Consider the following 113175-nt stretch of genomic DNA (forward strand, 5'->3'; position numbering starts at 1 on the left):
GGCGACGCCGGTCTCGAATCCGGAGAGGCCGAGCGCGAGCTTCGGGAACACGATCAACGCGATCCCTACCATCACCAGAGGGTTGCCGTGCTGCACCGTGAGCGCCTGCCACCAGTTGCCGATCACGACGGTGTTCTCGGCGACATGGAAGATCGACACCGCGATGACGACGAGGTTCAGCGTCAGGAACACCCCGACGAGCACCACGGCGATGCCGATCGCCTCCTTGAACCCGCGGAGGAACACGGCGGCCAGCAGCGCGATCAGGAACAGCGTGATCGGCACCTCCGCCCCGTGGAACCACTCGGGCGTGAACGGGTTCTCGACGGCGTGGGCGGTCGCGTCGGCAGCCGACAGCGTGATGGTGATCATGAAGTCCGTCGCCGCGAAGCCCAGCAGCACCAGCACGAACAGCTTGCCGCCCCACCAGGGCAGCAGCCGCTCGAGCATCGCGATCGAGCCCTCGCCGCGGGGGCTCTCGCGGGCGACCCGGCGATAGACGGGCAGCGCGCCGAGCAGCGTGAGCGCGATGAGCACGATGGTCGCCAACGGCGACAGCAGACCGGCGGCGACCGCGGCGATGGCGGGCTGGTATCCGAGGGTCGAGAAGTAGTCGACGCCGGTCAGGCACATGACGCGCCACCACGAATGCGTCTTCTCGACCTTCTCGGCGTGGGGCCCCTGGTGGGCGCCCGAGTTCTCGGTCAGCCCGTCGAGCAGCCAGTTCCGGAGGCGCGAGTCATCCGGTCGCGTCGGCTGCGGTTCGAGCGCATCGCCGTCGCGACCGCTTCTCTCAGACACTGTGGACACGGCGGACCCTCCGATCGCACGCTCCGAGGCCGAAGCACGCGTGATCACACGTTAGGCGTGCGATCGGCTGCTCAGAGGGGCTCGAGCGTAGGGATTCCGTTAGGACTGCGGTTCGTCGGGTTCGAAGCGGTAGCCCATGCCGAGCACGGTCACGAGGTAGCGGGGCGACGCGGGCACGGGCTCGAGCTTCTTGCGCAGCTGGGCGAAGTAGAGGCGGAGGTAGCCGGTGTCCTTCGCGTGGAACGGGCCCCAGACCTGCGTGAGGATCGTCTCGCGCGTGATCAGCTTGCCCGGGCTGTGCAGCAGCAGCTCGACGATCTTCCACTCGGTCGGGGTGAGCCGCACCGGCTCGCGGTTCGCGCCCCGCTCGACGGTCTTCGCCGACAGGTCGACGCGCACGTCGCCGAACGTCGTCACCGGATGCTCGTCGTCGGCTCCGCTCGGCAGCCGCCGGGTCTGCGCCCGGATGCGCGCCAGCAGCTCCTCCATGGCGAACGGCTTCGTCACGTAGTCGTCGGCTCCGGCGTCGAGCGCCTCGACCTTGTCGGCCGCGTCGGTGCGACCCGAGACGACGAGGATCGGCACGGTCGACCAGCCGCGCAGCCCCGCGATGACCTCGACGCCGTCGAGACGGGGCATCCCGAGGTCGAGCATCACGAGATCGGGGTGCTCGGTGGCGGCCAGGTCGAGGGCCGTCCGGCCGTCGCCCGCGGTGACGATCTCGTAGCCGCGCGCGCCGAGGGTGACCTTCAGCGCCCGCAGGATCTGCGGGTCGTCGTCGGCGATCAGGATCTTCACGGTGCCTCCTCGCCGACCGTAGCCGATGCGGTCGACCCGACCCGCGCCTCCGGCGTAGGGATTCCGTGAGGATGCGCGACGGAGACCGCGGCGAGCGACACCACCATGGTCAGACCGCCGCCCGGGGTGTCGTCGAGCGACAGCGTGCCGCCCATCGCCTCGACGAAGCCCTTGCTGAGCGCGAGACCGAGACCGAGACCCGCGGCGTTGTCGGTGTCGCCGAGTCGCTGGAACGCCACCATGATCTCGTCGCGCCGATCGGCCGGCACACCCGGCCCACGGTCGACGACCCGGATCTCGACGCGGCCGCCGAAGACGCTCGACGAGATCCGCACCCGCTCGCCCGCAGGCGAGTAGCGCAGCGCGTTGTCGAGCAGGTTGACCAGCACGCGCTGCAGCAGCACGGTGTCGGCGCGCACCGGCGGCACCGCGACACGGAGCGAGAGCTCGACGTCGACGGGGCCGAGCCCCAGCTCGTCGAGGGCGCCCATCACGACCTCGTCGACGTCGACGTCGGCCGGGGTGACGGCCAGAGCGCCCGCCTGCACCCGACTGACGTCGAGCAGGTTCGTCACGAGGGTCGAGAGCGAGTCGAGACTCTCGTGCGCGGTCGACAGCAGCTCGTCGCGGTCGGCGTCGCTCCAGCGCACGTCGCTCTGACGCAGCCCGCTGACGGCCGCCGTCGCCGCGGCGAGCGGTCGGCGCAGGTCGTGTCCGACGGCCGCGAGCAGGGCGCTGCGCATCCGGTCGACCTCGGCGAGCGGCCCGACCTCGCCGGCCGTTCGGCTGAGGGCGGAGTGCTCGAGCGCCGCCTCGACCTGCGCCGCGACCACGCCGAGCAGACGCCGGTCGGCCGCGGTGACGTCGCCGGTCACCTCGAGAGCGGTCCCGTCGCCCACCGGGAGGCGCGTGACCGGGCCGACCACCGCCTCCTGCCCGGTGCTCTGCAGCTCCCGCTCCCCCGAGCCCGAGTCGGTCACGATGCGCACACGGCTGAGCCCGAAGGCCTCGCGGGTGCGCGTGATGACCGCCTGCAGCGCCCCCTCGCCGCGGATCACGCTGCCAGCGATCGTCGCCAGCAGCTCGGTCTCGGCGAGGGCACGGGCCGCCGCCCGCGATCGCCGCGCGGCCTGGTCGACGACCCAGCTGACCAGCGTCGCATTGACGAGATAGAGCACGACCGCCAGCAGATGCAGCGGTTGAGCGATGGTCAGGCTGTAGATCGGGGCGATGAAGTAGACGTCGAGGATGATGCCCGACAGCAGCCCCGCGAACAGCGCCGGCCAGAGACCGCCGGTCACCGCGACGACGAGCACGAGCAGCTGGAGGAGGAGGACGTCGCCGGCGATGCCGTCCTCCGTCCGGTTGTTCGTCAGCAGCCAGGTGAGCAGCGGCCCTCCCGCGAGAGCGAGCACGAAACCGGCGATCACCCGGCGGGGCGAGAGGGCGCCGCCGAGCCGCGGCAGGCGCGATCGACCGCCCGCAGCCGAGTGGGTGACGATGTGCACGTCGATCCGACCCGACTCGCGGATCACCGTCGCCCCGATGCCGGGGCCGGTGAGCGCCGTGGCGAGACGCCCGCGACGACTGACCCCGATCACGAGCTGCGACGCGTTCGACGCCCGGGCGAAGTCGACGAGGGCGCGCGGCACGTCCGAGCCGACGACCTGGTGGTACGTGCCCCCGGCCTTCTCGACCAGGGCGCGTTGGGCCGCGAGGGCGCCGGGCTCGCCCTGCGCCAGGCCGTCCGGGCTGCTGACGTGCACGGCGATCAGCTCGCCGCCCGACGACCTCGCGGCGACGCGCGCGGCCCGCCGGATGAGCGTCTCGCCCTCGGGCCCGCCGGTGAGCGCGACGACGATGCGCTCGCGCGCCTCCCAGTGGCTGTCGATGCCGTGCTCGTCGCGGTAGGCCTTGAGCGCGCTGTCGACCTCGTCGGCGAGCCAGAGCAGGGCCAGCTCGCGAAGGGCCGTGAGGTTGCCGAGCCGGAAGTAGTTCGACAGCGCCGCGTCGACCCGGTTCGCGGGGTAGACGTCGCCGGCCGCCAACCGGTCGCGGAGCGCCTGCGGGGCGAGGTCGACGACCTCCACCTGATCGGCGGAGCGGAGAACCGCGTCGGGCACGGTCTCGCGCTGCCGCGCACCCGTGATCTCCTCGACGACGTCGCCGAGCGACTCGATGTGCTGCACGTTGACCGTCGACACGACGTCGATGCCCGCGTCGAGCAGGGCCCGCACGTCGTGCCAGCGCTTCTCGTTCGTCGAGCCGGGGGCGTTCGTGTGCGCGAGCTCGTCGACCAGCGCCAGCTCGGGTCGCCGCGCGAGCACCGCCTCGAGGTCCATCTCGTCGAGCACGACGCCCCGGTACGTCCGCACGCTGCGCGGGACCACCTCGAGGTCGCGGATCATGGCCTGCGTCGCCGCACGCCCGTGGGTCTCGACGACGGCCACGACCACGTCCCTGCCCTCGGCGGCGAGCCGCGCGCCCTCCTCGAGCATCGTGTACGTCTTGCCCACCCCGGGCGCGGCCCCGAGCAGCACCCTCAACCGACCGTGCGTCATGCGGCCAGCATCGCACCTCCGGCGGTGCGGGCGGTGCGGGCCGGTGCGGGCTGCGATCAGCGCAGCGCAGGCATCGCGGGGGAAAAGCGAAGGACCCCGTGAACTGATCTGGCGAGATCACAACTCAACGGGGTCCAGCGGAGCCGGTGGGATTTGAACCCACGGTTCCCACAAAGGGAACTCCACCTTAGCAGGGTGGTGCACTAGGCCGAACTATGCGACGGCTCCATCACGCGCCGCAGAGCGAACGCGCTTCGGAAAGCATACCCGGAGTCGGAGTGGATGCCGAACCGCGCCTCCTCGGCGATGTCACGGCACCCGCGGCGGTGGATTCACCCGTCTATTCCCCGTTCCGACGGGTGCATCGATTTTGTCCCCCCAACGGCGGACCAATAAAGTACCCCTTGCTGCCTTGCGGTGCCGCACCTGATCCCGGCACCGCAGGGCTTCATGTGTGCCGGTTCGGGCCGCCGCATGAATCCCCGATCGCCCCGCCGAGCTGGTTACTCGTCGGGGCGATCTCTTCTCCGCACCGGAGGCCCACCGAGGAGGCGCGGGTCGAGGAGGCGCGGGTCGAGGAGGCGCGGGTCGCCTACGCCCGCAGCCAGACCGCCGTCTCGCCCGGCAGCACCGCGTCGGCACCGCTGCCAGGGCCCTCGCCGGCGTCACCCAGCGGGCCGCTCGCGACGAGCACCTCGCCGGTCGGCATCGCCACAGGGGTCGGGCCGAAGTTGCAGACGACGTGCCAGCCGCCGGGGCGGGAGAAGTGCAGCACCTGAGGCTCCGCACCGGCCACGGCACCGGTGTCGGCCACCGCCTCCCAGGTCAGGGTCTCGTCGGTCTGCAGCTCGCGCCGCGCCGCGAGCGCCGCGCGGTAGAGAGACAGGGTCGAGGTCGGGTCGCCCTCCTCGGCCTCGACCGAGAAGTCGCGGAACCACGTCGGCTGCGGCAGGTGCGCCGGGCCGGGGCCGAAGCCGAACGACTCGCCCGTGCGCTCCCACGGCAGCGGCACGCGGCAGCCGTCGCGACCGACGTCGACGCCCGGGTTGCGGAAGAACGCCGGGTCCTGGCGCTGCGACTCGGGGATGTCGCCGACCTCGGGCAGCCCGAGCTCCTCGCCCTGGTAGACGTAGGCCGAGCCCGGCAGACCGAGCATGAAGAGCGACGCCGCCCGCGCGCGCCGCAGACCGCGCTCGGCGTCGACCTCGGAGGCGTCGCCTCCGGCGAGCAGCCACTCGGCGCCCTGCTTGATCTCGCGCCCGGCGAGGGGCGGCAGACCGTAACGGGTCGGGTGACGCACCACGTCGTGGTTCGAGAACACCCACGTGGTCGACGACCCCGACTCGTCGGCCGCCTTGAGGTTGTACGTGATGATGTCGTGGAACGCCGTGGCGTCGAAGTCGGCCTCGAGCAGGTCGAAGTTGAACGCCTGGCCGAGACCCTCGGCGCTGGCGTAGCGGGCGCGACGCGACGGCTCGACCCAGGCCTCGGCCACGGCCGTGCGGGGCGGATCGTACGAGTCGAAGACCTCGCGCCACGTGGCGTAGATCTCGTGCACCTCGTCGCGATCCCACACCGGGTGGTCGCCGTCGGCCTTCGGCAGGGCGTCGAGCTCGGCCTTCGAGGGCAGCACCTCGGGCAGGCTCTTGGCGAGACCGTGGGCGACGTCGACACGGAACCCGTCGACACCGCGATCCGACCAGAACCGCAGCGTCGTCAGGAAGTCCTCGCGCACCTCCTCGTTGTCCCAGTCCCAGTCGGGCTGTTCGCTCGCGAACGAGTGCAGGTACCACTGACCGTCGGCGACGCGGGTCCAGGCCGGGCCGCCGAAGATCGAGGTCCAGTCCGACGGCGGCAGCTCGCCGTCCTCGCCGAGACCGTCGCGGAAGATGTAGCGGGCACGGGCCGGCGAGCCGGCGGGCGCCGCCAGGGCCTCCTGGAACCAGACGTGCCGGTCGGAGGAGTGGTTCGGCACGAGGTCGACGATCACCTTGATGCCGGCGCCGTGCAGCGCCGTGATCATCTCGTCGAACTGCGCGAGGGTGCCGATCTTCGGATCGACGTCGCGGTAGTCGTCGACGTCGTAGCCGCCGTCGGCGAGGGCAGACGGATAGAACGGGCTGAGCCAGACCGCGTCGACGCCGAGCGTCGTCAGATACGGCACGCGAGCGGTGATGCCGGGCAGGTCGCCGATGCCGTCGCCGTTCGAGTCGGCGAAGCTGCGCGGGTAGATCTGGTAGACGGCTGCCTGGCGCCACCAGGTCGGGTCGTCGGTCAGCAGCTCGGTCGTGGGCGTGGTCTGGAGCGTGTCGGTCATCGTGGAGCGGCGTCCTTTCGTGGGTGGAGCGGTGGGCGCGGGCACGCCGTCGTATCCCGGTTCGCGAACGCGGCGTCGGTGCCGCGGTCCGAGTCGTCCAGGTGTCTGGATTGAGACTCTAGATCGCCGCCCTGGCGGTCGCCGACACGGGCGCGGGCGTTGGCGCTGGCGTGGGCCGGCCGACTCGACTCCGCGCGGCACGGCGCCGTGCGGCTCGACACCAGGCGGTGCTACCCGGGGCAGGCTCGCCGAGCTCAGCCGGGGAGGCGCCGGCCGAGAGCGTCGGACACGGCCCGGTCGAGCACGGCGCGTTGTCGCGCCGGAGGCCATCGCTCGGGATCGCCCGCCGCCAACGACGACACTCCCTCGACCGCTGCGGCGAGCGCGGCAGCCCGCACGGTGACGTCCCCTGCGGCGCCGTCTTCGGTGGCGCCGGATTCGGTGGCGTCGACTTCGGTGGCACGAGCCTCGTCGGCCGCCGTCAGCAGTCGCGCCAGCCGGTCGGCGAAGGCCCCGCTGTTGTCCGCGTGGCGCTCGACCAGCACTGGGTCGCTGAGCGCGGCGGCCAGGAACCCGATCCAGACGCGGGCCTCGGCGAGGGTCGCCTCCTCGGTCGGCAGTGCCGCTGCGACCACGGCCCGCAGCGCCGCCGCCGGGTCGCTCGCGTCGGACTCGACCCTGTCGGCGCGGAGCCTGGTGCGTTCGTGCAGCACATCGCGCGCGTGCAGCAGGAGGGCCTGCTTGTTCGGGAACGTGTGGAGGACGAGCCCCGTCGTGCACCCGGCCCTCTCGGCGACCGCCCGCAGCGTGAGGCCCACGGGCCCCCGGTCGGCGAGCGTCGTGAAGACGGCCTCGGACAGGCGGAGGCGGGTCGCGTCGGTGTCTCGGGTGCGAGGCATGACACACAGCGTAACGCCTGTTACCGTAACGGTCGTCACGAAAGGACGAGCATGACCTGGCAGATCGAGACCATCCCCTTCGACCACCCCGAGGCCGACCAGCTGCGCCGCGCCCAACGCCGCGAGCTCGACGCCCGATACGGCAGCGACGACCACGAACCGGGCGCGGTGCCGACCGCCTCCGACGTCCCGGTGTTCATCGTCGCCCGCGACCCCGACGGTCGGGCGGTCGCCTGCGGCGGCCTCCGCCCGCTCGACGACGCCGTGGTCGGCCCGGACACCGTCGAGATCAAACGCATGTTCGTCGAGCGGACCGCTCGCGGCTCGGGCGTCGCGACCGCCGTGCTGCGGGCGCTCGAAGACGCCGCCCGGGGGCTCGGAGCCCGACGCGTCGTGCTCGAGACCGGCACCCTGCAACCCGACGCGATCCGCTTCTACGAGCGCGAGGGGTACGAGACCATCCCCGGCTTCGGCCCCTACGCCGGCGCCGACCTCTCGGTCTGCTACTCCCGCGACCTGCGCTGATCCCGCGTCGGCAACTCCTGCCTCCTGACGCGCGACACGGCGACACGCGGCACCATCGCACCCAGCACCGCACGGAGCAGGAGTTGCCGACCACCCCACCAGCACCGGCCACCGCGAGCACGCGCGCACCGGAAGTCCCGAGCGCCACGAGCGCCCCGAGCGCCCCGAGCGCCCCGAGCGCACCGTGAGCACCGCGGCCCCCGACACCCCCGCGTCGGCAACTCCTGCCTCCCGTCACGCACCCCGGCGACACGCGGCACCGGCAGCACCCAGCGCCGCACGGAGCAGGAGTTGCCGACCACCCCCGCCGACCCCGCCAGCACGCGCACCCCGAGCATCGCGAGCAACGCCGCCCCCCGACGACCCGGCGCGCGTCGGCAACTCCTGCCCCCTGACGCGCTGGCCGCCCCGACGCGTCGCCCGGGCTCTCGTTCGCGCACGAGTCCGGAGTTGCCGACGGGACTACGCATCCCCAGACCCCGGCCGCCAGCCCAGGGCCAGGCCCAGGCCAGGGCGGGAGCCCGACTCGCGGGTCGTGTCGCACGAGCACCGGCTCCTCAGGGCCGTCGCGCCCGGCCCCCGCTACGGGTACCCGACGAACCAGAGCAGCACCACGGCGACGGGCTGCAGGGCGATGCCGCCGACGAGCAGGGACCTCCGGAGGCGCGGCGACGGTGCGATCGCGGGGTGCCCGAGCAGCGGCGCGATCGGCATGAGCAGCCGCGGCAGACTCTGCTGCGGCAGGAACACCGCCACGAGATACAGCACGTAGGCCGCCGAGTACGACCAGACCTCGATGCCGAGCGACCGGGTCGAGCGACGGGAGAAGAACCACGCGACGGCCGCCAGCACGCCGACCACGACGACCACCCCGGCCACGCCCAGGAAGGTCGTCGCCATCACGAACCACGGCGTCAACGGCGCGAAGTGCTGACGCCCGACGAATCCGACCCACCACGAGAGCTCGGTGTCGAGATAGGCCCCCGACCGCCCGGTGACGACGTCCGCCACGACCGGCCACGCGAGACCCGCCGCCGCCACGACGAGCCCGGTGACGACGAGCGAGACCTGCTCACGCCTCCCGAAACCGTCGCGCGCCGAGTCAGCCCCGGGCGCACCCCGCGCAGCCCGCGCACCCCGCGCAGCCCACGCACCCCGCGCAGCCCACGCACCCCGCGCAGCCCACGCACGCCGCCCAGCCCACGCACCCCAAGCACCCCCCCCCCCCCCCGCACCCCCCGCACCCCGCGCACCCCAAGCACCCCGCACGAAGCGCACGACCCCCGTCACGGCCAGCCCCAGCGCCAGCGCCAGCACGCCGGGCCGGGTGAACGCCGCGACGACGGCGAACGGCATCATCAGCAGGTACCGCCGACGGATCATCATCAGCAGCGCCGCGAAGACGAGCAGCAGCATGAGGCTCTCGGCGTAGGCGACCTGCAGCACGAACGAGGTCGGTCCGAAGCAGAACAGGGCGACGGCCCAGAGGGCGTTCGGGGCGCCGACGGTCTCGGTGACGATGCGGTGCAGGAGGACGGCGGCACCGCCGCCGGCGATGGTGGCGACGACCAGCCCGATGGCGAAGAACGAGTTGCCCGCGAGGTCGACGCCCAGCACGGCGGCGATGCCCCGCACCAGCATCGGGAACACCGGCAGGAACGCCCACGGGTTCGGCTCGACGCGACCCCGCCCGTCGACCGGCAGCTCGGTCGGATACCCCTGCTGCGCGATGGTGCGGTAGAAGCTGGCGTCCCACGAGCCCGAGAACGAGGCGAAGCCCGGGTCGCTGCGATGGCTGGCGAACTCCCACCCGCGGGTCGTCGCGAGCGCGAAGAGCCCGCCCAGCCAGGCGCTCGACACCAGCCGGGACACGGCGTAGAGGCCGAGCACGACGAGTAGGGGCGGAGCCGACCTCACCCGGGTCGCGACGGTCTGCAGCACGCAGCGAGCCTAGGGCGTCGCCGAACGGGGTACGCCTCCGCTGAGAAGCTGGTGCACGACGCCGCGAGACCCCCCGAAGGAGGCGCAGGGTGACCGAGGCGGCACGTGCCGCCACGATCAGGAGGCGACATGTACTTCCACGCACAGACCTGGATCAACGACATCGCCGACGGCGAGCCCGACCCCGCCGCGGCGAACGCGCTGCAGGAGGGCCTCGGCGGCCAGTTCGGCGAGATGCGCACCATGATGCAGTACCTCTTCCAGGCGATGAACTTCCGGGGCGCGGCGGCGAAGCCCTACCGCGACCTCATCCAGGGCATCGGCACGGAGGAGATCAGCCACGTCGAGCTGATCGGCACGACGATCTCGCGCCTGCTCGACGGCAGCCCCGACTACACCGGCAAGCTCACCGACCCGCTCGACACCCCCGGCGCGGGCGGCGCCACCCCGCTGAACATCGCGCTCGACACGGGCAACATCCACCACTACCTGGTCGGAGCGCAGGGAGCTCTGCCGGTCGACTCGGTCGGCAACCCGTGGAGCGGCAGCTACGTCTACAACAGCGGCAACCTGCCCCTCGACCTGCTGTACAACCTCATGCTCGAGTCGACGGGGCGTCTGCAGAAGAGCCGCATCTACGAGATGACCGACAACCCGGTCGCCCGCAAGACGGTCGCATACCTCATCGTCCGCGACCAGGCTCACGAGAACGCCTACGCCAAGGCGCTCGAGACCCTCGGCGTCGACTGGGGCAAGCTGCTGCCGATCCCCAAGACGAACGCCGAGAAGTTCCCCGAGGTGAAGGAGCTGCTCGACCTCGGGCTGCAGAGCAAGCAGTACACGTTCGATCTCGACGGCAAGTCGGAGGCCGGCAAGATCTTCCAGGGCTCGTCGCCGTCGAGCGACGGCACCGAGCTCGTCTCGAACGAGCAGGCACCCCAGGGCGCCCCCTCGACCATCGCGCCCGAGCGCCTCGAGGAGTTCGCGCCGGGACTCGACAAGGATCTGCTGGCGCTCATCCAGCAGACCGCCGAGATGGAGCTCGACGAGATCGAGGGCTTCTACGGACCCACCGCCAAGTAGCCGGCTGCGAGGCCCGCTCCGGGCGTCGGTCGCTCTGCGGCCGACGCCCGAGCTGTGGGGCGGGTCTAGGCCGAGCCGAGGAGGCGCGCGACGGCCTCGCGCACGATCTCGCGCTGCACGGCGCGATCGGGCCCTCCGGCGGCGGCGTGCGGCAGCCCCGGCAGCTGCAGCCACGCCGTCGCGATCGAGAGCACCAGAGCGAAGACGTCGTCGACCGACCACGCCACATCGTCGCCGATGAGGCGATCGAGATGCCCGACGGAGGTGCGCCTCACCTCGTCGAGGACGGCGAACGACGACGCCCAGTCGTGTCGCTGCTCGAGACGGGCCCAGCCGAGCAGACGGTGGTTCTCGGGGTGCTCGACGAGATGATCGTAGATGGCGACCGCGAAGTCGGGCGCGGTGGCGAAGTGCGGGGCGGCGGCGACGCCGAGCTCGGCGAACGAGTGGTTCAGCACCGCGGTGAACAGGGCCTCCTTGTCGCCGAAGTGCGCGTAGAGACGCTCCTTGCTGCAGCCGGCGGCGGCGGCGATGCGGTCGACGCGGGCGCCGGCGAGGCCGTGCTCTGCGAACTCCGCCGTCGACGCCGCGAGGATGCGGCGGCGGGTCTCGTCAGCGTCGTAGGCCATGAGATGACCGTAGCCGCTTACGAGCCAACCAACCAGTAGGTAGTATCGATCCGTCCACGACGGCCGCTCGTCGTGCGGCACCCCGATCCAGGAGAACAGTGACCACCTCAGAAGCAACGCCCGCCACCGGTGCGACCCGCACCGCGCCTCCTTCGCCCCGCCGCTGGTGGGTGCTCGTCATCGTCGGGCTCGCGCAGCTCGTCGTCGTGCTCGACGGCACGATCGTCAACATCGCCCTGCCCCAGGCCCAGGCCGAGCTCGGCCTGAGCGACGAGAACCGCCAGTGGGTCGTCACGGCCTACGCCCTCGCCTTCGGCGCCCTGCTGCTGCTCGGCGGGCGCATCGCCGACTTCTGGGGTCGCAAGCGCACCTTCATCGTCGGCATGATCGGCTTCGGTGCGGCCTCCGCCTTCGGCGGCCTCGTCTCGACCGGCGAGCTGCTCGTCACGGCGCGCGCCCTGCAGGGCGTCTTCGCCGCGCTGCTCGCCCCCGCCGCCCTCGCGGTGCTCACCACCACCTTCGACCGTGGTCGCGAGCGCAACACCGCGTTCGCCGTCTTCGGCGCGATCTCGGGTGCCGGCGCCGCCGTCGGCCTCGTGCTCGGCGGGGTGCTCACCGAGTTCGTCAGCTGGCGCTGGTGCCTGCTCGTCAACGTGCCCATCGTGATCGTGGCCATCGTGGCCGCGGCGCTCGTCGTGCGCGAGAGCAAGGCCGAGGGCGACAACCGCCTCGACGTCGCCGGCACGATCGTCGTCGCGCTGGGGCTCGCCTCGCTCGTCTACGGCTTCACGCAGGCCGAAGACGGCTGGGACTCGGCCGTGGTGATCGGCTTCATCGCGCTCGGCGCCGGGCTGCTCGCCCTGTTCGTGCTGATCCAGAAGCGCAGCGACCACCCCCTCCTGCCGCTCGGCGTGCTCACGAACCGGGTGCGCGGCGGGGCGTTCCTGGTGCAGCTGATCGTCGGCAGCGTCATGATCGGCGCGCTGCTCTACCTGACCTTCCACCTGCAGATCGTGCTCGGCTTCGGCCCGCTCGAGGCCGGTCTCGCGACCCTGCCGATGACCCTCGTCATCATGGTGATGGCCCCGATCCTGACGAAGCTGCTGCCGGTCGTCGGCCCGCGCATCCTCATGATCGTCGGCCCGATCGTGGCCGCGGCCGGCCTGTTCTGGCTGTCGTTCATCACCGTCGACGGCGCCTACGCGACGCATGTGCTGCCCGCGCTGATCGTGATGGGCGTCGGCCTCGCCGGCATCTTCGTGCCGATGCAGAACCTGGCCCTCGCCGGCGTCGCGCCGCACGAGGCCGGCGCCGCGAGCGCCACGTCGAACGCCATGATCCAGATCGGCGGGTCGATCGGACTCGCGGTCTACACGAACCTGTACACCTCGGCCGTGGCCGGCAGCGACCTGCAGGGGCTCGGCGGCCTCGTCGACGGCTACCAGGCCGCCTTCGTCGGGGCCGCGGTCGCCGCCCTCGTGGCCGCGCCGATCAGCTTCTTCATGATCCGCGGCTCGAAAGAGGACCTGCTGCCCTCGGGCCCCGTCGTCCACATGGGCTGACGCCGGACCCGCCTCGCCCTCCTCCGGTCGAGGAGTCATGACACGCCGCGCCTCCTCGGGGGACGCGGCGTGTCGTGACTCATGGACGGACGCGGGCTGGCCCGGTGCCGAGGAGGCGCGGGTCGGCTCAGTGCCGCCGGGTCAGGTTCTTGACGGTGTCGGCCGGCACCGGGGGCACGCCGCGCTTCAGGGCGCGCAGGCCGCCGGCGAGCACGAGGGCGGCCGCGACGGCGAAGACGGCGAGCACGACGAGGGTCGCGGCCCAGAGCGGCAGGACGAGCGCGAGGGCCGTGACGCCGGCGGTCGCGGCGAGCGCGACGGTGATCAGCGCGAGGACGACCCCCAGGACGACGAGCACGATGCCGGCGCGAGCGTCACGCGCCCGCCCGGCGATCTCGTCGCGGGCCGCGCCGATCTCGGTGCGGACCGCCCGGATGACGGGGTCGATGGCCTTGCTGCCGATCTGGCCGCGGAGGCGGTCGGCGAAGGAGGTCTCGGGGGTGCTGTCGTCGGTCATGGTGGCTCCTGGTTCGAGGGTCTGAGGGCAGACGGACGGCCCCCGCCGAGGGTGGGCGGGGGCCGTCCGGAGGGTCACCGGCCGTGCGGCCGGAGGGTGTCGCGAGCGACTACTGGACGCGGCTCTCGTCGGCGTCGTCGTTGTCGTCCGAGGGGATGTGCACGTCGGAGACGGTGACGTTGACCTCGGCGACCTCCATGCCGACGACCTGCGTGATGGCGTCGGTGACGGCCTTGCGGACGTCGTCGGCGACCTTCTGCAGCTCGACGGGGTACTCGGCGACGATGACGATGTCGGCGGCGACCTGCTTCTCGCCGACCTCGACGGAGACGCCCTGGCCGCGGTCCTGCTGGTTGACGACGTTGCGGATGGCGCCGATGGCACGGGCCGCGCCGTTGCCCAGGTCGTGGACCCCGGGCACCTCGCGAGCAGCGATCCCCGCGACCTTCGACACGACGCCGTCGACGATGGTGTTCTTGCCGGCCGCGTCGGAGGCGGTGTGCTTGGCGGCGGCGGTCCCGGTCGTGGCGGGGGTGACGTTGCTCATGATCTCTCCTTGTTTTGTTCCTGACGACGCGGGGGCGAGCGGCCCGGGCGTCGAGTCCGTGAAGCGGACACATCATTCAGACGCATCCATCGGGGCAGGGGTCACGCCCCCTCAGCGAGCTTCCAGACAGACGCCGCCGAGCACTCGTTTCGCGGCCAAGCGGTTTCGGAAGAGGGATTCCGGCCGATTCGGTCAGGATCGGCGTTTACGCGACACTCCTCTAGTGAGGGGGTGGATGTGGATCCGCACACGATGAGCGACGCTGACCTGATCAAGCGCGCTGCGACCGGCAGCAGACAGGCGCTGTCCGCGCTGTTCGACCGGTACGCCACGACGGTCACGCGGTACGCGTGGGCTCTGGCGCCGAGTCGCATGGACGTGGAGGAGATCGTGCAGGACACCTTCGTCACGCTCTGGAAGAAGAGCAACGGGCTGACCCTGCCGACCGACTCGCTGCTGCCGTGGCTGCTGGTGGTCTGCCGCAACCACGCTGCGAATCAGCGCCGCAAGCTCGCCCTCGCGGCGGCGGATGCGCTGCCCGACGACCTCGTCGCGCCCGATGGGGCCGAGGCGCGCGAGATGCTGCGCTTCGTCCGCGAGGCCATCGACGCCCTCTCGCCCGACGACCGCGCCATCTGCGAGCTCTGCCTGATCGAGGGCCTCTCGTACCGCGAGGCCGCCGACCGTCTGGGCATGACCGTCGGGGCGGTCACCAAACGGGTCTCCCGAACACGCTCGCGACTGCGAAAGGCGGTGACGCACGATGAACACTGAGCCCCCCACCGGTGACGACCTCACCCGCATGCTCGTCTCGATGAAGAAGGACGTCCTCGAGCGGGCCGCCGACACGACCCGTCGTCGACCCGGTCGGCGCTTCGGCATCGCGTTCGGACTCGTCGCCCTCATCGGACTGGGCAGTGCCGGCGGCGCCGTCGCGATGGGCTTCGTGCCCTCGCCCTTCGAGGGTCTCGCGCAGCCCGAGCCGTCGGCTTCCGTCTCGGCTCCCCCGGCCCCGACGCCCACCGCGACCCCGACGCCCGAGCCGAGCGCGCCTCCTTCGACCCAGCCGGTCGGCGGCACGCCGCAGCCGTATCTGCCGATGGACTGCGCGACCCTCGCGACCGAGTCGTCGCTGACGTCGCTGCTGCGCGCGCCGGAGCTCGCGCAGGAGGAGGGCCTGGTCTTCACGCCCCGTGACGCGTCGCTCCGTCAGAACGGAGTCCAGACCTGCCAGTGGACGTCGTCGAGCGAGGCGGACTTCGCCGTGTTCGAGGTCGACATCAGCCTCGACGACCCGGCGTCCGCCGACGCCCTCGCCGCCAAGCGGGAGGGCGGCGCCGGCGCCGACCTCGGACTCGGTGACGACTCGGCCCTGGCCTGCGGTGACGCTCTCCGCTGTGCAGCCACCGTCGTCGTCGGCGACTACTGGATCGAGGCCGGCTACGAGCAGTCGCAGGAGTTCGGCGGCGACACGACCGATCTCGTCGTGGCCCAGCTCGGACGGATCGCCGACGTCGTGCGCCCCCTCGAGGCCAGGGCGCCGTGGGCCGCCGACGCCGCCTCGCGACGCTGGGTCGCGACGGGTGATTGCTCGACGCTCGACCTGGTCACGCCCCTGGGGACGATCTTCGCGGACCCGTCGCTGGACGCATCATGGTCCGAGGCCAGCCCGGACGGTCGCAACGCGCTCGTCGCCGCAGCCTCCGACGAGTACGACTGCCAGTCGGAGGGCACGACTCAGGACGACGACGGCCTGCCGATCTACACGAGCATCCAGGTGAACGTCTCGGCCGGAGCACGGTGGGGTTACGAACGGTTCCGCGAGTACGCCGTCGCCGGACCGGGCGCATCCGACGGGTTCACGACGGTGACGGTGACGGGTGCCGAAGACGGGCTCCTCCAGTGCGACGGGATGTCGAGCATCTGCTACCTCGACGTCCTCGTCGACGACTCGTGGATGCGCGTGATCTACGAGGGGCCCGTCGACGCCGGTCAGGCTCCGCGACTCGTGCAGGTCGCCGAGAGCGTCATCGCCGCGCGATGAGCGCACGGAACGCGACCGTCGTCGTCGTGGGCGGTGGGCAGGCGGGGCTGTCGGCCGCCCACCACCTGCGGCGTCGCGGCTTCACATCGGCGCTCGACGCCCGCCCGACCGACGCCCCGGGCGACCGCACCTTCGTCGTCCTCGACGCCGACCGGGCCCCCGGAGGCGCGTGGCAGCACCGCTGGGAGTCGCTGCGGATGGCCACGGTGAACGGCATCTTCGACCTGCCGGGCATGCCGCTGCCGCCGGTGGACCCCGGCGAGCCGAGCCGCCTCGCGGTCCCCCGGTACTTCGCCGCCTACGAGGCCGCCGAGGGGCTGCCGATCGTGCGCCCCGTGCACGTCGACCGGGTGCGCGCGGTCGACGACGACCCCGACGGCGACCTGCGGGTCGACACCACCGCGGGAGCCTGGGAGGCGCGGGTCGTCATCAACGCCACCGGCACCTGGAACGCACCCCGCGTCCCCGACCTGCCGGGGCGCGACGTCTTCACGGGCAGGCAGCTGCACACCCGCGACTATGTCTCCGCCGACGAGTTCGCCGGTCTCCGGGTCGCCGTGGTCGGCGGCGGCATCTCGGCGGTGCAGCTGCTCGACGAGATCAGCCGCGTGGCCACGACGCTCTGGTACACGCGTCGCGAACCGGTGTTCCTCGACCACGACTTCACGCAGAGCCTCGACGGCGTCGACGTCGAGCGCCGGGTGGCGGCCGACGCCGCGGCCGGGCGCGAGCCGGCCAGCATCGTGTCGTACACCGGCCTCGGCTGGACCTCGTACGCCGTCGAGGCCCGCCGGCGGGGCGTGCTCGTCCGTCGCCCGATGTTCGCGGCGCTCGGTGCACGGCACGTCATCGAGTCCGACGGCTCGAGCACGAGCGTCGACGCGGTCGTCTGGGCCACGGGGTTCCGCGCCGATCTGAGGCACCTCGACGGTCTCGGGTTGCGCGGCCCGCTCGGCGGCGTGCCGCTCGACGGCACCGCCGCCCGACTCGACCCCCGCGTGCACCTGATCGGCTACGGCCCGTCGCAGTCGACCGTCGGCGCGAATCGCGCGGGTCGGGCGGCCGTCACCGCGGTCGCCCGCCGCCTCGCCGACGAGGGCGGTGCGGCGGACAGCGGGGGCGTGCGAAACTAGGAGCCTCGGCCCTCGACGGCCCGCGACGCGTTCGCGCCCTGACTTCTCGCACCACCCGAGATCGCTGGCACCTGATTCCCGATCTCCGCTCCACCATCCGCATCAAGAGCACCACCCGTACGACCACGCGCACCTGGCCCAGAGGTGCGGCCCGCAGAACCCACCTCAGAGACAGAAGATCCTCTATGCAGACCACCAAGCACTCCCTCGACCTCAAGAAGCCCCAGCCGCTCAAGCGCGGCGCCCTGCGCGTCACGCCGCTCGGCGGCCTCGGCGACGTGGGTCGCAACATGACCCTCTTCGAGAACAAGGGCAAGCTGGTCGTCGTCGACTGCGGCGTGCTCTTCCCCGAAGAGACGCAGCCCGGCATCGACGTGATCCTGCCCGACTTCACCCCGCTGCGCGACCGTCTGAAAGACGTCGAGGCCATCGTGCTGACGCACGGTCACGAAGACCACATCGGCGGCGTGCCCTACCTCCTCAAAGAGCGCCCCGACATCCCGCTGATCGGCTCCAAGCTCACCCTCGCGTTCATCACCGCGAAGCTGCAGGAGCACAAGATCACCCCGATCACGCACGAGGTCGCCGCGGGCGACCGCCACCAGGCCGGCCCGTTCGACCTCGAGTTCGTGGCCGTGAACCACTCCATCCCCGACGGTCTGGCCGTCGCCCTCCGCACGAGCGCCGGCATCGTGCTGCACACGGGCGACTTCAAGATGGACCAGTTCCCGATGGACAAGCGGATCACCGACCTCAACCACTTCGCCCGTCTGGGCGACGAGGGCGTCGACCTCTTCATGACGGACTCCACCAACGCCGAGGTGCCCGGCTTCACCACCGCCGAGAAGGACCTCGGCGCGGCGATCGACCGCGTCTTCCGCGAGGCGCCCAAGCGCATCGTCGTCTCGAGCTTCGCGAGCCACGTCCACCGCATCCAGCAGGTGCTCGACACCGCTCACAAGCACGGCCGCAAGGTCGCCTTCGTCGGTCGCTCGATGGTGCGCAACATGGGCATCGCGTCCGACCTCGGCTACCTCAACATCCCCAAGGGCCTCGTCGTCGACCTCAAGCAGCTGAGCAAGATGGCCGACAACAAGATCGTGCTGATCTGCACCGGCTCGCAGGGCGAGCCGATGGCCGCGCTGTCGCGCATGGCGAACCGCGAGCACATCATCAAGGTCGGCGAGGGCGACACCATCCTGCTCGCCAGCTCGCTGATCCCCGGCAACGAGAACGCCATCTACGGCGTCATCAACGGCCTGATCCGCTGGGGCGCCACGGTCGTGCACAAGGGCAACGCGAAGGTGCACGTCTCGGGTCACGCCAGCGCCGGCGAGCTCACCTACTGCTACAACATCGTCAAGCCGAAGAACGTCCTGCCCGTGCACGGCGAGTGGCGCCACCTCACGGCGAACGCCGACCTCGCCGTCGCCACCGGCGTGCCGGAGGACCGCGTGCTCGTCGTCGAGGACGGCGTCGTGGTCGACCTCGACCGGGGCCGCGCCAGCATCGCCGGCCGCATCCCCGCCCCGTACGTCTTCGTCGACGGCGCCACCATCGGCGTCGCGACGGAGGACGCGCTGAAAGACCGTCTCTCGCTCGCCGAAGAGGGCCACATCACCGTGCTGGGCATCTTCGACGAGGGCACCCAGAAGCTCGTCGACCCGGTCGAGTTCCTGCCCCGCGGCTTCGTGGAGGAGGCCGGCTGGATGTCGCAGGCCGAAGACGTCGCGACCAAGGCGCTGGCCGAGGCCACCGCACGCGGTCATGTCGACGGAGCCGGCGCCGAGAACGCCATCGCCGACGGGCTGAGCCGCTGGTTCCTGCGCCGTCACCGTCGCACCCCGGTCATCACGACCGTCGTCGTCGACGCCGACTGATCACCCCTGTCGCATGAAGAGGGCCCCGGCATCAGCCGGGGCCCTCTTCCGTCGTCAGCGCCGGCCCAGGCGGGCCGGGTGAAGCGCCCCCGGGCGCCCCACCCGCCCGGGGCTTCGGACTCCGGGCTCAGACCTCAGGAGGCGCACCCGAGACGAACCCCGTGGTGATGCCCGAGAGCAGGGCGACCATCCGCCGCGATTCGCGGTCCGAGAGAGCCGCCACGCGGGTCATCGCGATCAGGGATCCGGTGCCTGCCGCGCTCGCGACGGCGTCGCGGACGACGCGGGTGAGGTCGAGGTGCTGCCCCCGGCCGTCGCGGGGGTCGGGCCGTTTGGTGATGTACCCCCGGGCGGCGAGACGGGTGACGATGATGGAGGCGGCGCCGGTGGTGACGCCGAGATGCGCGGCGACGTCGATGACCCGGGCCTCGAGTCCGCGACTGCCGAGGCGCGCGAGGTACTGCACCGTCGCGAGCTCGCTGGCGCTGACGGCCAGCCTCCGTCGGAGACGGGCGCGGTACAGAGCCTCGGCGTCCTGCATCTCGTAGATCGCGGCGAGCACCCGGCCCGATGCCGACAGCGGATCGAGGGCCTCGTCGTCGGGAGGCTGTGTCAGAGAAAGAGGTGACGCATCGGAACCCATCAGGACCTTTCGAATCGGTCCGCGAGCATCCGTCTGGTCTCGGTGAACATCCGCAGAACGACATCGAAGCACAGTCGACAGCACCCCCGCTCCCCCTCGACGCGACGAGACAGGCGACCAGGCATACTTTTTCAACCAGTTCCTGTTAAAGAGCCTGGCCGAGTAGGGGAACGGCTGTCGTGCAACTAGACAGGGGTCAGCCGAACCGGTCCTCTTCGGGTGAGAACCGGCGCCGACTCTTCGGGGAGTCGATCGGCGAGGCGGGCGGCTCGTAGGGGTACGCGCCCCCGCCTCACCTCACCCCGGGCACGTCGGCCAGGTCGTGGTAGACGGGCAGGCCGCGAGCCTCGGCGATGGCGACGTCCTGATCCGCCCCGCGCGACGAGCCGGGGAGGCGCAGCACGGCATCGCAGCGCTGCAGCAGTCTCTCGGCGGTCGGGTACATGACCTGCGCCGCCAGCGGATCGGTCGGCCCGGAGGCCCCCGCGCTGCGGAGCACGGGCAGGGCGACCCATTCGCCGATCACCGGCAGGTGACCCGCCTCGAAGAGCGGCCAGGCCGCCGTCTCGAGACGCTCGAGGTTCTGCTGCATCAGAGCGGGGTCGCCGTCGGTCCCCGACGCGTACGGGCCGGCGATGAGGATCATGAGAGAAGTGGTCATGCCCGTACACTAGGGCAAACACGAACAAACATGCACAATCGTGAAAGAGTGAGAACATGTGGGCAGCAGAACGACGAGACGTGCTCCTCGAGCGGTTGCGCCGCGACGGGCGCATCGTCGCGAAGGACATCGCGGTCGAGTTCGGCCTCTCGGAGGACAGCATCCGACGCGACCTCCGCGAGCTCGCCTCCGAGGGGCTGCTGACCCGCGTCTACGGCGGCGCCGTCTCGGCCTCGCCCGCCGTCGCCGACTACGCGACCCGGGCCGACATCGCGACCGACAGCAAGCGCCTGGTCGCGGCCGCGGCTCTCGATCTGCTGCAGCCCGGGGCGACGGTGATCCTCGACGGGGGCACCACGACCCTCGATCTGGTCCGCCTCCTGCCGACGACCCTCGAGCTGACGATCGTCACGCACAGCCCGACGATCGCGGCCGCGCTCCTCGAGCACGACGCCGACGTGATCCTGATCGGCGGTCGGCTCTTCAAGCACTCGGCGGTCGCGATGGGCGCGGCCGCGGTCGAGTCCGCGTCGCGGGTGAACGCCGACCTGTTCCTGCTCGGTGTGACGGGCATCCGCGCATCCACCGGTCTCACCACCGGCGACCCGGAGGAGGCGGCGATGAAGCGGGTCCTCGCCTCGCGGGCCGCCGAGACCTGGGTGCTCGGCAGCGGCGAGAAGATCGGCGCCGCGTCACCGCACCAGGTGCTGCCGCTCGACGGCGTCTCCGGTCTGGTGCTCGACGTGACGGGCGGCGGCGAGGCCCTCGCCGACCTCCGTGAGACCGGCACCCGCATCGTCGAGGCCGGCGGGCGGGCCTGACGACCGGGCCCGGGTCAGGGCGTCGTCGTCGGCGCCACGCGCTCGAGCAGACGCAGCAGCTGATCGGCGACGAGCACGGGGGCGGTCACCGAGAACGGGGATCCGGACTCCGCCCGCACGGTGAAGCGGGTGCCCTTCGACTGCACCTTGTGCGACCACTCGCGACCCTCGGCGATGTCGACCGACCGACGCACCTCCGAGTCGGACATCCAGTGGCGGATCTGGACGAAGGCGCCGAAGTCGCAGGCCATGTACGAGTGACCCTCGTGCGACCACTTGAAGCAGTTCAGCATCTCCATGGTCAGAAGGTAGGGCACCCGATCGCTCCGCCGAAAGCCAGCACGACCTAACCCGTCCCGCCGAGCGGCGGGCGGCGGGGCCCGGCCGCTACCCTCGACGCATGATCGATGCCGACGGAGTGGCTGTCGCCACAGGCGGATCGACGCTGCTCCCGCCCGTCTCGGTCGTCGTCGGCCCCGGGGAGGCGCTGGTCGTCCGGGGCGGGAACGGCGCGGGCAAGACGACGCTCCTGCGGGTGCTGGCGGGCTCGCGTCGACCGACGAGCGGAGTCGTGCGCATCGACGGCGACGCCGTCGATCCGTGCGATCGTGGCTTCCGCCGACGCGTCGCCTCGATGATCGGACTGCCGCCGATGGCACCCGATCTCACGGTCGCCGACCACGTGCTGCTCGTCGCCGCCACCTGGGTCGACGAGTCGACCGCCGGATCGCTCGCGGGGTCGGTGCTCGCCGAGCTCGGCCTGAGCACGCTCGGGCGCAGGTTCCCGCACGAGCTGTCGTCGGGGCAGACGCAGCTGTTCGGCCTCGCCCTCGTGCTCGCCCGGCCGTTCGACGTCCTCATCGTCGACGAGCCGGAGCAGAGACTCGACCCCGAGCACCTCGAGGTCGTGGGCCGAGCACTCCGCGCCCGCCGCGACGGCGGTGCGACGCTCGTCGTCGCCACCCACAGCCGACCGCTGGCCGAGGCGATCGGCGACCGCTTCCTGCAGCTGGACCCGGCGGCATGAGCCCGCGCCCCCGCTCGGCCGTCGCGATCTGGCGCGCACGCTCGACCACGACGACCGGCGACCGCCTCTACCTCGGCTACCTGCTCGTCGCGGTGGCCGGAGTCGTCGTCGCCCCGCTCGCACGCGCGCTGTGGCAGGGCCTCACCGGCGCAGAGGGCATCGCCGCCCTGACGACGTCCACCGCGCCCGCGTCGGCGGGCCTGATCGTCGCCGCCGTCTGGGCGGCCGCCCTGCTGCTCGGGCGGGAGCGCGGGCCCGCGCTGCTGCCGCCGTTCCTCCTCCATGCCCTGGCGACCAGCGACCTGCCCTATCGCGTCGTCTTCCGCGGCCCGCTGCTGAGATGCGGGGCGCTCGTGGTCGCGATCTGCACCGGCGCGGCGGGCCTGACCGGCGCCTCCCTGGCTCATCGGGGGTTCGCGAGCGCCGAGCAGGCCGTGGTCTTCACGATCGTCGGGGCGCTGGTCGGCGTCGTCGCGACCGCGGCCTGGCTGGCCGGGCAGACGCACCCGCGGGTCGCCCTGCCCGTCGCGATCGGCATCGTCGCCCTCGCGAGCGGCGGCCTGTCGTCGCCCGCCCTGCAGGCGAGCACCCCGTGGGGCTGGGTCGGCCTGGCCTACCCGCTCGGCACCGCCCCTCCTCCGTCAGGGGCTCTGGCCGGGCTCGTCGCACTCGTCCTCGTGGCCGTCGCCATGGTGCCGGCCCTGCTGTCGCGGCTGCACCCGGCGGAGACGGCGGTCCAGGCGGCGCGGTGGCAGGCCGCGACGAGCTCGGCCCTGGGCACGGAGTTCGGGGCGGCGGCGACCGTCTACCGGAAGGCGCCCCACGTGGGCCGTCGCGTGCGGGCCGTGCGACCGGGGCACGGTCTCGGCGTCGCGTTCTTCGTGCGCGACGCGATCGGTGCCGCCCGCACGCCCGGTCGACTCGTCGTCGGGCTGATCGCCCTGGGGGTCGGCGGACTGCTGCTCGGCTACGCGGTGGTGTCACCCGGCCCCGGCTGGCTGCTCGGTGCTGCGGCCGGGCTGATCGTCTTCGCCGCGACGGGGCCGCTCACCGACGGCATCCGGCACGCCGCAGCGGTGGCGGCCGACGTGCCGCTCTACGGCATCGGCGACGGGAGGCTGCTCGTCTCGCATTCGCTGCTCCCCCTCGCGGTCGTCGTGCTCGTGCTCGTCTCGGCCGCGGTGGTGGTGTCGCTCTCGGCGGCGAGCGGAGCCCCGATCCTGTCGGCGATGGCGCTCGGGGTGACGACCCTGCTGCTCCGGGTCGGTCAGGCGCTGAAGGGCCCGTTGCCACCGGTGCTCCTCACCCCGATCTCGTCGCCGATGGGCGACCCGATGGCGGCCGTCCGCGTGCTCTGGTCACTCGACGGGCTGCTGTTCGCCGCTGTGATCGGCGCCGCGGCGACGGTCGGGCTCGACGCGCCGCTCGCCCTCCTGGCCGCTGCGGGCCTCGTCGCCGGTGTCGTCGCCCAGCGCTGGCGCCACCGGGCCTGACCCCTCCCGCCGAGCGGCGGGCGGCGGGCGGCGAGCGGCGAGCGGCGGGCGGCGGGATCTCATCCGTCCGGTCGAGTCGCGGCGGCGACCCGTCGCCCACACTGGGGTCGCGGCCCCGACGCGCCGACCGGACGCCGACGAGAAGAGGACCCGTGAGTCACGAGCACGCCCCGACGGCGCCACCCGCACCTCCTGCCGCCGTCGACCGGCGCGACGTCCGTCCGCAGGGCGTCGACGGAGGCATGCTCCCGTCGCTCCGCCCCCGCGCCACAGTCGCCCTCCTCGCGATCCTCCTCGCCGCCACGGTCGTCCTCTTCGGGGCCGTCGTGCTCGGGCTGCTGTTCATCCCCGGTGCGCGCGCGGCCGCCGTCCCCGTGCTGGCGGCGGCGCTCGTCGCGCACCCCGTGGTGATGCTGCTGACGCTGCATCTCGGTCTCCGTCGTGCGGGGAGCGGATGGCGCGACGTCGGTCTGCGACGGCCCACCGCCCGGATGCTCCATCTGCTCTGGCAGATCCCGTCGATCTTCGTGCTGCTGCTCGTGGTCCAGGGTGCCGCCGTGGCGATCACGGGGGCTCCCGCCGGCCGGGGCGACGCCGTCGACACGCTGTTCGGCGGGACGAGCACGGTCCAGATCGTCGCGGCGTTCGTCGGGGTGGCCCTCCTCACCCCGCTGTGGGAGGAGGTCGTCTTCCGCGGGCTCGTCCACGGCGGGATGCGGCGGCGCCTCGGCCCGCTGCCGGCGTCGCTGATCAGCGCCGCGATCTTCGCCGCCTGCCACGGCGTGCCGATCCTGCTGCCGTACATGCTCCTCCTCGGCCTGTCGCTCGCCTACTTGCGCGAATTCCACCGGACCCTCTGGGCACCGGTCTGCATGCACGTCGTCCTGAACACGGCTGCGACCGCGGTGACCCTGGCGGCCGTCTCGGGCTGAGCAGCGACATGATCGTGCTCCCAGAGGAGGACCGCGTCGAACCCGCCCGCCTCATCTCCGCTTGACGCGCTACGCCCACGTGCTCCGAACGGGGTCCCATCGGCCAGACGTCACGGAGCCGTCGAGGACCGGCGCGACCATCCGGTTCGCCAGCGCCTCGGCTTCCTGCCAGGTGAGCTCGAGATCCGGGGCCTTCTTCGCGACCGTGGCGAACGTGCCTCGGATGGAGCTGGACGCATCGATCGCAGTGAAAGGATCCAGGTGACGAGTGGCTGTCTGAACGTCGAGCGCCTCGCGCAGCATCGTCGCGTCGCAGGGCAGGTTCTGAGCGATGAGGGCGAGGTCCACGAGGTCCTTCGCCCGCGAGGAGCGCCCGTCGCCACCATGGTGTCGCTCCATCATGGCGGCGACCTTGTCGGCGATCTGCTGCTCGACGGCGATCATCACGTACTCCGGCGCGGGGACGTCGCGACCGAGGGGAACACGGAAACTCGGATTCGCCCGGACGGTCGCGGCTCCAGCGCGGTCGTGGATCGCGAGGTCGAGCTTGACCCGCTGACGGGTGCCGACGGCTTCATAGATGAGTTTGATCATCGTCACATTCGGCTGGTCTGCACTGCCTGAACCTTGGTTCTTGCCGACGCGGACGAAGCGGAGGCGATCGCCGTTGTCGCGCTCGAGGAGTCCGTCCAGAGCCGTGACCGCATCGTCGACGCTGGCTGCGACGGTTTCGAGGTCGATGTCGACCGTCGCCCGGGCACGGGGGATGAATGCGAGCATGCGCGTTCCCCCTTTCAAGACGAACGGACCCTCTCCCTCGAACACACGAGACAGCAGACGGTCGAAGAGGAGCAGCTGCTGAAGCGTCGCCGACTGGACGCCGACGGCTGCAGCGCCGTTCTTCGCAGCTGACCGGATGGCCGCCCAGGTGGCTTCCGGCGTCGCGTAGCCGTCACTCTCAGTCATCGGACCTCCTCGTCGATCGTCTCGCGGTCGACCTCCCCGCTTCGCGCACGGCCCTCCGGTCGCCCTCCCGTCTGCACCGCAGTTCGCGCGCTGTGCTGCGCGAGGTCGCGCAGCATTGCCTGGATGGCTGGCGGCAGGGCGATCTCAGGCAGCGCCGCGCTGGGGAGCTTCACGCGGGGAGGATACGGCGACAGGTATCCCCTCAGGGCTTCGCGGGTGGGGGCTGTCAGCCGCCGCACCTGTTCGTCGAGCTGCTTGCGGAAAGGGGCCATCATCCGCTCGGCCTGTTCGTCGAGCTGCTCTCGCAGGGGCGCGAACGTGTCGGGGCCCATTCCTTCGACAGATGCGTTCAGCTCGAAGAGGATCGGGGCGAGGGCTTGCTGCATCTGCTGGCCGAGCTCAGCGCTCAGGCGTTCCGTGAGGTCGGTCCTGACGACGAGGTCCTTGAGGCGTGCCGCGTCGACGCCGGCGAGTGTCCGCAGCTCGGCATACACGTCGGTGCCGTTCGCGTGACCCAGTCGCTTCGCGTGGGCATCGAGGTGTCGGACGAGAGCCGGGATGTCGAGGTCGTCGTCGGAGCGTTCCGCGTCGCCCAGAGCGTCGGCGACGAGGGAGAGGTCGCCCTCGTCCAGGAGATCTGCGATCGTGCGCTCTCGGGTGGTGACGGGAAGGCCGTCGAGGATCATCACGTCGGCCCGAGACAGGTGGCGCCGGCTGTAGCGCACGTCGTCGTGCGCGGTCTGACGGCGCTTCGCCGTATAGAGCAGGTACGGGGCCGGGTAGAGGTCCCCGATCTCGTGGACCCACGCTGCGGCGGCGCCACCGACGACGACATCGGGGTCGACGAGTCGATCGCGGGCGATGGCTGCAGGATCACTGGCCAGCCACGCGGCCCGAATGTCATCCAGACGATCCGTCGGCACACCGGGCAGCCGGTAGACGCCCGGTCGCATCCGTTCGAGCGTGCCTGCCTTCTCGCGTCGCGCGATCGTGCTTCGAGCGATGCCCTCGCCGTTCGCCTGGACAGCAGTGAGCATCCCCCACTGGCCCGCGGCGAGGCCGGCTAGACGACCCTCCGCTGACACAGACATGCTTAGAGTGTACGCGCTAGCGCAACAAATTCAGCATGCCGAAGCGGCCGTCTCACCCTCGGCGGGGCGACCCCGCTGCGACGGCGAGCACCGTGGCTATCGTCCGCGGCAGCGCCAGCACCCGGAAGTGCCCGCCCGCCGACAGCCGTACGTTCTCGGCCCCCGGCAGCTCGCTGCCCTCGGGGATGTGCGGATCGAACTCCCCGTAGATCGAGACGATGCGGCTGTTCACGCTCTCGTCGCGTCCGAGCAGCATCGTCGTGGCGTCGCGGGGCGAGAACGCGCGGAGGGTCGACAGCGGCAGCCAGCGGGCGTACCTCGACCCCGAGAAGGGCGCGCAGATCGCCACCATCGTGTCGACCCGGCGGTCGGGGTCGAGCCGGGCCATGACGTACTTGCCGATCAGACCGCCCTTGCTATGGGCGACGATGACCACGTCGCGGAGATCGTGCCGCTCGAGGTGGGCCGCGACGTCCCGTGCCGCCGCCTCGACCGGGCGGCCGTTCCAGCGGAGCGCCGACAGCACGTGCACGGGATGCCCCTCGGAGTGGACCCGCGCGATCAGCGGACGGAGGAACGCCCAGGTCTCCCAGACGCCGGGCACGACCAGCACGGGTCTCCCGTCGCCCGCGAGGTACTCGGCCTCGCCCCTCGGTGCGAGCACCGCGCGCAGCTGCCAGTGCGCGGCGTAGGCGTAGTCCCGCACCCACCAGACGAGGAGGCGCGCGAGACGGGACGGGGACGGCGCGGTCACGGGGATGGGGCCTCCAGAGACGACTCGACGGGCGCAGGGGTCGCCCCGGAGTGTAGGCGCGGGCCGGGGGCGACGCGCGGGCCGGCCGCCTACGACTCAGGTCGTAGGCGATGTCCCGACCTGCGCCTCCTGTGCGACGGGGCCGCGACGGCGAGCGTAGAGGCATGACAACGACACCGACCATCCGACCGCCGCGGCGTCGCCCCCGTGCGCCGCGCCTCCTGCCCCGACTCGCCGCCGCGACGGCCGCCGTCGCCCTCGCCCTGCCGCTCGCCGCGTGCTCCGCGGGGGCCGCGAGCGGCGCGACCGCCGACACCGCGCCTCCCGCCCCTCCCCGCCACCAGCCCGGCGGGCACACCCTGACCGCCGACGACGTCGACGGCTGGCTCGACGGGGCCGTCGGCTCCGCGCTGCAGACGACGGGGATCCCCGGGGCGTCCGTGTCGGTCGTCTCGGGCGGCGAGCTGCTCACCGCACGGGGCTACGGCGTCGCCGACACGGGCACCGAGAGCGGGACGGTCGTGCCCGTCGACCCCGACGAGACCCTGTTCCGCGTCGGCTCCGTCTCGAAGGTCGTCTCGGCGACGGCGATCATGCAGCTCGTCGAACGCGGCGACCTCGACCTCGACGCCGACGTGCAGCAGTACCTCGACTTCGACCTCGACACCCCGAAGGGCGCGATCACCCTGCGGCACCTGCTGACGCACACCGCGGGCTTCGAGGAGGTCATCTCGGGCCTGATCGGCACCCCCGGCAGCGAGGTGTCGCTGCACGACGCCGTCTCGGCCGCGCCGCCCGCGCAGGTCTACGCGCCCGGGACGACGCCCGCCTACTCGAACTACGGCGCCACCCTCGCCGGCTACATCGCCGAGCGGGTCGGAGGCGAGCCGTTCGCCGAGCTGCTGCAGCACGACGTGTTCGAGCCGGCGGGGATGACCTCGTCGTCGTTCGAGCAGCCGCTGCCCGACGCCCTCGACGCCCGCCTCGCGAAGGGCTACGCCGACGACTCGAAGCCGGCGTCGCCCACGGAGGTCGTCAACGCGGCCCCCGCCGGCGCGATGACCTCGAGCGCCACCGACATGGCCCGCTTCATGCTCGCCCACCTCGGCGAGCTGCCCGACGGGGCCTCGCTGCTCGGCGACGACGCGCTCGCCGAGATGCACCGCCCCGCCCTCGACTCCGACGACCTCGGCACCCTGGCCGCCGGGCAGCGCATGGACCTCGCGTTCTTCGACGACAGCACCCCCGGTGTCCCGGCCTTCGGGCACGACGGCGACACCCAGGTGTTCCACACGGCCATGCGGATCTTCCCCGAGCACGACGCGGGCATCTTCATCACGATGAACGGCAGCGGGCGCTCGGCGACCGACTCCCTGGACCTGCGGACCACCGTGCTGCAGGGCTTCGCCGACCGCTACCTGCGCGACGCGGGTGAGAGCACGGGCGGCAGCGCAGACGAGAGCGCCGACGAGAGCGACAGCCGAGGAGGCGCGGGTGCGGTCGCGGAGAGCGGCTCCGACGCCGAGTCGGCCGGCTCCGACGCCGCCGCGCTGGCGGGCACGTACGTCTCGTCGCGCTCGCCGGTGACGAACTTCGGGTCGCTGCTGGCGCTCAGCGGTCAGACCGTCGTCGCCCCGCGCGCCGACGGCACCGTCTCGGTCACCCCGAAGCCGCTCGGGGTCACCACGGGCGTCTACGAGCAGGTCGAGCCCGACCTGTGGCGCGAGGTGGGCGGAGACGCCGTGCTCGCGACGCGGACGGACGACGCGACCGACCCGGACGCGGCCGTGACCGCCATCTCGTGGGGCGCCTCCTTCACCATGCTGCGGGCGGAGCCCTGGCAGGCGGCGTCGGTCGCCCTGCCCCTCGTCATCGCCTCCGTCGTGGTGCTGCTGGTGTCGCTGATCGTCTGGCCCGCGACCGCGCTCGCCGGTCTCGGGTCGCGCTCCCGCCGTGGCACCGCCCCGGTTCCGGGCACCGCCGTCGCGCCCCGCACCGCACCGCGCCGTCGCGACCGGACGCTGCTGCTCTCGCGGCTCGGGCAGGCGTCGACGATGCTCGCCCTCGTCGGCTGGGCGGTCGTCGCCGTGCAGGCCATGTCGTTCGCCGAGGTGTCGGCCACGACCCTGCGGGTGCTGCAGGCGCTTCAGCTGCTCGGCGTGCTGGCCGTCGTGCCCGCCGCGATCGTCGCGTGGCAGGCCGTCCGGGCACGACGCGGCTGGGCGGTCGTCACCGGCCGGGTGCTCGTCGTCGTCGCGCTCGTCGCCCTCGCCGGGTTCGCGTTCGCGTTCCGCCTCATCGCTCCGAGCGTGAGCTTCTGATGCACGGGCCGACGACTCCTCCACAGGGCCCTCCGGGGGGCGACCGCTCACCATCGCGGTCGGACGGCGCCACCGCGCCGACCGGCACCTGGCATGCTCGGACGATGACATCGCACCAGGCCGCCGACGCCGGGGCTCCCGACGCCGGGGCCCTCGACACCGGCGCCCTCGCCCCCGGCGCCGGCATCGGCCCCGGTGTCGCGACGATGCGGCGGGTGCTCGGTCGCCTCGGGGTCCGCTCCCCTCTCGGTCGCGACATCGTGCTCGCCGCCGTGTGGGGCGTGGTCACCCTCGCCCTGCTCGGCGGGCTCCTCGCCACCGGCGAGCTCGGCGTCGCGCCGCGCGGGCCCTCGAGCCCGCAGATCACCGTGATGGTCGTGCTGGCCGTCGTCCAGTGCGCGCCGCTCGCGCTGCGACGGGTCAGACCGGTCGCCGTGCTGCTGGTCGTCGCGGTCCTTCAGGCCGGTCTGCTGGCCGTCGTGCCGTCGGGCATCGCCCTCTGGACGGCTGCGCCCGTCGTCGCCGCCTACACGGTGGGCTCGCTCCGGTCGACGCGCGTCGCCGTCGGGGCGTCGCTCGGGGCGATCGGCGTCGCGACCGTCGGGGCCGTCGTCGGCGCGACCGACGTCGTCGCCCGGCGACTGGGCGGCGGCGACGCGGTCTCGACGCCCGGCGCGCAGCTGTACGGCGAGGGGGCCTCCGGCGTCGTCGTCGAGGTCCTCGCACTCCTCGCGACGGGCGTGCTCGTCATCGGGGTCAGCGCGGCCGTCGGCTCGTGGGTCGCCCTCCGGCGCAGCCACGACCGCGACGCCCGGGCGCGGGCCGCCGAGACGGTCGAGCACCAGGCGACGCGCACCCGCGAGGCGGTCGCCGCCGAGCGCACCCGCATGGCGCGCGAGCTGCACGACGTCGCGGCCCACCATCTGACCGGTCTCGTGGTGCAGGCGGGGGCGGCCGAGCGACTGGTCGACGCCGACCCCGACCGCGCGAAGGAGTCGCTGCGGAGCGTGCGGGCGCAGGGCCGCGAGACCCTCGACGCCCTCCGGTCGATCGTCGGGATCCTCCGCGAGACCGGCGACGACGCGAACGGCACCGTGCCGGTGCCCGGTCTCGGCGACGTGCCCGGCCTCGTCGACTCGGCCCGCGCCTCCGGAGCGGTCGTCGAGGTCCGGTCGCAGGGCACCCTGCCCGTGCTGGCGCCGCTGGCCGACGTGACGGCGTTCCGCACCGTCCAGGAGGCGCTGGTCAACGCCCGCCGCCACAGCCCCGGCGCGGTGGTCGAGCTCTCGATCGACGCGACCGCCGAGCGGCTGACCATCGTGGTCGAGAACGACCTGCCGGCCGACGGCGGCACGGAGCACACCCCCGGGTACGGACTGGTCGGCATGCGCGAACGGGCGGCGCTGGTCGGCGGAGCGCTCGAGGCGGGCGTGGCCGCTCCGGCCGGGGCCCGTGCAGCCGGGGCCGCACAGCGCTGGCGCGTGCGGCTCGAGCTGCCTGTCGAGACCGACACCGAGGTCACCTCCGGAGGCCCGGCGTGATCCGCGTGGTGCTGGTCGACGACCAGGCCATCGTGCGGACGGGGTTCCGGGTGGTGCTCGAGACGTCCGGCGGGATCGAGGTCGTCGGCGAGGCGGCAGGCGGGCGCGAGGCCGTCGACCTGGTCCGCCGGGTGCGACCCGACGTCGTCGTCATGGACGTCCGCATGCCCGCGGGCGACGGCATCGCGGCGACGCGGGCCATCGTCGGCGGCGGCGACCCCGCGCCGGGCTCCGCAGGGCCGGAGGCGCGGGTCGAGTCCCCCGCGCCTCCGGCCGTCCTCGTCGCCACCACCTTCGACCTCGACGAGTACGTGTTCGGCGCGCTCGAGGCCGGGGCCAGCGGGTTCGTGCTGAAGGACGTCGAGCCCGACGAGTTCGTCGCCGCCGTGCGGAGCCTCGCGGCGGGGCAGGCCGCCATCGACGGCGCGACGACCCGCCGGGTGATCGCCGAGTTCACCCGGCGCCGCCGCACGACGGCCGTCGAGCCCTCGCCCGACGTGCTCACCGAGCGCGAGCAGCAGATCGTGCGGCTGCTGGGCGACGGGCTCTCGAACGACGAGATCGGCGACCGGCTCGTCGTCGAGACGAGTACGGTCAAGTCGCACCTCACCCGCGTCATGACCAAGCTCGGCACGCGCGATCGGCTGCAGACCGTCGTCTGGGCGTTCCGATCGGGTCTGCTGCCCTGAGAGCTGCCCGCGACCCCGCTCGCGCCTCCCGGATCCCGCCTCCCCGACCCGCGCCTCCCCGATCCCAGCCATCGCCTCCCCGACCCGCGCCTCCCCCACCCGAGCCCTGGCGACCACCCGTCGACCGGCCGACAGATTGCGATCCGCAGCCATGACCACCACCCTCCTCGTCGCCGGCGCCACCGGAGACCTCGGTCGCCGCATCGTCCGCGAACTGCTCGAGCACGACGTCCACCTGCGGGTCCTGACCCGGCCCGGCAGCGACACGGCGGCCACGCTGTTCGGCGGCGACGACCGCATCGACGTCGTCACCGCCGAGTACACCGACCACGCGGGGCTGGCCGCCGCGGTCTCGGGCGTCGAGGTGGTCGTCTCGGCGGTCAGCGGCGTGCGGCCCGTGATCGTCGACGCGCAGCGGGCGCTGCTCGCAGCCGCCGTCGTGGCGGGTGTGCCGCGCTTCATCCCGTCGGACTACTCGGCCGACTACCGACGCATCAGCCCCGGCACCAACCGCAACTTCGAGCTGCGCCGCGAGTTCGCCGCCGACGTCGACGCCGCGCCGATCCAGGCGACGTCGATCCTGAACGGCATGTTCACCGACCTGCTGACCGGCGACGCGCCGATGATCCTCTTCGACCGCCGCCGGGTGCTGTTCTGGTCGTCGGCCGACCAGGTGCTCGACTTCACCACGAAGGACGACGTCGCCCGGATCACCGCGCTCGCGGCGCTCGACCCGCAGGCGCCGCGCGTCGTCGAGGTCGCCGGGTCGCAGGTGTCGGCACGGGAGGTCGCGGCGACGATGACCGAGCTGACCGGCACCCCGTTCAAGCTCCTCTGGGCCGGGACGACGGGCACGCTCTCGGCGATGAGCTCGATCGGGCGACGGCTGTCGAAGAGCGGCGACGAGACGTTCCCCGCCTGGCAGGGGATGCAGTACTTCGTCAGCATGTTCAGCGGCCAGGCGCAGCTGCACCACGTCGACGACGACCGCTACGGCCCCCACCGCTGGACGACGGTGCGCGACGTGCTCGAGCAGCACCTCGCGGCGCGCCCCTAGCCCGCGCCTCCTGATCCGATGGGGGTGCGGCGGGTTCCCGTCATCCGCGGCGGGTCAGCGCTGACCCGCCCGCGATGACACGAACCCGCCGAACCCGCACGGCGCCGCCCCGCCCAACCCGCAGCACGCCGCCCGGCCGACCCGCGCCTCCTGACCCGCGCCTCCTGATCCGATGGGGGTGCGGCGGGTTCCCGTCATCCGCGGCGGGTCAGCGCTGACCCGCCCGCGATGACACGGACCCGCCGCACCCGCACGGCGCCCCGCCCAACCCGCACGGCACCCGCACGGCACCCGCACGGCACCCGCTACGCGGCGAGGCCGCCACCCCGCAGGGGTGACGGCCTCGTGCTGGAGCGCGGTGCTACTTGATGAGCTCGATGGCGCTGGCGACCTCGGTCGACAGCTCGCTCGAGATGGGGGCCGAGCCGGCGGCGTCGGCGGCGACCTGCTGGCCGTCCTCGCTCGTGACGTAGCTGAGGTACGACTTGACGAGCTCGCCCTGCGCCTCGTCCTCGTACGACTCGCACGCGATCAGGTAGCTGATCAGCACGATCGGGTAGACGCCGGCCTCGGTCGAGGTGCGGTCGAGCTCGATGGCGATGTCGCCCTCGCCCCGGCCCTCTTCGCGCGGCGAGGCGTCGACGATGGCGGCGGCCGCGTCAGCCGAGTACTCGACGAACTCGTCGCCGACCTTGATCTTGGCGACACCGAGGTCACCGGCGCGCGAGGCGTCGGCGTAGCCGATGGTGCCGTCGCTGTTGGTGACGGCGTCGATCATGCCGGTGGTCTGGTTGGCGCCCTCACCGCTGTCGAGGGGCCAGACTCCGTCGGCCTCCTCGGTCCACACGTCGGGCGCCGTGGCGTGCAGGTAGTCGGTGAAGTTCTCGGTGGTGCCCGAGTCGTCCGAGCGGTGCACGGCGGTGATGGCCGTGCTGGGCAGCTCGGCGTCGGGGTTGTCGGCGGCGATCTCGTCGGCGTCCCACGTGGTGATCGTGCCGTTGAAGATGCCGGCGATCGTGGCGGGCGAGAGGTTGAGCTCGTCGACGCCCTCGACGTTGAAGATGACCGCGATGGGCGAGACGTAGGCGGGCAGCTCGACGATGTCGGTGTCGGGCGTGCAGCCGGCGAAGGTGCTCGACTCGAGCTCCTCGGCCTTGAACGCGCGGTCGGAGCCGGCGAAGTCGGCGGCACCCGAGATGAAGCTCTCGCGCCCGCCGCCCGAGCCCTGCGCGTCGTAGTTGACGGTGACGCCCTCGTTGGCGGTCTGGAAGGCGGCGACCCAGGCCTCCTGGGCCGACTGCTGCGACGAGGCGCCGATGCCGGAGATCGTGCCGGACAGGTCGGAGGATGCGCTCTCGGAGGGGCTGGTCGAGCCGCCTTCGTTCGAGGCGCAGGAGGCGAGGAGGACGGTGCCGACGGCGGCGATCGCCAGGACGGTACCAGTGCGCTTGAGTTTCATCGGGTTCCTTCGTGAGGTGCTGAAAGCAAGGGATTCGAGGTGCTCAGAAGAATCTGACTGCAGCTCGTGTCTCACTCACGTCCTGTCCGTGTCCTGTCGGTGAACGGACGGTCTCAGCACGGTCACGATCCGACGCGCGGGCGCGGAACATCGCCGGCGCAGAACGGCGCCGGCTCGGAGCAGCGTCAGCTCAGAGCAGCGTCAGCTCAGAACAGCGGCCAGGGCACCGCCGACGACTCCCCCGACGGTGCGGGGAACCGGCCCGCGCCCAGCAGGGTCTCGAGGCGCGCGATCGTCGCGACCCGCGCCTCCTCGGTCAGCAGGCCGGCCAGCTCCACGCCGAGGTCGCCGTCGAGGTCGGCGCGGAGTCGTCGGAGCGCCGCCGTCTCGTCGTCGTCGAGCTCGTCGCCGATCCAGCCCCAGAGGACGGTGCGGAGCTTGTGCTCGACATGGAAGGTCAGACCGTGGTCGACCCCGTGGCGGCGGCCGTCTGCGAGGGCGAGCACGTGGTCGCCCTTGCGGTCGGCGTTGTTGACGACGACGTCGAACACGGCCATGCGGCGGAGCGCCGTGCTGTCTTCATGCACGAGCGAGACGGGCCGGTCGTCTTCGTCGGAGCCCTCGAGCACCGTCCGCCAGCCGGTTCCCGGCACCTCGTCGGTCGGCAGCAGGTCGACGGCGGGGTGCTCGGGGTCGATCTCGCACCAGAGCTGGACCATGCCGGGCCCGTGCGGTCCGTCGCGCAGCCAGGTGCGCGGCACGATGTCCCAGCCCAGCGCCTCCGAGACGAGGTGGGCGGCCACCTCGCGCCGGGCGAGGTCGCCGTCGGGGAAGTCCCACAGGGGGCGTTCGCCGCGGCTCGGCTTGTAGACGACCTCGCGGTCGCCGATCAGCCCGACGAAGGTCGCGTTCGAGGCCGTGGTCAGTCGCGCCGTGAGCTCGAGCTCGGCACCGTCGAGGTCGACCTCGTCGGTCACCAGAGGTCGCCGGCGGGGCAGTCGTGGCCCTCGGGGTCGAGCGGGTTGCCGCAGCGCGGGCAGAGCGGACGACCGGCGCGGACGATGCCGAGCGTGCGGGTGGCGAAGGCCCTCGCGGTGCCCACGGGGATGCGGACGCGCAGCAGCTCGGCGGGCTCGACCGCCTCGGCCAGCATGGCGAGCTCGGGGTCGTCGGCGGACGGGTCGAACGAGAACCCGTCGAGACCGCCACCGGCACCGGGCTCGGTGTCGGCGGGCTCGGTGCCGTCGTCTTCGATCAGGGGGAACGCCTCGATGACCACCTGCGCGGTCGACGGGTCCCAGCCGAGGCTGATGGCGCCGGTGCGGAACTCGGGGGCGACGGGCTGGTCGAGGGGCTCGTCGTCGAGCAGCTCGGCCGGTGTGTCGGTGGGGATGGTCACGGGGTTGCCGCGACCCTCGGCCGCCTTGAGCTCGTCGAGCAGCTCGTCGACCTTCTCGGCGAGCACCGCGGCCTGCTGCTTCTCGAGCCCCACGCTGACGACGCGGGCCCCGGCACGGACCTGCAGGTAGAAGGCGCGTGCCCCCGGCTGACCGATGGTGCCGACGACGAAACGGTCGGGCCAGTCGAATCCGTGCACGATTGTTGGCATGCGCTCATCCTACGAGCGCGACCCGCCGAGTGACCCGGGAGGCGCGGTGCCGGTCAGGCGCGACCCGCACCTCCTGAAGGCGCGAGGCGCGGCCCCCCTCAGGAGGCGCGGCGCCGGTCAGGCGTGCCCCGCACCCCCGCCCACGGGTGCGTCGCCCGTCGGGGCCACCGCCCGGAGCCACGACAGGTCGCCCGAGTCGGTGTTCGTCGCGATCACGTCGGGCCGGTGCGCGCCGTACCGGACGATCGAGACCGAGGCGGGGCCGACCGAGACGCGCTGGAAGAGATCGAGGTGCATGCCGAGAGCGTCGGCGAGCACCGACTTGATGATGTCGCCGTGGCTGACGGCGACCCAGACGGCGCCGGGCCCGTGCTCCGCCTCGATCTCGGCGTCGCGGCGGCGGATCGCGGCGACCGCCCGCGACTGCATCGTCGCCATCGCCTCGCCGCCCGGGAACACGACGGCGGAGGGCTGCGACTGCACCACCGACCAGAGCGGCTCTTTCGCGAGGTCGCCGAGCGAGCGACCCTGCCAATCGCCGTAGTCGCACTCGGTGATGCCCTCGTCGAGCGGGCTGTCGAGCGGCCCCTGCTGGCGGTCGATGATGAACGAGGCGGTCTGGCGGCACCGGTCGAGCGGGCTCGACACGACCGCCACGACCGGGACGTCGGCGATGCGCTCGGCGGTACGGGCCGCCTGCTCGCGGCCGACGCGGTCGAGATCGACGCCGGGCGAGCGACCGGCGAGCAGACCGCTGGCGTTCGCGGTGGTGCGGCCGTGCCGCACGAGGAGGACTGTTGCCATACCCCGGAGCCTACGGGCGACCACCGACGGGCGGGCCCGCTGCCGACGCACCCGCTGCCGGCGCACGGCTACGGGCGGTTGGCCACCAGGGCCGTCGCGTACGACGGGAACCACACGCCGGCGGCCGGGCCGCCCCCGCACGGGCCGTCGCTGGCGCCCGGCGTCTTGATCCAGAGCTGGGCGTCGAGCTTGCCCGTGCCGCTCGTGCGGTGCGGGTTCACGCCGAGCCCGGCGCCGGGCGCGTTGCACCAGGTGCCCTTCCAGCCGCGTCCGTTGCGGGAGACGTCGATGACGTAGTTCGCGCCTCCTACCGCCTTCGACACCTTCTGCGCGTAGGCGTTCTCGGCGGCGACCGGGTAGTAGTTCGAGACGTTGGTCGCGAAGCCCCGGGCGACGCCGACCCCCGCCGCGACGAGCCGCTTCGCCATGACGTCGGCGGGCACCCAGTTCGAGTTGCCGGCGTCGATGTACGAGGGGACCCCGGCGTTGCTCAGAGCCGTGACGGCCTTCTTGATCAGGGCCTCACGACCCGTCGCGAGCTCGGGGCAGCTGCTGAGGTGGGCGAGCGCGTCGGGCTCGACGATCACGACGGCCTTGTGGCCCTTGAGGGTGTCGGCGATGCGCTGGTTCCAGGCGAGGTACGCGGTGGACGACGCCGCGCCTCCTCCCGAGTAGCCACCGCAGTCGCGGTTCGGGATGTCGTACGTGACGAAGACGGGGGTCGTGCCGGCCTTCTTCGCCTCGGCGAGGTTGTAGCGGACGACCTCGACGAGCTGCGCGTCGGTGTACCACGAGCCCAGCCAGATGGCGACGGACTGCCCGGCGATGGTGCGGGCGGCGGCGGCGTCCTTCGTGCGGCCCTGCTTCGCCAGGGCGTCGGCGGCGCGCGAGGCCTCGCTCGACTTCTGCACGTAGAGCCCGCCCGCGTAGATCGTGCTGGTGGGGGCGGTCTTGATCGTGGCGCGCGTGACGGTGGCCGTGCCGGTCGTCGCGGCGTCAGCCGACGAGGCCGGGACGATGGAGGCGAGGCCTGTGGCGAGAACGAGTGCACCGACGGCGACGACGCTCGCGAATGCGAGACGGGTCATGGGATGGATCCTTGCGGGGTGTCGGGCCTCGGGTGTGGGCGGATGTGCTCACGGCCTCACCAAGTGCACCATGTCTCGTCGCGCGGCGTAGCCCCGTCTTCGGGGCACAGCGGATATCGGACAGCCGTCCGCCGAGGAGGCGCGGTGCCGGTCGGATGCGGAGGGCGTGGGATTCGAACCCACGAGACATCTCTGCCCACTTGTTTTCAAGACAAGCTCCATCGGCCGCTCGGACAGCCCTCCCGGCCTGCACGGGGCGTACCCCGGCGACCGCCGCCGAGTCTACCGGACGGCGCCGGAGGCGCCAGGGGGCGACCATGAGCGCGAAGGCGGGCGTGTGCGGCCAGGCCGGGCGGGTGCCGACGCCCGTTATGGCCGGACTCGCCCGGGTTCTGCGACCTAGAGCGTCGCGAGCGCCGTCGCCAGGCCGTCTTCCAGGTCGCTGCCGGTCTGCTCGCTCGCGACCTCGACCACGTCGTCGGGCGCCTGACCCATGGCCACGCCGCGACCCTCGGCCGAGGCCCAGCGCAGCATGTCGATGTCGTTGCGTCCGTCGCCGGCCGCGAGCACCCGGTCGCGCGGCACGTCGAGCCACCCGCGCACCCGCTCGAGCGCCGTGGCCTTCGTCACGCCGTCGGGGGCGATGTCGAGCCACGCCGTCCACCCGACGTTGTAGTTCACCTTCGACAGCCCCATGCGCTCGACGACCTCGAGGAACTCGTCGGTGCCGTGGTCGGGCGACACCACGACGACGCGGGTCGCGGGTCGCTCGCCCAGTCGCTCGAACTCGACCTTCTCGGCGTTGCCGGCGGCCTCGATCACCGGGAACGTGCCGCAGTAGCGCATCACCCCGTCGCGATCCTCGACGGCGTAGCCGCCCTCGGACAGGTTCGAGCGGATCGTCGTCAGCACCTCGGTGGGATCGAACTCCTCGACGAAGACCTGCCGGTAGCCGGTCGGCGCCGTCTCGTCACGGCCGAGCGTGATGGCCCCGTTGGCGCAGACGACGTAGTCGGAGACCAGACCGAGCCGCTCGAGCACCGGCAGCGTCATCGACACCGAGCGACCGGTGGCGATCATCACCTGGTGGCCGTCGGAGGCCAGGCGCCGGATCTCGTCGGAGACCGCGTCGCTGATCGTGCCGGTCTCTTGCATGATGGTGCCGTCGATGTCGAGGCAGACGAGCCACTGCTCGTCGTCGGGCAGAGCCGCCGCAGCGGCCGAGGCGTTCGTCATGCGACCGGCTCGATGATCTCGAGGCCGCCGAGGTAGGGGCGCAGCGCCTCGGGCACCACGACCGAACCGTCGGGCTGCTGGTGCGTCTCGAGGATCGCCACGAGCCAGCGCGTCGTCGCCAGCGTGCCGTTGAGCGTCGCGACCGGCGCCGTCTTGCCGCTCTCGGTGCGGTAGCGGATGTCGAGGCGACGGGCCTGGAACGTCGTGCAGTTCGAGGTGCTGCTGAGCTCGCGGTAGGTGCCCTGCGTCGGCACCCAGGCCTCGATGTCGTACTTGCGGGCCGCGCTCGAACCGAGGTCGCCGGCCGCGACGTCGATCACGCGGTAGTGCAGACCGAGTGCCTGCATCATCTGCTCCTGGAACCCGACGAGCGCGAGGTGCTCGGCCTCGGCCTGGTCGGGGTGCACGTAGGTGAACATCTCGAGCTTGTTGAACTGGTGCACGCGCAGGATCCCGCGGTTGTCGCGACCGGCGGCGCCGGCCTCGCGGCGGTAGCAGGTCGACCAGCCGGCGTAGCGGATCGGCCCCGACTCGACGTCGAGGATCTCGTCGGCGTGGTACCCGGCGAGCGCGACCTCGCTCGTGCCGGTCAGGTAGAGGTCGTCGGCGGGCAGGTGGTAGACCTCGTCGGCGTGGGCGCCGAGGAACCCGGTGCCGGCCATGATCTCGGGGCGCACGAGCGTGGGCGTGATGAGCGGCGTGAAGTCGTTCTGGAGGGCGAGGTCGAGCGCCATGTTCATCATGCCGAGCTCGAGTCGGGCGCCGATGCCCCGCAGGAAGTAGAACCGCGAGCCCGACACCTTCGTGCCGCGCTTGATGTCGATCGCCCCGAGCTTCTCGCCGAGGTCGGCGTGGTCGAGCGGTTCGAAGTCGAACTCGCGTCGAGTGCCGACCTCGCGCAGGGTGGTGAAGTTCTCTTCGCCGCCCGCGGGGACCCCGTCGATGATCGGGTTGCCGATCGCCCGGATGGCGCGGTCGAAGGCGGCGTCGGCCTCGGTGGACTCGGCCTGCGCGGCCTTCACCCGGCCGGCCAGCTCTTGCGCCTGGGCGACGAGCGCCTTCTTCTCGTCTTTCGGAGCCTTCGCGACGGTCTTGCCGAACGCGTTCTGCTCCGCTCGCAGCTCCTCGAACGCCGCGATGGCCGCCCGGCGGGCCGTGTCGGCCGCGACGGCGTCGTCGACCGCCGACTCGGACTCACCCCGGGCACGCTGACTCGTCTTGATGAGGTCGGGGGCGTCGCGCAGCAGCTGGGGATCGATCACGCGACCATCCTAAAAGAGATTCGCCGCGCCTCCTCGGTCCGGCGTCGCCTAGGTTTGCTGCATGACGACCTCCTCCTCCCCCGCCGAGAGGCCCTCGTCGACCGAGGCCCCGTCGGCCGCCTCCGAGGGTGGGGCGGGTCGGGATGCGACCGCCGTGCGGACGGCAGCCGTGGTCTACAACCCGATCAAGGTCGACCTCAAGACCATCCGCGCGTCGGTGCTCCGGCACCAGGACGACGCGGGGTGGGGCCCGACGCGGTACTACGAGACGTCGAAGGAGGATCCAGGAGGCGCGGTGACGGCGACCGCGCTCGCCGACGGTGCGTCGATGGTGATCGCGGCCGGCGGCGACGGCACCGTCCGGGCGGTGGCCGAGGCGCTGCGCGGGTCGGACGCCTCACTCGCGCTGCTGCCCTCGGGCACCGGCAATCTGCTGGCCCGCAACCTGTCGCTCACGCTCGACCGCCTCGACGACTCGATCGCGACGGCCTTCCGAGGCCGCGACCGCGACATCGATCTCGGCGTCGTGGACATCGAGCGCGAGAACGGCGACCGCGAGACCAAGGTGTTCGTCGTGATGGCGGGCGTCGGGCTCGACGCCAAGATGCTCGCGAACACGAACGACGAGCTGAAGAGACGGGTCGGCTGGCTCGCCTACGTCGACGCCATCGCCCGGGCGCTGCGCGACGACAACAAGATCGACGTGCGGTACCAGCTCGACGACGGCGAGACGAAGACGATGAGCGCGCACACGATCATCGTCGGCAACTGCGGCCTGCTGCCCGCGAACATCATGCTGCTGCCCGACGCCGCCGTCGACGACGGCATCTTCGACATCGTGGCGCTGAGGCCCGAGGGCGTCATCGGCTGGGCGCAGATCTGGATCAAGATCGTGTGGGAGAACGGGGTGCTGCGGCGCAGCCACGTCGGGCGCCGCATCATGGCCGCGAACTCGCGCGAGGTGCGCACGCTCCGCTACAACAAGGGGAAGAAGCTCGTCGTGCGGCTCGAGAGCGCCCAGGACTTCGAGATCGACGGCGACTCGGTGGGCAAGGCGGTCGCGCTGCGCGCGGTGGTCGACCCCGGGGCGCTCACGGTGCGGGTTCCCGCCTAGCCGCGCTGGGGCCGCCGCGCCGGTGCCCGATTGGCCGCGCTGGCTCTGGCGGTCGCGTCCGGGCCGCCCGCTACGCCGGGTCGACGCCCGACACGAGGCTGCGCAGCCAGTCGCGGGCGTCGACGAAGGCCTCGTCGTCGTACCGGGGCGACACCTCGACCGGCGAGCCGTCGGCGCGCGGGTACGAGCCCAGGAACGTCACGTTCGGGCTGAACCGCTTGAGGCCGAGCAGGGCGTCGGCCACGCGTTCGTCGAGCACGTGACCCTCGAGGTCGATCACGAACCGGTACCGGCCGAGGGCGTCGCCGATCGGTCGGGACTGGATGAGACTCAGGTTGATGCCCCGGGTCGCGAACTGCTCGAGCATGTCGACCAGGGCGCCGGCGCCGTCGACGGGCAGCTCGACGATCAGGCTCGTCTTGTCGGCGCCGGTCGCCGGCGGCACGGGGACCGTGCGGCTGACCAGCACGAAGCGCGTGACGGCGTTCGCGTTGTCGCCGATGCCCGTCGCGAGCACCTCGACGTCGTGGTGGGCGGTGATGCCGGGCGGTGCGACGGCGGCGTCCGCCTCGCCCTGGCCGCGGTCGGCGCGCAGCAGATCGGCGGCGGCCGCGACGTTCGAGCTGGCCGGGATGTGACCGTGGCCGGGCAGGTTGGCCTCGAGCCAGAGGTGGGTCTGGGCGTAGGCGACCGGGTGCGCGTTGACGACCCGCACCTCCTCGAGTCGGGTGCCCGGCCGGGCCACGAGCACGAAGTCGACCCGCACCAGGTACTCGCCCACGATGCGGAGGCCCGGCACGGTCGCCAGTGCGTCTTGAGTGGCGCTGACGCCGCCCTCGACGCTGTTCTCGATCGCGATCATGGCGGCGGTGCTGCGACCCGCGACGACGTCGGCGAGCGCCTCGCCCACGTTGTTGACGCTGCGCCATTCGGCACCCACGGCCTCGGGCACCTGCTTCAGCGCGGCCTCGGTGAACGTGCCCGCCGGGCCCAGATAGCTGTAGGTCGACGAGGAGGCGGTGGTCGGCATGTCCGAGAGCCTACTGAGGCCTGTGGAGACCCTGCGACGAACGTCGGCGGCTGGTGCCAGGATGACCTCATGACAGACCGAGCCGGAACCCCCGCCGAAGCCAGCGACCTCATCGACCCCGAAGAGGTCTCGGCCGCGTACTACGAACTCGTGCCCGACGTCTCGGACCCCGAGCAGAAGGTCGTCTTCGGCACCTCGGGTCACCGCGGCTCGTCGCTCGACTCGGCGTTCAACGAGACGCACATCGCCGCCATCACGCAGGCGATCGTCGAGTACCGCGCGGGCCAGGGCATCACCGGGCCGCTGTTCATCGGGCGCGACACGCACATCCTCAGCGGGCCGGCCGAGCGCACGGCGGTCGAGGTGCTCGTCGGCAACGGCGTGCACGTGCTCGCCGACTCCGAGGGCGGCTACGTGCCGACCCCCGCGCTCAGCCACGCGATCCTCGTGTACAACGCCGACCCGGCGCACACCGACAAGGCCGACGGCATCGTCGTCACCCCCAGCCACAACCCGCCCCGCGACGGCGGCTTCAAGTACAACCCGCCGCACGGCGGCCCCGCCGACAGCGAGGCCACGAACTGGATCGCCACCCGCGCCAACGAGATCATCGCCGCGGGCAACGTCGACGTCGTGCGCGGCGACGGCAGCCCGGGTCGGCACGACTTCCTCCGCGGCTACGTCGGCGACCTCGCGAACATCATCGACATCGAGGCCATCAAGAAGGCCGGCGTCCGCATCGGCGCCGATCCCCTGGGCGGCGCGAGCGTCGCGTACTGGGGCGCCATCCGCGACGTCTACGGCCTCGACCTGACCGTCACCAACCCCGGCGTCGACCCGACCTGGCGCTTCATGACCCTCGACTGGGACGGCAAGATCCGCATGGATCCCTCGAGCCCCTCGGCCATGGCCAGCGTCGTGCACCGCAAAGACGAGTTCGACGTGCTGACCGGCAACGACGCCGACGCCGACCGCCACGGCATCGTCACCCCCGACGGCGGGCTGATGAACCCCAACCACTACCTCGCCGTCGCGATCGACTACCTCTACACGCACCGCCCGCAGTGGCGCGACGACGCCGCCATCGGCAAGACGCTGGTCTCGTCGAGCATCATCGACCAGGTGGCAGAGTCGCACGGGCGACGCCTGTGGGAGGTCCCGGTCGGGTTCAAGTGGTTCGTGCCCGGACTCGTCGACGGCTCGGTCGGCTTCGGTGGCGAAGAGAGCGCGGGTGCCTCGTTCCTCCGCCACGACGGCACCGTGTGGACGACCGACAAAGACGGCATCCTGCTCGCACTGCTCGCGAGCGAGATCCTCGCCGTCACGGGCAAGACGCCCTCGCAGCTGTACGCCGAGCTCGTCGAGAAGTTCGGCGACCCCGTCTACCAGCGGGTCGACGCCGCCGCATCGAAAGACCAGAAGGCCCGCCTCGGCAAGCTGAGCGGCGACGACATCACGGCGACCGAGCTGGCGGGCGACCCGATCACCGCCAAGCTCACCGAGGCACCCGGCAACGGCGCGTCCATCGGCGGTCTCAAGGTCGTCACCGACAAGGCGTGGTTCGCCGCCCGCCCGTCGGGCACCGAAGACGTCTACAAGATCTACGCCGAGTCGTTCGAGGGGCCCGAGCACCTCGCCCGCGTGCAGGCCGAGGCCAAGCAGATCGTCGACGCCGCACTGCAGGGCTGAGCCGCGCCTCCCGCACCGCCCGACGGGCGTGTTCGCGACGGACGGGCGACTTCGGTCGCCCTTTTCGGACGAACACGTCCGTCTTGCTGCCCCGAGACCGCGCGTCAGTCGTCTCGACGGGCGCGCAGGCGACGCACCGTGTCGCGGGCCGACAGGACGATGCCCCAGAAGATCACGATGATGCCGACCGGCACGCCGAACAGGGCGATCCCTTCGATCCGTCCGCGCCAGTCCCAGTAGCTGAAAGCGAGGAACGCCCCCACGCCGAGTGCGACGAAGACAAGGCCGATGATGACGAGCTGTCGACCTGTGGCGGGCTTCTCGTCGGCGGGCGGACGTCGCATGGGGTCAGCCGGCGTAGCCGGGCGCTGCAGGCAGGTCGAAGAACTCCTCGAGGGTCGTCACGCCCGTCTCGTGCATCTCGGTCGAGAGGTCCGTGCCGATGTACCGGAAGTGCCACGGCTCGAAGGTGAACCCGGTCACCGCGACCTTGTCGGCGGGGTACCGCAGCAAGAACCCGAAGCGCCAGGCGTTCGCCGCGAGCCACTTCCCCTGCGGGGTGTCGCCGAAGCACGCCTGCAGCGCGCAGCTGAGGGGCACGGGGCTGATGTCGAGCGCGAGCCCGGTCTGGTGCTCGCTGAACCCGGGTCGGGCGCTCTGCGCGTCGGCCTGGGTCTGCCCGAGTCGCTGCACCCAGCCGTCGTAGACGCTGACCTGCGTGTCGTACGACCGGTACGCGCTCTGCACCTGGAACGCCCCCGCGCCCTCCGCCTCCCCCGCGGCGAACATCTCGACGACCGCGTCGGCGACCTCGGCACGCAGCGCGGGCGGGTTCTGACTCTGCACGTCGGGCGTGACGAGATCGGTCGGCGCGTAGTCGACGGGGTCGAGCGGACGCAGCTTGTCGCTGACGACCCACAGGCTCGAGGGGTCGTCGATCGACCGCGCCGACCTGTCGAAGGCGGGTGTGGTCGGGGACGCAGGAGGCGCCTCCTCGGTCTCCGACGGAACCGGCGTCGCCGCCGTGGGCGTCTCGGACGGGCTGGGCGAGGCCGGAGTCGTGGGCGCGGGAGTCGCCGCCGAGCACGACGCGAGCAGCGCCCCGGCGACGATCGCGGCGAGGGGCAGCAGGATCGCCGTGCGGGACGAGAAGGGGCGGGAGGTCATCGCGTCGAGCCTAGTTCGTCGGCTCGGCGGCGATCAGGAGCCCGCCCCGCGTCGGGTCCGGGGCGGGTCCGGGCCGGGCCGGCGTCGGGCTCGCGTCGGGTCCGCGTCGGGCTCGCGGCGGGTGCTCGTCGGGCACGGGTCGGAAGCTGGAGGTCGCCTCGGTATCCGTCACCGCGGACCGAACCGGCCCCGCAAGGGGGTAGCGTGTTCCTTGCTGGAGGTGCTAGCCACCTCCCCGGTCGTCTCATCCCCGGCGTACCCTGCCCGTGAAGCTCACGCGGGAGGTGCGACGACCACAAGGGCCGCCCCTCGTCTCGAGGTGCGGCCCTTGGCATGTCCGCCGCCGGTGAAGCTAGTCTCTCTAGTATGGCGACCAACAGACCCTCGGCCCTCTACGACGCCACCGGCTACTGGTACACGAGCAGCGCCGAAGAGCGCGGGGTCGAGGTGCTCAACGCCCTGCGCCGCTACCGCTCCGCCGAGTCGGACATGCGCAAGCGGACCCGCGACTCGATGGGCATGGGCGACACCGACCTGGCCGCTCTGAGATTCCTGGTGCGGGCGTCCCGCCGCGGCGAGGACGTCAACGCGAAGGACCTCGCGACCCATCTCGGCATCACCTCGGCCTCGGCCTCGGTCCTGATCGCCCGACTGGTCGCCAGCGGGCACCTGCGGCGCAACCCGCACCCGACCGACCGGCGCGGCGTGCTGCTGACCGTCACGAACGACTCGCACGTCGAGGTCCGCTCGACGCTGTCTGCCATGCACCGACGCATGATCGTGACGGCCGAGTCGATGTCCGCCGACGAGCAGGCGGTCGTCGCGTCGTTCCTCGACTCGATGTCGGAGGCGCTGTCGATCGACGACCACGCCGCCGAAGCGGAGAGCCCGGCCGACGGCACGGCCGACAGCTCAGCCAACGGCCCGGCCGAGCACCCGGCCCAGAGCACGGCCGGGAGCCACGAACCGACCGGCTCCGAGAACCGTATCCGCTGAACGAATCGAGCCGGAGAGTGTCTAGACAACCTAGGCACCCTCTGCCAGTCTCATCGGACGGCCCCGATTCACGGCGGGGCCACCGACCCCGGTTCACGGCCGGAGTCGCACGGATCGGCCCCTGGTCGACCCGTGACCGCAGCACCGATCACGATGGATCAGCCGGCATCGCAGGGATGCCAGAAACGAGCAGGACATGACTGCACTCACCCCGACGCCTCGAGGACGTCGCTCGAACCCGATCGACGCCGGCCACGACACGACGGTCGTCGTCATCGTCGTCGCCGCTCTCGGCACGGTGGTCAGCCTCGGCGCAGCCGTCGGCACCGCCCTCGGACTCCTCTGATGAACGCCCAGATGCTCCAGTCGCTCACGCACGAGCAGCTGGTCGCGGTCGTCCGCGGCACCGTCTCAGCCGGTGGCGCCCACGCCGTCGACCACGGTCAGCAGATCACGCAGACCGCCGCCTGAACCCCTCCTGCTGAGCGCCGGGCCTGCGGCCTCGACCTCCCCGCGACAGGGGCGGTCTCACGAGGTCAGTCCGCCTCGGCGACCGTCGTCCGTGCCGGCTTCGCGGTCGCCGGCTTCGCGGTCGCCGGCTTCGCGGTCGCCGGCTTGCGAGCGGCGGCTGGCTTGCGAGCGGCCGGCTTGCGCGTCGCGCGGGGCTTGACCACGGTGACGTCCGCCTGCGGGAGCCGTCTGCGCATCACGGCCACCGCCTCCTCGTTGCTGTCCACCAGCACGAAACGCCGGCCGAGCGACTCGGCCACGGCTCCGGTCGTGCCGCTGCCGGCGAAGAAGTCGAGCACCCAGTCGCCTTCACGACTCGAGGCCTGGATCATGCGTCTCAGCACGCCTTCGGGCTTCTGCGTCGGGTAGCCGGTCTTCTCACGGCCCGTCGGCGACACGATCGTGTGCCACCAGACGTCGGTCGGCAGCTTGCCCCGCGCGACCTTCTCGGGTGTGACCAGCCCGGGAGCCATGTACGGCTCGCGGTCGACCGTCTCGGAGTCGAAGTGGTACCGGGCAGGGTCCTTCACGTAGACGAGGATCGTGTCGTGCTTGGTGGGCCACCGGTTGCGGCTCTTCGCGCCGTAGTCGTACGCCCAGATGATCTCGTTCAGGAAGTTGTCGCGACCGAACAGCACGTCGAGCAGCACCTTCGCGTAGTGCGCCTCGCGGTAGTCGAGGTGCAGATAGAGGGTGCCGTCGGGGGCGAGCAGGCGCCAGGCCTCGGCGAGTCTCGGCTCGAGGAACGACCAGTAGTCGTCGAAACGGTCGTCGTAGCGCATCAGGTCGCCGCGGATCCGCTCGTACGCGACGCCCTTGAAACCCGTGACGGCGGTCACGGAGTCGTCGGCGCTGCGGACCGAGGTGGTCGTCCGCCGCTTCTGCGCCCGCCCCGTGTTGAACGGCGGGTCGAGGTAGACGACCGTGAACGCCTCGTCGGGCAGCCGCGGCGTCACCTCGAGGTTGTCACCCTGGACCACGAGGCTCGAGGAGGCGCTGGTCCAGTTCAGGGGCATGCCTCCATTCTGTCGCGTGCCGGGCCCGGCTCCGCCCACCCTCGCCGCGCCTCCTGCGGGCCGGCCCCGACCGGAGCGGAGTGGGGCGGAGGGGGACGGAGGGCGACGGAGGGGGCGAGGGCGGGTCGGGGGCGGCGGGCGTAGCGTGACGGGATGAACGCCGTAGTAGAGAACCGCCCGGACCAGAACCAGTACGCCCTCGTGGAGGGCGACACGACCGTGGGCTTCGCCGCCTACGAGATCGTCGGCGACGAGATCCGCTTCACGCACACCGAGATCGAGCCGAGCCGACGCTCGACCGGCCTCGGCGCGCAGCTGGTGCAGGGCGCGCTCGACGACGTGCGCGAGAACAGCACCCGCCGCGTCGTCCCGCTCTGCCCGTTCGTGGTCGACTACATCGACGAGCACGTCGACTACCGCGAGCTTCTCAACCGCTGACCGGGCCGCCCGCCCGTCGGCGCCGTCGCCGGCGGCGACCACGGTGGTCAGATGGCGCCCCTTGCGGCCGCCCGAAGGGCCGTTTCTGCCCATCGTCGCACCCGGCACTCGCCGCCGGCGACCCTCGCGGCCGGACGGCGCGCGGGGGCGCTCAGGGGACGCGGCGCAGCCACTCCGGCGTCGCGAACTTCGTCGTCACGAGCTGCTCGGCCTGAGCGAGCTCGTCGTCGGTGACGCGACCCGTCGTCGCGCCGTACAGCCCGGCGAAGGTCTGCTTGAGCCGCTCGATGATCTCGGTGCGGGGCAGCCCGGTCTGACTGCGCAGCGGGTCGACGCGCTTCGCCGCGCTGGTCGTGCCCTTGTCGCTCATCTTCTCGCGGCCGATGCGCAGCACCTGCACCATCTTCTCGCCGTCCATGTCGTACGACATCGTGGCGTGATGCAGCAGGGCGCCGTTGCCGAGGCGCTTCTGCGCGGCCCCGCCGATCTTGCCCTTCGCCGACGTGATGTCGTTGAGCGGCTGGTAGAACGCGTCGATGCCGAGCGACTTGAGTGCCGTGATCACCCACTCGTCGAGATACGCGTACGAGTCGGCGAAGCTCATGCCCTGCACGAGCTCGCCCGGTGCGTACAGCGAGTAGGTGACGATCGACTCGGCGTCCATGAACATGGCGCCGCCGCCGCTGATCCGACGGACGACCTCGAAGCCGTGCGTCGCCGCGTTGTCGAGGTCGACCTCGTTCTTCAGCGACTGGAAGCTGCCGATCACGACGGCCGGCTGGTTCCACTCCCAGAAGCGCAGAGTCGGGCCGCGGCGACCCGCGCCGACCTCCTCGGTCAGCACCTGGTCGAGCGCGAGGTGCATGTTGGGCGAGACCGGCTCGTCGTGGATGATCTGCCAGTCGTAGTCGCGCCAGTCTGTGGCCTTCGAGAGGCTGCGGCGGACGGCGACCGCGATGGCCTCGGGGCTGAAGCCGAGCAGCACCGCGTCGTCGGGCAGACCTCGACGGATGGCCGCGGCGATCGTCGCCGCGTCGGACTCGACCGGCAGGCCGTTGACGGCCCGATCGATGGCGTCGAGCGCCGTGTCGGGCTCGAGGAAGAAGTCGCCTGCGAGTCGGAACCCTGCGATGCGCCCGTCGCCCACCTCGAGATCGACGACCACGAGCTTGCCGCCAGGGACCTTGTACTCACCGTGCATGAGTCGCAGCCTAGGCCACGCGGTCGTCGAGCCACCGGACGAGATCGGCCACGACCTCGTCGCGGTTCGTCTCGTTGAAGACCTCGTGCCGGGCGCCGGTGTAGACGATCAGCTCGACGTCGCTGAGGCCGCTGCGACCGAGGTACGCCGACGCGAGCCTGCGGGCGCTCGCCTCGCCGCCGAGGGTGTCGTCGCTGCCCACCAGGATGAGCAGCGGCGGGTCGGAGTCGAGCGATCGCGACGGCCGCCCGAAGAGCCGCAGCGCGTCGCGGTAGCCGAACAGCTTCGCCACGGTCGCGACGGTCATCAGGGGGTCGGCGACGGCGCGCTCGATCACCGCGGTGTCGCGGCTGAGCCATTCGAACCCGGTGCCGCCCTCGTGCGCGTGCCGGGCGTTGAGATCGCCGCCGTTCATGCTGCCCGGCATGCGGTAGGCCGTGCCGCTCAGCACGACGGCGTCGAAGAGCGACGCCTGCCGGTCGACGATCTTCTGCATCATGAGCGATCCCCACGAGTGCCCGAGGCCGACCAGCGGCAGGCCGGGCTCGTCGGCCCGGATGATGCCCGTCAGCTGGGTGATCGCCTCGAGCGTGCCCGCGAGACCCGACGGGCCGAGACGACCGAGCTTCGTGTGATCGCCGCCCCACTGGCCGAGCCCGGTCTCGCCGTGCCCGAGGTGATCGTCGGCGTAGACCGTGTAGCCGGCCCGCACGAGATCGTGGGCGAGCGCCTCGTAGCGCAACGCGTGCTCGGCGACGCCGTGCGCGATCTGCACGACGGCCTTGGGCGTGGCCGCACGCCACACGTAGTAGTGGACGGTGACACCGTGCTGATCGACGAAGGTGTGATCGCCGCGGGCGGGGATGAACTGGGGCACGGGGTCATCCTGCCAGTCGGGTACGACATCGGGCGGGCGCCGCCGGGTACGACATCGGGGCGGGCGCGGCCGGGAGGGAGGGGCGGAGACCGCAGGAGGCGCGGGTCGGCATCGGAGCCGACCCGCGCCTCCTCGGCTGCGGAGCCCGTCGGTCAGCGGCGGGGCGAGTCCACGTCGGTGCGCACCACGCCGAAGTCGGCGTCGAGGTCGACGTCGACCTCGGTGCCGTCGTCGAGGCGCACGTCGACCTCGTAGGCCACGTCGCGGTCGTCGCTGCGGTCGGCGTCGGTGACGACACCGCCGCCAGCGGCCTCGATCGCGGCGGCCGAGGCGCGGTCGTAGTCGGCCCCGGTCAGCTCGGCGTCGTCGCGGTCGCCCGTGGTGGGCGCGCCGGGGGCGGAGCCGGTCGCGACGTCGTCGCCGTCGCGGTCATCCGCGTCGACGCTGCCGGTCGAGCCCGACGAGCCGGTCGAGCCGTCGTCGTCCGAGTCGTCCGAGTCGCCGCGGTCGTCGACCCGGCTCGACACGACGGCGCCCTCGCCGTCGAGCAGCACCGAGACCTCGCGGCCGTCGTCGCGAGTGACGTCGACCTCGTAGCCCTCGAGGCCGTCGTCGAGGCGGTCGACGTCGGTCACGACGCCGCTGCCGACCTCGGCGAGCGCCGCCTGCGACACCGACTCGCGGTCGGACGCCGACACGCGGTCGTCCAGGGTCGACGCGACGGCGATGCCGCCACCGGCGAGGACGATGACGGCCGCGGCCGCTCCGGCGATGATCATGGTCTTCTTCTTCACGGTGTCTCCGATCGTGGGGCCCTGGGGCCGGCTTCCGACGCGGCGGGGGCGCCGGTCGAGCTGATGACATCACTCTGGATCGGGGGCCCTGAAGCGACACTGAAGCCCGCTGAAGAACCGTTCAGGAGGCGCGGGTCAACCCGTTCAGGAGCGGCAGGCCGGCACGTCAGGAGGCGCGGTTCGGCCCGTCCCGCCCGCTCATGCAGCGCCGGGGGGCAGGTCGACGACGAAGCGCGCGCCGCCCAGAGGGGACTCGCCGACCGTGACCGTTCCGCCGTGCACGCGGGCGATCTCGCGGACGATCGCGAGCCCCAGACCGCTGCCGCCCGAGTCGCGGGTGCGGGCCTCGTCGAGTCGCACGAACCGGTCGAAGACGCGCTCGCGGTCGGCCTGCGGCACTCCGGCTCCGTCGTCGTCGACCGTCAGCACGGCCCGCCCGTGCCGCTCGACCAGCCACACCGCGACCCGCGTCTCGGCGTGCCGCGCGGCGTTGGCGAGGAGGTTGCGCACCACCTGGCCGAGCAGCCCCTCGTCGCCGTCGACCCGCGCCGGGCCGACGCCGGTCGCGTCGACGGCGAGACCCGGTGTCGCCCCGCGCAGTCGCGCCGTCTCGGTCACCACGAGGTCGTCGAGGTCGACGGGGCGACGGGTGACGCCGAGCGCTCCCTCGTCGGCGCGAGCGAGGACCAGCAGGCCCTGCACGAGCCCGGTGAGCCGCGCCTCCTCGGTCATCACCGTGCCCGCGAGCGCGGCGCCGTCGATGCTCTCGGGGTGCAGCAGGGCGACCTCGGCGTGCTGGCGGATGGTCGCGAGGGGCGTCTTCAGCTCGTGCGAGGCGTCGCCGACGAAGCGGCGCTGGGCCGCGGCCGACGACTCGAGCCGGGCCAGCATGTCGTTCAGCGTGCGGGCGAGTCGGGCGACCTCGTCGGTGCCGCCGGGGTCGGCCACGCGCCGATCGAGCTGAGCCGCCGTGACGGCGTCGACCTCGCGGCGCATCGCCTCGACGGGGCGGAGCGCCCGGCCGACGACGAGCCAGGTCGTCACGGCCAGCACCAGCAGAGCGACCGGGATCGCGACCCCGAGCGTGACGAGACTGGCCGAGGAGGCGGCCCGCGCCTCCTCGAGGGATCTCACGGCGACGACGGTGACGGTCGCCGCGGGGTCGGCGTTCGTGTCGGCGTCGGCGTCGTCCGCGTCGGAATCGGCGTCGGAGTCGGTATCGGAGTCGTCGTCGTCCGAGTCGACGGAGCCCGAACCCGAACCCGAACCCGAACCCGAGCCCGAACCGCTCGAGGCGTCGTCGCCCGGTCGGGTCGCCGATTCGGTCGCCACGACGTACGTGTCGCCGTCGATCCGCGCCGTGGGGCCGAGCGCCGACGGGTCTCCGACGCTGCCGTCGGTGAGGTGCTCGAGCAGATCGTCGTCTCCCCCGGCGGCGAGCAGGGCCCCGGTGCGGTCGACGACGAGCACCGCTCCGTCGTCGGTGTCGCCCGCAGCGGCCGTCGCGGGCGCGGTGCCGGCCTCGATCGCCGACGCGACCCGGTCGGCGTCGGTCTGGGCCGCCGACCGCGGGGCGTCGTCGAGCACGGCCCGCTGCACGAGCGCGAAGACCAGGGTGAAGACGCCCAGCGTGAGGGCGACCGCGAGCACCGCGGCCACCGTGATCCGCAGCCGGAGGGAGGCGCGGCGCCCGACCGCGGGCCCGTCAGCCACCCTGAGCCTCCAGCCGGTACCCGGCGCCGCGCATCGTGACGATCGCCTCGCGCCCGAACGGCCGGTCGACCTTGTTGCGGAGGTGCCGCACGTAGACCTCGACGATGTTGGGGTCGCCCTCGAAGTCGTCGTTCCAGACGCCGTCGAGCACCTGGCGCTTCGTGACGACCTGCCCGACGTGCCGCATCAGGAACTCGAGCACCGCGAACTCGCGACTGGTCAGCTCGACGGCGGTGTCGCCGCGGTGCACGGTGCGCGAGGCGGGGTCGACGCGCAGGTCGCCGGCCTCGAGCACGACCGGGCGTTCGCGGGCGCCGCGCCGCACGAGCGCTCGCAGTCGCGCGAGCAGCACGACGAACGAGAACGGCTTGGTGAGGTAGTCGTCGGCGCCGGTGTCGAGCGCCTCGACCTGATCCCACTCGCCGTCCTTGGCGGTGAGCATGATGACCGGGGTCCAGTCGCCGCCCTCGCGCATGGATCGGCAGACGGCGTAGCCGCTCATGCCCGGCAGCATGATGTCGAGCACGACGGCGTCGTAGCTGCCCTCGCGGGTGCGCCAGAGGCCGTCGGTGCCGGTGGCCGCGACGTCGACCGCGATGCCCTCGGCCTCGAGCCCCAGTCGGAGCCCCTCGGCGAGCGCGGCCTGGTCTTCGACGACGAGCACGCGCACGGGGGCCTCCTGACGGCGCGCCGAGTGCGCGACCCGCCCATTCTGACGGGCCGGCGCTGAAGCAGGCCTGAAGCGCGCCTCCTCGGCCTCCGGGCCGCCCGGGCCTGCCCGCTCGAGGAGTCAGGACACGCCGCGGCTGCCCGGGGGCGCGCGGCGTGTCGTGACTCCTCGACGCGGGAGGAGGAGCGCAGGAGGCGCGGGTCAGCGCGCCGAGTAGCCGCCGTCGACGAGGTGGTAGCTGCCCGTGATGAACGACGCGTCGTCGCTGAGGAGGAACAGCACGAGCGCCGAGACCTCCTTGTCGGTGCCGAGTCGGCCGGTCGCGTGCTGCGACTCGAGGTAGGCGAGCGCGTCGCCGTCGAGCGACGAGCGGACGAGCGGGGTGTCGATGAACCCGGGCCCCACGGCGTTGGTGCGGACCCCGCGGGCCGAGTACTCGAGGGCGGCGACCTTGGTCAGACCGATGAGGGCGTGCTTGCTCGCGACGTAGGCGGCGTTCTGCGCGATGCCGACCGAGCCGAGCACGGAGCTCATGTTGACGACGGCTCCTCCGCCGGCCTCGACCATGGCCGGCAGCTGGTAGCGGAGGCCGTAGAAGACACCGTCGAGGTCGACTCCGCGGACGCGATCCCACGCGGCGATGTCGTAGTCGCCGATGTCGGCGGCCGGGGCGCCGATGCCGGCGTTGTTGACGGCGAGGTGGAGGGCCCCGTAGGTCGTCTTCGCGAACTCGACGGCCGCCTCCGACTGCTCGGCCTTCGCCGTGTTCTGCTCGAAGGCCGCGGCGGTTCCGCCGGCTGCGACGATCTCGTCGACGACGGACTGCGCCGCGTCGAGCTTGATGTCGGTGACGACCACGGAGGCGCCCTCTGCGGCCAGCGAGCGCGAGATCGCGGCGCCGATGCCGCTTCCGCCGCCGGTGACGAGTGCGGTCCTGTTGTCGAATCGAGCCATGATGCGTGCCTTCCGTCGTTCGGGGCCGGCCGTCGGGGCCGGTCGGGCTCGTCGATGAGCCCACCCTTCGAACCATACGCCCGCATAGGTTTCCGAGCAACACGTGTCGCCCAGCCCGGTGCTCGATCGGAGCGAAAGCCGATCTGAGGGCACATCCTCCCGCTCAGCCCACATGCCCGCCGGGCTTCGCCTCAGGCGCCGCGGTGCCCCGGCAGGTGCGCCCGCTCGCCGTCGTGGTCGAAGATCGTCAGCACCTCGACCGGCCCCTCGTGCGCCTCGATCGCGTGCGGCGTCATCGTCGAGAACTCCGCCGCCTGCCCCTGCCGCACAAGGATCTCCCGCTCACCGAGACGCAGCCGCACCGTGCCACTCAGCACCGTGAACCACTCGTAACCCGGGTGCACACGGGGCTCGCCGACCTCCCGCTCCGACGTGATGCGCATCTTCGCGATCGTCACGCCCCGACGATCGCGCTCCCGAGACAGCAGCCAGACGGTCAGGCCTGCGCTCGCCTCGGGCTCCGGACGGATCACGACGTCGTCGTCGCCCTCGGGCTCGACCAGCTGATCGAGCGTCGTGCCGAGCGCCTGCGCGATGGGCACCAGCTGGTCGAGCGCGATGCGTCGGTGCCCGGTCTCGATGCGACTCAGCGTCGACGTCGACAGGTAGCAGCGCGACGACAGCGCCTCGAGGGTCCACCCCCGGGCCACACGCAGCCCGCGGATCCGCTGGCGGACGACCTCGTCGATCATGTCTTGCGTCATAGGCAAGACCCTATGCCAGATCCGCAGCACTCAGCCCGGCAGTCGAGCAGCCGAGGCGAAGCGGCTCGATGAGTCACGACACGCCGCCGCCCCGGCAGTCACACGGCGCGTCGTGACTCATCGACGCCCGGATGGCACGGAAGGAGGCGCGGTGCCGGCCGTCCGCCCTACTCGGCGCCCTGCGTCGCCTGGCGGATCAGAGCGACGAGTCGCGCCGTCGAGTCGTCGTCGATCGCGGTGTAGGCGAACGACGTGGCCCAGAGCGACCCCTCGTCGAGCGTCGCAGAATCCTGGAACCCGACCGTGCTGTACCTCGTGCCGAACTTCGCACCCGGCTGGAAGAACACGACGATCTTGCCGTCGGGCCCGGCGTACGACGGGAACCCGTACCAGGTCTTCGGCAGCAGCTGGGGCGCCTGCTCGAGCACGATCGCGTGGAGGTTCTCGGCGAGCAGCCGCTCCGACTCCGTCATGGCGGAGTGGGCGTCGAGCACGCTCTGCAGGTCGGCCGCGGCTCTGTCGGCCGCCTTCTGCTGCTTCGCCTCGGCGCGGAGCTCGGCGGCCCGCTGCTTCATCGCCGCCTTCTCGGTCGCGCTGAATCCATCGGTCGCCATGGTGACTCCTCGCTCGTCGTGTGCGATCAGTGTGCCGCACCCGCGCCTCCTCGGCGAGGTCGACCCGCGCCTCCTCGGCTCCGGCTCCGACCCCCGGGCGCACGACGGCGCCCGCGTCGGAGGAGGACTCCCCCGGCGCGGGCGCCGTCACTGCAGGTGCTGCTACTTCACCGCGATCGACTGCGCCTCGAGGGCGGCGATCGTCTTCTCCTGGCCGCTCTCGAGGGCCTCGAGCAGGGTGCCGTCGCCCGAGGCGGCGGTGCCGAAGCCGTCGGAGATGTCGCTGTAGGTCTGCGTCATCGTGGGGCCCCAGGTGAAGGGCTGGATGTTCTCGGCCGCGGTCGCGAACTCTTCGTAGATGGCCTGGTCGCCGTAGAACTCGACGCCCGAGGTCAGGGCCGGCAGCTCGGCGCCGGTGCTCGAGGCCGGGTACAGGTTGGCCTCCTTGTTGAGGGCGTCCAGCGCCTCGGTCGACGTGTTCAGCCAGACCAGGAACTGCGAGGCCTCAGCGGGGTGCTCGCTGCCCTTGAAGACGACGTTCGACGATCCGCCCCAGGCGGCCGACGCGGTCTCGCCCTCCTCCCACTGCGGCATGGGCGCGACGGCCCACTTGCCCGACGTGTCGGGTGCGCCGCTCGAGATGGTGTTGGCACCCCAGACGGCCGAGACCCAGGTCCAGTCCTGATCGGTGTTGTAGGCGTTGTTCCACTCGTCGGTGAAGCTCGGCAGGGTCGTGACGAGGTCCTTCGAGATGAGGTCCTGCCAGTAGTCGGCGACCTTGGTGGAGGCCTCGTCGGTCATGTCGACGCTCCAGGTGCCGTCGCTGGTGTCGAACCACTGGCCGCCGGCCTGCGAGACGAGACCGGCGAACTGGTTCACGTCGCCCTTGGCGAAGTTCGTGATGCTGCCGCCCATCTCCTTGATCTTCACGGCGTCCTCGGCGTACTGCTCCCACGTGGTGGGGACGTCGAGTCCGGCCTGCTCGAAGAGGTCCTTGCGGTAGTAGAGGGCCATGGGGCCCGAGTCCTGGGGGATCGCGTAGACGCTGTCGTCCTCGCCGAAGGTGACCTGGTTCCAGAGACCGTCCGAGAAGTCGGCCTCGGCGTCGCTCACTCCCTCGCACGAGGCGATGTTCGCCAGGCCGTCCTGCACGCGGAACGCGGGGAGGGTGTCGTACTCGACCTGCCCGATGTCGGGCGCGTTGCCCGCCTTGAGCTGGTTGAAGAAGTTCTGGTAGGTGCCGCTGTTGCCGTTCGGCACGATCGAGACCTTGACCTGGACGTCGGGGTTCTCCTCGTTCCAGAGGGCGACGACCTTGTCCATGTTGGGGACCCAGGTCGTGAAGTTGAGCGTGACGGGACCGGATGACGCGTCGCACGAGGCGGCGTCGCCGGAGCCGCCGTCGGAGCCGCTGCCGGCGCTGCAGCCGGCGAGGGCGATGGTCGAGACCACGGCGGCCGCCGCGATCGAGAGGACTCTGGACTTCTTCATGTGATTTCCAATCGGGGTGCGAGACCGGGGAGCCCGGTCTCGGGAGGGAACGACGTCGTTTCCGTACGGGTTGGAGGTCGAGGAGGTGCGGGTCGGGTGACCCGGGAGGGGTGGCTTATTTGAGACCGCCGGCCCCCAGGCCGCTGCGCCAGAAGCGCTGCAGGCTGAGGAACGCGATCAGCAGGGGGATGATCGAGACGAACGCCCCCACGAGCACCAGGGTGCGGAGCTCGGGGTACTGGCTGACGTTGGAGTTCCAGGTGTAGAGACCGAGGGTCACCGGGAACAGCTCCTGCGAGCGCAGCATCACGAGGGGCAGGAAGAAGTTGTTCCAGATCGCGACGAACTGGAACAGGAACACGGTCACGAGGGCCGGCGACATGAGTCGGATCGCGACGGTGAAGAAGGTGCGGAGCTCGCTCGAGCCGTCGATGCGGGCGGCCTCCACGATCTCGTCGGGCACGCTGGACGCCGCGTAGATGCGGCTCAGGTAGACGCCGAACGGGCTGACGATGCTCGGCAGGAACACCGCCCAGAACGTGTCGGTCAGCTGCACCTCGCTGAAGATCAGGAACAGCGGGAGCGCCAGGGCCGTCGCCGGCACGAGCACGCCGCCCAGGAAGATGTTGAACAGCGCCTCGCGACCACGGAACCGGTACTTCGCCAGCGCGTAGCCGCACATCGCCGAGAGGATCGTGCCGAGACCGCCGGCGACCGTCGCGTAGACGATGCTGTTGACCATCCACCGCGGGAAGATGCCGTCGTTGTAGGTGAAGAGCTGCGCGATGTTGCCCGCGAAGTCCTGCAGCGACGTGGGCGAGAACCACAGCGCGGCGCTGGTGTTGAAGTTGTCGAGCGTCTTGGTCGACGAGACCAGCAGCCAGAAGATCGGGATCAGGAAGTAGAGCGTGAACGCGCCCATGATGATCATCGCGGCGGAGCGCGACATGACGCTCTCGCGGGGGCCGCGACCACGCTGGCGGGCGGGGGTCGTCTTGTCGTCGAACGACTCGGCGGGACGGATGGGGGCGTCGACGGTCACTGGTCGGCCTTCCGCTGGGTCAACCGGAGGAATCCGATCGAGAGGATGAACGTGGCGACCGCGAGGACGACGCTGAACGCGGCCGCGAGGTTGAAGTTGGGCACCGACGACGTCGAGTAGACGAGCATGTTCGGCGTGAACGTCGACGAGATGGTCGACGTGAACTGGCGGAACACGAGCGGCTCGGTGAGCAGCTGCAGGGTGCCGATCACGGAGAAGACGGCGGTGAGCACGATGGCCGGGATCACCAGCGGGATCTTGATGGCGACGGCGATGCGGAACTGCGACGCCCCGTCGAGCCGTGCGGCCTCGTAGATCTCGGTGGGGATCGCGAGCAGCGACGAGTAGATGATCAGCATGTTGTAGCCGACGAACACCCAGGTGACGACGTTCGCGATGGCCCAGAGGACGGTGCCGCCGTCGAGCAGCCCGATGTTCGAGGTGACCGCCGAGAACGGCGACAGGCTCGGCGAGTACAGGTAGCCCCACATGATCGCGGCGATGACGCCGGGCACGGCGTACGGCGCGAAGAACGCGAGTCGGAAGAAGCGCTTGCCGCGGAGGAGGGGCGAGTCGAGCAGCAGGGCGAACAGCAGCGCGAGGAACAGCATCACGGGCACCTGCACGATGCCGAACATCAGCACCCGGAGGATGGACGCCCAGAACTCGGTGCTCTGGAACACCAGCGCGTACTGGGTCAGACCGCCGAAGACCTGCGTCGGGGCCCCGAAGGTGCCCTCGCGCTCGATCTTCTGCAGCGACTGGTACACGGCGTAGAGGATCGGCGTCAGGTAGAACGCGGCGAACAGCACCCCGAAGGGCAGGACGAAGATCGCGATCGCCTTGCGGTAGCGGAAGCCGCGGCGGGGCGCGGTCCTCTGCTTCGGCGCGGATCCGCGCCGTGGGATGTCGGCGGCTCGCGGGTCTCGCGGGCGGGCGGGGGTGACGGTCATGATGCCTTCCGGTCCTGACGGATGATGTGCGAGCCGCCCGCGGCGAGCTCGATGCGCCCCGCCACGTTCTGCTCGGAGACGAGGTCGTAGCCGGCGAAGTCGTGGGCGACGGTCTCGTCGGAGTGGTTCAGCACGAAGACCCACTCGTGCTGCTCGCCGACCCGGCGGACGATCTCGACACCGGGGTGGCCGGCTGCCTCGCTGCGGGCGGGAACACCGGCCTCGTCGACGACCCGGGCGACGAGATCGCCGAGGGCCTCGGCGTCGAGCACGGTCGAGACGTACCAGCCGAGACCGCGGCCGTGGGTGTTGCGGGTGACGGCCGGGCGCCCGGCGAGGGTGCCCGAGGCGTACTCGACGACGGCCTCGGCGCCGACGAGCTCGACGGGCTCGGACCAGAGGCTGCCCGTGGCGCCCGGCAGACCGCCGGCGAGCTCGACGGTGCCGCCGACCGGCAGCGGGGCGAACTCGTCGACCCTGACCCCGAGCATCTCGCGGAACGCACCCGGGTAGCCGCCCGGACGGACCCCGTCGGTCTCGTCGACGATGCCGCTGAAGAACGTCACGAGGGCCGACCCGCCGTCGGCGACGAACGCGTCGACGACGGCCGCGTGCTCGTCGCGCACCAGGTAGAGGCTCGGCACGACCACGAGCGAGTAGCCGTCGAGCGGGGCGCCCGGCGCGACGACGTCGACCGTGACGCCGAGATCCCAGAGCGCGCCGTAGAGGCGGTGCACCTGCTCGATGTACGAGAAGTCGGCCGTGGGGTGCGCCTCGAGGTCGGCGGCCCACCAGTTCTCCCAGCTGAAGACGAGGGCGACGTCGGCGACGACGCGCGAGCCGCGCAGCTCGCCGAGGCGACCGGCCAGGGCGCCGAGACGCACCGACTCGTCCCAGATGCGCGACGACGTGCCGGCGTGCGGCAGCAGCGCGGAGTGGAACTTCTCGGTGCCCTTGACGGAGGCGCGCCACTGGAAGAAGCAGATGCCGTCGGCGCCGCGGGCGACATGGGAGGCGGTGTTCCGGAGCATCTCGCCCGGTGCCTTCGCGAGGTTGCGGGGCTGCCAGTTCACGGCGCCCGTCGAGTGCTCCATGAGGATCCACGGGGCGCCTCCGGCGAGACCGCGGGTCGTGTCGGCGGCGAAGGCCAGCTCGACGACGGGGCGCTCGAGGCGGTGGTCGAGGTAGTGGTCGTTGGCGATGACGGCCATGTCGCCTGCCCAGCTCCAGTAGTCCTGGTTCTTGATGTGGGCGGCGACCATGAAGTTCGTCGTGATCGGCACGGCGCTGACGGCCTCGATGACGGCGGCCTCGGCGCGGTAGTGCTCGAGCAGCGTGTCGGAGCTGAAGCGCTGGAAGTCGATGGTCTGCGCCGGATTGACGAACGACAGGGTCGCCCGTGGGGGCAGCACCTCGGCGAACGCCGAGTAGCGCTGGCTCCAGAAGGCCGTGCCCCAGGCGGTGTTGAGGGCGTCGACGCTGCTGTAGCGCGCCTCCAGCCAGGCTCGGAAAGCTCGGGCCGACTCGTCGCAGTAGCAGAGGGCGTTGTGGCAGCCGAGCTCGTTCGACACGTGCCAGAGCTTCACGGCGGGGTGCCGACCGTAGCGCTCGGCGGTCGCGCGGACGAGCTGGAGGGCGCGCTCACGGAAGACGGGCGAGCTCGGGCAGTAGGCCTGACGGCCGCCGGGCCACCGCGGCGTGCCGTCCGCGGCCTGGGGCAGCACCTCGGGGTGGCGGGTGGTCAGCCACGGCGGCGGCGACGAGGTGCCGGTGCCGAGGTTGACCCCGATGCCCGCGGCATGCAGCAGCTCGATGACGGCGTCGAGGTCGTCGAAGCGGAAGCGGCCGGGCTCGGGCTCGACGTGCGACCAGCCGAAGATGTTGATGGCGACCAGGTTGACCCCGGCCTCGCGCATCAGGGCGACGTCGTCGACCCAGGTCTCGGGCGACCACTGCTCGGGGTTGTAGTCGCAGCCGAAGACGAGACCGTCGAGCCCGAGATCGAGCGCGGTCTGCTGCGGGAGGGTCTGGGTGAGCACGGGGCCTCGGCTTCGTCGGCGGGCGATCCCCCACCGACTCGAGGCCGGAGCCCTTCGTCTGTGAAGGTTCACACATGATGTCTGTGATCGTTCCCACATTCGCGACGGCAAGACCGCGGCGACAATTTCTGGGAAGGTTCACAGAGTAAAGCCCACCCATCGCGGATTTGTCAACATCACTCACGTTCTCCTTCGTCCACAACCGCTCGTTCCGGCCTCACGACCCCTCTCAGGCTCAGCTAAGGTGACTCCCATGTCCGGTCCGAGATCCCCGAGACGCCGGGCCACGATCCACGACGTGGCGGCCGAGGCGGGCATCTCGCGCGGCACCGTCTCGCGGGTGCTGAACAACGAGCCGTACGTGTCGGCGCAGGCGCGCGAGGCCGTCGAGGCGGCCGTGGCGAAGGTCGGCTACGTGCGCAACGCGGCGGCCCGCAACCTCGTCACGCAGCGCTCGCGGGCGATCGCGCTGATCGTGCACGAGCCGCACTCGGTCGTGCTCGACGATCCCAACATCGGCAACATCCTGATCGGCACGAACGCCGTCCTGTCGCAGGCCGACCACCAGCTCGTCACCCTGATGATCGACTCGCAGCGCGACAGCGACCGGGTCATCGAGTACCTCCGCGGCGGCTTCGTCGACGGGGCGATCATCCTGTCGGCCCGTACGGGCGACCCGATCTCCGAGGCGGTCGCCGAGCTGCGCCTCCCCGCGTCGTTCGTCGGCCACCCGCCCGACGCCCCCGACATCCCGTTCATCGGCATCGACAACCGCGCCGCGGCCGAGGCGATCGTCCGCCGCCTGGTCGACACCGGTCGGCGACGCATCGGCATGCTCGCGTCCGGGCTCGACCGCGACTCGGGCGAAGACCGCCTCGCCGGGTTCCGCACGGCGCTCGGAGACCTGTTCGACCCCGACCTCGTCGTCCGCAACCCGTTCTACAGCTACACGGCCGGGGTCGACGGCATGTCCGAGCTGCTGCGCCGCGACCCCACTGTCGACGGAGTCTTCGCGGCGTCCGACGCCGTCGCCGCCGGGGCCCTCGACGTGCTGCACCGCCGCGGCATCGAGGTGCCCGCGCAGGTCGGCATCGTCGGCTTCGACGACAGCTCGTGGGCCCTCCGCTGCACCCCGGCCCTCTCGACCGTGCGCCAGCCCGCCGAAGACCTCGGCCGCCGCGCAGCCCAGCAGGTGCTCGACCAGCTGGGCGGCGCCGACCTGCCCACCACGGGCGTGCTGCTCCCCACCGACATCATGTGGCGCGACAGCGCCTGACAGGCACAGCGCGCGACAGCGCCTGATGGGTACTGTGCGCGACAGCGCCTAGTCGAGCACAGCGCGCGACAGCGGCTGACAGGCACAGCGCGCGACAGCGGCCGTGGTGGTGTGCAAATCCCGACAGAATCGGCCGAAATGATGGCGTTGAGCCGCCAAAAAGGCATCTGAGCAGTGTCTTTGTCGGGTTTGGCACACCCGGCCGGGCATGCGCGGTCGGGTTCGGCACGCCGAGGAGGCGCGGCGAAGTCCTCGAGACAGCCGGCAGTCGGGTTCGGTACCAAGGAAGCGCGGGCGAAGTCCCCCAGACAGCCGGCAGTCGGGTTCGGTACCAAGGAGGCGCGGGCGAAGTCCCCCAGACAGCCGGCAGTCGGGTTCGGTACGTAGGAGGCGCGGGCGAAGTCCCCGAGACAGCCAGCGGGCGGGATCGGCAGACGTGCCCGGGTTCTGCAGCCGCGCCTCCGAGTCCGGAGGGCGCACGGCCTGGCCGACCCGCGCCTCCTGGGCGGCGGAGACGGTCTCGCAGGCCCCGCGCCCGCGCGCGAGCCCGCACCCGATCGGAACGCGATGCGTGCAGCGGGTGCAAGGTTGTCCGATGACGTCCACACCGCACGACTCCCCCGACACCGCCGACTCCCCCGACACCGCAGTGCTCTTCGACATCGACGGCACCCTCGTCGACTCCAACTACGCGCATGTCGACGCCTGGTCGCGGGCCTTCGCCGAGGTCGGTCACCCGGTGGACAGCTGGCGGATCCACGGCTCGATCGGCAAGGACTCGTCGCTGCTGATCTCCGGTCTGATCGGGGACGATGCCGACGACGACCTCGTCGAGAAGGTGAAGGACGCCCACACCCGCTTCTACGACGAGCACCTCGGCGACGGCGGCGACCTGCACGTCCTCGACCGCGCGACCGACCTCCTCGAGGCGCTCGCCGGCCGCGGTCACTCGGTGGTTCTCGCGACGAGCGCACCCGAGAACGAGTTGAAAGCGCTGCGCTCCTTGCTGCAGATCGAAGACGCCCTCTGGGCCGTCACCTCGAGCGAAGACGTCGAGACCGCCAAACCCGACCCGGGCATCGTCGAGGTCGCCCTCGAGAAGGCGGGCGTGCCAACCGCGCAGGCGATCATGGTCGGCGACGCGGTGTGGGACGTCGCGGCGGCCCACCGCGCCGGCGTCCGCTGCATCGGTGTGCTGAGCGGCGGATTCTCGCGCGACGAGCTCGTCGAGGCGGGTGCCGACGAGGTCTACGACGACGTCGCCGATCTGCTCGACTCGCTCGACACCAGCCTGATCGGCCGACTCGGCCGCGAGTAGTCCGCGGACGCCGCGCACACGACGAAGTGGACGAGACGCCGCCGTGTCGCACGGTGTCTCGTCCACTCGGAGGTACGCGCTGGGCGCTCGTCGCGACGCGCTGCGCTACGCGCTGCGCGCTGCGCGCTACAGCTGCGACCCCAGGTCCCCGTTCGCCGAGGCGAGCTGCTGCTGCTGCTGGCGACGACGGCGGGCCACGAGCACGGCGCCCGAGGCGACGAGCATCAGGGCGAGCAACAGAGCCGGCAGCGCCTCCGACCCGGTGAAGGCGAGCGGTCCGGAGCCGGCCGTGCCCGCACCACCCGCGCCGCCCGCGCTGCCGTCATCCGCGCCCGGCACGACGCCGGCGGGGTCGGTCGGCGTCGCCGACGGGTCGCCCGGTGCCGGGGTCGCCGACGGGGCCGCCGTCGGGGCCGGCACGACCGCTCCGTCGACGACCGCGACGACCGTGCTCAGGAAGAGGCCCGACTGCACGCCGGTCAGGGTGACCGTCGCGGTCCCCGCCTCGGCGGGAGCCGTCGCGCTGACCGTCACGGTGCCGTCGACCACGTCGACCAGCCCGAGGTCGACCGGGTCGCTGCCGTCACCCGCGTCGAGCACTGCCCGCACCTGACGGTCGCCGCCCAGCCCTGCGGCCGAGACCGTGAACTCGCTGTCGGGCGCCACCTCGGTCGGACCCGAGATCGTCGCGTCGGCGCTCAGTCCGTCGAGGTCGCGGTCGAGCTCGAGGGCGTTCGCGATGGTGAAGAAGTTGTCGGTCTGGTCGATCAGGCCGACCACGTTGCCGGCGCCGGGGCCGTAGCCCGCGACCCGCAGCTGCGATCCGGTGTGCTGCTGCGATCCGCCGGCCGCGGCCGTGCCGTAGGCGATCTTCATCGTCGTGCCGTCGACCGTGGTCAGCGCGGTGCTGAGCGTCGCGGGCGGCGTGCTGTCGACGATCTGGCTGGTGTGCGCGTGGTCCGCCGTGACGATGACCATCGTGTCGCCGTCGGCGATCGCGAAGTCGAGCGCGGCCCGCACGGCCTCGTCGAGGTCGAGCACCTCGCCGATCTGACCGCAGGCGTCGGCGCTGTGGTCGCGCTTGTCGATCGAGGCGCCTTCGACCTGCAGGAAGAAGCCCTCGTCGCCGGTGTCGAGCAGGTCGATCGACTTCTCGGTGAGCGAGCGCAGCGAGAGGTCGGTCGAGAGGCGCTGGGGGTTCGGCGTGCAGGTCTGCGGTGCGAGGTCGGCGCCGCCGACGGTCGCGGTCGTGGCGGCGAAGCGCGTCGGGAAGTTGCCGTCGGTGAACGTGCCGAGCACCGGGGCCGTCTGGTCGGCGGCGGCCAGGGCGCCGAGACCCGCGGCGTCGCGGACGATCTGGTAGCCGCGGTCGGCCGCCTGGTCGAACAGGGTCTCGCCCTGCCACTGACCGGCACGGGCGGTCTGCGTGAACGACGCCGCGCCTCCTCCGAGGGTGACGTCGGCCCGGGTGCCGATGATCTGCTCGCTGATCGAGCCGAGACCGCCCTGGTCGAGGGCGTCGGCGCCGCACTGGGTCACCGAGTCGGGGCCGTAGCAGCTCCGCGCGGCGACGTGGGCGGCCTGCACGGCCGGGGTCGCGTCCTGCAGCTCGGCCGTCGACACGTTGCCGGTCTTCTTGCCGTTCGCCTTGGCGATCTCGAGCAGGGTGTCCTGCGGGACACCGTCGATGTCGACCGAGATCGCGTTGTCGTACGTCTTCGTGCCGGTGGCCCAGGCCGAACCGGTCGCGGCGGAGTCGGGCACGTAGTCCGGCTTCCCCTTGTTCGCGCCGTCGCGGTACAGCGAGTAGGTCGTGTACTGGCCGGTCAGCGGCAGGGCGTCGATGCCGGGCAGCTGCCCGCCGGCGCCGTAGGCGTAGTTGCGAGCCGAGGTGATCTCGGAGTCGCCCATGCCGTCGCCGATCAGCAGGATGACGTTCTTCGCCGGTCCGCCCTTCACGGAGTCGAGCAGCACCTGCGTGCTGTCGTCGATGCTGCGGGCGGCGCCGCCGTTCTCGGCGACCTCGGCGGGCGTCGCGGCGGACGCCACGGTGGGGACGAGGGCCAAGGAGGCGCTGATCGCCACCGCCCCCGTGATGAGGGCCGCGCGGCGGCGGCGGGTCGTGGGGGTCACTTCGTGCTCCTGCTCCAGGTGATCGACGGTGCGGGTCCACCCCTGATCGGGGGACCGCATCAGTCGACCGGTCCGCCGATAACACCGCGTGTCGTCCGGGTGTCCGACAGGTGTCGGGCCACGGAACGCACTGCGCGCGCCGCAGACTTGCGCCATCTGCACCGATCGCGGCGGGGACCCGGGCGGAGCGATTATCGTGGCTCCTCGATGACCGACACCGCGCCTCCTCGACTCGAGACCGCCGTCGTCCGTCCGCAGGGCGTGTCGTGAGCACGATGTTCCGCAGCCTCTCGCTGGTCAACTACCGGCTGTGGTTCGCCGGCGCCCTCGTGTCGAACATCGGCACGTGGATGCAGCGCACGGCGCAGGACTGGCTCGTCCTCACCGATCTGACCGACGACGATGCGACGGCGCTCGGCATCACCATGGCGCTGCAGTTCGCGCCGCCCATCCTGATGGTGCCCGTCACGGGGCTGATCGCCGACCGGTTCGACCGGAGACGGCTGCTGATGGTGACGCAGCTGAGCATGGGCCTGCTCGGACTCGCCCTCGGCCTGCTCGTGCTGACCGACACGGTCGAGCTCTGGATGGTCTACGTCTTCGCTCTGCTGCTCGGCGTCGCAGCCGCCATCGATGCGCCCGTGCGGCAGAGCTTCGTCTCCGAGCTCGTCCCGCCCGGTCATCTCACCAACGCCGTCAGTCTCAACTCGGCCTCGTTCAACGGCGCCCGCCTGATCGGCCCGGCCGTCGCGGGGGTGCTCATCGCGACGATCGGCACGGGCTGGGTGTTCATGATCAACGCCGGCTCGTTCGCGGCGGTGCTGCTGTCGCTGCGGTTCATCCGGGTGGCGCAGCTCGAGCTGAAACCGGTCGTCTCGCGAGCGAAGGGCCAGATCAGAGAGGGGTTCCGGTACGTCCGCGACCGTCCCGACCTCGTGGTCGTCTTCGTCATGGTGTTCGTGATCGGCACCTTCGGCCTCAACTTCGCCATCTTCACCTCGACGATGGCGAGCGTCGAGTTCGGCACCGACGCGAGCGGCTTCGGCCTGCTCTCGTCGTGCATCGCCGTCGGCTCGCTGGTCGGCGCCCTGCTCTCGGCCCGACGCGAGCGGCCCCGATGGCGCGTGCTGATCGCGGCCGCGCTCGCCTTCGGCGTGACCTGCCTCGTCTCGGCCCTGATGCCGTCGTACTGGAGCTTCGCCGCCGTGCTCGTCGCGGTCGGGCTGTCGTCGATCACCCTCATGACGACGGCGAACGCGACCGTGCAGCTGACGACGGCACCGAGGATGCGCGGCCGCGTCATGGCCCTCTACATGGCGGTCTTCACGGGTGGCACGCCGCTCGGCGCACCGGTGGTCGGCTGGGTCGCCGACGTGGCCGGCCCCCGCTGGGCCATCGGCGTGGCCGCCGCCTCGGGCTTCGTCGCCGCCGCCGTGGCGATCGTGTGGCTGATCCGGGGTCGGCATCTGCGCGTGCATCGGGTGCTGCCCGACGACCCGGCGGTCGCGACGGGCGCGCTTCCCGTGGTCGGTGCGGGGCGGTTCCACTACACGCTGCAGCACGACGGCGACGCCGCGGGGCAGACCGCCGCGCGCGAGCGCGCCGCGCGCGAGCAGGCGGCCCGCGATCTCGGTCTGGACGAGGGGACCGCGACGGATCGGCCGACCTGACCCGCGCCTCCTCGGGCCGACGGTTCTGTCGACCCGCGCACTGGGGGCCCACCGGCCCAGCGCTCCGCCTCTAGGGTGAGTGGTGAGGATGTCCCAGCATCTAAACTGGACGGACCTTTCCACCTCTTCGTGCGACGGGTACCACAGGCACGAAACGGACGGTCACCGCCGCCCGCGAGGGAGGACGCATGTCGGATCAGAGCACCAGCGGGCCTCGGTCGCGGTTCCTCACCCGGGCAGCCGAGCGGATCACGACCCGCCGCCTCCCGTTCGTCAAGCAGGCGTTCATCGCCGCGCTCATGCTCGCCGCGGGCGTGCTCAGCACGAGCGCGCCGTGGCTGACGGTGACCGACGCCGTCGCCCTCTGGTCCGGGGTCGCCCTGGCGGGCCTCGCCCTCGGCTTCGCGCTCGCCATCGACCGGGGCGTCGTGCCGCTGCGCTGGGAGCTGCTGATCCCCGCCGCCGACTTCGTCGCCGTGGGTCTCCTCCGGCACGGCACCGGCGACAGCCGATCGGTCTACCTGAACTTCGTGCTGCTGCCCATCGTCTGGATCGCGGCCAACCCGGGACGACGCCACGTCGTCTACCCGGCCATCGGTTCGTCGGTCACCCTGCTGATGCCGTTCCTCTTCGACCCGTCGGGGCCGCCGTCGAGCGAGGTCGTGCGACTCGTGCTGTCCGTCGTCGTCTACGGGACCCTCGCGGTCGCCGTGAACGAGCTGGCCCGGCAGGCCGAACTGCGCCTCACCCTGTCGCAGGCCCGGCGTCGCGCGGTTCAGGGCGAGCTCGACCGCGCCGCCGTGGTCCAGCAGTCGCTGCTGCCGCCGGACGCGTCGACCCTGCCGAACTCGTTCTCGGTCTTCGGCGCGTGCGTGCCGGCCCGCACGGTCGGCGGCGACTTCTTCGACTGGTACCCCACCGACGACGGCATCGCGCTGACCCTCGGCGACGTCATGGGCAAGGGCGTCGGCGCGGGCATGATCGCGGCAGCCGTCCGGGCGGTCATGCGCAGCTCGGCCGACGAGTCGGACCCTGCGACGGCCCTCAAGCGCGCCTCCACGGGGGTCGAGACGGGCGGTCTCGGGGTCGACACCCAGTTCACCACCTGCTTCCATGCCCGGATCGGCATGGACGGCGTCATCCACTGGTCGGACGCCGGTCACGGCCTCGCCGTGCTGCGCCGCGCAGATGGAACGGTCGAGCGGCTGCGCTCGCTCAACCTGCCGATCGGCATCGGCACGGAGTGGACGACGTTCACCACGCAGGCCCGCGCCGGCGACACCCTGATCTGCGTCAGCGACGGCGTGCTCGACCTCTACGACGACGAGCTGGAGGCGGTCAACCGCTTCGAGGACCTCGTGCGTCAGACGCCCGGCGCGGCCGCCATCGTCCACTCGATCGCCGCCACGGCCGGGTTGGAGGAGCGTCCCGACGACGTGACGGTCATGGCGGCGACGTTCGAGCCGGCCCGCACGACCCCGACCCGCGACTAGACGCTCCCCCCGAACGGCTACCGGTCGAAGAAGTCGCTCAACCCGGGGATCTGGAAGTTCGAGCCGAACTCGCTCGCCTGCTCGCCGAGACCGCCGACGAAGTCCCCGCCGCTCGCGGCGAGGTCCTCCCCGCTCGCGGCGAGACCGTCGACGCCCTCGAAGCCGCCCAGCCCCTCGAGACCCTCGAACCCGCCGGTGAACTGCTCGAAGTCGACGCCCGAGGCGAGGGCGTCGGTCAGCAGCGGTGCCGCGACGGCGCTGAGGGCCGCCCCGCCGGCCACCGCGAGCGCGAGGCCTCCGAGTGCGGCGACGCCGGCACCGGCGGCGGCACCGGCCGCCACCTTGCCCCCGCTGCTGCCCAGCACGCGCTTCATCAGCCCGGGCCGGGCGACCTCGCCGCGGGTCGCCGAGCGGGCCAGGTCGGCCGGGCTGCTCGACGCCGGGCGATCGCCGGCCGGGGACTCGGCGGTGAGACGGGCCAGCACCTGCTCGCGCTGCGCGGGCGTCAGTCGCTCGAACGCGTCGCGGTGCACCTGCTCGAGCTGCTGCGGAGGCGCGGTCTGAAGGAGGTAGTCGTACTTGGCGAGCGCCTGCCGGTCGGCGGGCGACAGCCCGGCACCGGATCGTCCGTCGCGAGCCTGCCCGGGGTTCTGCTGCCGGGGCGCGCCCTGGCCGTAGCCCTGCTGGCCCTGGTCATAGCCCTGGGGCTGGCGGTCGTAGCCCTGGTCATGGCCGTAGCCCTGCTGGCCCTGGCCGTAGCCCTGGCCGCCCTGCCCCTGTCGGTCGTCGCCCGTCACCTTGTCGGTGACCTTGCGGACCATGTCGCGCCAGTCCGTCGACCCGGAGGCCGAGCCTGATCGCGCACCCGAGCCGCTCCCGGAGTTCGAGTTGTCGAGCGCGCGCTTGGCGGCGCCGATGAGTCGTGAGAAGTCAGCCATGCGTCGATGCTGTCGACCCCGGATCGGAGAAGACCCCGCGAACCCCGTGCAACCGCCCGGAACGTGCGCACTGTGCACGACACAGCGCCTCCTCCGCGCACCCGTGCTCACCCGCGGAGCTCTCCCGAGGACTACATTCTCAGCAGGGCTGCATCACCCTGCCCGTCCCATCCGGGCCCGTAAGGCCCGTCCGTCCCGTCCGCAAGAGGAGGTGCCCCATGAACAGAGTCTCCGCAGCAGTCACCGCCGGACTCGTCATGAGCGCCGCCGGTCTGCTGATCGCCCTCGCCTCGACCTTCCGGCTCGTGCAGACGGGTCTCTTCACCGGCGACTACGTCGCCCCCGGCCAGCTCGACTTCGAGGCCGTGGCGTTCGCCGTGCTCGGCATCGGCCTCTTCGTCTCAGGGCTCGCCTTCGCCCTGGTCGGTCTCGCCGACATAGTCCTCGGCGCCCTGCCCGCCGACTCGGTCGAACCGACCTCCGACCCCGCCGAGGAGGCGCGCCAGGCCCCCGCGGACCAGCGCGCGGTCGTTCCCCGCCCGGCTCCGGCTCCCCCGGCCCGCGCCTCCTCCGCTCCCGACCGTGCGGGCTACGAGCCCGCCGCGTACGAGCCGGCCCGCCACGCCTCCGTCCAGGACGAGCCCCGGGGGTACGTGCCCGAGGGGCGCGCACCCGAGAGACCGGCGCCCGTCGACGACGCTCCGGTCGGGCCCAGCGCCGCCGACCGGCTGCGCACCCGGAGTGCGACGATCGCGGCCGCGGCCGGACCGATCGCCAAGTCGGGGTGGGACCGCGTCCGCAGCGGCAGCCGGGCCGCCGGGGCCGCGACCGCCGCCGGGGCGCGCGCCACGGGGGATGGCATGCGCCGCGCCTCCTCGGCCGCTGCGGCCCGTGCCCGCGAGAACGCCCGCGCCCTCGCCGCCGCGCGCGAGGTCGACCGCCAGCGCGACCTCGAGCGCGAGGAGGCCCTGACCAGCGCCCGCGCGAGGTTCCTCGCCGACCGCCATTCGCCGACGACGCCCGCTCCCACGACGCTGCGCCCGGCGAACCTGCCTCATGTGTCGCCGCGTCCTGCGGAGCAGCGACCCGTGTCGAAACGCCCGGCAGGGCAGCGCCCGGCGGAGCAGCGTCCGGCGGAGCAGCCGCCGACCGCCGAGACGCCGACCGGCTCCGGCACCCGACTGCGCTGACTCCACAGGTCGGCCGTCGACCCCGACGGCGGCTCGTCGTCGTGACCTAGGCTCGGCTCGTGCCGAACACCATCGAACCGACCTCTCCTCGCAGCCTCGCCCGGGTCCGCTCGACCCGCCGATCCGCCCGCTTCGGGGCCGCTCTCGCGACCTGCGCCGTGCTCGTGCTCGGGGTGACCGCCTGCTCGACGGGGTCGGGTGACGGTGCGGCCAGCGCCTCCTCGTCCGAGGTCGCCCTGCCGCCGACCGGCGCGGGGTTCGATTACCAGTTAGGAGGCGCGTCGGCCGTCCCCGACGGAGCCTCGGTCGTCGCACGAGACAGCACCGACGAACCCGCCGACGGCGCCTACGGCATCTGCTACGTGAACGGATTCCAGACCCAGCCGGGCGTCGACTGGCCGAGCGATCTGCTCGTGCGACTGCCCGGCGGCGAACCGCTGGTCGACCCGAACTGGCCCGACGAGCACATCCTCGACATCGCGACCGACCCGAACCGTCAGGCGATCGCCGCCCGCCTGGCGACCAGCATCGACGGCTGCGCCGACGCCGGCTACCAGGCGGTGGAGTTCGACAACCTCGACTCGTGGACCCGCTCCGACGGCGCGTTCGACGAAGACGACGCGGTCGCCTACGCGACGCTGCTCGTCGCCGAGGCCCATGAGGTCGGTCTGGCGGCCGCGCAGAAGAACACGGCCGATCTCGGCGCCCGCGGTCGAGACGAGATCGGCTACGACTTCGCGATCACGGAGGAGTGCGATCTCTTCGACGAGTGCGACACGTTCACCGACGTGTACGGCGCGCTGGTGTTCGACGTCGAGTACACCGACGACCTGCGGGGCACGGCCGCCGAGGTGTGCGACCGCGTCGCCGCGCTCGACCCGGCGCCCACGACGATCGTGCGCGACCGCGACCTCGTGCCGGCCGACGACCCGGCCTACGCGTACACCGCCTGTTGAGCCGCGCTGCGCTGCGCTGCTTTGCGCTGCGCTGCGCTGAGCTGAGCTGAGCTGCTTTGCACTGCACTGCACTGCGCTGCGCTGCGCTGCGTGGAGCTACTCGGGGTGCGGCGGGTTCCCGTCATCGGCGGCGGGTCAGCGCTGACCCGCCACGGATGACGGGAACCCGCCGAACCGCCGAGAGACCGCCCGGGGGCCCGCCCTAGACTCGCGGGCATGAGGCGCCACCTTCGCTGGATCATCCCCCTCGCCGCCGGCGTGCTGGCCGTCGTGGTGCTGCCCCTGATCGCCGGCGCCATCACCTCGAGCACGAGCACGAGCACCTCCTCGTCGACCATCGGCGCGACCCTCGGGTCGAGCATCGCCTCGCTGGCCGTCGTGCTCGCCATCCCGGTGTGCGTGGTCGTCGCGGTCGTGCTGACCGTCCGTGGCGCGATGCGCACCTTCCGCGACTGGCGTCACCGCACCGGGCGCTACACGCGATCCGAGCGCAGCGCCGAGCTCGTCAGGGTCGACCGCGCGAGCGCGAGCGAGGCCGCCTGGGCCGAGGCGCGACGCCTCCGCCGGGCGCTGCTCGATCAGCAGGTGCCGCAGACCATCCCCGTCTGGGAGGTCGTGCCGCAGCCGGGCGAGGTCTTCTTCTACAGCGTGGGGGTCGAGTACGAGCGCTACTACGGTCAGACCGTCGCTCAGGGCGGGGGCAGCAGGTTCTTCGTCGGCAGCCCCGCGTTCGTGCTCGCCGGGCTCGCCGTCTCGACGCTGAGCAACGCCTCGGCTCGGCGATCGGCCGAGGCGCAGGCCCGCGACCAGTGGCGCGAGCACCAGGACGTCCGTCTCGTCGTGTCGAACCAGCGTCTGATCTGCCTGGCGGGCGGGCAGTGGGTCAGCTTCCACTACTCGGCGATGACGGCCGTCTACCCCGAGGTCGGCGACTGGGCCCTCGTCTGCGAGTTCGACGGCATCACCTCGCCGCTGCGTCTGCGGGGCGTCGACGCCCCGATCGCCGCCGTCATGACCCTCTTCGGCACCCACGGCCTCGACGGGGTCGCGAACCACCCGAGCCTGCGTCCGCTCGACGCCGAGCTCGCCACCACGACCCGACCGGGCAGCACGAGCACCGCCACCGGCACCAGCACCGCCACCGACACCGACACCGACACCGACACCAGCCCAGGCACCGGCACCGGCACCGGCACCACCCTCCCTGAGCCCCCCGACCCGCCGGCCCTCACGCCTCGCGGGTGATCTCCACCGTCACGAACAGCTTCGAGTTCGACGACCCGGCGTACACCCCGCGCAGCGGCGGCACGTCGCGGTAGTCGCGCCCCTGGCCGACGATCACGTGCCGCTCCCCGATGTCGATCAGGTTGGTCGGGTCGTAGCCATGCCACGAGCCGCAGAAGTACTCGACCCAGGCGTGCGACTCCCCCGTCACCGTCTCGCGCAGCTCGGCGTTCGGCTTCGGGTGCAGGTACCCGCTGACGTATCGGGCGGGGATGCCGGCGGCTCGCAACGCGCCCACCGTGATGTGGGCGATGTCCTGGCAGACCCCGGCCCGCGCCTCCCACGCCTCCGAGGCCGTCGTCTTCACGTTGGTGACCCCCGGCAGGTAGGCCACGGCGTCGCCGAGGCGTTCGCAGATCGCGAGCCCCGCGGCGCAGGGCGACGAGGCGGTCGCCGCGATCTCGCGCGCGAGGGCGACGAGGTCGTCGGGCGGCGTCGTCAGCGGCGTCTGCTCGAGGTGCTCGACGAACTCGGTGGTGGCGCCGGCGACCTCGGCCAGCTCGTGCCAGTCCATCGCGGAGTCGGGGTGCACGACGGGTCGCACCTCGACCAGCGACGTGGCCGTCAGAGAGAGCTGGCGGTGCGGCAGCAGCACCTCGAACGACGACACCCGGGTGCCCCAGTAGTCGACGTACTCGTGGGTCGCGGCGACCGGTTCGATGCGCAGATGCGACGAGATGACGAACTGCCCCTCGGTGTGCGCGGGCAGCATGCGCGCCTCGTTGTAGCTCGCGACGGCCTCGCCGAGGTACGAGAACCCGGTCTGGTGCCTGATGCGCAGTCGGCTCACGACCGACCACCCACCCAGGTGGGTGCGGCGCTGGTCGGGAAGTACCGCTGACGGATCGCCTCCGACGCCGCGCTGGTCGCCTCCTGCACGACGTCCATCTGACCGGGCAGGTCGTCGAGGATCCGCCCGATCGGCTTGTACTCGAGCTCGCTGCGCATCTGACCGAGGATGCGCACCCCGCTGTCCGACGCCGCCACACGATGGTTCGCGGGCTCGACCTCGCGGAGGCAGGCCTCGGCACGGCTGATCGCGAACAGGACGCTGCGGGGGAAGAGCCGGTCGAGCAGCAGGAACTCCGCCGCGTTGCGCGCGCTCGGCACCCCCTTGTAGGTGCGGAGGTACGCCTCGTAGGCGCCGCACGAGCGGAGGATCGTCGTCCACGACGGCCCCGACGCCTCGGTCAGCGTGCGGGTGGCGAGCAGTCGTGCCGTCATGTCGGCGCGCTCGATGGAACGCCCGAGGGTGAAGAACTGCCACACCTCGTCGCGACTCGTGGCCGACTCGATGATGCCCACGGCGAGGGCGCTGCGTTCGCGCACCCAGGCGAAGAACTCGTGCACCTTGTCGTCCGCGACCTTGCGGGGCATGCGGGCTCGGGTGGTGTTCAGGCACTCCCACAGCTCGGTCGAGACGATCTCGCGGGCCCGGCGGGCGTTCTCGCGGGCGGCGCCGAGCGAGTACGCGATCGACGCCGGGTTGTGCCGGTCGACCGCGAGCATCGAGAGCACGTCGCCCCGGGTCAGCGACACGTCGGCGGGCGCCTCGCTGCCCATGACGGCGAGGAGGCTGCGGCAGGCGGTGTCCTCCTCGATCCACGGATCCTCGAGCAGCAGCTGGAGGTGCACGTCGAGGATCCGCGCGGTGCCGTCGGAACGCTCGATGTACCGGCCGATCCAGAACAGGCTCTCGGCGATGCGGCTCAGCATGGGGTTCCTTCCGAAGTGGGTGCCCCGAGATCGGAGCGGGGGCCCGCAGGAGGCGCGGGTCGGCCTCGTGAACCGACCCGCGCCTCCTCGGCTCGTCGCTGTTGTTGCTGCTGCTGCTCGTGCTCCTGCTGCTGCTGGGCCTGCTGGTCGTTGCGGGGGTCGTCCTGCGGGGCGTGATCGGGGCTGTGGTCGCCGTGCGGCGAGGCGTCGGCGATGATCGGGATGGACTGCGTCGGCGTCGTCTGCTCGGCGATCAGGGCGCTGACGTCGTGGCCGGCCCAGGCGTTGACGTCGCCGCCGACGATCCAGGTGTCCTTCGAGCCGCCGCCCTGGCTGCTGTTGACGACCAGCTCGCCTTCGGGCAGGGCGACCCGCGTCAGACCGCCGGGCAGCACCCAGACGTGGTCGCCGTCGTGCACGGCGAAGGGCCGCAGGTCGGCGTGCCGGGCGCGGAGCCCCTCGTCGACGAGGGTGGGGATGGTGCTCAGCTGCACGACCGGCTGCGCGATCCAGCCGCGCGGGTCGGCCAGCAGCTGCGCGCGCAGCACGTCGAGCTCGCGTCGGCTCGCGGCCGGGCCGACGACCAGCCCCTTGCCGCCCGAGCCGTCCACCGGCTTGACGACCAGCTCGTCGAGCCGGTCGAGCACCTCGTCGAGAGCGCCCGGGTCTTCGAGACGCCAGGTGCGGACGTTCGGCAGCAGCGCCTCCTCGCCGAGGTAGTAGCGGATCAGCTCGGGCAGGTACGTGTACACGAGCTTGTCGTCGGCGACGCCGTTGCCCACCGCGTTGGCGATCGTCACGGTGCCGAGGCGGGCGGCCATCAGGAGGCCCGGCGAACCCAGCACGGAGTCGGCCCGGAACTGCAGCGGGTCGAGGAACTCGTCGTCGACCCGCCGGTAGATGACGTCGACGCGCTCGGGGCCGCCGGTGGTGCGCATGAACACCCGGCCGCCCGAGCAGTAGAGGTCGCGGCCCTCGACCAGCTCGACGCCCATCAGACGGGCCAGCAGGGTGTGCTCGTAGTAGGCCGAGTTGAAGACGCCGGGGGTCAGCACGACGACGGTGGGCTCGTCGACGCCCGACGGCGCGCTCTTCTTCAGAGCCGAGAGGAGGCGGTTGGGGTAGTCGCCGACGGGCCGCACGCGCATCGAGACGAACAGCTCGGGCAGGGTCTGCGCCATGACGCGACGGTTCGAGATGACGTAGCTGACGCCGCTCGGCACCCGCACGTTGTCTTCGAGCACGCACCAGGCGCCCGCCTCGTCGCGGATCAGGTCGATGCCCGACACCTGGATCCGCACGCCGTTGGCGGGCTCGATGCCCGCCGCCTGACGGTGGAAGTGACTCGACGAGGTCAGGAGGCTCGCGGGGATGACCCCGTCGGCCACCGCGCGCTGCGGCCCGTAGACGTCGGCCAGGAACGCCTCGAGCGCCTTGACCCGCTGCGCGATGCCGGCCTCGACCCCCGACCACTCGTCGTGCTCGACCACCCGCGGCACGGCGTCGAGGGGGAACGGGCGCTCCTCCCCCGCGAAGTCGAAGGTGACGCCCTGGGCGAGGTACGAGTCGGCGAGCGCCGCCGTCCGACCGCGCAGGTCGTCCTGCGTCATGGCCTCGAGGGTCGCGTGGATGTCGGCGTAGGCGCGGCGGGCCTGGCCGTCGGTGTCGAACATCTCGTCCCACGCGCGGGGCGGGGTGCGGGTGCTGGCGGCGGTGCCGGTCGTGCGGGTGCCGCCGCGTGCGCCGCCGCGGGCGCCGTCGTGCGCGCGGCTGTGCGCGCCGCTGTGCGAGCCGCTGTGCGCGCCGCCCCGAGTATCGCCGTAACCACTGAAGAGGTCGCCCATGCGCTCGACGGTACCGACGGGGTGTTGCGGGGGTGTTTCCGGTCGAGGGCGGGGGTGTTGCGCGGTGCGGCGCGGTGTGGCGGCGGCCCGGCGGCCGGCTCCGGAGAGGGTCGCCGAGGCGTCGGCGGACATCCGCACAGCCCGGAGGACTAGCGTCGTACCGACCACAGATCGCCCACCGGGAGGACCCCATGCGTTTCCGTTACCTCGTCATCGCCGTCATCGCGTTCATCGCGTACACCTACGGAGCCAAGGCCGGCAAGGGTCGCTACAAGCAGATCTCGAACTACCTCGACTCGTTCTGGAACGACCCCAAGGTGAAGAAGGCACGCGCCGTCGCGAAGAAGGACGTCGCGAAGGCGCGCAAGGCGGCCGTCAAGAAGGCCTCCAAGCTCAACCGCTGAGGTCGGTCGACCTGAGCCCCTGAGGTTCGGTCGCCGCCCTCACGAGAAGAAGACCCCGGTGCTCGCACCGGGGTCTTCTCCGTCTGCGGACGCGTTCTCGTCGTGTGATTTTGCTGCCGGTCTTGACAATGCTACTGAGTTGACTCAGTGTTGAGCGTGGTCATATCGACCCCCACGTCAGGAGACACCCCATGCGAGCGTTCATCGTCGACCAGTACAAGCAGCCTCTGCACGAGGCGGATGTCGCCGAACCCGTCGTCGGCGACCACGACGTCCTGGTCAAGGTCGTGGCCGCAGGTTTGAACCAGCTCGACGAGAAGATCCGCAAGGGCGAGTTCAAGCTGATCCTGCCGTACAAGACCCCCTTCACCCTCGGCCACGACGTCGCCGGCACGGTGATCGGCGTCGGGGCGAAGGTGCGGTCGGTCAAGCCCGGTGACGAGGTCTTCGCCCGCCCGCGCGACCCCCGCATCGGCACGTTCGCCGAGCGCATCGCGGTCGACGAGGCCGACGTCGCCATCGCGCCGTCGACCATCAGCCCGGTCGAGGCCGCCTCGCTGCCGCTGGTCGCCCTGACGGCGTGGCAGGCCCTCGTCGAGAAGGGACGGGTCGGCCCCGGGCAGAAGGTGCTGATCCACGCAGGGTCGGGTGGCGTCGGGTCCATCGCGATCCAGCTCGCGAAGCACCTCGGCGCGACCGTGGCGACCACCGCCTCCTCGGCGAACGCCGACTTCGTCCGAGAGCTGGGCGCCGACGTCGTCGTCGACTACCGCAGCCAGGACTTCGCGACCGAGCTGTCGGGGTACGACTTCGTGCTCGACAGCCTCGGCGGCGAGAACCTCGAGAAGTCGCTGCGCGTTCTGCGACCCGGCGGCAAGGTGGTCGGCATCAACGGCCCGCCCGACCCCGCGTTCGCGAAGCAGGCCCGACTGAACCCCGTGCTCCGACTCGTCATCGCCGGCCTCAGCCGCAGCGTCCGCAGCAAGGCCCGCAAGCTCGGCGTGACCTACGAGTTCCTCTTCATGCGCGCCGACGGACGACAGCTGCGCGAGATCGCCGCGCTGGTCGAGTCGGGCGCCATCCGACCCGTCGTCGGGGCGACCTTCGCCTTCGCCGAGACACCGGCGGCGCTCTCGGCGCTCGGCACGAGCAGCATCCGCGGCAAGGCCGTCGTCACCGGGGCGTGACCGGGCCGGATCCAGCTGCGCTCAGCGCCCTGCCGGAGGCACCTTCGACGTCGGCCTGACCTCGGCGCTGTCTGAGGCGGCTTCGACCTCGGCGCGGGTGCAGGGGCGGTTGCGTGAGCGGGGTTGCGGATGCCACAGCGACTGCGGGTGCAGGTGTGTGGCAGGTGCGGCTGCCGAGCCCGGCGAGGTCAGCGCGGCAGCACCACCTCGAGCTGCGCGCTGATCGTGGCCACGACCTCTGCGACGGTCGTCGCCTCGTCGACCGCCGAGGCCATCGCGACGAGCTGGACGGCCGACACGACGTGGGCCAGCGTCGCCGCCTGCGCGGCCTCGACGCCCGACCGGTCGGCGATCACCTCGGTGATCAGCGCCTCAGTCCGGGCGACGATCGAGAGGGCCTCGGCATGGTGCGGCTCGGCAGGGTCGCCGAACACCATCTCGCGCAGATACGTGCGGCCGTTCTCGACCTGAGCCCGGTTGCACTCGACGATCGGCGTGACGACCGCCAGCACGGCGTCGAGCGTGGTCGTGGCCTCCGCGGCGGCGACGCGGCCGCGTTCGAGCGAGCGGGAGTAGTTGTCGTTCTGCGCGAGCAGCAGCAGCTCGCCCTTCGTCTTCGCGTAGAGGAACAGCGTGCCGGCGCCGATGTCGGCCGCCTCGGCGATCTGCTGCGTCGTGACGTCGTCGACGCCGTGCTGGGCGAACAGGTCGGAGGCGGCTCGGGTGATGCGCTCGAGCTTCTCCTGCTTGTTGCGCTCACGCCGACCGGACGGCGCGGATGTCGACGACATGGATTCTCCTGGAATAGAAACTGACTGCACTCGATTATGACAGTAGTCAGTCCGAGGCGGTCCGATCGGGGCCGCCCCATCTTCGCATCATCGACAGGAAGACCCTCATGACCTCTCTCACCAACGCCGTCGTACTCGTCACCGGAGCGAACGGGGGCATCGGCACCCGGTTCGTCGAGGCCGCACTCGCCCGCGGGGCCGCCAAGGTCTACGCCACCGCTCGCACCCCGCGCACCTGGGACGACGAGCGCGTCGTGCCGCTCACGCTCGACGTCACCGACCCCGCGTCCATCGCCGCGGTCGTGGAAGCCGCCCCCGACGTCACCGTCCTGATCAACAACGCCGGCGCGAACGCCCCCACACCGGGCATCCTGAGCCACACCGACGACGAGATCCGCGCCAACGTCGAGACGAACTTCTTCGGCCCGCTGTTCCTCGCCCGGGCCTACGCGCCGCTCCTCGCAGCCCGCGGCGGCGGCACGGCGATCATCGACATCCACTCCGCGCTCTCGTGGTTCGCCGTGGCCGGCATCTACTCGGCGACGAAGGCCGCGCTCTGGTCGGCGACCAACTCGCTGCGGCTCGAGCTGCAGCCCGCCGGGGTGCAGGTCGTCGGCGTGCACGTCGGTTACGTCGACACGGCGATGGCCGCCGGCGTCACCGACGCGAAGACCGACCCGGCCGACCTCGTCGCGCAGGTCTTCGACGCGACCGAGGCGGGCCAGCACGAGGTCTTGGCCGACGACACGTCCCGTCAGCTCAAGGCCGGCCTCTCGGCCCCGCTCGAGGCGGTCTACCCCCAGCTCGCCCAGAGCTGACCGGCACGCCGACGTGCGAAACTGACCGGCATCGAGGTGACCCGGAAGGGTAGTCCGGTGCCTTCAAGGACACCCTTCGGGTCACTTCGATCGCCAGGCGCGAAACTGACCTGCACCGAGGTGACCCGAAAGGGTAGTCCGGTGCCTTCAAGGACACCTTTCGGGTCACCTCGATCGCCAGCGCGGCGCAGCGCAGCGCGGCGCGGACTAGCCGAGCAGCTGCTCGCTGAGGCCCCAGAGGCGGTCGGCCTGCTCGGTGTCGAGGGCGTAGCCCTTCACCCCGCGGCCGGGGGCGTCGTCGCTGAACGGCTCGGCCTCGTTCACGTCTTCGAAGTAGCGGGCGCCGACGCCCTCGACGAGCGGGTGCACTGCGACGAACACCGACGTCGCGGCGCCCTGCTCGGTCGACTTGAACGCCGGGTTCGGCGTGCCGTCGGCGTCGATCCAGCCGCGGTCGATCATCTCCTGCTTCGGCAGGTGACGCTGCAGCGGCGTGATGATGCCACCCGGGTGCACCGCGTTCGCGAGCACGCCGTCGTCGGCCCAGCGGCTCGTGACGCCGACGGCGAAGAGCGAGTTGGCCGTCTTCGACTGGCCGTACGCCGCCCACGGGTCGTACTCGCGGCGCTCGAACATCACGTCGTCGAACACGACCGGCGACCTGTGGTGACCGGTCGAGCTGAGCGACACCAGCCGCGACGGGGATCCCGACGCCTGGGCGCCCTCGACCAGCGCACCCCGCAGGGCGTTCGCGAGTGCGAAGTGGCCGAGGTGGTTGTTGCTGAACTGCAGCTCCCACCCCTCGGGGGTGCGGGTCTCGGGCGTCGCCATGACGCCGGCGTTGTCGATCAGCACGTCGAGCGGGCCCTGCCAGTCGTCGGCGAAGGCCTGCAGGGTGTCGCGCTTCTGCAGGTCGAGGTAGGCGGCCTGCACCGTGCCCGAGTCGGTGGACCGGCGGATGTCGGCCAGCACCTCCTCGGCCTGGTCCATCTTGCGGGCGGCGATGGTGACGTCGGCTCCGGCGGCGACCAGCGCACGGGCGGTCTCGACGCCGATGCCCGACGCTCCGCCGGTGACGACGATGCGGGTGCCGGCGAGGTCGAGCCCCTCGACGACCTCGTGCGCGGTGCTGCGGGCGGTGAACGGTGTGGTGATGCGAGTCATGCTCTGAACGCTACGCCGCCGGTGCCGCGCCGCAGCCAGCTGCCGCGCCGACCGCCTCGCTGCCTAGCGGTCGCGCATGCGCCGACCGAGGGCGACCCCGTAGATCACCGCGGCGACGTAGTGCCCGATCAGCCCGATCACGAGGAGGACGGAGGCGACCGTCTCGACCGTCTGCCCGACCGACTCGAGCCCCGCGGCCCCGTCGACCCGCCCCTGGTCGACCAGCGCGACCCCGACGAGCAGCAGCAGCAGACCCGTGAAGATGAACGCGGTGCGCACCTTGCCGACCCACGTGACCGGGAACGACGCCCCGCCGAACGCGACGAGCGACACGATGCTGAGCAGCACGTCGGGCAGCAGGATCAGCACGAAGACCGGCCAGGGCAGCAGCCCGCCGAGTGCGAAGGCGGCCACGACGGCGATGACGGTCAGCCGGTCGGCGACCGGGTCGAGCCACTTGCCGAGCTCGGAGATCGAGTTCGTCTTGCGGGCGACGAAGCCGTCGACGAAGTCCGTCAGGAAGACGACGGCGATGACCACCATCGACGACCAGTAGTGCCGGTCGACGATCAGCACGATGAACACCGGCAGCAGCAGGAGGCGCACCAGGGTGATCGCGTTCGGCACGGTCCGCCAGTCGTCTTGGCGGAACAGTCGATCGACCAGCGTCACGCGTCGTCCTCTCGCTGCGGCGTCGACTCGGGTGACGACGTGCTCGGTGGGTCGATTCTACGGGGCCGAGCCGCGCCTCCTCGGGGCCGACCCGCGCCTCCTCGGGGCCCTGGCGGTCAGCCGCCGTAGCCGCGCAGGCTGCTCGTCAGTGTCTGGCCGTCGACGTAGAGGTAGCAGCTGATGATGCGGTCGCCCGCACTCCAGCCCTCTTCGGTGGGCTGGAGGAAGTCGTAGCCGATCACGGACTCCTCGAACTCGACGCCCACGAACCCGGGGAACGCGTCGTAGCAGAGCTGGTCGGCGGCCTCGCTGAGGGCCTGATCGCCCGGGAACTCGACGTCGGGCGCCTCGTCTTCGAAGAACACCTCGTTGTCGTGCGGTGTCGTGCAGTCCTGTCGTTCGACCTCGACGACGACCCCGCCGGTGGTGCCCTGGCCGAACGAGAAGCAGTCGCCCAGTCGCAGGTCCTCGACGGGGGTGCCCGAGCCGCTGCCGTCCGCACCGCCGCCCGACCCGCCGTCGGCGCCCGTGCCGCCGCCGGTGCTCGACGCCGCGTCGACGAAGCCGCGCACGGCCCCGATGAGGCCGACGGACGACAGCCCGAGCATCACGATCACGACCACCGCGACGATGGCGATGAGCGGCCGCCGCCGACGCAGCGGGCTGGGCGACCCCTCGGGCGTCGGCTGCCAGTACCCGTCGGGGCCGTGGGCCCGGTCGCGGGGCACGTAGGGGGCGGGCGTCGGCGCCCCGAAGGCGGCGGGCGCGGGGATCGCAGGAGGCGCGGGTCGGCGCGCGAGGACGGCCGGCGCATCCGCCTCGTCGGCCCCCACCGCCTCGGCCCAGCGTCCGACCGAGGCGACGACGGCATCGACGACGACCGCCTGATCGCTGTGCAGCGGCAGCCCGAGGCGCTCGACCGAGCGGTCGGCGACCGGGGTCACACCGGTGGAGTCGGCCGACAGACCGGCGACGAACCAGTCGCGGCCGTCGTCGGCGAGGTCGAGGTAGAGACGGTGGCCGAGACGCAGGCGCAGGGCGGCACCGCCGACGAGGTAGTCGGACGGACGCCCGTCGATCTCGACGCCGGGCAGGGCCCGCCGCAGACGGGCCGCCAGCTGCTCGAACAGCGGCGGCAGATACGAGTTCGTCACGGTCTTCTCCTCGCGGCCGGTGCGGTGCCGCTCGTCGATCGTATCCGCCACCGCCCGGGCGTCTGCGGCGAGTCGCCTGGATCCCGGACGGTGGGCAGGAAGCGCCCTCGCGCGCGACGCGAAGGGCAGGTTCTGACCACCGCGGACGACCCGCACCGCACCGCACCCGCACGGTGGGCAGAAGACGCCCTCGCGCGGGACGCGAAGGGCAGGTTCTGACCACCGTACGGGTGCGGCGGCGGGTGGAGCGCGGGTCGCGGGCGGGCGGACCCGAGCCGACTAGCTCGAGACGCTCGCGAGCGTCGGGTAGTCGGTGTACCCCTCGGCGCCCGGGCCGTAGAACGTGCTCGGGTCGGGCTCGTTCAGCTCGGTGCCGCGCTCCCAGCGGGCGACGAGGTCGGGGTTCGCGATCGCGAGGCGACCCACTGCGATGGCGTCGGCGAAGCCGCTCTCGACCAGGTCGCGGGCCTCGGCCAGGTCGGTGACGGTGCCGAATCCGCTGTTCAGGATGACGTTGCCGTCGAAACGGCGACGGAGTCGCTGCACGAGCTCGCCGCGCGGGTCGGCGTGCAGGATGCTCAGGTACGACAGGCCGAGCGGTGCGAGACCGTCGACGAGGGCGTCGTACGTGGCGGTGACGTCGTCGACGTCGGTCTCCACGACGTCCTGGATGTTGTGCATCGGCGAGATGCGGATGCCCACACGACCGGCGCCGATGGCGTCGGCGACGGCGACCGCGGTGTCGATGCTGAGCCGCGCGCGGTTCTCCGGGGTGCCGCCGAACTCGTCGGTGCGCACGTTCGAGACGGGCGACAGGAACTCGTGCAGCAGGTAGCCGTTGGCGCTGTGCAGCTCGACGCCGTCGAGGCCGGCCTCGAGGACGGCGCGCTTCGAGGCGGTGACGATGTCTGCGATCACCTGGTGCACCTCCTCGGTGGTGAGGGCGTGGGGCACGGGGTAGTCGCGCTTGCCGTCGGGGGTGCGGACGACGCCGTCGATGGCGACCGCGCTCGGGCCCACGATGCGCTCGGTGCCGGTGACCTCGGTGTGCGTGACGCGACCGCCGTGCATCACCTGCATGACGATCGTGCCGCCCTTCGCGTGCACGGCGTCGGCGACGCGCTTCCAGCCGGCGACCTGCTCGTCGGTGACGATGCCGGGCTGCCCCGGGTACGCCTTGCCCTCCTGCGTCGGCCAGGTGCCCTCCGTCACGATGAGACCCATCGTGGCGCGCTGCGAGTAGTGCTCGACCGGCAGGTCGCCGGGGACGTCGCCCTCGCTGGCGCGGACGCGGGTCAGCGGCGCCATGGTGACGCGGTTCGAGAGCACGAGGTCGCCGAACGTGGCGGAGGAGAACAGGCTCACAGTGAGTCCTTTCATAGACGGATGTCGACGTGCGCCGGAGCGCACCCCGAGCGGAACCACCGAGGAGGCGCGGGCATTCCGCCGAGGACGGCCCGGTCTCCGAGTCCGCAGCAGCTTCACAGGCAGGGGTTGCGGGCGGGGCTCGCGAGCGGAGCGGCGGGCGGGGCGCGGTGGCGGCCACCCGGTCGACCGCCGGGGTGGCCGCGACGGGTGATGCGCGCGTGCACCGGGCGGTATCGGGGCGAGACCGGTCGTGTCCCCGTTATGGAGGATTGCCGAGGTGCGGGGCGACTCCTATGCTCGGCTCCGTGGGGATGACGACGAAGCGACGGGCAGCGCAGGGGATGCGACTGCGGAGAGATGCGTCCGGATCCGTCGAGGCGGACGCTCTCGTGCTCGATGCGACGGACGCCGATGCGGACGCGGACGCGGGCGCGCTCGCGGAGCCGGCCGACGCGGTCGTCCCCCTGCCCGCGGGTCTCGCACGGCGGACGATCTACCTGCTCTCGCCGGTCGTCCACGGCTTGTTCGGGGTGCTCGCGTTCGCCGGCGCCCTGTCGGTGACGCCGGACGCCCTCGGCCCCGTGGCGGGCATGGTCGCGCGGATGCTCTACGTGTCGTCGGCGCTGCTGTCGTTCTTCCTGACCACGATGATCGTGGCGGTGCGCGTCGATGTGCGACGGGGCGGGGTCCGACCGCCGCTGAGCGTTCCGCTCGTGTACGCGTTGAGCCCGGTGACCGGCGGCCTGATGCTCGCCGCCGCATACGTCTCGCAGCTGAACGGCGGTCCGTTCGCGGGCGGCTGGGGGGCGATGCTGCTGACGACTCTGTCGCTCGTGCTGCTGACCCAGCGGTCGCGCACGCGCCCCTAGCCGCCCCGACGCCGCGCACGAGCGGCCAGCCGCGCCGACGCCGGCCGGCTCGGCGCGCCGGAGGCCCCGCGCGACGACGGTTCAGCGCCAGTCGTCGGGCGGGACGCTCTCGTCGTAGGGGTCGAAGGGCGGCTCGTCGTACGGCGGCGCATCGTCGTGGGGCGGCTCGTCGCGAGGCGGGCGCGCCGGCGCGGGCCGAGCGCGAGCGGGCTCGGCCCGACTGGCGCGCGCCGGAGTAGGCGCGGTGCGAGTCGGCTCGGCCCGGGGCGCCTCGGCGCGGCTCGACCCGGCCGAGGTCGCCGAAGCCGCCGCCTCAGCCGCGTCTTCGGGGGACGTGCCGCCGACGACGTCGAGCACCTGCTGGCCGTAGGTGTCGAGCTTCTTCTGGCCGACGCCGCTGATGGTCGCGAGCTGGTCGAAGGAGGTCGGACGGGTGGACGCGATGCCGCGGAGGGTCGCATCGCCGAAGACCACGTACGCGGGCACACCCTGAGCCTTCGCGATGCCGGCCCGCCATTGGCGCAGGGTCTCGAAGAGGGGCTGATCGGCGGCGTCGAGATCGGCCGCACCGGCGCCCGCTCGCGAACCCCGCGCACCCGATGCCGACCCCGGACGCGATCGAGCCGCACGGGGTGCCCGCTCGGGCTCCTTGCGGAGCCGCACCGGCCTGCCCCCCGAGAGCACCTCGCCCGCCGCATCGGTGATCAGCAGCGTGCCGTAGCCGTCGGGCGACACGGCGAGGATGCCCTGGGCGAGCAGCTGCCGGACGACGCCCCGCCATTCGATCTCGGTGAGCTCGGAGCCGATGCCGAACGTCGCGAGCTGCTCGTGCCGGTTCTGCGTGATGCGCGGGGTCGTCTTGCCGAGCAGGATGTCGATGATCTGACCGGCGCCGAACTGCTGGTCGCGCTCGCGCTTGAGGCGCACGACCGTCGAGAGCAGCTTCTGCGCGGCGACGGTGCCGTCGATCGCCTGGGGCGGCGTCAGACAGGTGTCGCAGTTGTGGCACGGGGTGCTCGTCTGGCCGAAGTAGCCGAGCAGCTGCACGCGCCGGCACTCGACGGTCTCGCAGAGCGCGAGCATGGCGTCGAGGTGGGCGCTGAGCTTGCGCCGGTGGTCGGCGTCGCCCTCCGACTGGTCGATCATGCGGCGCTGCTGCATGACGTCCTGCAGCCCGTAGGCGAGCCAGGCGGTCGACGGCAGGCCGTCGCGACCCGCTCGCCCCGTCTCTTGGTAGTAGCCCTCGACCGACTTCGGCAGATCGAGGTGGGCCACGAAGCGCACGTCGGGCTTGTCGATGCCCATGCCGAACGCGATCGTCGCGACCATGACGATGCCGTCTTCGCGGAGGAACCTCGACTGGTTGCGGGCCCGCACGCCCGCGTCGAGACCCGCGTGGTACGGCAGCGCGGCGATGCCCTGCTTGACCAGGAACTCGGCCGTGCCCTCGACCGACTTGCGCGACAGGCAGTAGACGATGCCGGCGTCGCCGTCGTGCTCAGCGCGGATGAACCGCAGCAGCTGCTGCTGAGGGCCGTCTTTCGACTCGATGCGGTACTGGATGTTGGGCCGGTCGAAGTCGGCGACGAAGTGCGCGGCGGCGTCGAGCTCGAGCCGGGCCGAGATCTCGCGGTGCGTCGTCTCGGTGGCCGTCGCCGTCAGGGCGATGCGCGGCACGTCGGGCCAGCGCTGGTGCAGCACCGAGAGCTCGAGGTAGTCGGGGCGGAAGTCGTGGCCCCATTGCGCGACGCAGTGCGCCTCGTCGATGGCGAAGAGCGACAGTCGCGCGCGGTCGAGGAGGTCTTTGGTCGAATCGAGCCGCAGTCGCTCGGGTGCCAGGTAGAGCATGTCGAGCTCGCCGGCGACGAAGGCCCGCTCGACCTCGCGCCGCGTGTCGGGGTCTTGGGTCGAGTTCAGGAACTCGGCACGCACGCCGACCGCCTCGAGGGCGTCGACCTGATCTTGCATCAGTGCGATCAGCGGCGAGACGACGATGCCCGTGCCCTCTCGCACGAGAGCGGGCACCTGGTAGCAGAGCGACTTGCCGCCACCGGTCGGCATCAGCACGAGAGCGTCGCCGCCGCCGACCACCTGCTCGATGATCGCCGCCTGCTGCCCCCGGAAGTCGTCGTAGCCGAAGACCCGCTGCAGCACGTCGAGGGGTGCGGCGGAGGCCGGTCGGGCGACGGCGGAGGTGGTGGGAGCGTTGGTCACCAGGCGAGTCTAAGAGGCGCGACCGACAGGCTCGTCGGCCCCGTGCCTCCTGGTGGGAACCACCCCGACGAGACCGTCTGGGGAGGACCGATCGAGCCCCGCCGCGTCGAACGCCCGCACGACGAGCCACACGTACAGCGGCGTCGTGACGACGGTGACCGCGAGGCCCAGCGGGCTGCCGTCGCTCGACGGGGTGCCCGCGAACGGCGCCAGCAGCACGAACAGCACGACGTTGTTGAGCACATGGGCGACGATGGCGGCCTCGAGCCCGCCCGTCCGCCAGGTGAGCCAGGCCGCGGCCACCCCGAAGACGGCGACGTCGGCGAGCCCCCACGGGTTGTACGCGTGCGCGGCGGCGAACGCGATGGTCGGCAGCACGATCGCGACCGCGGGCCAGGCGATCCACGAGCCGAGGGCCTGCATCGCGAACCCGCGGAACGCGTACTCTTCGGCCGTCGCCTGCAGCGGCACCAGCAGCACGATGACCACCAGCGACCAGACGAGCGCCTCAGGCGGGGTCGTCACGGGCCCGAGACCGATCGACGCGCCGGTCAGCAGAGGCACGGCGAACGAGCTCAGCAGCACCGTCAGCCCCATGAACACGGCGGCCGGCACGAGACAGCGGGCCAACCAGCCCCAGCGCAGGCGCCCCGCGACGCTCGAGAGGCGCCCCGGCCCGCCGAGCCCCGCCGCGCGGGTCGCGAGCAGCACCGACGGCAGCATCATGACGATCGACCCGAGCGTCAGCAGCATGACGAGGGGCTCGGAGGCGTCGAGCGGATCGGCCTGCAGCGCCCGGTACACGCGACCCACCGCGTCGGCCCCGGCCACGACCCGCAGCACGGCCGTCGCGGCGAGCAAGAAGGCGTTCGAGAGGACGAGATAGAAGACGACCGCGAGCACGGCGGCCAGCACGGGCCGGTACCAGCGGTACGTCGGCAGTGCGCGGAACATGCGGTGGTAGGCGACGGTCACGACTAGAGGGTAAGGGGCGCCCCCGACAGTCCCCCGCGCGACCCGGCGGCCCGCCGTCCGGACGCCGAGACGGCCCGCGTCGACGCCCGCGAGGGACGCACGACACGGGCCGTCGGGCCGGTGACTGCTGCTAGAACAGGACGATCACGACCGCGAGCCCACCGGCCGAGCCCTCGAGCGCCACGTCGCCGCTGTACTCGCTGGTCAGCAGGTGGATGCCGCGGCCGAGCTTGCCGACCTGGACGGTCGCCTTGCCATCGGGGCCGACGGTGGCGGTGCCGACCGTGCGGCCGTTGTCGCGCACGGCGACGGTGCCGGTCGGGGTGACCGCGCCGGTGACCGTGGCCGTGTAGCTCACCGGCGAACGCGAGGTGGTCAGGAGGGCCGAGGCGCCGCCGCGGACCCGCGACGACAGCTTGTCGACCGTGACCGCCGACGAGCTCGCCGAGGCCTCGGTGCTGCCCTCGGCGGTCGCGGTGACCGTGACCGCGATCGAGCGGCCGGCGTCGGCCGCGACGAGGCGGTACCGGTCGCCGGTGGCGCCGGCGATGGGCGCGCCGTCGCGGGTCCACTGGTAGGCGCGGGTGACGCCGTCGACGCTCCACGCGCCTCCGTCGGTGCGGAGCGTGCGGCCGACCACCGCGTCGCCCGTGATGCGGGGCGCCATGACCGACTCGATCGGGACGGCAGGAGGCGCGGCGATCTCCAGCGGGACGGTCGCGGTCGTGCTCGTGCCCTCGACCGAGATCGTCAGCTGGCGGGTGCCCGCCTCGAGCCCCTCGGGCACGGTCACCTCGAGCGTGGCGCGGCCCTGCTCGTCGGTGCCGGTCACCACGGTGCCGTCGATGGGGGCCGACCCGACCCGCGTGCCGTCGAACGCCGCCGTGACGGTGCCCGTGGTGGGGCCGCCGTTGCTGAACAGCAGCGACGAGAGACCGAGCGACACGGTGTCGCCGGGGGCGAATCCGCCCTCGGGCGCGGCGGGGACGGCGACGCCGACGGAGCGCTGCGCGAGGTCGGGCGAGACGACGGGGTTCGCCGCGAAGTAGTCGACCTGGCTCTGCAGGTCGACCTTGCCGCTGTCGGCCTTCGCCGAGGCGCCGTTCAGGGCGGTGAAGTTGTCGCCGCCCGAGGCGAGGAACGAGTTGACGGTCACCTTGTAGCTAGCGGTCTCGTCGAGCGGCTGACCCTGGAACAGGATCTGACCGATGCGCGAGCCGGCGGCGGCCGTCGGGTCGTACGTGTAGCTGAGGCCCTTCGAGACGCCGAGCTTGAGGAACGGCCGCGACGAGCCCGCGGGCTGCCACTGCTGCTCGAGCGTGCGACGGATCTGCGCACCGGTCAGCGTCGAGACGACGAGGGTGTTGGCGAAGGGCTGGACGGCGGCGGCCTCCTGGAAGGTCACGCGGCCGTCGGGGTCGATCGTCGCGTCGCCGCTCGAGGCGTACTTGAGGTCGGCGCGGAGACCGCCCGGGTTCATGAACGCGATCTGCGCGCCGTTCTCGACGGTCGCGGCGAGCTGGGCGTCGGCGACGAGGTTGCCGAGGGTGGACTCGCCGCCGCGGTTCTCGCTGCCGTCGAGCTGCTTGGCCCGGAGGACGTCGGCCGTGATCGTGCCGACCGGCTTGCGACCCTCGACGGCGGCCACGGCGACCGCGTCGGAGACGATCTTCGCCACGGCCGGGTCGGGTGCCGCCGACTGGTACAGGGGCACCAGCGCGCCGGTGACCGACGCCTCGTCGGTGGCGGCGTCGTAGGTGACGGTGAGGTGGCTGAGGTTCGCGCCGTAGCTGCCGGTCTGGACGATCGGACGGGGCTTCGTGCCGCCCGTCGGCACGATGTTCTCGAAGTCGTAGGTCGCGTGCGTGTGCGCCGAGAGGATGGCGTCCACCTCGGGCGAGACGTTCTTCGCGATGTCCGCGAAGTCGGAGTCGCCGGTCGCGTCGGCCTCGACGGCGGTCGCGTTGCCCTCGTGCACGAGCAGCACGAGCACGTCGGCCTCGCCGTTGTCGGCGTCGTCGACGCCGTCGGTGAGCTCGGCGGCGGCCAGGTTGACCGAGTCGACGATGTCGCCGAACTCGAGCCCCTCGATGCCGGCCGGGCTGACCAGCTCGGGCATCAGCTCGGTGATGGCGCCGATGAACCCGACCTTCACGCCGCCGACCTCCTCGACGTAGTAGGGGTCGTACACGGGCTCGCCGGTCGCGCTGTCGAGGATGTTCGCGCTGACGTACGGGAAGTCGCTGCGCGGCACGACGCGGTCGTCGAAGTCGGCGCGACCCTTGTCGAACTCGTGGTTGCCCGGGGTGCTGACGTCGAGCCCCATCGAGTTGAGGGCGTCGAGGGTCGGCTCGTCGTCTTGGATGAACGACGTGAACGTCGAGGCCCCGATGTTGTCGCCCGACGAGACGAAGAGCGTGTTCGGGTTCGCGGCACGGAACTCGTTGACCTTGCCCGCCATGACCGCTGCGCCCGCGGTCGGGCTCGCCTCCTGAGCGAGACGCCCGTGGAAGTCGTTGATGCCGAGGATGTCGATCGTGGTCGTGGCCGCCTGGGCCGGGACGGCGACGAGCGTGCCGAGACCGAGCGCCGCGACGGTGACGCCGACGAGAGCGACTCCGCGGACGCGACGACCGCCTCCCTGGCTTCGGTTCTCTGAGGACGGGGGGCTTGTGCGCATGGGCGTCTGTGCTCCTGGTACGTGGCGGTCGGGGCCGACGACTCCCCTGAACGAGGGTCGACATCGAGAGCCTAGGTTTCGGCTGGGAATCGGGCAAGGATCCGCCGAGGAACGTCACGTGTTGTTCACGCAGGGGCGTCTGGGGAGGGATCGCTAGGCTGAGGCGTCCGCCGATCGAGCCCGGAGGTGCCCGCGTGACCACACCCCGCACCCGCCTCGCCGTGCTCGGTTCGCCCATCGCCCACTCGCTCTCGCCCGTGCTGCACCGGGCCGCCTACGACGCCCTCGGTCTGCCCTACGAGTACGACCGCGTCGAGGTCGCCTCGGGGGCGCTCGGCGGCTTCGTCGCCTCCCTCGATCGGAGCTGGCGCGGCCTCAGTCTCACCATGCCGCTGAAGCGCGAGGTGCTGCCGCTGCTCGACACCGTCTCGCCGCTCGCCCGCCGGCTGGGCGTCGCGAACACGGTCGTCCTCGACGCCGACGGGCGACGGCATGGTCACAACACCGACGTCGACGGCATCGTCCGCTCGGTCGCCCTGCGGCACGACGCCCGGCCGACCTCCGCGGTCGTGCTCGGCGGGGGCGCCACGGCCGCCTCGGCGCTGTCCGCCGCCTGGCGCCTCGGGGTGCGCTCGGTCGCCGTGCTCGTCCGCGACCCCCGTCGCGCCGGCGAGCTCGCGCCGCTCGCGTCCGATCTCGGGGTCGACCTCGAGATCCACCCGCTGACGGCGCTCGCCGGTCTCGGCCCTCTCGACTTCGTCATCAGCACCCTCCCGGGAGGCGCGGCGGACGACCTCCCGCTCGCACCGGTCGACGGGGCCTCCCTGCTGTTCGACGTCGCCTACGAGCCGTGGCCGACCCGCGCCTCCTCCCGCTGGTCCGACGCCGGGGGGCTCGTGCTGAACGGGCTCGACATGCTCGTCGAGCAGGCGATCTCGCAGGTCGCTCTCTTCGCCGACGGCGGCGAAGGCGAGGCGCGGGCCGGGCACGACGGCGGGGGCGCCACGACCGCGGTCGACGAACCGCGCGAGGCGGCGCGAGTGCGTGAGGCGATGCGTCGGGCGGTGGGCTCCCTCTCGGGGTCGACCCGCGCCTCCTCGGCATCCTCGGAATCCGTCCCGACCTCCGACGACGGAAGGCGCTGACATGATCCCGACCCCTCGCCCCGTGACCCTGCGGTCGATCGTGCTCGGCGACGGCCGACCCGCCGTCTGCGTGCCGCTCACCGGTCGCACCGAGGAGGCGCTGGTCGCCACAGCCGCCGCACTCCCCCGCGAGGCGTACGACGTCGTCGAGCTGCGCGTCGACTGGCTCACCGCGGTCGACGACATCGCTCAGGCCATGTCGGCGCTCGTCGCCGTCCGGGCGACCCTGCCCGACGACGTGCCGGTGATCGCGACCTTCCGCACGAAGCAGGAGGGCGGCGAGCGCGACATCACCCCCGACGACTACGGCCTGCTGCTCGGCGCCCTGATCGGGACGGGCGCGGCGGACGCCGTCGACGTCGAGATGTTCACGCAGCCCGACGTGCTCGAGTCCGTCGTCGACGCCGCGCGCTCGGCAGGGGTGCCGGTCATCATGTCGTCGCACGACTTCGCCGCGACGCCCACGCGCGACGAGATCGTCTCGCGACTGCTTCTGCAGCAGGAGCTCGGCGCCGACGTCGTGAAGCTCGCCGCCATGCCACGGTCGGCGGACGACGTGCTGACGCTGCTCGCGGCGACCCTCGAGTTCAGGGCGGGGGCGGGGCTGGTGCCGGCCGTGACCATGTCGATGGGGCCGCTCGGCGCGGTGTCGCGCGTGGCGGGCGAGGCCTTCGGCTCGTGCCTGACCTTCGGCACGGTGGGCGAGTCGAGCGCGCCGGGGCAGCTGGACGCCGCCGGGCTGCGCGCGACGCTCGAGCTGCTGCACCGCGGGTAGCGGCGGGGCACGGGCACTGCGCCAGGATGCGGACACGACGCCAGGTTTTTTGCTGGCGTCAAATCCATCTTCTGGCGTCGTGGGTGAGCGGCCGTCGGGTGCGGGCCTCCGAGGGAGCCGACCGCGGCCCCACCACCGGGAAACGAGCGACGGTCGTCGCTCAACGAGGGCCGTCGGGTCGGGCTCGCCTCGGAGTGAGACGACAGTAGCGCGAGGGAGGGCACCCGGTCGAGCCGCCGGGCGGGGCGGCACCGGGCGGCGAACGGGGCGACAGGGGCCCGCAGGCGGGGCGACACCGGCCGGCGGGCGGGCACCCCCAGTCGGGGGCGAGCGGAACACGGCGGCCGTCTCGTGCGTAGCGTGGGCGTCAGACAGCATCCGGTCGATCGGGACGAGCCCGTTCGGCACTCGCAGGATGCGTGACGAAGGAGAACCCATGAGCATCGGCGGCGGAATCGCCTTGATCGTGATCGGCGCGATCCTCGCGTTCGCACTCGACCTGCAGGTGGCCGGTATCGACATCCAGCTGGTCGGCTACATCCTGATCGCCGCGGGGGTCGTCATCACCCTCCTCGGCATCGTGTTCCTGACTCGCCGACGCCAGGTCACCTCGACCTCGCGCTCGGCGGTCGACCCCGTGACCGGTGAGCGCGTCACGCGTCGCTCCACCGAGGACGGCGGCGGCCCGGTCGTCTGACCGGCACCCGCCCACACCCCCGACGGCCCCGTGCCCTGCCCGACAGGCAGGGTGCGGGGCCGTCCGGCCGTCGGTCGTCGTGACCGTCGGCCGTCGGGACTCGCGTCCGTCACCGACCGGTCACCACCAGAAGGGCGCCTGCGGCACGTAGCGCTCCTCGAAGCGGCGGACGTCGTCGTCGCTGAGCTCGACCTCGAGCGCGGCGACCGCGTCGGCGAGGTGGTGCGGCTTGGTCGCCCCGACGATCGGGGCCGAGACCACGGGGTTGCGGAGCACCCAGGCGACCGCGATCTGCGCCATCGGCACCTCGTGCTCGGCCGCGACCTGCTCGACGGCATCGATGATCGGGCCGTCGGCGTCGGTGTCGAACGCCTTGGCGACCTCGTCGACGGCCGAGCGACCGGTGGTCACGTCGCGGGGGCGCGTGAGCCGCCCCTTGCCCTGCGGCGAATACGGCACGAGCCCGACGCCGAGGTCGGCGCAGAGCGGGATCATCTCGCGCTCCTCCTCCCGCTTGAGGAGGTTGTACTGATCCTGCATCGACGCGAAGGGCGTCCACCCGTTCACGGCGGCCGCGGTCTGCATCTTGGCGAACTGCCACGCGTACATGCTCGACGCGCCCGTGTAGCGGACCTTCCCGGCCCGGACGAGGTCGTGGAGCGCCTCCATCGTCTCCTCGACCGGGGTCTCGTCGTCGTAGCGGTGCACCTGGTAGAGGTCGATGTGGTCGGTGCCGAGCCGGGTGAGCGACGCGTCGACCTGCTCGAGGATGGCCTTGCGCGAGAGCCCGGACCCACCGGGCCCGTCGTGCATCCGGCCGCTGACCTTCGTCGCGAGCACGATGTCCTCGCGGCGCGAGTACTCGCGGATGGCGCGGCCGACGTACTCCTCGCCTGTGCCCTGCTGGTACACGTTGGCGGTGTCCCAGAAGGTGACGCCGAGCTCGACGGCCTGGCGGAAGAGGGGCGCGGAGGCCTCCTCGTCGAGGGTCCAGGTGTGCAGGCCCCGCGTCGGATCGCCGTAGCTCATGCAGCCGAGGCCGATGCGGCTGATCCGCAGGCCCGTCGTCCCGAGTCGTCCGTACCTCATCGTGAGCTGTCCTCTCGTCGTGCGTCGTCTCGCGAGCGATGCGCGTCGATGGGGCCTGCTGGTTCTCGGGCCTGCGGATCGACCGGGCCGGCGCCCCAGCTGGCGAGGAGAAGGAGGCGCTCCTCGGTCGGCGTACCCGGCTCGGCGCTGTAGATGAGGAAGTTCAGCCCCGGCTCGCCCATCGGCTCCATGGCCGCGTAGACGAGGTCAAGATCGCCGACGACGGGATGCCGGAACGATTTGCTCCCCGAGGCGTGATGCCGCACCTCGTGCGCGCCCCACCGGGTGCGGAACTCGTCGCTGCGGGTCGACAGCTCGCCGACGAGGTCGTGCAGGGCCCTGTCATGAGGGTCGCGGCCGGCCTCGGTACGGAGGATCGCGACGTTGATGTCGGCGGCGATCGACCACGACGGGTAGAAGGCCTCGGCCAGCTCGCGGTGCAGGAACACGAAGCGGGCGAGGTTGACGGGCCGGTCGGAGAGGGCGTAGAGGTCGGAGTAGAGCGCCCGGAAGAGAGCGTTCTCGCCGAGCACGTCCATCCGTCCGTTCCGGACGAACGCGGGCCCCGAGGCCACGGAGTCGAGGGCCAGCTGCAGGGCGCGCGAGACGCCGGCGGGGCGCGCACGCGACCTCGACCGAGCCCGGACGGGCGACTCGTTCGCGGCGCGTGCGAGGTCGGCCAGGTGCGATCGCTCGGCCTCGTCGAGCAGCAGCGCGCCGCCGATCGCCTCGAGCACCGCCTCGGACGCTCCCCCGAGGTCGCCGCGTTCGAGGCGCGAGTAGTACTCGACGCTGACGCCGGCGAGCATGGCCACCTCGGCCCGCCGCAGACCGGGCACGCGCCGCCCCGGACCACCGGGCAGCTCGACCTGCGCAGGGGTCACGCGGGCCCGCCTCGTGGTCAGGAAGTCGCGTACCTCGCTCCTGTTGTCCATGGGATCGACCGTACGACACGGAGAGCGCGCTCAGGGGTGTTCCGCTGGAGCACCCCTGATCCGGGATCTCCTGCCGGCGCGGACGGCGAGCACTTCAGTATCGTGCGCATCGAGCGTGATGGACAAGCGGGCCGCCCGAAGCGGAGGAGAACCGTTCTGCCTGGTCACAGAACTGCCCCACCCGGCACTTCACTACTGAGAGCGGAAGTGAGGACGACCGATGAGACGACGATCGACACCGGGCGAGACCGAGAACGATCTGGTGGCTCGTGCGCGCGGCGGGGACATCGATGCGTTCGAGGCGCTGACCCGTCTGCACGTCAGGAGCGTGCTCCGATACGCAGCCTCGGTGGTGACCGATCGCGGCAGTGTCGAGGACGTCGCCCAGGAGGTCCTGCTCGTGGCGTGGCGCCGTCGAGCGGATCTCGACCCGGAACGTTCTCTGCTGCCGTGGCTGCTCGTGACGACGCGCCACATCGCAGTCGCGACCAACCGTCGGGCCGTCCGACAGGAGGCCGGCGATCTCGACACGGTGGACCACCTCCACCAATGGGAACGCGGTCGAGACCGACGCGCGGCAGCGGAGGAGCTCGCATATCTGCAGGAGGCCCTCGACGGTCTCCCACCGGACGACCGCGAGCTCGTCCGTCTCTGCTTCATCGAAGGACTCTCCTACGACGAAGCCTCGGCCGCGCTCGGCCTGACGCCACCGGCGACACGCAAACGCATCCAGCGCATCCGCGGCCGGCTGCGCTCCTTCCGCACAGCCACCACCGGCACGCAGTACGAGAACTGAGAGCAGGGCGAACATGACGAACACGAACTGGTCCGACACCGACCTCGATGCCGCCGCAGGTCGGATCGAGCACGCCCTCTCACGGAAGCTACGAGGTCGGAGGCGACTCCACCGCGGGGCGATGGCCGCGGGCGTCGCGGTGCTCGGGGTGACGGGAGTCGCGGCCGCATCGGCGCTGCTCCCTCCGCAGACCAAAGGCGAAGTCGACGGGGCCGCACCGTACATCTCGGCCGTGTCGTCGTGCCTCGACACCGCAGGTTGGAACGTGTGGCTGGCCCCGTCCGACGGTCTCGACCCCACCGCGGACAGCATCCACTTCTCCGTGAACGGCTACCAGCAGCTCCGCTTCGCAGACGACATCGACCGATGCCGCGCCGACGTCGCTCGGGCGAACAGCGTCGACGTGATGGACGTCATCGGACTCCGATAGCCCCGCGGAGCCCTGGTCCGACCGCATCGGCAGCCGATGGCTCATCGGCACGCTGTACCCCCTCCTCGGCCGCCTCCGGACGCAGGGCCTCGTCACGGCGTTCGATCAGCCGTCGGCGACGGGACCAGTCCGGAAGTACTACCGCCTCACTCCGCTGGGGCGCAGTCAGCTGACTGCGTTCCGCCTCCAGTGGGGCTCCTTCACCGCCTCGGTGCATCGACTCATCGGAGAGGACACTCATGACTGACACCAGGCCCGAGATCACCACGGCCTACCTGGCGCAGCTCGACACCGAACTCGCTCAGCTCCCCCCGCAACTGCACCACGACATCCTCGCGGGGATCAGGGAGGAGCTCGAGGGTCTCGACACCGTGGCCGCCGCCGCTCGCATCCATCAGCTCGGCGACCCTGCGTTCATCGCCGCCGAGGCCCGCAGCGAGGTCCAGGTCGACGCCCCGGGCGTCGCTGCGGATCCGCCGGTTCCCGGCCGGACCTTCTCGATCGTCGCAGTCGTCGTCCTCATCGCCGGCTCGCTGCTCGTGCCCGTCGTGGGCGCTCTGGCGGGGCTCGTCTTCGTCAGCCAGTCCAGAGCCTGGACCCGCCGAGAGAAGACCGCAGCCTGGCTCGCACCCGTGGGCGTCGCCCTCCTCGCGCTGGCGGCCGTGGCGCTGATGGCCTCGGCCGACCTCGGCGGCGCCCACGTCGTCGTCCTGGTCGGCTACCTCGTCTTCCCCCTCGAGGGCATCGCGCTGGCCGTTCGAGCCCGGTCGCGAGGCTGGCGCCCCTGACCCTGCGGGCGGTACCTGACCACGCGGCGATCGGCTCCCGAAGGACTCCGCCCTGCGGATCGATCACGAGGAGGACGGAAACCGATTCCAGGGCGCGATCGCGTGATGCCCCGGAGGACCAGTCGATCGAGGTGGAGAGCTAGGCGACCTGCTGCTCGTGACGTGCCGCGCGGCGCTCCGTCACGAGGAAGACGACGAGCAGCACGACGCCGACGAGGACGACGACGATGTTGCCGAGCTGAGCCAAGGACCCGAGGCCGCCCTGCAGGGGGTACGTGGCCTGCATGAAGATGCTCGGGTCCGTGCTCGCGTGAAGCAGGATCGGAGCGATGATCGTTCCGGTCACCCGCAAGGCGAGGTACATGCAGAGGCCGAAGAAGAACGTGTAGAGCATCTGCAGCATCGTGGGGATCAGCGCTTGACCGGTGAAGAGGTTGGTCGCATGCAACAGCGAGAACAACGCCGCCGAGACGAGCCCGACGGCGACCTCCGAACGGCCGGCCGAACGCATGATGCGGACCACGTATCCACGAGTCAGCAATTCTTCGGAGAAGCCGATGACCAGTCCTGCCAGGAGCCAGGCGGCGACCCAGTCGAAGCCCGCGGCTTCGTAGTCGATGCTCGCGAAGCGCAGCACGTTGAAGAGCAGCACGACGGCGACGGCGATCCACATCCAGCCTCGACCTGGAGCTCCCCGGCGTGCGAAGAGACCTCTCAGCCAGCCCAGGCTGGCACCGAAGCCGATCAGGATGAGACTGCCGATCAGGACCGGGACGACGATGAGCACGAGGACGTAGCTGGCGGAGCCGGCGTCGCCGATGAACGGCACGAACGGTGCCATCAGGAGCGATGCGGGTTCGTAGATGGCGAGGTAGCCGACGGCGAGGATCAGCGCCTTCCACCACCGGCCCTGTTCCCAGAACCGCGTCCACCCTGATCGTGCAGCCATGTCTCTCATGATGATCCCCTCGTTCGGGGTTCAGTCAACCATCAGCTTCGAGGCAGACTCAAGTCTGGCGCTCACGGGCCGGGTTGGATCGCCCCCACCGAGAGCTGCTGGACGCTGGAGGACGTGCAGGCGGTGAAGAGATCTCCGCCGGCTCCGATGTACAGAGACGCCGTCGACCCGGGCGGGTAGACCCGGAACCCCTCGCTCTGCTGCGGCTGGCACTCGGCGGCATCGTAGTTCGCGGCCTGCACCATGGTCAGGATCGCCTGGGCGTACCCACCGGGAGCGATCTGCACGGTCGGGTGCTCCGACGCCCGATCCAGAGTCGCCGAGGCCCCGAGCTGGGTGCCGTCACCGCCTCCGACGAACGACACACCCGGCCAGCCCTGCAACTCGCAGGTGCGGTCGCCGGTGTTCGTGAGGATCAGAGCGACACCGTAGCTGCCCGCAGCTCCGCCACCTCCGTCGTCGATCGCGCCCTGCAGCTCGTCGACGGTGCACCGGTCCGCGGCGGCCCCGATCGTCCCGTCGCCGAGATCGCCCCCTCCCCCGGACTCACCGTCCGGGCCGGGTGTCGACGTCGCCGGTGGCGCGGGAGCTGCGGAAGGCGTCGGCGTGGACGTCGGCGTCGGCGTCACCGTCGCGGTCACGGTCTCCGTGCCGGGAGACGGTTCCGAGGCGTCGGGCGTGCAGCCGGCCAGCATGACGACCAGCGCTGCAGCGGACACGGTCACGGTGAGGGGCTTGGAACGAAAACGCATGCACTCCACACTGGCACGCCGCGGGGGGAACATGCTCAGGGGCGGCTGTCACGATGCGTCCGACGGTCTTCAGTCGGCTGCCCACCCGGGTCGCCGCTCAGACCCGGTCGAGCCTGGTTCTGATGCCGCCGAGATGCACGGCCCGGGGCCCTGACGCGACGTCGCCGAGGCGGGCCAGGAGGCGACGGGCCGCGTCGAGGACGATGGGGTGCTCGACCCCGTAGGTGAGGACACCGTCGAAGACCGTGTCGACGAGCTGTTCCGGCTCCGGCCAATGCGGCAGGACACGGGCGACGGCATCCTCGTCGAGGTAGGCGGTGATGGCCTGCCGCCCGGCCCACAGGGGCACGAGGGCCGTCGCCGACAGGTCGAGTGCGCTGACAGCCGTGTACGGATCGTTGGTCCCGCTCGCGAGACCGCGGACGCCGATCTCGACGAGTTGCTGGAGCGCGAAGCCGACGTCCTGGAACGGCGTCCGTGCCGCACCGAGGGTGACCATCCTGCGGAGCCGGTCGATATCGGCCTCCGGCACAGGACGACCGTGCGCTCCGTCACGCGGGGCCATGCGGAGCAGGCAGTCGCCCTCGATGAGATGGTCTCCCGGCATGGCCGTCATATCGACGACCTGATCGTGGTCGTGGGCCCACGACACGAGCCGCTCCCATCCGACGGATTGGACGTACCCGTCGCTCTGCGACTCGACGATGGACCACGCCACGCCACCGTCGGGCTGTGGCTGCACGCTCACCCCGTCGCTGTCACCGTCGAACCGATACGCGTGGCTCACGGCGGTCTCGAGGTCCTCCTGCACCTGCTTCTGCAGCGAGGTGATCTGCACGCTCGACGCGATGTGGTGGATGAAGAACACGAGCACGGCGACATCGACGACCCCGAGGGCGACGGCGACGTGTATGGCGATGACGGGGACGAAGGCCGTGCCGTCGTCGATGGCCGTGTGGACGGAGCGGAGGACGACGATCGAGTAGAGGAAGGTGGAGGTGAAAACCGCCAGGACGCACTGGTTCGCCCGGTCGGCCATGAAGTTGCGGACCAGGCGTGGACCGTACGTCGAGGACGTCGTCGCCAGGACCGAGATGGTGATGGAGAACGACGTCCCCGCCACGGTGAGCATCGCCGTCCCGACCGTCGTCAGGATGGCTCGGCCCCCACTGGCGCTGAGAGCGTCGAGGATCGGGATCGAGGCGCCCCGATCGACGATCTCCTGGTCGACGACGACGAGCAGCTGTGCGACGACGATCGCGAAGACCCCGAGGACGGCGGGGAAGAACCAGAACGACTCACGGAGCCGGAGCGTGACGGTGCGCATGAGCGACTGCTTCCTGTCAGGTCTCCGAGGCTGGAGAAGACACCCCGAAGCGTAGTCAGCAGAGCGCATCGACGCCGCGTGGGCCGGGAACGACCGACGGGCGCCGTCTCCCGAGAGACGACGCCCGTCGGGCCGACACGGACGGGTCAGCGCCCTGTCGAGTCGTCCTGGTCCGTCGTGCCGGGTGCGCCCTCGTCGAGGCGGCCGTCGATGGCCGGGTCGGGCGACACGACGTCGACCCGCAACGGCGGATCGGCGACGACCGCGGAGGCCGACGCCTCCGGGCCCGAGACGGAGCCCGCACGGGTGCCCCGGACACGGCGCTTGACAGCCTCCCAGGGTCGGGCCAGACCCTTGCTGCTCGCCTGGGTGGGCGCGTCGACCTCGAGGCCGTAGTAGGCGCCCACGTGCTCGAGGAGGACGTCGCGTTCGGCCTTGTCGTACGCGCGGCGTTCGCGGTTGAAGGCGATGATCGTCGACCAGCACGTCAGCAGCAGCACGATGCTGAACGGCAACGCCGTCGTGATCGCCGCGGTCTTCAGGGCGTCGAGCCCACCCGTCAGGAGGAGCGCGACAGCCAGCAGCGCGGCGACCAGAGCGAAGAACACGCGCAGCCAGTTCTTCGGCTCGATGTCGCCGCCGGACGCGATCATCGCCATGACGAGCGAGCCGGAGTCCGACGACGTGACGAAGAACACCCCGATGAGCAGGATCGCACCGAAGGTCAGGACCGTCCCGGCGGGCAGGCCGCCGAGCAGGGCGAACAGCGACCCCTCGACATCGACCGAGCCGTCGGCGCCGACGAGGCCGCCGGCGCCGTCGGTCTGCTGGTGGATCGCGGCGCCGCCGAGGACGGCGAACCAGAGGAACGTCAGCGCCGTCGGGACGAGCAGCACGCCGAACACGAACTGGCGGACCGTGCGGCCCTTGGAGATGCGGGCGATGAAGATGCCGACGAACGGCGCCCACGACATCCACCAACCCCAGTAGAAGGTGGTCCAGGCGCCCTGCCACTCCTCGCCGGCGGCACCCTGCTGGGCGGTCACGTTGAACGACAGACCGACGACGTTCTGCAGGTAGGCGCCGATCGACTGCACGAAGTCGCGCAGCAGGAACTGGGTCGGACCGACGATCAGGACGAACAGCAGAAGGGCTGCGGCGAGGATCAGGTTGAAGTTCGAGAGGATCTTCATGCCCTTGGTGACGCCGGTGACGAGCGACACGATGGTGACCGCGGTGATGACGGCGATGATCGAGATCTGGCTCACGATGCTGCTCTCGGCGATGCCGGCAGCCTCCAGGCCGGCGCCGATCTGGATGACGCCGAGGCCGAGCGAGGTCGCGACACCGAACAGGGTGCCGACGAGGGCGATGACGTCGATCAGGTTGCCCCAGCCGCCGCGGACGCGGTTGCCGAGGAGGGGCTCGAGTGCCCACCGGATGGAGACCGGCCGGCCCCTGCGGTGGATCGCGTAGGCGAGGGCGAGGCCGAGGACGACGTAGATGGCCCAGGCGTGCAGCCCCCAGTGCAGGAACGTCTGGGTCAGGGCCTGCTGTGCGAGCTGGTCCTCGGTGCCCGTGACACCGGGGCGGGGAGAGGCGAAGTGGCTGAGGGGCTCGGAGACGCCGTAGAAGACGAGGCCGATGCCCATCCCCGCGGCGAAGAGGAGCGCGAACCACGACCCGGTGGAGAACTCGGGTTCGTCTTTGTCCTTGCCGAGCTTGATGCCGCCGAACCGGCTGAAGCCGATGAACAGGCTGAAGCCGACGAAGAACGCCGCGATCAGGACGTAGTACCAGCTGAAGTTCTTGACGATGCCGCTCTGCAGACCGAGGAACAGCGCCTCGGCCGATGCGGGCGCGATCAGAGTGAAGGCGACGAAGCCGAGCACGACGACGGCCGCAGGCCAGAAGACCCCGCGGCGCAGCTGCGGAGTCGTCGAGACGGTCTCCGTGAGGGACGCGGGATGGTCGGCGGTGGGCCCCGAAGAGGGAGGTGTTGTCGTAGCCATGTGTCCATGGTGCCGGTTCAGCGAGGCCGAGGCCGAATACGGAGGTGATCCCGGCCTCGGGAGGTCAGGCGTCCTGATGCTTGTAGCGCCGGTTGCGCGGCCTCAGAACGGCCGTCGCAAGGCCCGCGGCGACGACCGACGCGATGAGGATGGCGACTTTGGCGTCGTCGTCGTGAGCGCTGCCGAGCCCGTAGCTCAGCTCCGCGACGAGCAGTGACACGGTGAACCCGATGCCGCCGAGGAGGGCGACGCCGGTGAGGTCGATCCAGGTGATCGTCCGGTCGAGTTCGGCCCGGGTGATGCGGGTCGTGATCCACGTCGTGGCGAGGATGCCGATGGGTTTGCCGAGGACGAGAGCGGCGATGATGCCGATCGTGACCGGACTGGACAGCGCCGTCCTCAGTCCGTCGAGGCCGCCGAAGGCGACGCCGGCGGAGAAGAACGCGAAGACGGGGACGGCGAAGCCGGTGGAGATGGGCCGGAAGCGGTGCTCGAAGACCTCGGAGAGCCCGGGGCCGGTGCCCGGTCCGCCGCTGGCCTGGCTGCGGATGACGGGGACGGCGAAGCCGAGGAGGACCCCGGCGACGGTGGCGTGGACGCCTGAGGCGTGGATGAGACCCCACACCGAGACGGCCACCGGCAGCAGGATGAACCAGTTCGCTGCGGGATGCAGGCCGAAGAACCGGCGGAACCTCTGCGTCAGGAACACGTACGCGGCGAGCGGGACGATCGCGAGCACCAGGGGGAGGACCTCGATGGCGCTGGTGTAGACGAAGGCGATGATCCCGATGGCGATGAGGTCGTCCACGACCGCGAGGGTCAGGAGGAAGATCCGCAGCGCAGCAGGAAGTCTCGAGCCGACGATCGCGAGGACCGCGACGGCGAAGGCGATGTCGGTCGCCGTGGGGATCGCCCACCCGCGCACCGCCTCCGGGTCGGCGGCGTTGATGGCGGTGAAGATCAGGGCGGGGACGATGACTCCGCCGAACGCGGCGGCCACCGGCACGATGGCCTTGCTGATCCTCCGGAGCTCCCCGGCGACGAACTCCCGCTTGAGCTCCAGGCCGACGAGGAAGAAGAAGATCGCCAGCAGCCCGTCGGCGGCCCACTCCCCCACGCTCAGGTGCAGACCCAGAGCCGCGGGGCCGAACTCGAAGTCGCGAAGCGCGAAGTACGCGCCGGACAGCGGCGAATTCGCCCACACGACGGCGACGACCGCCGCGATGACCAGGACGATGCCGCCCACGGTCTCCTTGCGGAGGATCTCCCCGAGGCGGGTGGACTCCAAGGAGGTGTCCTCGGCGAACAGTCCAGGGGCAGCTGCAGCGGGTGGGCGGGGAGGGGGCAGGTCGTCGTGTGGCATCGCCCCTTGTCTTATCAGACATCGGCAGACCGACACCCCATCAGGCAGGGATCCCCGGGAGGCGGCCGTCACGACCGTGGATGATTCCACCACCATCTGGCGCCAAGCAACGGAGCGGACACTGTCAGTGGCTGTCCAGATGACTCACGTTCACCCGGACCCCGGTGGATCGAGGAACCTCGAACCAGGCAGTCATTGAGGGCGCCATGAGAATCACCAGATTGCGCATCGACGGCCAGTTCTTCCACCTCGACGAAGATCAGGACACCGCGACCCTGAAGCGGGAGATCATCGCCGCCGCCTCCGCAGGGCCCCGGTTCATCGATTTCACCGCGATCGGCCACGGCGAGGTATCCGTCCTCATGACACCCCAGATGGGTGCTCGGTTCGAGGTCCTCGAGCGCAGCCAGGAGGAGATCGATGAGTGGAACCACAACCCACCCGTCGTGGACTACGACCCGCTGGTCCACGACTGAGGCGCGAGCGCAGCCCCCTGCACCGAGGGATGCCCCGGTCGCAGCGGAGCGGACACCTCGGAGTCCAGGTCGACGGTGGCGCTACTCGGCGTCGTCGATCTCAGCCAGGGCCACAGGGGTCCCCGAGGTGATGAGCAGGTCCGTCGCGAGGACGGACCCCGAACCGTAGTTGACCGTCAGCCAGAGCGTCTCCCCGTCGCGGAGCGCGGACATGATCTGCGCTTGGACCGCGTCGAGGGTGGTGTCCGGGATCGTGTAGGCGAAGCCGCCGTAGTGGACGTCGACGCGCTTCATGGTGCACCCGTCTCGGTGCCGTTGGCGGTGTCCTCGTCGATGATGTGCAAGCCCGTGTGGGTGTTCGCGGTCAGTTCCAGGGCACGGATCCAGCGCGGGTTGATCTGGGGCACACGACTTCCGTAGAACTTGAACACCAGAGGGATCGTGGGGTGCAGCCAGATCGAGGTGCGCCCGTCGCCGATCTGCTGGTCGTCCTTCCAGGAGAAGTAGAACGGTTCCCCGCGGCGGAGCTTGACGCCGATGACGACCTGCAGGTGAGCCAAGGTCCGGTCATCGAAGTCGACCGTCAGCGACTGGTCGTAGATGAGCTTTCCCACGGCACCTTCTTCGTTCGGCTAACACGCAGCCCGTCATCCGGGTGCTGGCTTTCGAATCCCCTGCGTCCCAGACGGGAGAGTCATCAATACGTTAGCGCCCCATCCGCGTCATCCGAGGCGGGCGCTCTGGCGCTCCGCCACTCGCCCGCTCGCAGAGCACGGATGCGTCCGCCGACACCGGATCTCACGGCACACGACGGAGCGACCGCGGCGGGCGGGCCGTCAGCCCCCGACGGTCGAGCGGAGGGTCGACGACCCGTCGGGCAGGCGACGCACCTCGATGCGGTCGGCGATCCGCTGCTTGAGCTCGTCGACGTGGCTGACGATGCCGACGACCCGACCTGCGGCCGAGAGCCGGCCCAGCTCGGTCATCACGGCGTCGAGTGTGGTGGGGTCGAGCGATCCGAAGCCCTCGTCGACGAAGAGGGTGCCCAGCTGCAGCCCGCCGGCCTCGGCCTGCACGACGTCGGCGAGTCCGAGAGCGAGGCTGAGCGACGCGTAGAACGTCTCGCCGCCCGAGAAGCTGCCGGGGTCGCGGGTCGTGTCGGTCGCGTGGTCGCGGATCGCCAGCGACAGCCCGGTCTTGCGCGACCTCGACGTCGCCTCGCGCTCGTCGGACGACTCGAGCTGGTACCGACCGCTCGACATGACCGACAGCCGCGCGTTGGCCGCCGCGACGACGTCGTCGAACCGCCGCAGCAGCACGTACGTGCCGAGCGTCACGCCCTTCACGTTGACCGCCGAGGAGGCGCTGGCCAGGTCGGCCATCCGCACGATCGCCCGGGCACGCTCCGCCGCGTCGTCCCCGACGGCTGCGGCCTGCCGCAGTGCGACGAGGGCTGCAGACGACCGCTCGGCCCGGTCGCGCGCCCGAGCGGTCTCGGCGGCGATCGACGTCGCCGCGGCCTCGGTCTCCGCCGCACGCTCGGTCGCCAGGGCGACCCGCTGCTCGACCGCGGCCTCGGCCCCGACACGTGCATCGTCGCCCGGACCTACGCCCGATGCGTCGTCGAGCCCCGCGATCTCCGGCTCGGCGAGCCCGGCGGCGACGACGGCGAGCTCGCGATCGTGCGCCGCGATCACCGCGTCGAGCCGGCCGACCTCCGCACGATCCAGGACCGCTGCGGAGACGGCCTCGACGTCGGCGAAGCCCGCGTCGGCGAGCGACTCGTCGAGGTCGGCGCGTCGCCTCGCGACCTCGTCGACGGCGATCACCTCGGCGTCGAGAGCCTCGACGAGGCGCGCCACGGCGCCGTGCCGGCGCCCGATGACCGCGACGAGCTCCGCCACGCTGTCGGCCCGCCCCCCGAGGTGCCGTCCGACGGCGGCGGTGTCGTCGTCGAGTCGTCGCTGGTCGGCCGCCGCCTGCGCGACGGCCGTGGCGGTGCCGACCCGCGCCTCCTCGAGCTCGGTGCGTCGGCGCTCGGTCTCGGCGTCGTGGGCGTCGAGCGCGAGCGCGGCCGCGTCGCGATCGCCCGCCACGCGGCGCGCGGCCTCGACCCGGGCCAGCGCCGCGTCGAGCTCCGCCTCGACCTCGGCACGGGTGACGCCGCCCAGTTCGGTCGCCCGCTCGTCTCGCCGGGCGACGGCGACCGAACGACGTGCGGCGGCGGCAGCGAGGGCCGACTCGCAGCGCACGCGCTCGTCGGTCGCCCGGTCGACGGCGTCGTCGTCGGGGTGGTCGGCGGTGGTCACGGCCGGAGCCGGGTGGTGCTCGGATCCGCAGACCGGGCAGGGCTCGCCGACGAGGAGGTCGCCCGCGAGCTCGCCCGCCATCCCGGCGATCTTGCGGCGGCGCAGGTCGTTCTCGACCCCGGCGGCGTCGAGAGCCACCCGGGCCGCCTCGTGCAGATCGGCGGTCGCGCGGTCGAGCTCGTCCTCGAAGCGGTCGAGCCCGTCGATGAGGTCACGTCGCCTGCGCCCCTCCGCCACCGCGGCCTCGGCGGGCCCCACGGCGACGACGGCCTCGGTCAACGCACCGAGCGCCGCCTCGAGCTCTCGGCGGACCGCGGGCAGCTCGGCCTGGGCCCGCTCGAGCTCGTCGACGCGCGCCACCTCGGCCGCGACCTGCGCCTCGAGCACGTCGAGAGCGGCCCGGCGGTCGACGAGGGTCGCTTCGAGCCGGGCGCTCTCGGCGGACGACCCGGCCTCCGCCGTCAGGGCGTCGCGTCGAGCCGCCGCCGAGTCGCGGTCGGTCGTCTCGGTCAGATCGGCGTCGAGGTCGCCGGACTCGCGCGCCATACCGACCTGCGCGACGGCGGTCGAGAGCCGCTCGTCGGCCCGGCGGAGCCCCTCGACCGCGACGGTCACCGAGGAGGCGCGGCGCGCGTCGTCGACCCGGCCCCGTGCCTCCTGCACATCGGCTTCGACCTCGCGGGCCGCCGCCTCGCGACGGAGCAGCGCCGCGCGTCGCTCGAGCGCCCGCTGCAGACGCCGTTGCTCGTCGAGGTGAGACCGGGCCGCGTCGCGATCGCCGACCGCCGCGGCCCGCCGACCCTCGAGCTCGATGGCGGTCGCGGCCAGCCCGGCGACCAGACCGCCCAACCCGTCGCGCCCCTCCGGCCCATCTGAGCCCTGCTGCCCGCCCGGCACCCCGAAGTCCGCCGCGGCTGCGGCGAAGGCCTCGTCGTCGACCCCCGTCGCCTCGCGCAGCCGCCCGAGCGCGAGCTCGACCTCGCGCTCGGCGGCGGCTATCGAGGCGCGCGCGGCGACCCGTCGCTCGACGAGCTGGGCCGTCGTCTTCTCGTAGATCTCGGTGCCGAACAGCGACTGCAGCACCTCTTTGCGCTTCTCGCCGGTCGAGCGCAGAAAAGCCGCGAACTCGCCCTGCGGCAGCACGACGGTCTGCACGAACTGCTGCCGGGTGAGCCCCAGGATGCGCGCGATCTCGGCCCCGGTCTCTTGCGCGCTGGTCGACACGACGGTGCCCTCGACCGCATCGGGCGAGGTCAGCAGCACGAGGGTCACGGTCTGGTTCTGCGGGGTCGTACCCGTGCCACGGGCCTTCGGTCGACGGTAGGCCGGGGTCCGTCTGACCCGGTGGATGCCCGCCGCGGTCTCGAAGACGACCTCGACGAACGGCTCGACCGTGGGGGCGGCGTGATGGCTGCGCAACCGGTCGGGGCTGGAGGTCGAACCGGCCAGACCGCCGTAGAGGGCGAAGACGAGCGCGTCGATGATCGTCGACTTGCCCGACCCGGTCGGCCCCTCGAGCAGGAACACGCCCGAGGCCCCGAGCGCCGCGAAGTCGATGCTGTGCTCGCCCGCGTACGGCCCGATGGCGCGCAGCGTGAGTCGATGGAGGATCACTCGCCGCCCTCCGTCGCCCTGGCCGCCTCGTACGCGGATCGGACGATCTCGAGCTCCAGTTCGTCGGCCCGGGCGCCCGAGGCGAAGGCGACGAAGTCGGCGGCGACCTCGACCGGGTCGGTCTCGACCGTCACCGCTCTCAGGGCGGGCGCGTCGACGGCGCCCACCGGCACGTGGTGGATCGCGAGGGCGTTGGGGAACCTCTCGCGGACGCGCGCGTAGAGACGGTCGGGGTGCACCGGATCGGTGGCCGTGATGCGCGACCAGGCCTCGCTGTGCTGGTCGTACCGCCCGTCGAGCAGACGATCGATCGTGTCGGCGAACTCGACGAGGGGCCGCGGCACGGGGGTGGGCACGGTCTCGATCGTGGCACCGCCGTCGGCCGCCAGGGTGACGAGCGTCGACGACTTGACGTGCCCCCGCTCACCGAACGAGAACGCCAGCGGCGACCCCGAGTAGCGGACGACCGGTCGGGCGTCGACCGCCCCGACGCGCTGAGCCCCGTGCAGGTGCCCGAGCGCGACGTAGTCGACGCCGTCGAAGACCCCCGCGGGCACGGAGTCGACCCCGCCGACACGGATGTCTCTCTCGCTCTCGCTCGCCGCGCCTCCTGATACGAAGGCGTGGGCGATCACGACCGACCGCGTGCCTGGCCGCCCGGCGAGATCGGCGCGCACCCGTCGCATGGCGGCGGCGACGACCGCCTCGTGCGACCGGGCGAGCGGGCCGTCGTCGCCAGCACCGGCACCAGCGCCGGCACCGTCGGCGAGCGCGTGGCGCACGGTGTCGGGGTCGAGGTACGGCACCCCGTAGAACGCGACCGGCCCGTCGGCGTCGTCGACGACCACCGGTGTCGCCAGCTCGTCGACCCGGGCGCGCAGGTGCAGCCCGGGCCGCATCAGCTCGGCCGCGAAGCCCAGCCTGACCGCCGAGTCGTGATTGCCGGGCGTCAGCACGACGGTCGCCAGCTCGCTGAGCCGCTGCAGGGCCGAGCCGAGGAGGCGCACGCTGGGTACCGCGGGCACCGCCCGGTCGTACACGTCGCCCGCCACGACGACGACCCGGACGCCGCGATCGCGGACGAGCTCGACGAGGTGGTCGACGAACGCGGACTGGTGCTCGTGCAGATCGACGCCGTGCAGCGTGCGACCGAGATGCCAGTCGCTCGTGTGCAGGATCAGCACGGGTCTCCTTCTCAGCGGTGCCGGTGGGTCGTCGTCACTGTAGCGTCGAGGTCCGACACTGCAGCGCCGGAGGAGAACCGCACCGTGAACGACGACACCATCGACCCGTCCGCCCTCCGATCCGAGGTCGAGGCGCGTCACGATCGGATGATCGCGGACCTCGTGGCGTACGCCTCCCTCGAGACGCCGTCCGACGACGTCGACCTGCTCGCGGTCGGCCTCGCCTGGATCGAGTCCTGGTTGACGGCGACCGCCGGCCCGGCCGCCGCCCGACGGGTGCGCGTCGTCGAGGGCTACGGCGACTCGGTCACGCTCGAGTACCCCTCGCCCACGGGCTCCGCCGAGTGGGTCAGCGCGCTCTGCCACTACGACACGGTGTGGTCGGAGGGCACTCTCGCCGACTGGCCGGTGACGATCGACGGCGACGTCATGACCGGGCCCGGCGTCTTCGACATGAAGTCCGGGCTGATCCAGCTCGGTCACGCCATCGCGGTCTCCGATCGGCTCGGTCTGCCGCGGCCGGGCGTCCGCATCGTGCTGAACGGCGACGAGGAGGTCGGCAGCATCGCCTCGCGGCCGGTCATCGAGGCCGAGGTCGGCCGAGGAGGCGCGGTGCTGGTCTTCGAGTCCGCCGCCGAAGGAGCGGTCAAGACGGCCCGCAAGGGAGTCGGCATCTTCGAGGTCGAGACGTTCGGCGTCGAGGTGCACGCGGGGCTGCACCCGCGGTCGGGCGCGAGCGCGATCGACGAGATGGCGCGGATCATCCTCCAGCTGCACGCCGCGGCCGACATCGACGCCGGCACCTCGCTCAACGTGGGCATCGTGCAGGGCGGCACCCGCACCAACGTGAAGGCCGGCCACGCCCGGGCCTCGGTCGACGTGCGCGTCACGTCGGCGTCCGAGGTGACCCGCATCGAGCAGGTGCTGGCCGACCTCGCCCCCCACGACCCGAACGCCCGGGTGCAGGTCACCGGCGGCTGGAACCGCCCTCCGATGGAGCGCACCCCGGTCACGGCGGCCCTGTACGAGCGGGCCGCCCGGGTGTCCGCGACGCTCGGGTTCGAGCTGCGCGAGGTCTCGGTCGGCGGGGCGAGCGACGGCAACTTCGCCGCGGCCCTCGGCTGCGCCGTGCTCGACGGGGTGGGCGGCGTCGGCGGCGGGGCGCACGCCCGCCACGAGTGGATCAGCTTGGCCGGAATGGTCGAGCGCACCGAGTTCGTCTCCGCCCTCTTCGCCGACCTCGCCTGACCCGACCCGACGTCACGCGAGGGCGCACAGCGGCGTGATGCGATCGTGACTCGGCGCAGGCGAACTCATCCCCGCGACTGACGAGCCAGCTGCGCGTTCGTCAATACGGTGGTGCGAGCCCGATCTCACGGGCCCCTGGGGAACGGATCCGTCATGACACGCGCACGCACTCTGCACACCCTCGGAGCCTCGGCGCTCGTCGTGCTGTCTCTGGCCGGATGCGCCGGCGGCCCGTCCGGGGGCACGACGCCGAGCCCGACCCCGAGCATGAGCACCAGCGCCGGCGCGACTCCCGACGACGGCGAGACGGCGACGCCCACCGCTCCGCCTGAGTCGAGCCCGACGCCGACCGGCGCGGCGACCCCGACCCCGACGACCTCCGAGACGCCGGCCGCGTCTCCCGTGAACATCCCCACCGACTGCACGCAGATCGTCGACTCGGCGACCTACGCGGCGACGATGGGCGAGACCCCGCTGAACCCCGAGGGCTACCTCCGGCGCGACGGCACCCCGTTAGGAGCCCGGACGCCGACCGTGCCGCCTGCCGACGCGACCCTCGTGCAGATCGTCGACTCGGCCGCCGCGCTCGACTGCCTGTGGCGCGACCCGCGAGCCGACATCACCGGTCTCGGCGTGACCATGGGGCGCCTCGATCAGGCGACCAGCGCCTCCCTGCTGTCTCTGGCGGCAGCCGACGGTGCGACCTGCAGCGACGCCCAGGGCGGCCGGCTGTGCCAGAAGTCGGAGACGGCGGAGCAGTACCAGACCGACATCACGGACACGTACTTCGTGCGCGGCGACCTGTTCGTGCACGTCTTCCAGTCGAACTTCCCGACGAACGATCTGCTCGGCTCGATCCTGGCGCACACCGCGAGTTGAGCACCGAGCCGCAGCGGGCGCTACAGCACGCTCTTCGGCACCCGGTGCAGCGTCACGGCGCCGACCGCGTCGAACGGGTGCAGCGGGTCCGGGGCGCCCGACCCCGTCGGCCCGCCGAGCCGTGAGTGCCCGACGGCGCTGAGCACCGCGTAGGCGTCGCCGCGGGTCCAGCCGTGGTCGTCGACCAGGAACGAGAACGCGTCCTCGTACCCGCGCCGGATGCTCTCCTGCACCGGCTCGCCCAGCCCGACGAAGATCCAGTCGTCGGCCGTCTCGATCCGAGGGGCCCGCAGCGAGAGCCCCTTCACGACGTCGATCGACACGACCGCCGTGCCCTCCGCCTCGATGGCGACGAACGACGACTCGCCCTCGGCCATGATCGCGTGCACGTCGCCGATCGAGAGGTACGCGCCCTCGACCATGACGGGCAGGTACACGGTCGAGCCGACGCGGTTCTCGGTGACGTCCATGTTGCCGCCCTGCGCGTACGCCGGCATGATCGTCGAGTTCTC

The 113175-nt window shown here is 71.9% G+C and carries 105 protein-coding genes and 2 tRNA genes (2 of these 107 only partly in view); 42 read left to right on the forward strand and 65 right to left on the reverse strand.

Going from position 1 to position 113175, the window contains the following annotated elements:
* From IFT51_RS08870 to IFT51_RS08895, 6 genes are all read right to left on the reverse strand, one after another.
* Window positions 1-810: the 5' end (the start) of an amino acid transporter gene (locus IFT51_RS08870; protein ID WP_192060727.1), read on the reverse strand. It extends 1182 nt beyond the left edge of the window; 810 of the gene's 1992 nt are visible here — the first part of the coding sequence; the start codon lies at window positions 808-810; the stop codon falls past the left edge of the window.
* Window positions 811-909: 99 nt separating this feature from the next.
* Window positions 910-1608: a response regulator gene (locus IFT51_RS08875; protein WP_192060728.1), complete on the reverse strand. Its 699-nt coding sequence runs from the start codon at window positions 1606-1608 to the stop codon at window positions 910-912.
* Window positions 1605-4169: an ATP-binding protein gene (locus IFT51_RS08880; protein ID WP_192060729.1), complete on the reverse strand. Its 2565-nt coding sequence runs from the start codon at window positions 4167-4169 to the stop codon at window positions 1605-1607. Before IFT51_RS08880 ends, IFT51_RS08875 begins: the two co-directional genes overlap by 4 nt.
* A 138-nt stretch (window positions 4170-4307) precedes the next feature.
* Window positions 4308-4397, reverse strand: a tRNA-Ser gene (locus IFT51_RS08885).
* Window positions 4398-4761: 364 nt separating this feature from the next.
* On the reverse strand, window positions 4762-6486 hold the full coding sequence (locus IFT51_RS08890; protein ID WP_192060730.1) for a glycoside hydrolase family 13 protein: 1725 nt from the start codon (window positions 6484-6486) through the stop codon (window positions 4762-4764).
* 254 nt (window positions 6487-6740) lie between these two features.
* A complete protein-coding gene (locus IFT51_RS08895; RefSeq protein WP_192060731.1) occupies window positions 6741-7385 on the reverse strand; it encodes a TetR/AcrR family transcriptional regulator in 645 nt (214 codons plus the stop codon).
* A 51-nt stretch (window positions 7386-7436) separates the two neighbouring features.
* Here IFT51_RS08895 and IFT51_RS08900 point away from each other — a divergent pair, with 51 nt between their 5' ends.
* Window positions 7437-7910: a GNAT family N-acetyltransferase gene (locus tag IFT51_RS08900; RefSeq protein ID WP_192060732.1), complete on the forward strand. Its 474-nt coding sequence runs from the start codon at window positions 7437-7439 to the stop codon at window positions 7908-7910.
* A gap of 582 nt (window positions 7911-8492) precedes the next feature.
* Here IFT51_RS08900 and IFT51_RS08905 read toward each other — a convergent pair.
* On the reverse strand, window positions 8493-9851 hold the full coding sequence (locus IFT51_RS08905; protein WP_192060733.1) for a mannosyltransferase family protein: 1359 nt from the start codon (window positions 9849-9851) through the stop codon (window positions 8493-8495).
* Window positions 9852-9980: 129 nt separating this feature from the next.
* Between IFT51_RS08905 and IFT51_RS08910 the strand changes: the two genes are divergently transcribed.
* The gene (locus IFT51_RS08910) at window positions 9981-10934 is read left to right on the forward strand and encodes a manganese catalase family protein (protein ID WP_192060734.1); all 954 of its coding nucleotides are present in this window, start codon (window positions 9981-9983) and stop codon (window positions 10932-10934) included.
* 65 nt (window positions 10935-10999) lie between these two features.
* Here the strand turns inward: IFT51_RS08910 and IFT51_RS08915 are convergent, their stop codons facing one another.
* Window positions 11000-11563 (reverse strand): TetR family transcriptional regulator, encoded by a 564-nt coding sequence (locus IFT51_RS08915; RefSeq protein WP_192060735.1) that lies wholly within the window; start codon window positions 11561-11563, stop codon window positions 11000-11002.
* A gap of 98 nt (window positions 11564-11661) precedes the next feature.
* Between IFT51_RS08915 and IFT51_RS08920 the strand changes: the two genes are divergently transcribed.
* Entirely contained in the window at window positions 11662-13125 is a 1464-nt protein-coding gene (locus IFT51_RS08920; protein ID WP_197981942.1) for an MFS transporter, read from the forward strand.
* A 127-nt stretch (window positions 13126-13252) separates the two neighbouring features.
* Here IFT51_RS08920 and IFT51_RS08925 read toward each other — a convergent pair whose 3' ends face one another.
* Window positions 13253-13642 (reverse strand): phage holin family protein, encoded by a 390-nt coding sequence (locus IFT51_RS08925; protein WP_192060736.1) that lies wholly within the window; start codon window positions 13640-13642, stop codon window positions 13253-13255.
* Between the two features lie 109 nt (window positions 13643-13751).
* The gene (locus tag IFT51_RS08930; RefSeq protein WP_192060737.1) at window positions 13752-14189 is read right to left on the reverse strand and encodes an Asp23/Gls24 family envelope stress response protein; all 438 of its coding nucleotides are present in this window, start codon (window positions 14187-14189) and stop codon (window positions 13752-13754) included.
* Window positions 14190-14441: 252 nt separating this feature from the next.
* Here IFT51_RS08930 and IFT51_RS08935 point away from each other — a divergent pair, with 252 nt between their 5' ends.
* From IFT51_RS08935 to IFT51_RS08950, 4 genes are all read left to right on the forward strand, one after another.
* Window positions 14442-14963 carry an RNA polymerase sigma factor gene (locus tag IFT51_RS08935; RefSeq protein WP_192060738.1) on the forward strand — a complete coding sequence of 174 codons (522 nt, stop codon included), beginning with the start codon at window positions 14442-14444 and terminating at the stop codon, window positions 14961-14963.
* Window positions 14953-16233, forward strand: coding sequence for a hypothetical protein (locus IFT51_RS08940; RefSeq protein WP_192060739.1), 1281 nt, complete (start codon window positions 14953-14955; stop codon window positions 16231-16233). The genes IFT51_RS08935 and IFT51_RS08940 overlap by 11 nt, the downstream gene beginning before the upstream one ends.
* Window positions 16230-17366 (forward strand): NAD(P)-binding domain-containing protein, encoded by a 1137-nt coding sequence (locus IFT51_RS08945; RefSeq protein WP_192060740.1) that lies wholly within the window; start codon window positions 16230-16232, stop codon window positions 17364-17366. The genes IFT51_RS08940 and IFT51_RS08945 overlap by 4 nt, the downstream gene beginning before the upstream one ends.
* 185 nt (window positions 17367-17551) lie before the next feature.
* Window positions 17552-19246 carry a ribonuclease J gene (locus IFT51_RS08950; protein WP_192060741.1) on the forward strand — a complete coding sequence of 565 codons (1695 nt, stop codon included), beginning with the start codon at window positions 17552-17554 and terminating at the stop codon, window positions 19244-19246.
* Between the two features lie 127 nt (window positions 19247-19373).
* Here IFT51_RS08950 and IFT51_RS08955 read toward each other — a convergent pair whose 3' ends face one another.
* Window positions 19374-19889, reverse strand: coding sequence for a MarR family winged helix-turn-helix transcriptional regulator (locus IFT51_RS08955; protein ID WP_192060742.1), 516 nt, complete (start codon window positions 19887-19889; stop codon window positions 19374-19376).
* Window positions 19890-20181: 292 nt separating this feature from the next.
* On the reverse strand, window positions 20182-20550 hold the full coding sequence (locus tag IFT51_RS08960) for a DUF4406 domain-containing protein (RefSeq protein ID WP_243215237.1): 369 nt from the start codon (window positions 20548-20550) through the stop codon (window positions 20182-20184).
* Window positions 20551-20606: 56 nt separating this feature from the next.
* Here IFT51_RS08960 and IFT51_RS08965 point away from each other — a divergent pair, with 56 nt between their 5' ends.
* A complete protein-coding gene (locus IFT51_RS08965) occupies window positions 20607-21371 on the forward strand; it encodes a DeoR/GlpR family DNA-binding transcription regulator (protein WP_192060743.1) in 765 nt (254 codons plus the stop codon).
* Window positions 21372-21385: 14 nt separating this feature from the next.
* Here IFT51_RS08965 and IFT51_RS08970 read toward each other — a convergent pair whose 3' ends face one another.
* Window positions 21386-21688, reverse strand: a complete 303-nt coding sequence (locus IFT51_RS08970; protein WP_192060744.1) for a hypothetical protein — start codon at window positions 21686-21688, stop codon at window positions 21386-21388.
* Window positions 21689-21771: 83 nt separating this feature from the next.
* On the opposite strand from IFT51_RS08970, the gene IFT51_RS08975 reads away from it, so the two are divergent.
* The 3 genes from IFT51_RS08975 to IFT51_RS15570 all read left to right on the forward strand — a co-directional run bounded on the left by IFT51_RS08975 (window position 21772) and on the right by IFT51_RS15570 (window position 24823).
* Window positions 21772-22398, forward strand: coding sequence for an ATP-binding cassette domain-containing protein (locus IFT51_RS08975; protein WP_192060745.1), 627 nt, complete (start codon window positions 21772-21774; stop codon window positions 22396-22398).
* The gene (locus IFT51_RS08980; RefSeq protein ID WP_192060746.1) at window positions 22395-23891 is read left to right on the forward strand and encodes a hypothetical protein; all 1497 of its coding nucleotides are present in this window, start codon (window positions 22395-22397) and stop codon (window positions 23889-23891) included. Before IFT51_RS08975 ends, IFT51_RS08980 begins: the two co-directional genes overlap by 4 nt.
* A gap of 152 nt (window positions 23892-24043) precedes the next feature.
* On the forward strand, window positions 24044-24823 hold the full coding sequence (locus tag IFT51_RS15570; protein ID WP_192060747.1) for a CPBP family intramembrane glutamic endopeptidase: 780 nt from the start codon (window positions 24044-24046) through the stop codon (window positions 24821-24823).
* Window positions 24824-24892: 69 nt separating this feature from the next.
* On the opposite strand, the gene IFT51_RS08990 is transcribed toward IFT51_RS15570, so the two are convergent.
* From IFT51_RS08990 to IFT51_RS09000, 3 genes are read right to left on the reverse strand one after another with little or no spacing between them, the layout of a single operon-like run.
* On the reverse strand, window positions 24893-25789 hold the full coding sequence (locus IFT51_RS08990; RefSeq protein ID WP_192060748.1) for a nucleotidyl transferase AbiEii/AbiGii toxin family protein: 897 nt from the start codon (window positions 25787-25789) through the stop codon (window positions 24893-24895).
* Window positions 25786-26874 (reverse strand): type IV toxin-antitoxin system AbiEi family antitoxin domain-containing protein, encoded by a 1089-nt coding sequence (locus IFT51_RS08995; protein WP_192060749.1) that lies wholly within the window; start codon window positions 26872-26874, stop codon window positions 25786-25788. Before IFT51_RS08995 ends, IFT51_RS08990 begins: the two co-directional genes overlap by 4 nt.
* 58 nt (window positions 26875-26932) lie before the next feature.
* Window positions 26933-27634 carry an alpha/beta hydrolase gene (locus tag IFT51_RS09000; protein ID WP_192060750.1) on the reverse strand — a complete coding sequence of 234 codons (702 nt, stop codon included), beginning with the start codon at window positions 27632-27634 and terminating at the stop codon, window positions 26933-26935.
* Window positions 27635-27798: 164 nt separating this feature from the next.
* On the opposite strand from IFT51_RS09000, the gene IFT51_RS09005 reads away from it, so the two are divergent.
* The 4 genes from IFT51_RS09005 to IFT51_RS09020 all read left to right on the forward strand — a co-directional run bounded on the left by IFT51_RS09005 (window position 27799) and on the right by IFT51_RS09020 (window position 33242).
* Window positions 27799-29955: a serine hydrolase gene (locus IFT51_RS09005; RefSeq protein WP_192060751.1), complete on the forward strand. Its 2157-nt coding sequence runs from the start codon at window positions 27799-27801 to the stop codon at window positions 29953-29955.
* Window positions 29956-30059: 104 nt separating this feature from the next.
* Entirely contained in the window at window positions 30060-31496 is a 1437-nt protein-coding gene (locus tag IFT51_RS09010) for a sensor histidine kinase (RefSeq protein ID WP_244637109.1), read from the forward strand.
* Complete coding sequence (locus IFT51_RS09015; RefSeq protein ID WP_192060752.1) at window positions 31493-32185, forward strand: response regulator; 693 nt, start codon at window positions 31493-31495, stop codon at window positions 32183-32185. Before IFT51_RS09010 ends, IFT51_RS09015 begins: the two co-directional genes overlap by 4 nt.
* A gap of 151 nt (window positions 32186-32336) precedes the next feature.
* Window positions 32337-33242, forward strand: a complete 906-nt coding sequence (locus tag IFT51_RS09020; protein ID WP_192060753.1) for an NmrA family NAD(P)-binding protein — start codon at window positions 32337-32339, stop codon at window positions 33240-33242.
* 361 nt (window positions 33243-33603) lie between these two features.
* Here the strand turns inward: IFT51_RS09020 and IFT51_RS09025 are convergent, their stop codons facing one another.
* The 8 genes from IFT51_RS09025 to serS form a co-directional block, all read right to left on the reverse strand.
* Window positions 33604-34701: a phosphate ABC transporter substrate-binding protein PstS gene (locus IFT51_RS09025; protein WP_192060754.1), complete on the reverse strand. Its 1098-nt coding sequence runs from the start codon at window positions 34699-34701 to the stop codon at window positions 33604-33606.
* Window positions 34702-34907: 206 nt separating this feature from the next.
* Window positions 34908-35678: an SCO1664 family protein gene (locus IFT51_RS09030; protein ID WP_192060755.1), complete on the reverse strand. Its 771-nt coding sequence runs from the start codon at window positions 35676-35678 to the stop codon at window positions 34908-34910.
* Window positions 35675-36310: a DUF3090 domain-containing protein gene (locus IFT51_RS09035; protein WP_192060756.1), complete on the reverse strand. Its 636-nt coding sequence runs from the start codon at window positions 36308-36310 to the stop codon at window positions 35675-35677. Before IFT51_RS09035 ends, IFT51_RS09030 begins: the two co-directional genes overlap by 4 nt.
* A gap of 117 nt (window positions 36311-36427) precedes the next feature.
* The gene (locus IFT51_RS09040; RefSeq protein ID WP_192060757.1) at window positions 36428-37114 is read right to left on the reverse strand and encodes an MSMEG_4193 family putative phosphomutase; all 687 of its coding nucleotides are present in this window, start codon (window positions 37112-37114) and stop codon (window positions 36428-36430) included.
* A gap of 68 nt (window positions 37115-37182) precedes the next feature.
* On the reverse strand, window positions 37183-38202 hold the full coding sequence (locus tag IFT51_RS09045; RefSeq protein ID WP_192060758.1) for a glycoside hydrolase family 6 protein: 1020 nt from the start codon (window positions 38200-38202) through the stop codon (window positions 37183-37185).
* Window positions 38203-38360: 158 nt separating this feature from the next.
* Window positions 38361-38445, reverse strand: a tRNA-Ser gene (locus IFT51_RS09050).
* Window positions 38446-38601: 156 nt separating this feature from the next.
* Complete coding sequence (locus IFT51_RS09055; RefSeq protein ID WP_192060759.1) at window positions 38602-39438, reverse strand: HAD family hydrolase; 837 nt, start codon at window positions 39436-39438, stop codon at window positions 38602-38604.
* Window positions 39435-40700, reverse strand: coding sequence for a serine--tRNA ligase (gene serS / locus IFT51_RS09060; RefSeq protein WP_192060760.1), 1266 nt, complete (start codon window positions 40698-40700; stop codon window positions 39435-39437). The genes IFT51_RS09055 and serS overlap by 4 nt, the downstream gene beginning before the upstream one ends.
* Before the next feature lie 61 nt (window positions 40701-40761).
* Here serS and IFT51_RS09065 point away from each other — a divergent pair, with 61 nt between their 5' ends.
* Window positions 40762-41814, forward strand: a complete 1053-nt coding sequence (locus IFT51_RS09065) for a diacylglycerol kinase family protein (RefSeq protein ID WP_192060761.1) — start codon at window positions 40762-40764, stop codon at window positions 41812-41814.
* 70 nt (window positions 41815-41884) lie between these two features.
* Here the strand turns inward: IFT51_RS09065 and pheA are convergent, their stop codons facing one another.
* Complete coding sequence (gene pheA / locus IFT51_RS09070; RefSeq protein ID WP_192060762.1) at window positions 41885-42844, reverse strand: prephenate dehydratase; 960 nt, start codon at window positions 42842-42844, stop codon at window positions 41885-41887.
* Window positions 42845-42913: 69 nt separating this feature from the next.
* On the opposite strand from pheA, the gene pgm reads away from it, so the two are divergent.
* A complete protein-coding gene (gene pgm / locus IFT51_RS09075; protein WP_192060763.1) occupies window positions 42914-44533 on the forward strand; it encodes a phosphoglucomutase (alpha-D-glucose-1,6-bisphosphate-dependent) in 1620 nt (539 codons plus the stop codon).
* Window positions 44534-44637: 104 nt separating this feature from the next.
* Here the strand turns inward: pgm and IFT51_RS09080 are convergent, their stop codons facing one another.
* Together IFT51_RS09080 and IFT51_RS09085 are read right to left on the reverse strand one after the other, a co-directional pair.
* Complete coding sequence (locus IFT51_RS09080; RefSeq protein WP_192060764.1) at window positions 44638-44877, reverse strand: hypothetical protein; 240 nt, start codon at window positions 44875-44877, stop codon at window positions 44638-44640.
* 4 nt (window positions 44878-44881) lie between these two features.
* Entirely contained in the window at window positions 44882-45700 is an 819-nt protein-coding gene (locus tag IFT51_RS09085) for a M15 family metallopeptidase (RefSeq protein ID WP_192060765.1), read from the reverse strand.
* A 366-nt stretch (window positions 45701-46066) separates the two neighbouring features.
* Between IFT51_RS09085 and IFT51_RS09090 the strand changes: the two genes are divergently transcribed.
* The 3 genes from IFT51_RS09090 to IFT51_RS15355 all read left to right on the forward strand — a co-directional run bounded on the left by IFT51_RS09090 (window position 46067) and on the right by IFT51_RS15355 (window position 47167).
* Window positions 46067-46696: a MarR family winged helix-turn-helix transcriptional regulator gene (locus IFT51_RS09090; protein ID WP_192060766.1), complete on the forward strand. Its 630-nt coding sequence runs from the start codon at window positions 46067-46069 to the stop codon at window positions 46694-46696.
* A 196-nt stretch (window positions 46697-46892) separates the two neighbouring features.
* Window positions 46893-47042 (forward strand): hypothetical protein, encoded by a 150-nt coding sequence (locus tag IFT51_RS09095; protein ID WP_192060767.1) that lies wholly within the window; start codon window positions 46893-46895, stop codon window positions 47040-47042.
* A complete protein-coding gene (locus IFT51_RS15355; RefSeq protein WP_256415641.1) occupies window positions 47042-47167 on the forward strand; it encodes a hypothetical protein in 126 nt (41 codons plus the stop codon). Before IFT51_RS09095 ends, IFT51_RS15355 begins: the two co-directional genes overlap by 1 nt.
* Window positions 47168-47232: 65 nt before the next feature.
* On the opposite strand, the gene IFT51_RS09100 is transcribed toward IFT51_RS15355, so the two are convergent.
* Window positions 47233-48222 carry a site-specific DNA-methyltransferase gene (locus IFT51_RS09100; RefSeq protein WP_192060768.1) on the reverse strand — a complete coding sequence of 330 codons (990 nt, stop codon included), beginning with the start codon at window positions 48220-48222 and terminating at the stop codon, window positions 47233-47235.
* Between the two features lie 153 nt (window positions 48223-48375).
* On the opposite strand from IFT51_RS09100, the gene IFT51_RS09105 reads away from it, so the two are divergent.
* Complete coding sequence (locus tag IFT51_RS09105; RefSeq protein ID WP_192060769.1) at window positions 48376-48660, forward strand: GNAT family N-acetyltransferase; 285 nt, start codon at window positions 48376-48378, stop codon at window positions 48658-48660.
* Between the two features lie 151 nt (window positions 48661-48811).
* On the opposite strand, the gene IFT51_RS09110 is transcribed toward IFT51_RS09105, so the two are convergent.
* The 12 genes from IFT51_RS09110 to IFT51_RS09165 form a co-directional block, all read right to left on the reverse strand.
* Window positions 48812-49861, reverse strand: coding sequence for a biotin/lipoate A/B protein ligase family protein (locus tag IFT51_RS09110; RefSeq protein WP_192060770.1), 1050 nt, complete (start codon window positions 49859-49861; stop codon window positions 48812-48814).
* A 10-nt stretch (window positions 49862-49871) separates the two neighbouring features.
* Complete coding sequence (locus tag IFT51_RS09115) at window positions 49872-50738, reverse strand: serine aminopeptidase domain-containing protein (protein ID WP_192060771.1); 867 nt, start codon at window positions 50736-50738, stop codon at window positions 49872-49874.
* Between the two features lie 152 nt (window positions 50739-50890).
* Window positions 50891-51532, reverse strand: coding sequence for a PepSY domain-containing protein (locus IFT51_RS09120; RefSeq protein WP_192060772.1), 642 nt, complete (start codon window positions 51530-51532; stop codon window positions 50891-50893).
* A 198-nt stretch (window positions 51533-51730) separates the two neighbouring features.
* Window positions 51731-53245 (reverse strand): HAMP domain-containing sensor histidine kinase, encoded by a 1515-nt coding sequence (locus IFT51_RS15575; protein ID WP_192060773.1) that lies wholly within the window; start codon window positions 53243-53245, stop codon window positions 51731-51733.
* Complete coding sequence (locus IFT51_RS09130) at window positions 53238-53915, reverse strand: response regulator transcription factor (protein WP_192060774.1); 678 nt, start codon at window positions 53913-53915, stop codon at window positions 53238-53240. The genes IFT51_RS15575 and IFT51_RS09130 overlap by 8 nt, the downstream gene beginning before the upstream one ends.
* Before the next feature lie 201 nt (window positions 53916-54116).
* A complete protein-coding gene (locus IFT51_RS09135) occupies window positions 54117-54869 on the reverse strand; it encodes an SDR family NAD(P)-dependent oxidoreductase (protein ID WP_192060775.1) in 753 nt (250 codons plus the stop codon).
* 191 nt (window positions 54870-55060) lie between these two features.
* On the reverse strand, window positions 55061-55633 hold the full coding sequence (locus IFT51_RS09140) for a helix-turn-helix domain-containing protein (protein WP_192060776.1): 573 nt from the start codon (window positions 55631-55633) through the stop codon (window positions 55061-55063).
* A 167-nt stretch (window positions 55634-55800) separates the two neighbouring features.
* Window positions 55801-56247, reverse strand: a complete 447-nt coding sequence (locus IFT51_RS09145; RefSeq protein ID WP_192060777.1) for a hypothetical protein — start codon at window positions 56245-56247, stop codon at window positions 55801-55803.
* Between the two features lie 162 nt (window positions 56248-56409).
* Entirely contained in the window at window positions 56410-57738 is a 1329-nt protein-coding gene (locus IFT51_RS09150; RefSeq protein ID WP_192060778.1) for an ABC transporter substrate-binding protein, read from the reverse strand.
* Between the two features lie 115 nt (window positions 57739-57853).
* Window positions 57854-58687 (reverse strand): carbohydrate ABC transporter permease, encoded by an 834-nt coding sequence (locus IFT51_RS09155; protein WP_192060885.1) that lies wholly within the window; start codon window positions 58685-58687, stop codon window positions 57854-57856.
* 89 nt (window positions 58688-58776) lie between these two features.
* On the reverse strand, window positions 58777-59733 hold the full coding sequence (locus IFT51_RS09160) for a carbohydrate ABC transporter permease (RefSeq protein WP_197981943.1): 957 nt from the start codon (window positions 59731-59733) through the stop codon (window positions 58777-58779).
* Window positions 59730-61772 carry a beta-galactosidase gene (locus IFT51_RS09165; RefSeq protein ID WP_371740748.1) on the reverse strand — a complete coding sequence of 681 codons (2043 nt, stop codon included), beginning with the start codon at window positions 61770-61772 and terminating at the stop codon, window positions 59730-59732. Before IFT51_RS09165 ends, IFT51_RS09160 begins: the two co-directional genes overlap by 4 nt.
* A 253-nt stretch (window positions 61773-62025) precedes the next feature.
* Here IFT51_RS09165 and IFT51_RS09170 point away from each other — a divergent pair, with 253 nt between their 5' ends.
* Both IFT51_RS09170 and IFT51_RS09175 read left to right on the forward strand, forming a co-directional pair.
* Entirely contained in the window at window positions 62026-63048 is a 1023-nt protein-coding gene (locus IFT51_RS09170; RefSeq protein WP_192060780.1) for a LacI family DNA-binding transcriptional regulator, read from the forward strand.
* A gap of 595 nt (window positions 63049-63643) precedes the next feature.
* The gene (locus IFT51_RS09175) at window positions 63644-64366 is read left to right on the forward strand and encodes an HAD family hydrolase (protein WP_192060781.1); all 723 of its coding nucleotides are present in this window, start codon (window positions 63644-63646) and stop codon (window positions 64364-64366) included.
* A 126-nt stretch (window positions 64367-64492) separates the two neighbouring features.
* On the opposite strand, the gene phoA is transcribed toward IFT51_RS09175, so the two are convergent.
* On the reverse strand, window positions 64493-66499 hold the full coding sequence (phoA, locus tag IFT51_RS09180) for an alkaline phosphatase (RefSeq protein ID WP_371740749.1): 2007 nt from the start codon (window positions 66497-66499) through the stop codon (window positions 64493-64495).
* A 266-nt stretch (window positions 66500-66765) separates the two neighbouring features.
* On the opposite strand from phoA, the gene IFT51_RS09185 reads away from it, so the two are divergent.
* Window positions 66766-68169: an MFS transporter gene (locus IFT51_RS09185; RefSeq protein WP_192060783.1), complete on the forward strand. Its 1404-nt coding sequence runs from the start codon at window positions 66766-66768 to the stop codon at window positions 68167-68169.
* A 188-nt stretch (window positions 68170-68357) separates the two neighbouring features.
* Window positions 68358-69662, forward strand: a complete 1305-nt coding sequence (locus IFT51_RS09190; protein ID WP_192060784.1) for a PP2C family protein-serine/threonine phosphatase — start codon at window positions 68358-68360, stop codon at window positions 69660-69662.
* Window positions 69663-69679: 17 nt separating this feature from the next.
* Here the strand turns inward: IFT51_RS09190 and IFT51_RS09195 are convergent, their stop codons facing one another.
* Complete coding sequence (locus IFT51_RS09195) at window positions 69680-70600, reverse strand: hypothetical protein (RefSeq protein WP_192060785.1); 921 nt, start codon at window positions 70598-70600, stop codon at window positions 69680-69682.
* A 218-nt stretch (window positions 70601-70818) separates the two neighbouring features.
* Here IFT51_RS09195 and IFT51_RS09200 point away from each other — a divergent pair, with 218 nt between their 5' ends.
* The 3 genes from IFT51_RS09200 to IFT51_RS09210 all read left to right on the forward strand — a co-directional run bounded on the left by IFT51_RS09200 (window position 70819) and on the right by IFT51_RS09210 (window position 73991).
* Window positions 70819-71790 (forward strand): hypothetical protein, encoded by a 972-nt coding sequence (locus IFT51_RS09200; protein WP_192060786.1) that lies wholly within the window; start codon window positions 70819-70821, stop codon window positions 71788-71790.
* A gap of 59 nt (window positions 71791-71849) precedes the next feature.
* Window positions 71850-72746 carry an endo alpha-1,4 polygalactosaminidase gene (locus IFT51_RS09205; RefSeq protein WP_371740750.1) on the forward strand — a complete coding sequence of 299 codons (897 nt, stop codon included), beginning with the start codon at window positions 71850-71852 and terminating at the stop codon, window positions 72744-72746.
* Window positions 72747-72962: 216 nt separating this feature from the next.
* The gene (locus tag IFT51_RS09210) at window positions 72963-73991 is read left to right on the forward strand and encodes a hypothetical protein (RefSeq protein WP_192060787.1); all 1029 of its coding nucleotides are present in this window, start codon (window positions 72963-72965) and stop codon (window positions 73989-73991) included.
* On the opposite strand, the gene IFT51_RS09215 is transcribed toward IFT51_RS09210, so the two are convergent.
* The 3 genes from IFT51_RS09215 to IFT51_RS09225 are packed head-to-tail and all read right to left on the reverse strand — an operon-like array spanning window position 73975 to window position 77590.
* Complete coding sequence (locus IFT51_RS09215) at window positions 73975-74820, reverse strand: transglutaminase family protein (protein ID WP_192060788.1); 846 nt, start codon at window positions 74818-74820, stop codon at window positions 73975-73977. The two genes, IFT51_RS09210 and IFT51_RS09215, sit on opposite strands and share 17 nt — an antisense overlap.
* Window positions 74817-75746 carry an alpha-E domain-containing protein gene (locus tag IFT51_RS09220; RefSeq protein ID WP_192060789.1) on the reverse strand — a complete coding sequence of 310 codons (930 nt, stop codon included), beginning with the start codon at window positions 75744-75746 and terminating at the stop codon, window positions 74817-74819. The genes IFT51_RS09215 and IFT51_RS09220 overlap by 4 nt, the downstream gene beginning before the upstream one ends.
* Window positions 75740-77590, reverse strand: a complete 1851-nt coding sequence (locus IFT51_RS09225) for a circularly permuted type 2 ATP-grasp protein (protein WP_244637110.1) — start codon at window positions 77588-77590, stop codon at window positions 75740-75742. Before IFT51_RS09225 ends, IFT51_RS09220 begins: the two co-directional genes overlap by 7 nt.
* Before the next feature lie 191 nt (window positions 77591-77781).
* Between IFT51_RS09225 and IFT51_RS09230 the strand changes: the two genes are divergently transcribed.
* Window positions 77782-77994 carry a hypothetical protein gene (locus IFT51_RS09230; RefSeq protein WP_192060790.1) on the forward strand — a complete coding sequence of 71 codons (213 nt, stop codon included), beginning with the start codon at window positions 77782-77784 and terminating at the stop codon, window positions 77992-77994.
* A 191-nt stretch (window positions 77995-78185) separates the two neighbouring features.
* Window positions 78186-79181: an NADP-dependent oxidoreductase gene (locus IFT51_RS09235; RefSeq protein WP_192060791.1), complete on the forward strand. Its 996-nt coding sequence runs from the start codon at window positions 78186-78188 to the stop codon at window positions 79179-79181.
* Between the two features lie 188 nt (window positions 79182-79369).
* Here IFT51_RS09235 and IFT51_RS09240 read toward each other — a convergent pair whose 3' ends face one another.
* The gene (locus IFT51_RS09240) at window positions 79370-79972 is read right to left on the reverse strand and encodes a TetR/AcrR family transcriptional regulator (RefSeq protein WP_192060792.1); all 603 of its coding nucleotides are present in this window, start codon (window positions 79970-79972) and stop codon (window positions 79370-79372) included.
* Window positions 79973-80079: 107 nt separating this feature from the next.
* Here IFT51_RS09240 and IFT51_RS09245 point away from each other — a divergent pair, with 107 nt between their 5' ends.
* Complete coding sequence (locus IFT51_RS09245) at window positions 80080-80790, forward strand: SDR family oxidoreductase (RefSeq protein ID WP_192060793.1); 711 nt, start codon at window positions 80080-80082, stop codon at window positions 80788-80790.
* Between the two features lie 207 nt (window positions 80791-80997).
* On the opposite strand, the gene IFT51_RS09250 is transcribed toward IFT51_RS09245, so the two are convergent.
* The 4 genes from IFT51_RS09250 to IFT51_RS09265 form a co-directional block, all read right to left on the reverse strand.
* On the reverse strand, window positions 80998-81954 hold the full coding sequence (locus tag IFT51_RS09250; protein ID WP_192060794.1) for an SDR family NAD(P)-dependent oxidoreductase: 957 nt from the start codon (window positions 81952-81954) through the stop codon (window positions 80998-81000).
* Window positions 81955-82017: 63 nt separating this feature from the next.
* On the reverse strand, window positions 82018-82626 hold the full coding sequence (locus IFT51_RS09255; RefSeq protein ID WP_192060795.1) for a CDP-alcohol phosphatidyltransferase family protein: 609 nt from the start codon (window positions 82624-82626) through the stop codon (window positions 82018-82020).
* Window positions 82627-82742: 116 nt separating this feature from the next.
* Window positions 82743-83831: a septum formation family protein gene (locus tag IFT51_RS15580; protein WP_192060796.1), complete on the reverse strand. Its 1089-nt coding sequence runs from the start codon at window positions 83829-83831 to the stop codon at window positions 82743-82745.
* A 228-nt stretch (window positions 83832-84059) separates the two neighbouring features.
* The gene (locus tag IFT51_RS09265) at window positions 84060-85145 is read right to left on the reverse strand and encodes an alkene reductase (RefSeq protein ID WP_192060797.1); all 1086 of its coding nucleotides are present in this window, start codon (window positions 85143-85145) and stop codon (window positions 84060-84062) included.
* 314 nt (window positions 85146-85459) lie between these two features.
* Here IFT51_RS09265 and IFT51_RS09270 point away from each other — a divergent pair, with 314 nt between their 5' ends.
* Entirely contained in the window at window positions 85460-86017 is a 558-nt protein-coding gene (locus tag IFT51_RS09270; protein WP_192060798.1) for a hypothetical protein, read from the forward strand.
* 81 nt (window positions 86018-86098) lie between these two features.
* On the opposite strand, the gene recQ is transcribed toward IFT51_RS09270, so the two are convergent.
* The 3 genes from recQ to IFT51_RS09285 all read right to left on the reverse strand — a co-directional run bounded on the left by recQ (window position 86099) and on the right by IFT51_RS09285 (window position 91886).
* Window positions 86099-88231: a DNA helicase RecQ gene (recQ, locus tag IFT51_RS09275; RefSeq protein ID WP_192060799.1), complete on the reverse strand. Its 2133-nt coding sequence runs from the start codon at window positions 88229-88231 to the stop codon at window positions 86099-86101.
* Between the two features lie 9 nt (window positions 88232-88240).
* Entirely contained in the window at window positions 88241-89206 is a 966-nt protein-coding gene (locus IFT51_RS15585) for a type II CAAX endopeptidase family protein (RefSeq protein WP_192060800.1), read from the reverse strand.
* 130 nt (window positions 89207-89336) lie between these two features.
* Complete coding sequence (locus IFT51_RS09285; RefSeq protein WP_192060801.1) at window positions 89337-91886, reverse strand: 5'-nucleotidase C-terminal domain-containing protein; 2550 nt, start codon at window positions 91884-91886, stop codon at window positions 89337-89339.
* Window positions 91887-92080: 194 nt separating this feature from the next.
* Here IFT51_RS09285 and IFT51_RS09290 point away from each other — a divergent pair, with 194 nt between their 5' ends.
* The 3 genes from IFT51_RS09290 to IFT51_RS09300 all read left to right on the forward strand — a co-directional run bounded on the left by IFT51_RS09290 (window position 92081) and on the right by IFT51_RS09300 (window position 94503).
* A complete protein-coding gene (locus IFT51_RS09290; RefSeq protein WP_192060802.1) occupies window positions 92081-93031 on the forward strand; it encodes a shikimate dehydrogenase in 951 nt (316 codons plus the stop codon).
* Between the two features lies 1 nt (window position 93032).
* Entirely contained in the window at window positions 93033-93806 is a 774-nt protein-coding gene (aroD, locus tag IFT51_RS09295) for a type I 3-dehydroquinate dehydratase (protein ID WP_192060803.1), read from the forward strand.
* A 436-nt stretch (window positions 93807-94242) separates the two neighbouring features.
* On the forward strand, window positions 94243-94503 hold the full coding sequence (locus tag IFT51_RS09300) for a DUF6458 family protein (RefSeq protein ID WP_192060804.1): 261 nt from the start codon (window positions 94243-94245) through the stop codon (window positions 94501-94503).
* A 120-nt stretch (window positions 94504-94623) separates the two neighbouring features.
* Here IFT51_RS09300 and IFT51_RS09305 read toward each other — a convergent pair whose 3' ends face one another.
* The gene (locus tag IFT51_RS09305; RefSeq protein ID WP_192060805.1) at window positions 94624-95592 is read right to left on the reverse strand and encodes an aldo/keto reductase; all 969 of its coding nucleotides are present in this window, start codon (window positions 95590-95592) and stop codon (window positions 94624-94626) included.
* Entirely contained in the window at window positions 95589-96527 is a 939-nt protein-coding gene (locus IFT51_RS09310) for a helix-turn-helix transcriptional regulator (protein WP_192060806.1), read from the reverse strand. The genes IFT51_RS09305 and IFT51_RS09310 overlap by 4 nt, the downstream gene beginning before the upstream one ends.
* Before the next feature lie 220 nt (window positions 96528-96747).
* On the opposite strand from IFT51_RS09310, the gene IFT51_RS09315 reads away from it, so the two are divergent.
* From IFT51_RS09315 to IFT51_RS09330, 4 genes are read left to right on the forward strand one after another with little or no spacing between them, the layout of a single operon-like run.
* On the forward strand, window positions 96748-97323 hold the full coding sequence (locus tag IFT51_RS09315; protein WP_192060807.1) for an RNA polymerase sigma factor: 576 nt from the start codon (window positions 96748-96750) through the stop codon (window positions 97321-97323).
* Between the two features lie 13 nt (window positions 97324-97336).
* Window positions 97337-97753: a hypothetical protein gene (locus tag IFT51_RS09320; protein WP_192060808.1), complete on the forward strand. Its 417-nt coding sequence runs from the start codon at window positions 97337-97339 to the stop codon at window positions 97751-97753.
* Window positions 97754-97805: 52 nt separating this feature from the next.
* The gene (locus IFT51_RS09325; protein WP_197981967.1) at window positions 97806-98000 is read left to right on the forward strand and encodes a PadR family transcriptional regulator; all 195 of its coding nucleotides are present in this window, start codon (window positions 97806-97808) and stop codon (window positions 97998-98000) included.
* Window positions 97993-98541, forward strand: a complete 549-nt coding sequence (locus IFT51_RS09330; protein ID WP_192060809.1) for a hypothetical protein — start codon at window positions 97993-97995, stop codon at window positions 98539-98541. The genes IFT51_RS09325 and IFT51_RS09330 overlap by 8 nt, the downstream gene beginning before the upstream one ends.
* A 139-nt stretch (window positions 98542-98680) precedes the next feature.
* On the opposite strand, the gene IFT51_RS09335 is transcribed toward IFT51_RS09330, so the two are convergent.
* From IFT51_RS09335 to nhaA, 5 genes are all read right to left on the reverse strand, one after another.
* On the reverse strand, window positions 98681-99490 hold the full coding sequence (locus IFT51_RS09335) for a CPBP family intramembrane glutamic endopeptidase (RefSeq protein ID WP_244637111.1): 810 nt from the start codon (window positions 99488-99490) through the stop codon (window positions 98681-98683).
* 71 nt (window positions 99491-99561) lie between these two features.
* Window positions 99562-100251 carry a DUF4232 domain-containing protein gene (locus IFT51_RS09340; RefSeq protein WP_192060811.1) on the reverse strand — a complete coding sequence of 230 codons (690 nt, stop codon included), beginning with the start codon at window positions 100249-100251 and terminating at the stop codon, window positions 99562-99564.
* A gap of 97 nt (window positions 100252-100348) precedes the next feature.
* Window positions 100349-101578, reverse strand: coding sequence for a DUF2254 domain-containing protein (locus IFT51_RS09345; RefSeq protein ID WP_192060812.1), 1230 nt, complete (start codon window positions 101576-101578; stop codon window positions 100349-100351).
* Window positions 101579-101724: 146 nt separating this feature from the next.
* Entirely contained in the window at window positions 101725-103590 is a 1866-nt protein-coding gene (locus tag IFT51_RS09350) for a BCCT family transporter (protein WP_192060813.1), read from the reverse strand.
* Window positions 103591-103654: 64 nt separating this feature from the next.
* Window positions 103655-104953, reverse strand: coding sequence for a Na+/H+ antiporter NhaA (gene nhaA / locus IFT51_RS09355; protein WP_192060814.1), 1299 nt, complete (start codon window positions 104951-104953; stop codon window positions 103655-103657).
* 206 nt (window positions 104954-105159) lie between these two features.
* Here nhaA and IFT51_RS09360 point away from each other — a divergent pair, with 206 nt between their 5' ends.
* Complete coding sequence (locus IFT51_RS09360; RefSeq protein WP_192060815.1) at window positions 105160-105429, forward strand: hypothetical protein; 270 nt, start codon at window positions 105160-105162, stop codon at window positions 105427-105429.
* A gap of 81 nt (window positions 105430-105510) precedes the next feature.
* Here IFT51_RS09360 and IFT51_RS09365 read toward each other — a convergent pair whose 3' ends face one another.
* The 4 genes from IFT51_RS09365 to IFT51_RS09380 form a co-directional block, all read right to left on the reverse strand.
* The gene (locus tag IFT51_RS09365) at window positions 105511-105723 is read right to left on the reverse strand and encodes a hypothetical protein (protein WP_192060816.1); all 213 of its coding nucleotides are present in this window, start codon (window positions 105721-105723) and stop codon (window positions 105511-105513) included.
* Window positions 105720-106043, reverse strand: a complete 324-nt coding sequence (locus IFT51_RS09370; protein ID WP_192060817.1) for an ATP-dependent DNA ligase — start codon at window positions 106041-106043, stop codon at window positions 105720-105722. The genes IFT51_RS09365 and IFT51_RS09370 overlap by 4 nt, the downstream gene beginning before the upstream one ends.
* Before the next feature lie 222 nt (window positions 106044-106265).
* Window positions 106266-109352 (reverse strand): AAA family ATPase, encoded by a 3087-nt coding sequence (locus IFT51_RS09375; protein WP_192060818.1) that lies wholly within the window; start codon window positions 109350-109352, stop codon window positions 106266-106268.
* The gene (locus IFT51_RS09380) at window positions 109349-110536 is read right to left on the reverse strand and encodes an exonuclease subunit SbcD (RefSeq protein ID WP_192060819.1); all 1188 of its coding nucleotides are present in this window, start codon (window positions 110534-110536) and stop codon (window positions 109349-109351) included. Before IFT51_RS09380 ends, IFT51_RS09375 begins: the two co-directional genes overlap by 4 nt.
* 84 nt (window positions 110537-110620) lie before the next feature.
* Here IFT51_RS09380 and IFT51_RS09385 point away from each other — a divergent pair, with 84 nt between their 5' ends.
* Both IFT51_RS09385 and IFT51_RS09390 read left to right on the forward strand, forming a co-directional pair.
* Window positions 110621-111784 (forward strand): M20/M25/M40 family metallo-hydrolase, encoded by a 1164-nt coding sequence (locus tag IFT51_RS09385; protein ID WP_197981945.1) that lies wholly within the window; start codon window positions 110621-110623, stop codon window positions 111782-111784.
* A 153-nt stretch (window positions 111785-111937) separates the two neighbouring features.
* Complete coding sequence (locus IFT51_RS09390) at window positions 111938-112663, forward strand: hypothetical protein (RefSeq protein ID WP_192060820.1); 726 nt, start codon at window positions 111938-111940, stop codon at window positions 112661-112663.
* A 20-nt stretch (window positions 112664-112683) separates the two neighbouring features.
* On the opposite strand, the gene IFT51_RS09395 is transcribed toward IFT51_RS09390, so the two are convergent.
* Window positions 112684-113175 carry the final stretch of an acetamidase/formamidase family protein gene (locus IFT51_RS09395; protein WP_192060821.1) on the reverse strand. 516 nt of this gene lie beyond the right edge of the window, so 492 of the gene's 1008 nt are visible here — the last part of the coding sequence; its start codon lies beyond the right edge, outside the window — the gene reads right to left on this strand; it ends in the stop codon at window positions 112684-112686.

The sequence above is a fragment of the Frigoribacterium sp. CFBP 13712 genome (genome assembly GCF_014842255.1).
In the GTDB taxonomy this organism is placed as follows: Bacteria; Actinomycetota; Actinomycetes; order Actinomycetales; family Microbacteriaceae; genus Frigoribacterium.

Bases quoted from the DNA above. Each gene is read 5' to 3' on its own strand.
- IFT51_RS09350 (WP_192060813.1), bottom strand. From the start codon at position 103,590: ATGGCTACGACAACACCTCCCTCTTCGGGGCCCACCGCCGACCATCCC.
- IFT51_RS09175 (WP_192060781.1), top strand. From the start codon at position 63,644: ATGACGTCCACACCGCACGACTCCCCCGACACCGCCGACTCCCCCGAC.
- IFT51_RS09360 (WP_192060815.1), top strand. From the start codon at position 105,160: ATGAGAATCACCAGATTGCGCATCGACGGCCAGTTCTTCCACCTCGAC.
- IFT51_RS09320 (WP_192060808.1), top strand. From the start codon at position 97,337: ATGACGAACACGAACTGGTCCGACACCGACCTCGATGCCGCCGCAGGT.
- IFT51_RS09065 (WP_192060761.1), top strand. From the start codon at position 40,762: ATGACGACCTCCTCCTCCCCCGCCGAGAGGCCCTCGTCGACCGAGGCC.
- IFT51_RS09330 (WP_192060809.1), top strand. From the start codon at position 97,993: ATGACTGACACCAGGCCCGAGATCACCACGGCCTACCTGGCGCAGCTC.
- IFT51_RS09110 (WP_192060770.1), bottom strand. From the start codon at position 49,861: ATGCACGGTGAGTACAAGGTCCCTGGCGGCAAGCTCGTGGTCGTCGAT.
- IFT51_RS09285 (WP_192060801.1), bottom strand. From the start codon at position 91,886: ATGCGCACAAGCCCCCCGTCCTCAGAGAACCGAAGCCAGGGAGGCGGT.
- IFT51_RS09090 (WP_192060766.1), top strand. From the start codon at position 46,067: ATGGCGACCAACAGACCCTCGGCCCTCTACGACGCCACCGGCTACTGG.
- IFT51_RS08880 (WP_192060729.1), bottom strand. From the start codon at position 4,169: ATGACGCACGGTCGGTTGAGGGTGCTGCTCGGGGCCGCGCCCGGGGTG.
- IFT51_RS09195 (WP_192060785.1), bottom strand. From the start codon at position 70,600: ATGGCTGACTTCTCACGACTCATCGGCGCCGCCAAGCGCGCGCTCGAC.
- IFT51_RS09155 (WP_192060885.1), bottom strand. From the start codon at position 58,687: ATGTCGCGCTCCGCCGCGATGATCATCATGGGCGCGTTCACGCTCTAC.
- IFT51_RS08910 (WP_192060734.1), top strand. From the start codon at position 9,981: ATGTACTTCCACGCACAGACCTGGATCAACGACATCGCCGACGGCGAG.
- IFT51_RS08960 (WP_243215237.1), bottom strand. From the start codon at position 20,550: ATGACCACTTCTCTCATGATCCTCATCGCCGGCCCGTACGCGTCGGGG.
- IFT51_RS09190 (WP_192060784.1), top strand. From the start codon at position 68,358: ATGTCGGATCAGAGCACCAGCGGGCCTCGGTCGCGGTTCCTCACCCGG.
- IFT51_RS09010 (WP_244637109.1), top strand. From the start codon at position 30,060: ATGACATCGCACCAGGCCGCCGACGCCGGGGCTCCCGACGCCGGGGCC.
- IFT51_RS09335 (WP_244637111.1), bottom strand. From the start codon at position 99,490: ATGGCTGCACGATCAGGGTGGACGCGGTTCTGGGAACAGGGCCGGTGG.
- IFT51_RS08945 (WP_192060740.1), top strand. From the start codon at position 16,230: ATGAGCGCACGGAACGCGACCGTCGTCGTCGTGGGCGGTGGGCAGGCG.
- IFT51_RS08900 (WP_192060732.1), top strand. From the start codon at position 7,437: ATGACCTGGCAGATCGAGACCATCCCCTTCGACCACCCCGAGGCCGAC.
- IFT51_RS08925 (WP_192060736.1), bottom strand. From the start codon at position 13,642: ATGACCGACGACAGCACCCCCGAGACCTCCTTCGCCGACCGCCTCCGC.
- IFT51_RS09055 (WP_192060759.1), bottom strand. From the start codon at position 39,438: ATGACGAACGCCTCGGCCGCTGCGGCGGCTCTGCCCGACGACGAGCAG.
- IFT51_RS09020 (WP_192060753.1), top strand. From the start codon at position 32,337: ATGACCACCACCCTCCTCGTCGCCGGCGCCACCGGAGACCTCGGTCGC.
- IFT51_RS09005 (WP_192060751.1), top strand. From the start codon at position 27,799: ATGACAACGACACCGACCATCCGACCGCCGCGGCGTCGCCCCCGTGCG.
- pheA (WP_192060762.1), bottom strand. From the start codon at position 42,844: ATGCCGACCACCGCCTCCTCGTCGACCTACAGCTATCTGGGCCCGGCG.
- IFT51_RS09345 (WP_192060812.1), bottom strand. From the start codon at position 101,578: ATGCGCACCGTCACGCTCCGGCTCCGTGAGTCGTTCTGGTTCTTCCCC.
- IFT51_RS09240 (WP_192060792.1), bottom strand. From the start codon at position 79,972: ATGTCGTCGACATCCGCGCCGTCCGGTCGGCGTGAGCGCAACAAGCAG.
- IFT51_RS09085 (WP_192060765.1), bottom strand. From the start codon at position 45,700: ATGACCTCCCGCCCCTTCTCGTCCCGCACGGCGATCCTGCTGCCCCTC.
- IFT51_RS09235 (WP_192060791.1), top strand. From the start codon at position 78,186: ATGCGAGCGTTCATCGTCGACCAGTACAAGCAGCCTCTGCACGAGGCG.
- IFT51_RS09210 (WP_192060787.1), top strand. From the start codon at position 72,963: ATGAGGCGCCACCTTCGCTGGATCATCCCCCTCGCCGCCGGCGTGCTG.
- IFT51_RS09315 (WP_192060807.1), top strand. From the start codon at position 96,748: ATGAGACGACGATCGACACCGGGCGAGACCGAGAACGATCTGGTGGCT.
- IFT51_RS09220 (WP_192060789.1), bottom strand. From the start codon at position 75,746: ATGCTGAGCCGCATCGCCGAGAGCCTGTTCTGGATCGGCCGGTACATC.
- IFT51_RS09145 (WP_192060777.1), bottom strand. From the start codon at position 56,247: ATGGCGACCGATGGATTCAGCGCGACCGAGAAGGCGGCGATGAAGCAG.
- IFT51_RS08940 (WP_192060739.1), top strand. From the start codon at position 14,953: ATGAACACTGAGCCCCCCACCGGTGACGACCTCACCCGCATGCTCGTC.
- IFT51_RS08915 (WP_192060735.1), bottom strand. From the start codon at position 11,563: ATGGCCTACGACGCTGACGAGACCCGCCGCCGCATCCTCGCGGCGTCG.
- IFT51_RS09270 (WP_192060798.1), top strand. From the start codon at position 85,460: ATGACGACGAAGCGACGGGCAGCGCAGGGGATGCGACTGCGGAGAGAT.
- IFT51_RS09150 (WP_192060778.1), bottom strand. From the start codon at position 57,738: ATGAAGAAGTCCAGAGTCCTCTCGATCGCGGCGGCCGCCGTGGTCTCG.
- IFT51_RS08975 (WP_192060745.1), top strand. From the start codon at position 21,772: ATGATCGATGCCGACGGAGTGGCTGTCGCCACAGGCGGATCGACGCTG.
- nhaA (WP_192060814.1), bottom strand. From the start codon at position 104,953: ATGCCACACGACGACCTGCCCCCTCCCCGCCCACCCGCTGCAGCTGCC.
- IFT51_RS08930 (WP_192060737.1), bottom strand. From the start codon at position 14,189: ATGAGCAACGTCACCCCCGCCACGACCGGGACCGCCGCCGCCAAGCAC.
- IFT51_RS09310 (WP_192060806.1), bottom strand. From the start codon at position 96,527: ATGGACAACAGGAGCGAGGTACGCGACTTCCTGACCACGAGGCGGGCC.
- IFT51_RS09080 (WP_192060764.1), bottom strand. From the start codon at position 44,877: ATGCGACGTCCGCCCGCCGACGAGAAGCCCGCCACAGGTCGACAGCTC.
- IFT51_RS09390 (WP_192060820.1), top strand. From the start codon at position 111,938: ATGACACGCGCACGCACTCTGCACACCCTCGGAGCCTCGGCGCTCGTC.
- IFT51_RS09040 (WP_192060757.1), bottom strand. From the start codon at position 37,114: ATGGCAACAGTCCTCCTCGTGCGGCACGGCCGCACCACCGCGAACGCC.
- IFT51_RS09245 (WP_192060793.1), top strand. From the start codon at position 80,080: ATGACCTCTCTCACCAACGCCGTCGTACTCGTCACCGGAGCGAACGGG.
- IFT51_RS08950 (WP_192060741.1), top strand. From the start codon at position 17,552: ATGCAGACCACCAAGCACTCCCTCGACCTCAAGAAGCCCCAGCCGCTC.
- IFT51_RS08890 (WP_192060730.1), bottom strand. From the start codon at position 6,486: ATGACCGACACGCTCCAGACCACGCCCACGACCGAGCTGCTGACCGAC.
- IFT51_RS09305 (WP_192060805.1), bottom strand. From the start codon at position 95,592: ATGAGGTACGGACGACTCGGGACGACGGGCCTGCGGATCAGCCGCATC.
- IFT51_RS09230 (WP_192060790.1), top strand. From the start codon at position 77,782: ATGCGTTTCCGTTACCTCGTCATCGCCGTCATCGCGTTCATCGCGTAC.
- IFT51_RS09035 (WP_192060756.1), bottom strand. From the start codon at position 36,310: ATGCCAACAATCGTGCACGGATTCGACTGGCCCGACCGTTTCGTCGTC.
- IFT51_RS08990 (WP_192060748.1), bottom strand. From the start codon at position 25,789: ATGACTGAGAGTGACGGCTACGCGACGCCGGAAGCCACCTGGGCGGCC.
- IFT51_RS08965 (WP_192060743.1), top strand. From the start codon at position 20,607: ATGTGGGCAGCAGAACGACGAGACGTGCTCCTCGAGCGGTTGCGCCGC.
- IFT51_RS09135 (WP_192060775.1), bottom strand. From the start codon at position 54,869: ATGGCTCGATTCGACAACAGGACCGCACTCGTCACCGGCGGCGGAAGC.
- IFT51_RS09100 (WP_192060768.1), bottom strand. From the start codon at position 48,222: ATGCCCCTGAACTGGACCAGCGCCTCCTCGAGCCTCGTGGTCCAGGGT.
- aroD (WP_192060803.1), top strand. From the start codon at position 93,033: ATGATCCCGACCCCTCGCCCCGTGACCCTGCGGTCGATCGTGCTCGGC.
- IFT51_RS08935 (WP_192060738.1), top strand. From the start codon at position 14,442: ATGAGCGACGCTGACCTGATCAAGCGCGCTGCGACCGGCAGCAGACAG.
- IFT51_RS09025 (WP_192060754.1), bottom strand. From the start codon at position 34,701: ATGAAACTCAAGCGCACTGGTACCGTCCTGGCGATCGCCGCCGTCGGC.
- IFT51_RS08955 (WP_192060742.1), bottom strand. From the start codon at position 19,889: ATGGGTTCCGATGCGTCACCTCTTTCTCTGACACAGCCTCCCGACGAC.
- IFT51_RS09250 (WP_192060794.1), bottom strand. From the start codon at position 81,954: ATGACTCGCATCACCACACCGTTCACCGCCCGCAGCACCGCGCACGAG.
- IFT51_RS09140 (WP_192060776.1), bottom strand. From the start codon at position 55,633: ATGACGCAAGACATGATCGACGAGGTCGTCCGCCAGCGGATCCGCGGG.
- IFT51_RS09300 (WP_192060804.1), top strand. From the start codon at position 94,243: ATGAGCATCGGCGGCGGAATCGCCTTGATCGTGATCGGCGCGATCCTC.
- IFT51_RS09095 (WP_192060767.1), top strand. From the start codon at position 46,893: ATGACTGCACTCACCCCGACGCCTCGAGGACGTCGCTCGAACCCGATC.
- IFT51_RS15355 (WP_256415641.1), top strand. From the start codon at position 47,042: ATGAACGCCCAGATGCTCCAGTCGCTCACGCACGAGCAGCTGGTCGCG.
- IFT51_RS09225 (WP_244637110.1), bottom strand. From the start codon at position 77,590: ATGGGCGACCTCTTCAGTGGTTACGGCGATACTCGGGGCGGCGCGCAC.
- IFT51_RS08980 (WP_192060746.1), top strand. From the start codon at position 22,395: ATGAGCCCGCGCCCCCGCTCGGCCGTCGCGATCTGGCGCGCACGCTCG.
- IFT51_RS08895 (WP_192060731.1), bottom strand. From the start codon at position 7,385: ATGCCTCGCACCCGAGACACCGACGCGACCCGCCTCCGCCTGTCCGAG.
- IFT51_RS09365 (WP_192060816.1), bottom strand. From the start codon at position 105,723: ATGAAGCGCGTCGACGTCCACTACGGCGGCTTCGCCTACACGATCCCG.
- IFT51_RS09200 (WP_192060786.1), top strand. From the start codon at position 70,819: ATGAACAGAGTCTCCGCAGCAGTCACCGCCGGACTCGTCATGAGCGCC.
- IFT51_RS09170 (WP_192060780.1), top strand. From the start codon at position 62,026: ATGTCCGGTCCGAGATCCCCGAGACGCCGGGCCACGATCCACGACGTG.
- pgm (WP_192060763.1), top strand. From the start codon at position 42,914: ATGACAGACCGAGCCGGAACCCCCGCCGAAGCCAGCGACCTCATCGAC.
- IFT51_RS09340 (WP_192060811.1), bottom strand. From the start codon at position 100,251: ATGCGTTTTCGTTCCAAGCCCCTCACCGTGACCGTGTCCGCTGCAGCG.
- IFT51_RS09105 (WP_192060769.1), top strand. From the start codon at position 48,376: ATGAACGCCGTAGTAGAGAACCGCCCGGACCAGAACCAGTACGCCCTC.
- IFT51_RS09160 (WP_197981943.1), bottom strand. From the start codon at position 59,733: ATGACCGTCACCCCCGCCCGCCCGCGAGACCCGCGAGCCGCCGACATC.
- IFT51_RS09045 (WP_192060758.1), bottom strand. From the start codon at position 38,202: ATGACCCGTCTCGCATTCGCGAGCGTCGTCGCCGTCGGTGCACTCGTT.